The sequence below is a fragment of the Bradyrhizobium sp. RDM12 genome, assembly GCF_051917485.1.
Taxonomy (GTDB): Bacteria; Pseudomonadota; Alphaproteobacteria; order Rhizobiales; family Xanthobacteraceae; genus Bradyrhizobium.
Window position 1 is genome coordinate 1999800 of sequence record NZ_CM133064.1, and the last position, 112118, is coordinate 2111917.

Annotated in this window: 100 protein-coding genes and 8 pseudogenes (2 of these 108 cut by a window edge); 49 read left to right on the top strand and 59 right to left on the bottom strand. The window is 63.6% G+C overall.

What is annotated here, in order from left to right; translation table 11 throughout:
- The 6 genes and pseudogenes from ACTGJ9_RS09520 to ACTGJ9_RS09545 form a co-directional block, all read right to left on the bottom strand.
- Nucleotides 1-475, bottom strand: partial view of a beta-xylosidase gene (locus ACTGJ9_RS09520; RefSeq protein ID WP_456676841.1) — the start only. The gene continues 479 nt to the left of window position 1, outside the view; 475 of the gene's 954 nt are visible here — the first part of the coding sequence; the start codon lies at nt 473-475; its stop codon lies beyond the left edge, outside the window.
- Complete coding sequence (locus ACTGJ9_RS09525) at nt 475-1239, bottom strand: TIGR04290 family methyltransferase (RefSeq protein WP_456676842.1); 765 nt, start codon at nt 1237-1239, stop codon at nt 475-477. Before ACTGJ9_RS09525 ends, ACTGJ9_RS09520 begins: the two co-directional genes overlap by 1 nt.
- Nucleotides 1236-2045, bottom strand: a complete 810-nt coding sequence (locus tag ACTGJ9_RS09530; protein WP_456676843.1) for a nucleotidyltransferase family protein — start codon at nt 2043-2045, stop codon at nt 1236-1238. Before ACTGJ9_RS09530 ends, ACTGJ9_RS09525 begins: the two co-directional genes overlap by 4 nt.
- A pseudogene (locus ACTGJ9_RS09535) lies at nt 2046-3148 on the bottom strand (CgeB family protein).
- Nucleotides 3145-3741 carry a histidine phosphatase family protein gene (locus ACTGJ9_RS09540; protein ID WP_456676844.1) on the bottom strand — a complete coding sequence of 199 codons (597 nt, stop codon included), beginning with the start codon at nt 3739-3741 and terminating at the stop codon, nt 3145-3147. Before ACTGJ9_RS09540 ends, ACTGJ9_RS09535 begins: the two are co-directional and overlap by 4 nt.
- Nucleotides 3741-4841, bottom strand: coding sequence for an inositol-3-phosphate synthase (locus ACTGJ9_RS09545; RefSeq protein WP_456676845.1), 1101 nt, complete (start codon nt 4839-4841; stop codon nt 3741-3743). The genes ACTGJ9_RS09540 and ACTGJ9_RS09545 overlap by 1 nt, the downstream gene beginning before the upstream one ends.
- A gap of 315 nt (nt 4842-5156) precedes the next feature.
- On the opposite strand from ACTGJ9_RS09545, the gene ACTGJ9_RS09550 reads away from it, so the two are divergent.
- Entirely contained in the window at nt 5157-5453 is a 297-nt protein-coding gene (locus ACTGJ9_RS09550; RefSeq protein ID WP_456676846.1) for a hypothetical protein, read from the top strand.
- 43 nt (nt 5454-5496) lie between these two features.
- The gene (locus tag ACTGJ9_RS09555; RefSeq protein WP_456676847.1) at nt 5497-6393 is read left to right on the top strand and encodes a hypothetical protein; all 897 of its coding nucleotides are present in this window, start codon (nt 5497-5499) and stop codon (nt 6391-6393) included.
- Between the two features lie 4 nt (nt 6394-6397).
- Here the strand turns inward: ACTGJ9_RS09555 and ACTGJ9_RS09560 are convergent, their stop codons facing one another.
- From ACTGJ9_RS09560 to ACTGJ9_RS09570, 3 genes are all read right to left on the bottom strand, one after another.
- Complete coding sequence (locus ACTGJ9_RS09560) at nt 6398-7180, bottom strand: Crp/Fnr family transcriptional regulator (RefSeq protein ID WP_456676848.1); 783 nt, start codon at nt 7178-7180, stop codon at nt 6398-6400.
- 152 nt (nt 7181-7332) lie between these two features.
- On the bottom strand, nt 7333-7881 hold the full coding sequence (locus ACTGJ9_RS09565) for a hypothetical protein (protein ID WP_456676849.1): 549 nt from the start codon (nt 7879-7881) through the stop codon (nt 7333-7335).
- A 15-nt stretch (nt 7882-7896) separates the two neighbouring features.
- The gene (locus ACTGJ9_RS09570) at nt 7897-9072 is read right to left on the bottom strand and encodes a zinc-dependent alcohol dehydrogenase (RefSeq protein WP_456676850.1); all 1176 of its coding nucleotides are present in this window, start codon (nt 9070-9072) and stop codon (nt 7897-7899) included.
- Between the two features lie 181 nt (nt 9073-9253).
- Here ACTGJ9_RS09570 and ACTGJ9_RS09575 point away from each other — a divergent pair, with 181 nt between their 5' ends.
- The 5 genes from ACTGJ9_RS09575 to ACTGJ9_RS09595 all read left to right on the top strand — a co-directional run bounded on the left by ACTGJ9_RS09575 (nt 9254) and on the right by ACTGJ9_RS09595 (nt 12901).
- Entirely contained in the window at nt 9254-10036 is a 783-nt protein-coding gene (locus ACTGJ9_RS09575; RefSeq protein WP_456676851.1) for an SDR family NAD(P)-dependent oxidoreductase, read from the top strand.
- A 430-nt stretch (nt 10037-10466) separates the two neighbouring features.
- Nucleotides 10467-10673 (top strand): hypothetical protein, encoded by a 207-nt coding sequence (locus ACTGJ9_RS09580; RefSeq protein WP_456676852.1) that lies wholly within the window; start codon nt 10467-10469, stop codon nt 10671-10673.
- Nucleotides 10674-10675: 2 nt separating this feature from the next.
- Nucleotides 10676-10891 (top strand): hypothetical protein, encoded by a 216-nt coding sequence (locus ACTGJ9_RS09585; RefSeq protein WP_456678486.1) that lies wholly within the window; start codon nt 10676-10678, stop codon nt 10889-10891.
- Nucleotides 10892-10996: 105 nt separating this feature from the next.
- Complete coding sequence (locus tag ACTGJ9_RS09590) at nt 10997-11914, top strand: NAD(P)/FAD-dependent oxidoreductase (RefSeq protein ID WP_456676853.1); 918 nt, start codon at nt 10997-10999, stop codon at nt 11912-11914.
- Between the two features lie 33 nt (nt 11915-11947).
- Nucleotides 11948-12901, top strand: coding sequence for a cation diffusion facilitator family transporter (locus tag ACTGJ9_RS09595; protein ID WP_456676854.1), 954 nt, complete (start codon nt 11948-11950; stop codon nt 12899-12901).
- 9 nt (nt 12902-12910) lie between these two features.
- On the opposite strand, the gene ACTGJ9_RS09600 is transcribed toward ACTGJ9_RS09595, so the two are convergent.
- From ACTGJ9_RS09600 to ACTGJ9_RS09615, 4 genes are all read right to left on the bottom strand, one after another.
- Nucleotides 12911-13120, bottom strand: a complete 210-nt coding sequence (locus ACTGJ9_RS09600; RefSeq protein ID WP_456676855.1) for a hypothetical protein — start codon at nt 13118-13120, stop codon at nt 12911-12913.
- Between the two features lie 130 nt (nt 13121-13250).
- Complete coding sequence (locus ACTGJ9_RS09605) at nt 13251-13640, bottom strand: response regulator (RefSeq protein WP_456676856.1); 390 nt, start codon at nt 13638-13640, stop codon at nt 13251-13253.
- The gene (locus tag ACTGJ9_RS09610) at nt 13641-16778 is read right to left on the bottom strand and encodes a CheR family methyltransferase (protein ID WP_456676857.1); all 3138 of its coding nucleotides are present in this window, start codon (nt 16776-16778) and stop codon (nt 13641-13643) included.
- Between the two features lie 64 nt (nt 16779-16842).
- Entirely contained in the window at nt 16843-17013 is a 171-nt protein-coding gene (locus ACTGJ9_RS09615) for a type II toxin-antitoxin system ParD family antitoxin (protein ID WP_456676858.1), read from the bottom strand.
- A 256-nt stretch (nt 17014-17269) separates the two neighbouring features.
- On the opposite strand from ACTGJ9_RS09615, the gene ACTGJ9_RS09620 reads away from it, so the two are divergent.
- Entirely contained in the window at nt 17270-17668 is a 399-nt protein-coding gene (locus ACTGJ9_RS09620) for a DUF6894 family protein (RefSeq protein ID WP_456676859.1), read from the top strand.
- Between the two features lie 13 nt (nt 17669-17681).
- Here ACTGJ9_RS09620 and ACTGJ9_RS09625 read toward each other — a convergent pair whose 3' ends face one another.
- Nucleotides 17682-18653 carry a Crp/Fnr family transcriptional regulator gene (locus ACTGJ9_RS09625; RefSeq protein ID WP_456676860.1) on the bottom strand — a complete coding sequence of 324 codons (972 nt, stop codon included), beginning with the start codon at nt 18651-18653 and terminating at the stop codon, nt 17682-17684.
- 862 nt (nt 18654-19515) lie between these two features.
- Between ACTGJ9_RS09625 and ACTGJ9_RS09630 the strand changes: the two genes are divergently transcribed.
- The 4 genes from ACTGJ9_RS09630 to ACTGJ9_RS09645 all read left to right on the top strand — a co-directional run bounded on the left by ACTGJ9_RS09630 (nt 19516) and on the right by ACTGJ9_RS09645 (nt 24122).
- Nucleotides 19516-21210 (top strand): SDR family oxidoreductase, encoded by a 1695-nt coding sequence (locus tag ACTGJ9_RS09630; protein ID WP_456676861.1) that lies wholly within the window; start codon nt 19516-19518, stop codon nt 21208-21210.
- A 319-nt stretch (nt 21211-21529) separates the two neighbouring features.
- Nucleotides 21530-22051 carry a hypothetical protein gene (locus ACTGJ9_RS09635; RefSeq protein WP_456676862.1) on the top strand — a complete coding sequence of 174 codons (522 nt, stop codon included), beginning with the start codon at nt 21530-21532 and terminating at the stop codon, nt 22049-22051.
- A complete protein-coding gene (locus tag ACTGJ9_RS09640) occupies nt 22027-23424 on the top strand; it encodes a VTT domain-containing protein (RefSeq protein ID WP_456676863.1) in 1398 nt (465 codons plus the stop codon). The genes ACTGJ9_RS09635 and ACTGJ9_RS09640 overlap by 25 nt, the downstream gene beginning before the upstream one ends.
- Nucleotides 23361-24122 (top strand): endonuclease/exonuclease/phosphatase family protein, encoded by a 762-nt coding sequence (locus ACTGJ9_RS09645; RefSeq protein ID WP_456676864.1) that lies wholly within the window; start codon nt 23361-23363, stop codon nt 24120-24122. The genes ACTGJ9_RS09640 and ACTGJ9_RS09645 overlap by 64 nt, the downstream gene beginning before the upstream one ends.
- On the opposite strand, the gene ACTGJ9_RS09650 is transcribed toward ACTGJ9_RS09645, so the two are convergent.
- Both ACTGJ9_RS09650 and ACTGJ9_RS09655 read right to left on the bottom strand, forming a co-directional pair.
- Nucleotides 24111-25166 (bottom strand): DUF305 domain-containing protein, encoded by a 1056-nt coding sequence (locus tag ACTGJ9_RS09650; RefSeq protein WP_456676865.1) that lies wholly within the window; start codon nt 25164-25166, stop codon nt 24111-24113. The genes ACTGJ9_RS09645 and ACTGJ9_RS09650 overlap by 12 nt on opposite strands.
- 215 nt (nt 25167-25381) lie before the next feature.
- The gene (locus ACTGJ9_RS09655) at nt 25382-26668 is read right to left on the bottom strand and encodes a heme-binding protein (protein WP_456676866.1); all 1287 of its coding nucleotides are present in this window, start codon (nt 26666-26668) and stop codon (nt 25382-25384) included.
- A 406-nt stretch (nt 26669-27074) separates the two neighbouring features.
- Here ACTGJ9_RS09655 and ACTGJ9_RS09660 point away from each other — a divergent pair, with 406 nt between their 5' ends.
- Entirely contained in the window at nt 27075-27320 is a 246-nt protein-coding gene (locus ACTGJ9_RS09660; RefSeq protein ID WP_456676867.1) for a hypothetical protein, read from the top strand.
- A 93-nt stretch (nt 27321-27413) separates the two neighbouring features.
- Here the strand turns inward: ACTGJ9_RS09660 and ACTGJ9_RS09665 are convergent, their stop codons facing one another.
- The 3 genes from ACTGJ9_RS09665 to ACTGJ9_RS09675 are packed head-to-tail and all read right to left on the bottom strand — an operon-like array spanning nt 27414 to nt 31269.
- The gene (locus tag ACTGJ9_RS09665; RefSeq protein WP_456676868.1) at nt 27414-28241 is read right to left on the bottom strand and encodes a carbohydrate ABC transporter permease; all 828 of its coding nucleotides are present in this window, start codon (nt 28239-28241) and stop codon (nt 27414-27416) included.
- Entirely contained in the window at nt 28238-29134 is an 897-nt protein-coding gene (locus ACTGJ9_RS09670) for a carbohydrate ABC transporter permease (RefSeq protein WP_456676869.1), read from the bottom strand. Before ACTGJ9_RS09670 ends, ACTGJ9_RS09665 begins: the two co-directional genes overlap by 4 nt.
- Nucleotides 29131-31269 carry an extracellular solute-binding protein gene (locus tag ACTGJ9_RS09675; RefSeq protein ID WP_456676870.1) on the bottom strand — a complete coding sequence of 713 codons (2139 nt, stop codon included), beginning with the start codon at nt 31267-31269 and terminating at the stop codon, nt 29131-29133. The genes ACTGJ9_RS09670 and ACTGJ9_RS09675 overlap by 4 nt, the downstream gene beginning before the upstream one ends.
- Nucleotides 31270-31438: 169 nt before the next feature.
- Here ACTGJ9_RS09675 and ACTGJ9_RS09680 point away from each other — a divergent pair, with 169 nt between their 5' ends.
- Together ACTGJ9_RS09680 and ACTGJ9_RS09685 are read left to right on the top strand one after the other, a co-directional pair.
- A complete protein-coding gene (locus tag ACTGJ9_RS09680) occupies nt 31439-32866 on the top strand; it encodes a sulfatase family protein (RefSeq protein ID WP_456676871.1) in 1428 nt (475 codons plus the stop codon).
- A 257-nt stretch (nt 32867-33123) separates the two neighbouring features.
- Nucleotides 33124-34283, top strand: a pseudogene (locus tag ACTGJ9_RS09685) (IS4 family transposase).
- A 96-nt stretch (nt 34284-34379) separates the two neighbouring features.
- Here ACTGJ9_RS09685 and ACTGJ9_RS09690 read toward each other — a convergent pair.
- The 5 genes and pseudogenes from ACTGJ9_RS09690 to ACTGJ9_RS09710 all read right to left on the bottom strand — a co-directional run bounded on the left by ACTGJ9_RS09690 (nt 34380) and on the right by ACTGJ9_RS09710 (nt 38997).
- Nucleotides 34380-35471 carry an enolase C-terminal domain-like protein gene (locus tag ACTGJ9_RS09690; RefSeq protein ID WP_456676872.1) on the bottom strand — a complete coding sequence of 364 codons (1092 nt, stop codon included), beginning with the start codon at nt 35469-35471 and terminating at the stop codon, nt 34380-34382.
- Nucleotides 35472-35552: 81 nt separating this feature from the next.
- Entirely contained in the window at nt 35553-36776 is a 1224-nt protein-coding gene (locus tag ACTGJ9_RS09695; RefSeq protein ID WP_456676873.1) for an ABC transporter substrate-binding protein, read from the bottom strand.
- A 149-nt stretch (nt 36777-36925) separates the two neighbouring features.
- Entirely contained in the window at nt 36926-37858 is a 933-nt protein-coding gene (locus ACTGJ9_RS09700; protein ID WP_456676874.1) for an alpha/beta hydrolase, read from the bottom strand.
- A 141-nt stretch (nt 37859-37999) separates the two neighbouring features.
- Nucleotides 38000-38272: pseudogene (locus ACTGJ9_RS09705) on the bottom strand (hypothetical protein); the annotation flags it as partial.
- A gap of 155 nt (nt 38273-38427) precedes the next feature.
- A complete protein-coding gene (locus ACTGJ9_RS09710) occupies nt 38428-38997 on the bottom strand; it encodes an alpha-ketoglutarate-dependent dioxygenase AlkB (protein ID WP_456676875.1) in 570 nt (189 codons plus the stop codon).
- A gap of 78 nt (nt 38998-39075) precedes the next feature.
- Between ACTGJ9_RS09710 and ACTGJ9_RS09715 the strand changes: the two genes are divergently transcribed.
- A complete protein-coding gene (locus tag ACTGJ9_RS09715; protein WP_007597071.1) occupies nt 39076-39216 on the top strand; it encodes a hypothetical protein in 141 nt (46 codons plus the stop codon).
- A gap of 18 nt (nt 39217-39234) precedes the next feature.
- Here the strand turns inward: ACTGJ9_RS09715 and hydA are convergent, their stop codons facing one another.
- Entirely contained in the window at nt 39235-40689 is a 1455-nt protein-coding gene (gene hydA, locus ACTGJ9_RS09720; protein WP_456676876.1) for a dihydropyrimidinase, read from the bottom strand.
- Between the two features lie 288 nt (nt 40690-40977).
- On the opposite strand from hydA, the gene ACTGJ9_RS09725 reads away from it, so the two are divergent.
- The 4 genes from ACTGJ9_RS09725 to ACTGJ9_RS09740 all read left to right on the top strand — a co-directional run bounded on the left by ACTGJ9_RS09725 (nt 40978) and on the right by ACTGJ9_RS09740 (nt 43864).
- Nucleotides 40978-42039 (top strand): amidohydrolase family protein, encoded by a 1062-nt coding sequence (locus tag ACTGJ9_RS09725; protein ID WP_456676877.1) that lies wholly within the window; start codon nt 40978-40980, stop codon nt 42037-42039.
- Nucleotides 42040-42054: 15 nt separating this feature from the next.
- The gene (locus ACTGJ9_RS09730; RefSeq protein WP_456676878.1) at nt 42055-43167 is read left to right on the top strand and encodes an amidohydrolase family protein; all 1113 of its coding nucleotides are present in this window, start codon (nt 42055-42057) and stop codon (nt 43165-43167) included.
- A gap of 4 nt (nt 43168-43171) precedes the next feature.
- Nucleotides 43172-43585 carry a Rieske (2Fe-2S) protein gene (locus tag ACTGJ9_RS09735; protein WP_456676879.1) on the top strand — a complete coding sequence of 138 codons (414 nt, stop codon included), beginning with the start codon at nt 43172-43174 and terminating at the stop codon, nt 43583-43585.
- A 72-nt stretch (nt 43586-43657) separates the two neighbouring features.
- Nucleotides 43658-43864 (top strand): hypothetical protein, encoded by a 207-nt coding sequence (locus ACTGJ9_RS09740; protein WP_456676880.1) that lies wholly within the window; start codon nt 43658-43660, stop codon nt 43862-43864.
- Between the two features lie 52 nt (nt 43865-43916).
- Here ACTGJ9_RS09740 and ACTGJ9_RS09745 read toward each other — a convergent pair whose 3' ends face one another.
- Nucleotides 43917-44762, bottom strand: a complete 846-nt coding sequence (locus ACTGJ9_RS09745; RefSeq protein WP_456676881.1) for an SDR family NAD(P)-dependent oxidoreductase — start codon at nt 44760-44762, stop codon at nt 43917-43919.
- A gap of 192 nt (nt 44763-44954) precedes the next feature.
- On the opposite strand from ACTGJ9_RS09745, the gene ACTGJ9_RS09750 reads away from it, so the two are divergent.
- The 3 genes from ACTGJ9_RS09750 (at nt 44955) to ACTGJ9_RS09760 (ending at nt 48365) form a co-directional block, all read left to right on the top strand.
- The gene (locus tag ACTGJ9_RS09750; protein ID WP_456676882.1) at nt 44955-46451 is read left to right on the top strand and encodes an aldehyde dehydrogenase family protein; all 1497 of its coding nucleotides are present in this window, start codon (nt 44955-44957) and stop codon (nt 46449-46451) included.
- Between the two features lie 120 nt (nt 46452-46571).
- Nucleotides 46572-47699 (top strand): alkene reductase, encoded by a 1128-nt coding sequence (locus ACTGJ9_RS09755; protein ID WP_456676883.1) that lies wholly within the window; start codon nt 46572-46574, stop codon nt 47697-47699.
- A gap of 159 nt (nt 47700-47858) precedes the next feature.
- Complete coding sequence (locus ACTGJ9_RS09760) at nt 47859-48365, top strand: GFA family protein (RefSeq protein WP_456676884.1); 507 nt, start codon at nt 47859-47861, stop codon at nt 48363-48365.
- On the opposite strand, the gene ACTGJ9_RS09765 is transcribed toward ACTGJ9_RS09760, so the two are convergent.
- A complete protein-coding gene (locus tag ACTGJ9_RS09765) occupies nt 48319-48768 on the bottom strand; it encodes a TfoX/Sxy family protein (RefSeq protein WP_456676885.1) in 450 nt (149 codons plus the stop codon). The genes ACTGJ9_RS09760 and ACTGJ9_RS09765 overlap by 47 nt on opposite strands.
- Nucleotides 48769-48892: 124 nt before the next feature.
- Here ACTGJ9_RS09765 and ACTGJ9_RS09770 point away from each other — a divergent pair, with 124 nt between their 5' ends.
- A complete protein-coding gene (locus ACTGJ9_RS09770; RefSeq protein WP_456676886.1) occupies nt 48893-50554 on the top strand; it encodes a thiamine pyrophosphate-binding protein in 1662 nt (553 codons plus the stop codon).
- Nucleotides 50555-51097: 543 nt separating this feature from the next.
- On the opposite strand, the gene ACTGJ9_RS09775 is transcribed toward ACTGJ9_RS09770, so the two are convergent.
- The gene (locus tag ACTGJ9_RS09775; protein WP_456675946.1) at nt 51098-52261 is read right to left on the bottom strand and encodes an IS110 family RNA-guided transposase; all 1164 of its coding nucleotides are present in this window, start codon (nt 52259-52261) and stop codon (nt 51098-51100) included.
- A gap of 107 nt (nt 52262-52368) precedes the next feature.
- A complete protein-coding gene (locus ACTGJ9_RS09780) occupies nt 52369-53748 on the bottom strand; it encodes an LLM class flavin-dependent oxidoreductase (RefSeq protein WP_456676887.1) in 1380 nt (459 codons plus the stop codon).
- A gap of 240 nt (nt 53749-53988) precedes the next feature.
- Here ACTGJ9_RS09780 and ACTGJ9_RS09785 point away from each other — a divergent pair, with 240 nt between their 5' ends.
- The 6 genes and pseudogenes from ACTGJ9_RS09785 (at nt 53989) to ACTGJ9_RS09810 (ending at nt 59715) form a co-directional block, all read left to right on the top strand.
- Nucleotides 53989-55383 (top strand): M20 family metallopeptidase, encoded by a 1395-nt coding sequence (locus ACTGJ9_RS09785; protein WP_456676888.1) that lies wholly within the window; start codon nt 53989-53991, stop codon nt 55381-55383.
- Nucleotides 55384-55472: 89 nt separating this feature from the next.
- A complete protein-coding gene (locus ACTGJ9_RS09790; RefSeq protein WP_456676889.1) occupies nt 55473-56384 on the top strand; it encodes an amino acid ABC transporter substrate-binding protein in 912 nt (303 codons plus the stop codon).
- 116 nt (nt 56385-56500) lie between these two features.
- Entirely contained in the window at nt 56501-57232 is a 732-nt protein-coding gene (locus ACTGJ9_RS09795; RefSeq protein WP_456678487.1) for an amino acid ABC transporter permease, read from the top strand.
- Between the two features lie 4 nt (nt 57233-57236).
- Nucleotides 57237-57930 (top strand): annotated as a pseudogene (locus ACTGJ9_RS09800) (amino acid ABC transporter permease).
- Nucleotides 57931-57942: 12 nt separating this feature from the next.
- On the top strand, nt 57943-58674 hold the full coding sequence (locus ACTGJ9_RS09805; RefSeq protein WP_456676890.1) for an amino acid ABC transporter ATP-binding protein: 732 nt from the start codon (nt 57943-57945) through the stop codon (nt 58672-58674).
- Nucleotides 58675-58854: 180 nt separating this feature from the next.
- The gene (locus tag ACTGJ9_RS09810; RefSeq protein ID WP_456676891.1) at nt 58855-59715 is read left to right on the top strand and encodes a D-amino-acid transaminase; all 861 of its coding nucleotides are present in this window, start codon (nt 58855-58857) and stop codon (nt 59713-59715) included.
- Between the two features lie 217 nt (nt 59716-59932).
- On the opposite strand, the gene ACTGJ9_RS09815 is transcribed toward ACTGJ9_RS09810, so the two are convergent.
- The 4 genes from ACTGJ9_RS09815 to ACTGJ9_RS09830 form a co-directional block, all read right to left on the bottom strand.
- Entirely contained in the window at nt 59933-61186 is a 1254-nt protein-coding gene (locus ACTGJ9_RS09815; RefSeq protein ID WP_456676042.1) for an IS110 family RNA-guided transposase, read from the bottom strand.
- 340 nt (nt 61187-61526) lie between these two features.
- Nucleotides 61527-61988: a carboxymuconolactone decarboxylase family protein gene (locus ACTGJ9_RS09820; RefSeq protein ID WP_456676892.1), complete on the bottom strand. Its 462-nt coding sequence runs from the start codon at nt 61986-61988 to the stop codon at nt 61527-61529.
- A 25-nt stretch (nt 61989-62013) separates the two neighbouring features.
- Nucleotides 62014-63633 (bottom strand): MDR family MFS transporter, encoded by a 1620-nt coding sequence (locus ACTGJ9_RS09825; protein ID WP_456676893.1) that lies wholly within the window; start codon nt 63631-63633, stop codon nt 62014-62016.
- A 116-nt stretch (nt 63634-63749) separates the two neighbouring features.
- The gene (locus tag ACTGJ9_RS09830; protein WP_456676894.1) at nt 63750-64901 is read right to left on the bottom strand and encodes an HlyD family secretion protein; all 1152 of its coding nucleotides are present in this window, start codon (nt 64899-64901) and stop codon (nt 63750-63752) included.
- 140 nt (nt 64902-65041) lie between these two features.
- Between ACTGJ9_RS09830 and ACTGJ9_RS09835 the strand changes: the two genes are divergently transcribed.
- Nucleotides 65042-65953, top strand: a complete 912-nt coding sequence (locus ACTGJ9_RS09835) for a LysR family transcriptional regulator (RefSeq protein ID WP_456676895.1) — start codon at nt 65042-65044, stop codon at nt 65951-65953.
- A gap of 176 nt (nt 65954-66129) precedes the next feature.
- Here the strand turns inward: ACTGJ9_RS09835 and iaaH are convergent, their stop codons facing one another.
- Both iaaH and ACTGJ9_RS09845 read right to left on the bottom strand, forming a co-directional pair.
- On the bottom strand, nt 66130-67554 hold the full coding sequence (gene iaaH / locus ACTGJ9_RS09840) for an indoleacetamide hydrolase (RefSeq protein WP_456676896.1): 1425 nt from the start codon (nt 67552-67554) through the stop codon (nt 66130-66132).
- A gap of 76 nt (nt 67555-67630) precedes the next feature.
- The gene (locus tag ACTGJ9_RS09845) at nt 67631-71080 is read right to left on the bottom strand and encodes an indolepyruvate ferredoxin oxidoreductase family protein (protein ID WP_456676897.1); all 3450 of its coding nucleotides are present in this window, start codon (nt 71078-71080) and stop codon (nt 67631-67633) included.
- A 153-nt stretch (nt 71081-71233) separates the two neighbouring features.
- Here ACTGJ9_RS09845 and ACTGJ9_RS09850 point away from each other — a divergent pair, with 153 nt between their 5' ends.
- A complete protein-coding gene (locus tag ACTGJ9_RS09850) occupies nt 71234-71689 on the top strand; it encodes an Lrp/AsnC family transcriptional regulator (protein ID WP_456676898.1) in 456 nt (151 codons plus the stop codon).
- A gap of 14 nt (nt 71690-71703) precedes the next feature.
- Here ACTGJ9_RS09850 and ACTGJ9_RS09855 read toward each other — a convergent pair whose 3' ends face one another.
- The 3 genes from ACTGJ9_RS09855 to ACTGJ9_RS09865 all read right to left on the bottom strand — a co-directional run bounded on the left by ACTGJ9_RS09855 (nt 71704) and on the right by ACTGJ9_RS09865 (nt 73679).
- Nucleotides 71704-72543 (bottom strand): MFS transporter, encoded by an 840-nt coding sequence (locus ACTGJ9_RS09855; RefSeq protein ID WP_456676899.1) that lies wholly within the window; start codon nt 72541-72543, stop codon nt 71704-71706.
- An 84-nt stretch (nt 72544-72627) separates the two neighbouring features.
- Complete coding sequence (locus tag ACTGJ9_RS09860; protein WP_456676900.1) at nt 72628-73131, bottom strand: hypothetical protein; 504 nt, start codon at nt 73129-73131, stop codon at nt 72628-72630.
- A gap of 77 nt (nt 73132-73208) precedes the next feature.
- Nucleotides 73209-73679, bottom strand: a complete 471-nt coding sequence (locus ACTGJ9_RS09865) for a hypothetical protein (RefSeq protein WP_456676901.1) — start codon at nt 73677-73679, stop codon at nt 73209-73211.
- Nucleotides 73680-73740: 61 nt separating this feature from the next.
- On the opposite strand from ACTGJ9_RS09865, the gene ACTGJ9_RS09870 reads away from it, so the two are divergent.
- Nucleotides 73741-74661, top strand: a complete 921-nt coding sequence (locus tag ACTGJ9_RS09870) for a LysR family transcriptional regulator (protein WP_456676902.1) — start codon at nt 73741-73743, stop codon at nt 74659-74661.
- Between the two features lies 1 nt (nt 74662).
- Here ACTGJ9_RS09870 and ACTGJ9_RS09875 read toward each other — a convergent pair whose 3' ends face one another.
- The 3 genes from ACTGJ9_RS09875 to ACTGJ9_RS09885 all read right to left on the bottom strand — a co-directional run bounded on the left by ACTGJ9_RS09875 (nt 74663) and on the right by ACTGJ9_RS09885 (nt 77905).
- Nucleotides 74663-75448 (bottom strand): fumarylacetoacetate hydrolase family protein, encoded by a 786-nt coding sequence (locus tag ACTGJ9_RS09875; protein WP_456676903.1) that lies wholly within the window; start codon nt 75446-75448, stop codon nt 74663-74665.
- Between the two features lie 15 nt (nt 75449-75463).
- The gene (locus ACTGJ9_RS09880; protein WP_456676904.1) at nt 75464-76831 is read right to left on the bottom strand and encodes an LLM class flavin-dependent oxidoreductase; all 1368 of its coding nucleotides are present in this window, start codon (nt 76829-76831) and stop codon (nt 75464-75466) included.
- A 198-nt stretch (nt 76832-77029) separates the two neighbouring features.
- Nucleotides 77030-77905, bottom strand: coding sequence for an Ldh family oxidoreductase (locus tag ACTGJ9_RS09885; protein WP_456676905.1), 876 nt, complete (start codon nt 77903-77905; stop codon nt 77030-77032).
- Between the two features lie 294 nt (nt 77906-78199).
- Between ACTGJ9_RS09885 and ACTGJ9_RS09890 the strand changes: the two genes are divergently transcribed.
- Nucleotides 78200-82315, top strand: coding sequence for a bifunctional diguanylate cyclase/phosphodiesterase (locus tag ACTGJ9_RS09890; RefSeq protein WP_456676906.1), 4116 nt, complete (start codon nt 78200-78202; stop codon nt 82313-82315).
- On the opposite strand, the gene ACTGJ9_RS09895 is transcribed toward ACTGJ9_RS09890, so the two are convergent.
- From ACTGJ9_RS09895 to ACTGJ9_RS09915, 5 genes and pseudogenes are all read right to left on the bottom strand, one after another.
- Nucleotides 82289-82630, bottom strand: a complete 342-nt coding sequence (locus ACTGJ9_RS09895; protein ID WP_456676907.1) for a hypothetical protein — start codon at nt 82628-82630, stop codon at nt 82289-82291. The two genes, ACTGJ9_RS09890 and ACTGJ9_RS09895, sit on opposite strands and share 27 nt — an antisense overlap.
- 201 nt (nt 82631-82831) lie before the next feature.
- Complete coding sequence (galE, locus tag ACTGJ9_RS09900) at nt 82832-83824, bottom strand: UDP-glucose 4-epimerase GalE (protein ID WP_456676908.1); 993 nt, start codon at nt 83822-83824, stop codon at nt 82832-82834.
- 15 nt (nt 83825-83839) lie between these two features.
- Nucleotides 83840-84646 (bottom strand): WecB/TagA/CpsF family glycosyltransferase, encoded by an 807-nt coding sequence (locus ACTGJ9_RS09905; RefSeq protein ID WP_456676909.1) that lies wholly within the window; start codon nt 84644-84646, stop codon nt 83840-83842.
- Nucleotides 84639-86926: pseudogene (locus ACTGJ9_RS09910) on the bottom strand (GumC family protein). The gene ACTGJ9_RS09905 and the pseudogene ACTGJ9_RS09910 overlap by 8 nt, the downstream one beginning before the upstream one ends.
- Before the next feature lie 294 nt (nt 86927-87220).
- A pseudogene (locus ACTGJ9_RS09915) lies at nt 87221-88019 on the bottom strand (class I SAM-dependent methyltransferase).
- Nucleotides 88020-88408: 389 nt separating this feature from the next.
- Between ACTGJ9_RS09915 and ACTGJ9_RS09920 the strand changes: the two are divergent.
- Nucleotides 88409-89437, top strand: coding sequence for a glycosyltransferase family 2 protein (locus ACTGJ9_RS09920; RefSeq protein ID WP_456676910.1), 1029 nt, complete (start codon nt 88409-88411; stop codon nt 89435-89437).
- An 18-nt stretch (nt 89438-89455) separates the two neighbouring features.
- Here the strand turns inward: ACTGJ9_RS09920 and ACTGJ9_RS09925 are convergent, their stop codons facing one another.
- A complete protein-coding gene (locus ACTGJ9_RS09925) occupies nt 89456-90427 on the bottom strand; it encodes a glycosyltransferase (RefSeq protein WP_456676911.1) in 972 nt (323 codons plus the stop codon).
- Between the two features lie 230 nt (nt 90428-90657).
- Between ACTGJ9_RS09925 and ACTGJ9_RS09930 the strand changes: the two genes are divergently transcribed.
- From ACTGJ9_RS09930 to ACTGJ9_RS09945, 4 genes and pseudogenes are all read left to right on the top strand, one after another.
- Nucleotides 90658-91725 (top strand): glycosyltransferase, encoded by a 1068-nt coding sequence (locus tag ACTGJ9_RS09930; protein WP_456676912.1) that lies wholly within the window; start codon nt 90658-90660, stop codon nt 91723-91725.
- Between the two features lie 39 nt (nt 91726-91764).
- Nucleotides 91765-93117 (top strand): O-antigen ligase family protein, encoded by a 1353-nt coding sequence (locus ACTGJ9_RS09935; protein WP_456676913.1) that lies wholly within the window; start codon nt 91765-91767, stop codon nt 93115-93117.
- Nucleotides 93118-93265: 148 nt separating this feature from the next.
- Nucleotides 93266-94410 (top strand): annotated as a pseudogene (locus tag ACTGJ9_RS09940) (GNAT family N-acetyltransferase).
- 79 nt (nt 94411-94489) lie between these two features.
- The gene (locus ACTGJ9_RS09945) at nt 94490-95362 is read left to right on the top strand and encodes a protein-L-isoaspartate O-methyltransferase family protein (protein ID WP_456676914.1); all 873 of its coding nucleotides are present in this window, start codon (nt 94490-94492) and stop codon (nt 95360-95362) included.
- Nucleotides 95363-95635: 273 nt separating this feature from the next.
- Here the strand turns inward: ACTGJ9_RS09945 and wrbA are convergent, their stop codons facing one another.
- The 3 genes from wrbA to ACTGJ9_RS09960 are packed head-to-tail and all read right to left on the bottom strand — an operon-like array spanning nt 95636 to nt 97768.
- Nucleotides 95636-96235, bottom strand: coding sequence for an NAD(P)H:quinone oxidoreductase (gene wrbA, locus ACTGJ9_RS09950; RefSeq protein ID WP_456676915.1), 600 nt, complete (start codon nt 96233-96235; stop codon nt 95636-95638).
- 45 nt (nt 96236-96280) lie between these two features.
- The gene (locus tag ACTGJ9_RS09955) at nt 96281-96979 is read right to left on the bottom strand and encodes a pirin family protein (RefSeq protein WP_456676916.1); all 699 of its coding nucleotides are present in this window, start codon (nt 96977-96979) and stop codon (nt 96281-96283) included.
- Between the two features lie 36 nt (nt 96980-97015).
- Nucleotides 97016-97768: an SDR family NAD(P)-dependent oxidoreductase gene (locus ACTGJ9_RS09960; protein WP_456676917.1), complete on the bottom strand. Its 753-nt coding sequence runs from the start codon at nt 97766-97768 to the stop codon at nt 97016-97018.
- A gap of 117 nt (nt 97769-97885) precedes the next feature.
- Here ACTGJ9_RS09960 and ACTGJ9_RS09965 point away from each other — a divergent pair, with 117 nt between their 5' ends.
- The 3 genes from ACTGJ9_RS09965 (at nt 97886) to ACTGJ9_RS09975 (ending at nt 100998) form a co-directional block, all read left to right on the top strand.
- Nucleotides 97886-98830, top strand: a complete 945-nt coding sequence (locus tag ACTGJ9_RS09965) for a LysR family transcriptional regulator (RefSeq protein ID WP_456676918.1) — start codon at nt 97886-97888, stop codon at nt 98828-98830.
- Between the two features lie 132 nt (nt 98831-98962).
- Nucleotides 98963-99484, top strand: coding sequence for an REP-associated tyrosine transposase (locus ACTGJ9_RS09970; protein WP_456678488.1), 522 nt, complete (start codon nt 98963-98965; stop codon nt 99482-99484).
- Nucleotides 99485-99744: 260 nt separating this feature from the next.
- The gene (locus ACTGJ9_RS09975) at nt 99745-100998 is read left to right on the top strand and encodes an IS110 family RNA-guided transposase (protein WP_456676919.1); all 1254 of its coding nucleotides are present in this window, start codon (nt 99745-99747) and stop codon (nt 100996-100998) included.
- 266 nt (nt 100999-101264) lie between these two features.
- Here the strand turns inward: ACTGJ9_RS09975 and ACTGJ9_RS09980 are convergent, their stop codons facing one another.
- Nucleotides 101265-101525, bottom strand: coding sequence for a hypothetical protein (locus ACTGJ9_RS09980; protein ID WP_456676920.1), 261 nt, complete (start codon nt 101523-101525; stop codon nt 101265-101267).
- Between the two features lie 158 nt (nt 101526-101683).
- On the opposite strand from ACTGJ9_RS09980, the gene ACTGJ9_RS09985 reads away from it, so the two are divergent.
- The gene (locus tag ACTGJ9_RS09985; protein WP_456676921.1) at nt 101684-102670 is read left to right on the top strand and encodes a tripartite tricarboxylate transporter substrate binding protein; all 987 of its coding nucleotides are present in this window, start codon (nt 101684-101686) and stop codon (nt 102668-102670) included.
- A 98-nt stretch (nt 102671-102768) separates the two neighbouring features.
- On the top strand, nt 102769-103119 hold the full coding sequence (locus ACTGJ9_RS09990) for a hypothetical protein (RefSeq protein ID WP_456676922.1): 351 nt from the start codon (nt 102769-102771) through the stop codon (nt 103117-103119).
- Between the two features lie 61 nt (nt 103120-103180).
- On the opposite strand, the gene ACTGJ9_RS09995 is transcribed toward ACTGJ9_RS09990, so the two are convergent.
- The 6 genes from ACTGJ9_RS09995 to ACTGJ9_RS10020 are packed head-to-tail and all read right to left on the bottom strand — an operon-like array spanning nt 103181 to nt 107102.
- Nucleotides 103181-104020, bottom strand: a complete 840-nt coding sequence (locus ACTGJ9_RS09995; protein ID WP_456676923.1) for an adenylate/guanylate cyclase domain-containing protein — start codon at nt 104018-104020, stop codon at nt 103181-103183.
- A gap of 35 nt (nt 104021-104055) precedes the next feature.
- The gene (locus ACTGJ9_RS10000) at nt 104056-104550 is read right to left on the bottom strand and encodes a YbaK/EbsC family protein (RefSeq protein ID WP_456676924.1); all 495 of its coding nucleotides are present in this window, start codon (nt 104548-104550) and stop codon (nt 104056-104058) included.
- 56 nt (nt 104551-104606) lie between these two features.
- Nucleotides 104607-104759 (bottom strand): hypothetical protein, encoded by a 153-nt coding sequence (locus ACTGJ9_RS10005; RefSeq protein ID WP_456676925.1) that lies wholly within the window; start codon nt 104757-104759, stop codon nt 104607-104609.
- On the bottom strand, nt 104756-105367 hold the full coding sequence (locus ACTGJ9_RS10010) for an HAD-IA family hydrolase (protein ID WP_456678489.1): 612 nt from the start codon (nt 105365-105367) through the stop codon (nt 104756-104758). The genes ACTGJ9_RS10005 and ACTGJ9_RS10010 overlap by 4 nt, the downstream gene beginning before the upstream one ends.
- Nucleotides 105333-106175 (bottom strand): dienelactone hydrolase family protein, encoded by an 843-nt coding sequence (locus tag ACTGJ9_RS10015; protein WP_456676926.1) that lies wholly within the window; start codon nt 106173-106175, stop codon nt 105333-105335. The genes ACTGJ9_RS10010 and ACTGJ9_RS10015 overlap by 35 nt, the downstream gene beginning before the upstream one ends.
- A gap of 42 nt (nt 106176-106217) precedes the next feature.
- Nucleotides 106218-107102 (bottom strand): amidohydrolase family protein, encoded by an 885-nt coding sequence (locus tag ACTGJ9_RS10020; protein WP_456676927.1) that lies wholly within the window; start codon nt 107100-107102, stop codon nt 106218-106220.
- Nucleotides 107103-107417: 315 nt separating this feature from the next.
- On the opposite strand from ACTGJ9_RS10020, the gene ykgO reads away from it, so the two are divergent.
- From ykgO to ACTGJ9_RS10035, 3 genes are all read left to right on the top strand, one after another.
- Nucleotides 107418-107543, top strand: a complete 126-nt coding sequence (gene ykgO / locus ACTGJ9_RS10025) for a type B 50S ribosomal protein L36 (RefSeq protein ID WP_006611362.1) — start codon at nt 107418-107420, stop codon at nt 107541-107543.
- Between the two features lie 122 nt (nt 107544-107665).
- Complete coding sequence (locus ACTGJ9_RS10030) at nt 107666-108304, top strand: tetratricopeptide repeat protein (RefSeq protein WP_456676928.1); 639 nt, start codon at nt 107666-107668, stop codon at nt 108302-108304.
- A gap of 125 nt (nt 108305-108429) precedes the next feature.
- Nucleotides 108430-108696 (top strand): hypothetical protein, encoded by a 267-nt coding sequence (locus ACTGJ9_RS10035; protein ID WP_456676929.1) that lies wholly within the window; start codon nt 108430-108432, stop codon nt 108694-108696.
- Here the strand turns inward: ACTGJ9_RS10035 and ACTGJ9_RS10040 are convergent.
- Nucleotides 108693-108875, bottom strand: a complete 183-nt coding sequence (locus tag ACTGJ9_RS10040; protein WP_148755059.1) for a hypothetical protein — start codon at nt 108873-108875, stop codon at nt 108693-108695. The genes ACTGJ9_RS10035 and ACTGJ9_RS10040 overlap by 4 nt on opposite strands.
- Before the next feature lie 329 nt (nt 108876-109204).
- On the opposite strand from ACTGJ9_RS10040, the pseudogene ACTGJ9_RS10045 reads away from it, so the two are divergent.
- A pseudogene (locus ACTGJ9_RS10045) lies at nt 109205-110160 on the top strand (alpha/beta fold hydrolase).
- Nucleotides 110161-110178: 18 nt separating this feature from the next.
- Here the strand turns inward: ACTGJ9_RS10045 and cycA are convergent.
- On the bottom strand, nt 110179-110574 hold the full coding sequence (gene cycA, locus ACTGJ9_RS10050) for a cytochrome c-550 CycA (RefSeq protein ID WP_456676930.1): 396 nt from the start codon (nt 110572-110574) through the stop codon (nt 110179-110181).
- A 254-nt stretch (nt 110575-110828) separates the two neighbouring features.
- On the opposite strand from cycA, the gene ACTGJ9_RS10055 reads away from it, so the two are divergent.
- On the top strand, nt 110829-112118 hold the 5' portion of the coding sequence (locus tag ACTGJ9_RS10055; RefSeq protein WP_456676931.1) for an FAD-linked oxidase C-terminal domain-containing protein. 204 nt of this gene lie beyond the right edge of the window; only the first 1290 of its 1494 coding nucleotides appear in the window; the start codon lies at nt 110829-110831; its stop codon lies beyond the right edge, outside the window.

Consider the following 112118-nt stretch of genomic DNA (forward strand, 5'->3'; position numbering starts at 1 on the left):
GCGTCGTGGCTTCCCAGGTGGAGGGTAGATCGTAGAGGCTGTACCAGTGAATACGCGGCGCGCGGCCGATCAGCAGTTCTGCCGTGCGCGTCAGACCCCACGCCTGCACCTCTTCGGCACCGAAGGACGAAACGCCGACTTCGGTCACCCAGACCGGGAGCGAAGTGGCCGCCTTGATCTCGTCCAGCTTGTTCGGCCATTCCCCGATTTTCCACAGGTTCCAGTCCAGCGGAAAGCCATGCACAGCCACCGCATTGACATGGTCGAGCACGCCCCGCGACTGCATGTTTCGAATGAAGGACGGGTCGATCGGCGATATGCCGCCTAGCACGCGTGGCAATCTCGGATGTGCGCTACGGATCGCCTTGGCCGCGGCAGTGGCCATGGCTGCGAACATTTCCCACTCGGGATCGATCAGGATATCCCAATGCGATTTGTTATTTGGCTCGTTCCAGATCTTGGCAGCCTCGATCATCAGCCTGGTCTCCGGAAGGGGTAGACAGGGCCGTCCGCTTGGGGCCGCTCAGTCCGCTTGCAGAGATAGACTTCCTCTTCCGGGTGTGCCGCAACGGCAAAACCAGAGCTGCGCAGCATGGCTTCCACGCAGGCGCGGTTGGGCACCCACCAATTGGTTGGATCATCAGCGTATTTGTGCTCGATGAAGTGGAGTTTCGGATAGCCGGGTGAGTCGAATTGCTCCGTGGTCCAGAAGTCGTAGTTCTCGTCGACGAGATCGACCTGACAGTCGCCGCGCAGCATGGATTGGAACAGCAGGAGATCGCCAGCCACGTGCTCATGGATGAGGTCGAGGGCGAGCAGGGGATGCCGAAGGTGATAGAGCACGCCCATGAAGATCACCAGGTCGAACTTTTCGCGGAGCTGGCCAACGTCATAGGCCGACATCTTGCGAAACTCGATTTTGAGCCCATTGACTTCCGCGGCGAAGCGGGCCTGTGCCAGATACTCCTCATCGGTATCAAGGCCGAGCACGCGCTCGGCGCCGCGCCGCTTCATTTCCATCGCGTAGAAACCGGCGTTGCAGCCGATATCCAGCACGGTCTTGCCTTCGAGCCGGTCTGGAACGATCCCGGAGAACCGTCGCCATTTGACGTTCGGGTAGTCGCCGAGAAAGTGCGTGGGCGCGGTCGGGACGCCGTCAAGATCGAGATTATGAAACCACGGGCCCAGCGCATCAACGCGCCGGCGAATTTCGTCACGGGAAAGGGCGCCTCGGGTCATGCAACCGCTCCGTCGTTCGTGATAGCCGGCGCGCGCGCCTTGTCCACAGATCCGCCGGCCAGCAACCGCGAGCGGCCATTTCCCGTGCCGCTTCCTGCGAGAAGTGCCATTGCCGTGCGATAACCGTCGATGGTGCCGACATCGACATAGGTCTCGCCGGCTTTGATTCCCCTGCCGCGACCGCCGGAGGCAAGGTAAGCATTCACGAGCGTGCCGAAATACTCGTCCTGGCAATCGCGCTGGCTCCAGAGCGCCTGAAGCTCGCGGAATCCGTGCGCTGACATCCGAAACGCTCCCCATATCCATTTCGATGCAGCATCCGGCTGCTTCACCTGGATCTCCGTCACATGGTCGCCATCAAGCACCACAGCATCGAAGAACTCCGGATGTTCGACTGGAAACAGCAAGAAGGACAGGTCGGCGTTCGGCAGCGCCTGCAGCGCGGCCTTGGGAAACCAGACGGTGTCGGGAAGGCCGACGACGACGTCCTCGTCCCTGCCGACGACAGTGCCAGCCCGGAACACGGCGTCGCATAGACCGGATGGCTCCGGCTGCACGACATAGGCGAGCTGGGCGCTGCCATAGTGGTCGCCGAAGTATTCGAGGATGTCGGATTTGCCGGGTGAGATCACGAAGCAGATCTTGTCTGCGCCGCCCAAAATCAAGCGCTCCAAAAGATACTCAGAGACGGCGCAGGGCCGGTCGGTGCCGTCATCTTCGCGGCTGCCGACGGGAAGCAACTCCTTCGAGAAGGCGAGTGGCTGGATACGGCTGCCGCGACCCGCAGCCGGAACAATGCCCCACATTCAGGCCTCCTCGGGTTGTTGATGGCGCGTGCCGCGGCATGCGGTTCGTTCGAGCAGTGAGATGAGCTCGCGGGCGCGCTTGTCCGATGTGTGCTGGTCCATGGTTCGCTCGCGCGCCCTCTGCGCGATGCGCTGGAGTTCGGCATCGGGCATCGCCAGAGCGGCGAGCGTGTCGCTCCCGTCGCGCGCAATCAGGATTTCGTCGCCGGAAGCGAAGAACGCGTCGATGCCTTGCCAAGTATCGCTCAAGAGGGAGCGCCGCAAGCCGCGGCCTCGAACAATCGACCCGAGGGGCACCAGCCCATCTCTGTCATCGCGGGGCGCGTGACGTTGAGTGTCAGGCGAGACGACGCAAAGAAGGCCGCATGTTCCGATGGCGGCAGGTGCTGGACAAAGTAAATATTTGGTGACCACGGGAAGAAGTCGGGATACTGGGCGCCTCCGATAAGGAAGCGAAAGTCGTGCCGCTCCCGCGCAGGGACCACGAACAGTGTTTCGAGCGTTCTCTGGCGATCTTCAGAGTACGTACCGAGGTAGGACAAATCCGCGCGATAATGTGGTTGTGGCAACACCGGTCGATGAACGTCAGTGTCGACATGGCCGTAAAGCGGTTCGACATGGCGTGCGCCGAGTCTCGTGCAAAATTCGTTCGCGATCCGCGGCCCTCCGGTGAAACTCAGGACTAGATCGAAATCCTTCAGACCGCGCGGTCCGATATATGACACTGTCTCTCCCGCCATGAGCTTCGCCAGCGTGACCGGCGTGTCGAGGTCGTAGAACACGGGAGTCGCGCGGCCTTCCGACAGGATCAGTTCGGTCGCGGCGATCGCATCGGGACAGTATGAAGTGACAATCGCAACGTCCGCGTCGCGGATTTCGCTCCTCGCAGCGGAGCGCACGTCGTCCCAATCTGAAAACAGGATCAGACGGCCACCCGGCAATTCGTGGAGATCCCGGGCTCCGGCGTAGTAGGGCACGTCCCGCTCGAAGAACACGACGGTATGCCCGAGCCGCACCAGATGCTTGCAGAGACCTCGCCACAAGGTCGCATGGCCGTTGCCCCAGGATGAGGAGATTGTCAGACCAAAAATGACGATCTTCACGCAGATACCCGCTGGTTGATTCCTGTGATTTTAAGACTGCCGTTGTCCACGCTGAGCGTGCTGATGCTCGCCGGATCAATCTCGATGCTGAGGAAGTCATCGAGCTCTGTTCGCGAGTAATGCAGAAGCGCCGCCCGAATCGGCTCGGCATGGCTGACAGCCGCAACGGTCTCGCCGCCATTGTCGCTGCGCAGTTGCTCCAGATGGCTGACGACCCGGCGCTGGAGCGATCGCATGCACTCGCCGCCCGGCGGACAACTCGAGCCCCGTTGCGTGTTCCAGTTCGACCATTGCGGATCGCGGTCGAGATCTTCGAAGGCTCGTCCGGTCCACTCGCCGTAATCCAGCTCATCGAGAGCAGGCACGATCTCGAGCGGGAGACCCAAGCGAGCGGCCAGGATGCAGGCCGACTGCATGCAGCGCCGCTGCGGGCTCGATTGAATCAGGGTTGGCGGCGGCCAGAGGCTTTCGGCACAACGCGACATTTCCTGCCAGCCGCGCTCGTCGAGCGCAATCCCTTTCATCCGGCCGCACAGCGTGCGTCCGAGCAGGGCGTGATGACCGTGGCGGACGAGGTGAATGATCTGCGCCATCACGCATAGGCCTTGTCGGCGATGAAGGCCCGTGTCCGGCGTCCGGCCTCCTCATCGGTGAACTGCCGCGGCGGCGATTTCATGAAGTAGCTCGATGGGCCCGTCAGCGCGCCGGCCTGTCCGCGATCCATCGCGAGTTTGGCGCAGCGGACCGCGTCGATGACGACGCCTGCGGAATTCGGGGAATCCCAGACCTCCAGCTTGACTTCCGCACTCAGCGGAACGCCGCCGAATGTCGTTCCTTCCAGCCGGATGAACGCAAGTTTACGGTCCGTGAGCCAGGGCACATGATCGCTCGGACCAACATGGATGTTGTCGGAGTCCATGGGAACGTCGAATTGACTGGTGACGGCTTGCGTCTTCGATATCTTCTTGGACGTCAGCCGCTCCCGCTCGAGCATGTTCTTGAAGTCGGTGTTGCCGCCGACGTTGAGCTGGTAGGTACGGTCGAGCCGGACGCCGCGGTCGCGAAACAAATTGGCGAGCACACGGTGAACGATGGTGGCGCCGACCTGGCTCTTGATGTCGTCGCCGATGATCGGCAGGCCTGCTTCCTCAAATCGCCGCTGCCAATCCGGATTCGAGGCAATGAAGACCGGGATGCAATTGACGTAGCCGCAGCCGGCCTCGATGGCGCGTGCGGCGTACCATTCGCTCGCCTGCTGGGACCCGACGGGAAGATACGATACCAGAACGTCCGTGCGCGACGTCGAAAGGACTTCCGCAACGTCCGCTTCCGGTGCGTCTGCAATCGGGATGTCGTCCTGGAGATAGCGGCCGACCCCGTCCATGACCGGTCCGCGCTGCACGATCACGCCGGTCTCCGGAACGTCGGAAAAACGGTGCGTATTGTTTGGCTTGGCCCAGATTGCTTCGGCGACGTCGCATCCGACCTTGCTCGCGTTGACGTCGAATGCCGATGCGATCTGAATATCCCTGATGTGGTAGCCGCCGAGATCGACATTCATCAATCCGGGCACCGGTTCGTTCGACTCGGCGTCCCGATAGTAGGTGAGCCCCTGGACCAGAGAGCTTGCACAGTTGCCGACACCGACGATCCCGACGCGCACGCGCCGACTGTCTTGAGGACGTGAATGCATGGGTTGGGGCCCTCCAGGACGCAAACGGCGCAGACGTAAGTAGATCGGCGAACGTGCGGCAGGTATGTTCGTTCCTGCTCAGATCATGCTGTGGAGCGGCCAGAGCGCTTTCCGCCGCGCAAAAATGCACCAAGCTTAACCTGGATTAGAATCTGCGGACGTCGGGAGGGAACGAACAGCTTCTTGGTTGAAGATGAAGAAGATGATGCCGGCCCATCAGCGTCCAAAGAACCAATCCTTCCGGCCGGCGTTGGACGGAAAAGCGGGGTCCCATCAGCGTGTCCAGGTCCCGCGCGCCAGCAAGGAAGGTGCCCAATGAACGCGAGCCATTCAAAGACGCAAGACAGCGAAGCCCAGCAGACCACCGATCATGATGTCATTCGAAAATGGGTGGAGCAGCGCGGCGGCAAGCCCGCTACCGTGAGGGCCACCGAGGACAATGGGCATGCCGGCATCCTGCGGATCGATTTCGATCCTCCCGATGACGGCCTGGAGCGGATCGGCTGGGACGAATTCTTCGAGAAGTTCGATGACGCCGGAATCGCCTTCCTTCACCAGGATCGGACCAAGGACGGAGAATTGAGCCGCTTCCACAAGTTCGTAAGAGCCTAGGCTGTTAGCTCTCGTGGGCGGGAACGGCGGCTGGACAGAAGCAATGCGCGCGGGCGCGTTCCTGCGCGCTTGGGCGATCACTGACGGAGATCTGGCGACGCTGGCGCTTCCTCCCAAACATACGGGTCCTCGTCATCTCCAGCGGATCTGGCGCGGCGAGGAGCTCGCGGACAAGCAGGTGCTGGTCCGCTGCTATCATGGTCTTGGCGACACGATCCAGTTTCTCCGCTTCATGCCCGCACTTGCAGCTGTTGCCCGCAGCGTGACGGTCTGGTGCCAGGCCGAGCTGTTGCCATTGGTCATGCGAATGGAGGGCGTTGGTCTCGCTGTTCCGCTTCACGATGGTACACCCTGCGTTAAATTCGAGACTGATATCGAGATCATGGAAGTCCCCCATGCGCTCCGTGCCGGGCGCGAGGCGGCCGAGATGCGAGGGCCGTACCTGACGTTGCCGGATGATGGAGCGGGGGCGGAGCCGCTGGAAAACTCCAGCGGCCTGGCCGTCGGCCTGGTCTGGGAGGTCGGCGCCTGGGACAAGCGGCGCGCTGTTCCTGCGCAGCTTCTGCGACGTCTTGCGGGTGACGGCATAACGCTTTACTCGCTCCAGCGCGGTACCGGAATGGATCGGCTGGCGGAGACGGGGGCGCGGGATATCAGTACGCCTGACATCGTCGCGCTCGGGCATCTGCTCCGGCAGCTGGACCTCGTCGTTTGCGTCGACACCATGGTTGCGCACCTGGCGGGAGCGCTAGGGTGCGAAGCCTGGGTGCTGCTTCATGCCGACTGCGACTGGCGCTGGCCAGCCTCGGAAGCACATACGTTCTGGTATCCGAGCTTGCGGCTTTTCCATCAGCAAAAACTGGGACACTGGGACAGTGTCATCGATGAAGTGCGGCAGGCGCTGCTCTCGCGCGCCGAACTGAAGCGGGTGTTTGCATGAACGTTCACGCGAGCTCCACGCCCCTCGATGCCGGTGCGGGCTGCGGCGATCGCGTTCCGGGGCCTTGAGGGTGAGTTCGCAGATAGGCCGGATCAAAACCGGCCAGACGGACGAGGCCTGACCAGTCCGTGATTGTCATGTTTTTTCCGTGCCATTGCAGGAGGGCACGCCGGCGCAACTCCTGAATCGTCCGATTGGCATGGACCGGAGAGATGCCGCACGCGGCGGCGAGGTCCGACTGCGTGAAGGGTGATGGGAAGCTGAAGTCTCGCGCGAGACCCACGGTCCGGAGGCGCTCCGTGATTTCACAAAGAAGGTGTGCCACGCGGCAGAGGGCATCACGGCTCCCCAGATTCACGGTCCAGTTTCGCTGGATGGCGAGATCGGTCAGCATCATCAGAAGCAACGCGCGGGACATTGCGGGCGAGTTCGCGGACAGCTCATGAAAGAAGTCGTGAGGCACCAGAGCGATGATCGCTGATCCGAGCGCGACGAGATTGGTCCCGGCCGAAGGATGGTAAAGCGTGTGCAGATCGGGAACGTCGCCGGGAACGTATATCGATGTGATCTGCGCGTCCTGTCCGGTCGTGACGCGCCAGCAAAGATAGCCTTGCAGCAGAAGGCAGCAATGGTCAGTCTCGCTGTGGTGCCGCACCATGGTCTGATGAGTTCCAAGGTGCACGATGGTGCTCGGCATGTCCCCGAGCAGGTCGAGGTCCTGGGCGCTCAGATCAGCAAGGCTCGACAGCCTGTCTGCCAGCTTGGAGAAGGCGAATCCTGCTTGCATCACGCATCCAGCTACACGTTTTCAGGCGTCCTATTTGACCTTGCTTGCAGGAATCCGCATTAACGTTTGCTAAGTTGGCGGGTAACTCTCGGTCACATCGGCTGGAAGTTCACGCAGCGGGGCTTTGTTGCGTCTTCACGGTTGCAACATGCTCAGCTGGGGACGCCCGTCCTTGCCTGGCCGTTGGTCAGCTGCCTGGCCCGATCCTTCACGGCCGCGAGCCCCCTAGGAAAGCCGCTCCGGTCAGGGTAGAGCCGGCGCCTTGCCTTGGGCGAGGGGCGCTTCGGCTTGGTGTCCTGCGCCGCGCGATAATCGAGCATCGCGATGCCGCCAATCATCAGAAGGGCGAGCGCGACATTGCCCTTCTTGGGATTATCCGGCGTCAGTGCCGAGACGAGAGCGGCGGCATCCAGTCCGTCGCCGCCGACACGCGCCCACAGCCCGGCGTTCTTGTCGACAGAAAGGGACATGATCCCGCTGATGATTTCCCGAGCGCCGAATGCACGCACCAGCGTCTCGTGGCCCTCCATTCCCAGCGTCTCCGTGACCCGGCGCGGCGCGAAAAGCTCGGCCAGTCCGAGGCCGATGCTGAACCATCCGAGCGCGCGTGCGAGCCGATCCTCGGGGCGCGCAAGACTGGTTCCGCTCTCCACGATTTTCGGATCGCCCTTGGACCTCACGATATTGCCGAAATGAAACATGGTTTGCTCGCTCCCTTAGGGCTTCATTACGACCTTGACGCAGGAATCCCGCTTGTCGCGAAACACCTGGTACATCTCTGGACCTCGCTCCAAAGGGACCGTATGCGTGATCACGAAAGACGGATCGATCTCGCCTTGTTCGATCCGGCGGAGCAGGTCATCCGTCCAGCGGTTGACGTGGGTCTGTCCCGTCCGCATCGTCAGTCCCTTGTTCATGAAGGCCCCCATCGGAATCTTGTCGGAGAAGCCGCTGTAGACTCCGGCAACAGAGATGATGCCGCCGGGACGGCAGACATAGATCATCTCACGCAGCACATGCGGTCGGTCGCTTTCGAGCATCACCATTTGCTTGGCGCGGTCGAGCAGCGTATCCGGTTGCGAGGCCATGACGTGCGATTCCATGCCGGCTGCATCGATGCATTTTTCCGGCCCCCTGCCGTCGGTCAGCTCTTTGATCCGCTCGAGAACGCTTTCGGTCTCGAAGTTGATGGTCGTGGCGCCGCCGGCCTCCGCCATGCTGAGCCGTTCCGGGATGCAGTCGATGGCGATGACCTGATTGGCACCAAGCAGGATGGCGCTCCGGATCGCCATCTGCCCGACCGGCCCGCAGCCCCAGATCGCAACGGTGTCGGTGGGCTCGATGTCGCAATGAACCGCGGCCTGCCAGCCGGTCGGGAAGATGTCGCTTAGAAACAGCACCTGCTCGTCCGGAATGCCGTCGGGAACCTTGATGTGCGTGGCATCCGCAAACGGCACGCGCAAATATTCGGCCTGGCCGCCCGGATAGCCGCCGGTCAGATGCGTGTAACCGAACAGTCCGGCGGTGGTGTGTCCGAACACCTTGTCGCCCAGCTGCCGCTTGCGGTTGGTGGTCTCGCAGACCGAGAAATTGCCGCGCTTGCACTGGTCGCATTCGCCGCAAATGATGGTGAAGGGCACGACGATGCGATCGCCCTTCTTGAGCTTGCCATCCATGCCCGAGCCGACCTCGACGACTTCTCCCATGGTCTCGTGCCCCATGATGTCGCCGGGCAGCATCCCCGGGATGAAGTTGTGGAACAGGTGCAGGTCCGAGCCGCAGATGGCGCAACTCGTGACCTTGATGATGGCATCACGCGGATCCTGAATCTCCGGATCGGTGACGGTGTCGCAACGGATGTCCTCCTTGCCGTGCCAGACCAGCGCTTTCATGCATGTCTCCAACCTGAGCTCGAGGCATCCAAGTCGCGCAACAAACGATGGTTGCTATGGTGCACGAAAATCATGACGGACGGCGACATATCGAGATTAGGAACGAGCCAAATATCGAGATTAGGAACGAGCCAATGGCGAAGCGATTGAGCGGGATCAACGAACTTCGAAGGACCTGCTCATGCCAGCCAACCAGTTTGCCGTCGTCACCGGAGCTTCCACCGGCATCGGTCTGGAACTCGCCAAATGCTGCGCCAAGGCCGGCTTCGATCTTGTGATTGCGGCCGACGAACCGGCGATCCAAAAAGCGGCCGACGAGCTCCGCGGTCTCGGCGCGAACGTCGAACCCGTCGAAGCTGATCTTTCAACGACCGAGGGTGTCGACAAGCTGTGTGGCGTTGTCGGCAACCGGCCGATCGATGCGCTGCTGGCCAACGCCGGGGTAGGTCTCGGCAAGGCGTTCCTCGATCAGGATTTCGGGCGCATCCGGCACGTGATCGACACGAACGTCACGGGCACGCTTTACCTGATCCACCGGGTAGGCAACGAGATGCTTCGGCGCAACAGCGGACGCATCCTGATTACCGGCTCGATCGCGGGATTCACGCCCGGCAGTTTCCAGGCGGTCTACAACGGGACGAAAGCGTTCCTGGACTCGTTTTCGTTCGCGCTCCGGGAGGAACTCCGCGATTCCGGTGTCACCGTCACGTGCCTGATGCCGGGCGCGACCGAGACCGAGTTTTTCCGCCGGGCCGACATGATGGATACCAAGGTGGGAACCGATGAAAAGGACGACGCGGCCGATGTCGCGAAGGCCGGTTTCGAGGCGATGATGAGCGGGGAATCCGACATCGTGACCGGCTTCAAGAACAAGGTACAAACGAGCGTGGCCAACCTCACCCCCAACGAACTGCTTGCCAGGCAGCATCGCAAGATGGCCGAGCCCGGCACCGCGAAGTCCTAGGGCGAGCAAGGTGCTTCGCGGCTTGCAAAAAAGCCGCGGCACAAGCGGCCGATTCACGTTTCATAATGCCGATGCCGTCCCGGTGGTCTAAATTGCGGGCTTGAAACGGGAGCAACAATGGCGATGGACCACGTGGAACGCTTTTTTGTCGGCACCGCGATTGCCGGCTTTGTGATCATGGTCGCCGCGCTGGCCTGGATGGCGGTGGCCTGACACGCAATCACCACGGCGCGCGTTTTGGCGAGCGCGATGACCTGCCAAGGCAGGCGGTGATGCAAAGGAAAAAATCGCGAAATCTGGTGCGAGATTAACCTATCCAAATGCGGGAACACGGCTTGCCCTCGAAGCTGATGGTGCGCCGGTTGGGCCGCACTCCGCCGGCACGCCGGGACCGGTTTCCTTTCTCGCAAATTGATCCGTGGAAGCGCACATGACCGCCACACGCAAGCGAACCAAACAGACCCAATCGCTCCAGGAACGGCTGCTGACATCGGCGGAGAAGGCGCGCGAGCGCGCGCAGCGCATGGCGCCGGGCAAGGCACGAGACATGTTGCTGCGACGTGCGATGCAGGACGAGGTGACCTGCAGCCTGACGGATTGGTTGAGTGCGCCCGGATACAGGAGATCGGCCGAGTGACCATGCACAGCATAAGGCATTACCGCGCCTTCCAGATCGACCTGGACGGTCGCGTGTTTGGCTGCATCAATCTCGTCTGTGGTGACGACGAGGAGGCCAAGCGCGAGGCTGCTTCGCTCGTGCTCACCCATCGCATCGAGCTATGGCGCCTCGACAGGCGGATTGCACAATTCGAGCTGCCTGCCAAAGGTGCTGACGCCGCCGCCTCTATCCGTTAGTTCGAAACTGGATCGCGCTCTTCTCCGTGTGCGCGGAACTGCGTCTTGCGACCTGGGTTGGTCGAAGGCTCGCGCATTGCGAGTTCGAAACCGAAGGCAGGCGCCATGGCTCGCCACAATGAACCAAGCGGGGCAACGCCGCTTGATTGTCTGATCATCGGGGGTGGTCCGGCCGGGTTGATGGCTGCGATCTATCTCGCACGGTTTCGGCGCCGCGTATGCGTGGTGGATGCCGGTGCAAGCCGCGCTGGCTTGATTCCGCGAAGCCATAATGTTCCCGGCTTCGCGCACGGCTTGTCCGGTACCGAGCTGCTTGCGCGGATGTCGGCGCAAATCGCTGACCTTCAGGTGCGGCGCGTCACCTCAGAGGTCACTCACCTGGCGCCAAGCCGGAACGGCTTTCGCGCCGCTTGGACCGAAGGCGAGACCGACGCCAAGGCCGTCGTGCTGGCCTGCGGGATCGTGGACAATCATCCGCCTTTCGAACAGTGGCGGGCGGCGATCGCCGACGGTCTTTTGCGCTACTGTCCCGTTTGCGATGCCTATGAGGCGATCGATCGCCGGATCGGCGTCATCGGCCCGCCGGCTCACGCCGCAGGCAAGGCTCTGTTCTTGCGCGGTTACTCTCGGGACGTGACCATGCTCGCGACCGAGCCTCCTGATGCCGAGGCAAGTTCGCGGCTGACCGCAGCCGGCGTTGAGGTCGTGGATGCCGTCGGTGTGCAATTGAAGCGACGGGCTTGCGGGCTCCAAGCCTGCTTCAAGGAAGGCGAGAGCGCGGAATTCGACGTCGTCTACCCCGCGATGGGAGCCGAGGTGCGCTCGCGACTCGCGGTGTCTCTGGGCGCGAAACATACAACAGACGGATATCTCCAGGTCGATGATCATCAGCGTACCTGCGTGGAGGGCCTCTATGGCATCGGGGATGTCGTGACCGATCTTCATCAGATATCCGTTGCGTTCGGTCACGCGGCGGTGGCTGCCTGCGCGATCCACAGCAGCCTGCCGCGACGTCTGGTCTAGCCATCTACCCACCATCCGGACGAAGAGAGTGCGATGAGCGGGGAAGAACAATCATCAAGAACCGCCGTTTATGCCGCTCTGGTTGGAAACATCCTGGTCGCCGTGACGAAGATCGCCGCCGCGCTTTGGACGGGGAGTTCGGCGATGACCAGCGAGGCCGTCCACTCGGTCGTCGACAGCACCAACGAGGCGCTGCTGCTTTACGGATATCGCCGCGCCAACCGGCCGCCGGACGAGTCCCACCCGCTCGGACATGGCCGCGAACTCTATTTCTGGAGTTTCATCGTCGCATTGTTGATCTTCGCGCTCGGCTCCGGCGTGTCGTTCTATCAGGGCGTTCTGCACGTTCTCAGCCCGGAACCCATTGAGGATCCCATCGTCAGCTACGTGGTGCTCGGACTGTCTTTTCTTTTTGAAGGCACGTCCTGGCTGATTGCTCTTCGCCGCTTTCGCGCAGACGGTGAGCGCTTCGGATATTACAAGGCATTCATCCGGAGCAAGGACCCTCCGGCGTTCATGGTTCTTCTCGAGGACAGTGCAGCGCTGATCGGAATCCTCATCGCTGCCGTTGCGACGGCGGCTGCAGTATCGCTGAAGCAGCCGCTGTGGGACGGCGTCGGGTCTATTCTGATCGGCATCCTTCTCGGAGTTACGTCTGTCTTGTTGGCGCGGGAAAGTAAAAGCCTGCTTATTGGAGAACCGGCGGATCCGGAACTCGCGCGGTCAATTCTCGAGCTGGCTCGGCGATCGCCGGGTGTGCTGCGGGCGAACGGCTTGCTGACGGTGCAGATGTCGCCGACGGAAATCTTCGCGGCCCTCAGCGTCGAGTTCTCCGATGATAGACGCGCCGATGACATCGAGCAGGCGATCGTCGGTATTGAAACACAGATCCGTGAGCATCATCCATCGGTCGTGACGCTCTTCATCAAGCCGCAGACCAAAGCGCGATATCTCAGCAATCGCGCGCAAAGATTGGGAGAGGCCTGAGGTGGAGTTCTAGCCCGAGGCGCGCTTCTGGGGATCATCGCGGCGTTGGGCCGCCTCGGTGTTCCGATCAAGTTGCGCACGCTCGCTTCTGCGCAACCGGCCGGTCTTCACGACGCCGTAGAGGATCGCCCCGCCCAGAATGAAGGCGCCGATAAACATCAGCCAAATCGTCGTAACCGAGGTTTCTCCAAGAAGCATTCCGACGCCGCTATTGCCCATGTCCGGTACTCGCTCTGCTTTCGCAGAACAAAACGTCGAGCGGCGCGCCGAGGTTCCTAAGCCGCATGCACGCGAGGACAGTAGGACGGTTGAGGAGCCCGCGCAGCCTTAAGGAAGGCAGGCAGTGCTCTCAGGCCGAACGATTGTTGAACAATCGACCAAAGGCCGAAAGGAGAGTGGTCTGATCGAACGGCTTTTCACATCGCGGATGATCGCGAAAGCGACCGTCGAGCGCATCCCGGCCATATCCGGTCGCAAACAGGAAGGGAATCGAACGCTTAGCGAGAGCGTCGGCGACAGGGTACGATTTACTGCCATGAAGATTGACGTCAAGAATGGCGGCATCGAAACCGTCCGGGTCGTTCTCGACCACGGCAAGTGCCTCCTCGAGGGAGCCGACCGGTCCGATAACGTCGACCTCCGCTTCCTCGAGATAATCGCTTAGAACCTGAGCGAGCAGGTAATCGTCCTCCACGAGGAGTATCCGGCGGCCTCGAAGGGTTGCAGCTTCACCCGTCACTCAACGCTCCTCTCTCACGGCGTTATCCGTCGCTGGAAGCGGCAGCTCGATATGACAGAGGACCCCATCCTCGCCGAACGACAGCTTGGTTTTGGCACGCAAGGTATATGCGAGCGCCCGCTCGATGAGGTCCCGTCCGAAACCCTTGCGTGATGGCCTGGACAGCTTGGGAACTCCGCTTTCTTTCCAGTTCAGCAGCAGATTCGGAGAGCTCTGGCCGTTGGCTTGAACGTCCCAGGAGACCTCGAGTTTTCCCTTGCTCTCCTTGAGCGCCCCGTACTTGACCGCATTGGTCGCAAGCTCGTGCAGGGCAAGTCCGAAGGTCTGGACGAGCTCGAATCCCAGGGCGACCGGCGGGCCGGACACCGACACTTTGTCGTCGGCAGCGCCGACTGCCTGCAATTCCAGTCGAATGATGTCGCCAAGGTCGATGTGATCGTCCATCGCTCCGCTGACAAGGCTCTGAACACGGCCGAGTGCTGCAAGGCGGGTCGAGAACGCCTCCAGGGAGCCGCCTTTCCCGAGAGTCTGTTGCGCCAGCGATTGTACGACGGACAACAAATTGCGAGTTCGATGTTGAAGCTCGGCGATGAGAACGCGTTGCCGGGCTTCCGAACGCGTCAGGCTGGTTACATCGATGAACGTGACGACCACGCCTTCGATTTTCTGGTCGCCGTCCCGGTAGGGCGCCAGCCGCACAAGGTAGTGAGGGTTATGTCCTTCGCCATTGACCCTTCTCTCGATCGGATCGGCGCCTGCGAACACCTCCGCGATGTCATCTGCGAAGCCTGTGAGGTTCAGCCTGCTCGAAAGGTCGGTGATCGGCCGTCCCTTGTCCGTCGGAAGTATGTTGAACACTTTCGTCACCGCCGGGGTAAAACTGCGGATAACGAGCTTTCTGTCGAGAAAGATCGTGGCGACATCGGTGCTTTCGAACAGGTTTTGCAGGTCATTGTTGGCCCGATCCAGCGCATCCACCTTGCCGTTGAGCTCGGCATTGACCGTATGAAGCTCTTCATTGACCGACTGCAGCTCTTCCTTCGACGCCTCGAGTTCCTCGTTGGTCGACTGCATCTCCTCATTGACCGAGACGAGTTCTTCATTGGAGGACTTCAATTCCTCCAGCGCAGTTTCGTACTCCTCGATCATGGATTGCAGGCGGTCCCTGGTCTCGCGCAGCTCGCGCTCGGTGTGCGCAGCCGCGCCGTCATGACTGATCTGCGCCCGGTTCAGCGCCTCCTCCCGGGTGAGCACCGGTCCCTGATCGGAGAACAGCACCAGGAAGAGCGGCTCGCCGGTGGTGCGATCGCCCAGCGGCTCGATTGTCAGATTGACGATCTGGACCCCGCCTTCCTCACTGTCCAGTGAGACGCCATTGCGCGTGGCCATTTGCCCGGTCTCGACAGCCTCCCGGAACAGGGTTCGCAGATCGAGCCGAAGGCTCTTGCGAGCCATCGTCAGCAATTGCCGGGTCGGCGCTCCCGCCGGCGCCTCGAGATATTTGCCGGTCCGTGTCGAGTAGTAGACGACGTCGCCGTCGTGATTCACAACGACATGCGGAGGAGCGAAATGCTCGACGACCTGCTCCTCCACGGCCTGGCGCAAGGCGAGGCCGGCGAGCGGCTGCCGTCGCGCAACGAGGTCCGTACCCAGTCCCGGCCGCAGACCGTGCAGGGCGATCGGAAGTCGCGTCGGCGAGGCGGAATCGGCGCGCCGGCGAAAAATCCGATGTCGCTTCTCGATAGGCGCAAACAAATCCGCAAATTGACTGACATTCTCGGCTGAACCGAGAAAGAGATAGCCTTCCGGGCGCAGTGCATAGTGGAATGTCGGGATGACCTGGTTCTGCATGTCCGCGCCGAAATAGATCAGCAGGTTGCGGCAGGACACCAGATCGATACGCGAAAATGGCGGATCGCGAATGACGCTGTGCGGCGAAAAGATGCAGAGCTCGCGCACGTCCTTGGACACGACATAGCTGCCGCCATCCGACACGAAGAAGCGCTTGCGCCGTTCGGCTGACACGGTGTCCAGCAGAGGACCCGGATAGCGCGCTGCCCGCGCCACCGAGAGCGCCCGGTCATCGATGTCGGTTGCAAAGATCTGCACCCGCGGCACGGCGGTCAACCGATCCATATGCTCGCGCGCCAGGATTGCGATCGAGAACACTTCCTCTCCGGTGGCGCACCCCGGGATCCAGATCCGAACCGTATCGTCGGCTCCGCGCCCTTCAAAAAGCTTGGGAATGACCGACGCTGCGAGCGCCTCGAAGGCATCCTCGTCGCGGAAGAAATTCGTGACGTTGATGAGCAAATCGCGGAACAGGGCACCCACTTCGGGCGGCTCCTGCCGCAACAGCTCCACATACGCTTCGATCGTCGTGAGTTGGGTCACCTGCATGCGGCGCTGAACGCGGCGGATGAAGGTTTTCGTCTTGTAGCCGCTGAAGTCGTGGCCGATCTGATTCCGCAGGATGCCGTAGATCTCCGGCAGAGCCTGGCTGATCGTCGAATCCTCGGTGCTATCGGCGCCGTCGCTGACCATCTGCTCAAACAGGTGGTTGCCGCGAACAAACTCGACCAGCTTCGCCCCCATATCCTCTGCCGGAACAGCGAAATCGATCAGGCCGGTTGAGATTGCGGCATCCGGCATATCCGGGTGTTGGGGGCCGAAGCCGTCGCCGATCTGCGCGAACGTGATCCCGCCGCGCTCCTTGATGGCCTTGACGCCAAGCGTGCCGTCGGAATCGCCTCCGGACAGAATGACGCCGCCGGAGAGTTCGCCGATATCGACGGCCAGCGCGCTCATGAAGATGTCGATCGGCTTGCGCTCGCGGCGACTGCTGTTTTTCCGCAGCGTCAGTCGTCGGTTCTCGATGCCAAGGATGGAGTCGGCCGGCATTACATAGATGTGGTCGACCTCGACATCCATGGCGTCGGCGGCGACGTGCACCGGCAGATCGGTATATCGGCCCACGATCTCGTGCAGGAGGCTTTCTCGGTCCGGACTGAGATGGGTCACGATGACCAGCGCGAGCCCCGGTTGTGGCGGCAGGCCGCGAAAGAATCCTTCAAGCGCCTCAATGCCGCCGGCCGATGCGCCAAGGCAGATGATGGGAAAGTCTGCTGTGTCGGTCACGATCGTGGACTCCGCGACCGCACGGCAACGCCGTCGGCCTTGGCTCCGGAAAGTGGTCGCTCGGTCAGGCCGGGCCACGATGAAGGCTGCGACCGCGAAGCGTTCTCTCCAGCAGGCGCAAGGCCGCCCTGACGACCTCGCTCGACGTCCGGAAACGGCCTGAGGCGACTTGTGCAGAGATGAAGTCACAGAGTTCGCCCGTCAGGGACACGTTGAGGGTGTGCTTGCTAGGCATTGGGAGCTCCGCCGGGTGGCAACCTATGCTACCCTCGCAGCAAACCGGCCCATGTCAAGAACGGGGTCGAGCCGGACGGGTTCCAGGGTTTTCGCAGGTTGCAGCGGGTGTCGTCTGGATATGTGCAAACGGATATGAGAGTTGCAGGCCGGCCCGGAGCACGCTTGTGATCCAAGGCAAAGAGTAGAAATGCCGAGGCACGAGCGGCCGATGACGGCGTTATCGCCAATTGATGCCCTCAGGAAAGGACGTCGCGATGCCGCGTTTCTTTTTCGACTTCAGCTCGGACGGGACGGTCGTGGCTGACGACGTCGGGACGGAATTCCCCTCGCTGGAGGAAGCCTATCTGGATGCGTGTCAGTCCGCCCTCGAGATGTCCTTTGAAAAGCTTCGCATTCGCAGCGATCCCAACCTCGACTCGGTCGAAATCCTGGATGCCCGGCGCCAACTCTTGATGCAAGTGCCCTTCTCGGATGTGCTTCGTCCGAAGCCGTCGCGGCCGCCTGCGAGGCAGGATCAGTACACCGGGACCGTCAGCTCCTACCAGCAGCAATTGACGCGCGGCAAACGCCTCAAGGCCGAAATCGGCGAAGAGCTGAGCAAGATGCGGACGACATTTGGCGCCATCCGCGCGAGTCTCGACCGCCTGAAATAGGGCGAGCCGTATCCTAGCTGCGGCCAATATCGCTCGACCCCAGCGCCTCGACCGGGTCGAGATAGGCCGAATCGAATTCGGCGGCCTCATAGAGCCCTTCTCTGTCGAAAATGGTGAGCCGGCCTCGGTTCAGGTCGACCAGCTTCCTGCTGCGGAGCTGCTGCAAGACCCTGTTCACGTGAACGGTCGATAGCCCCAGGATGTCGCCCAGTTCGCGTTGCGTCAGGGGGAATTCGAATTCGTCAGGGCCGCTCCTGCCGGCGAGCGAACGACACGCGATTTCACACAGCAGGTGTGCCAAGCGCGCCTCAGCCGGCTTGCGGCCGAGCCAGATCAGCCACTCCCGCTGGATAGCCGCCTTCCACGCCGTTTCGCGCCATAGCGCCCGCATGATCGTCGGCCGCTGTTCCAGGAGCGGATACAATTCGGCACCCGGAATCGACAGAACCAGCCCGGGCGAGAATGTGCTGATCGAATTCCGACAGCGACCCAGCACGAAGTCCCCGGGATTGAGAGGATCGCCGGGGAGAAAGATCGCGACAATCTGCTGGCTACCGTCTTCCAGCGTTCGCACAGCGCGAGCCGCGCCGCTGCACAGCAGGAGCAAGGGAGCGGATTCGGCGCCTTCTTCGACGATCGTTTCACCCTTGGCGCAATTTCGCGCCTGCGCAATCGCAAGCAAGGCCTGCTGATCGGCGACGGACAAGGTCATCCGACGTGCCAAAGCCGTCAGCAAGGGAGATAGATTGACCGCGGTCGGTTGTGAAGGAAGCTGGGGCGCCATCTGAGCACCTCGTTCGGCGGAGGGCGCCGGGGCGCGCTCCATCCAGGTCCGCAAATCGGCATAAAACTCCAGGAGTGTCGCCTCGTTCAGCAGCAGTATTCTGAGATGCCCCTCCTTGGATCCGGCCATCCTGCGCCGTTCGGCTGCGAGCTGTCGAAGCTCTCCGATAGTTCGGCCCTGTATGGTGAGGCGATGCAACATGCCCGGGAGCCCTTTTGGCTAAGAACGAAGCATCGCCTTGCCGGTTCCAGGTGAGTTCCAACTTCCTTTCCCAGGCTCCAAACATGGGTGTTGGGAGAGTTCAGGAACGTTCAATTCCGCCGCCGATTGTCGCCTCAAATCCGAGGAGATGACCTATGCGGCAGACAATTTCACGCACGATCCTGATCGCGTTTCTCGCAAGCGCCTCGATCACAGCCGCTTCGGCCCAGGGTGGCGGCGGTTCAGGCGGCTCGGCAGGAGGGAGTGCCGGCGCGACCGGAGGGACTCGTGCGGGCACCGGTGCGGGTCAGTCGTCTGGGACGGGCAATGCATCAAGTCCCGCAGCTTCGACCTCAGCAAATCAGGCAAACCCGGCTGACCCTTCCAACTCGTCATCGGCTACGACGAGCCCGGGCACGAACGCGGCTGGAACGGCTCAGTCGACCGGCACCGGTCCGCGCGGGTCGACCACGGTCGGCATGCCCGGAAATCCTGCGGGAGGCGCCAACAGCGGCCGCATTGACGGCACAGTGACTCCTGGTCCCTCGATGCAGGGTGACGCGGCAATTCGGTCCGAGAGTTCGCAGGACTCCGACGTCGGCCGAAAGGTCAAGAGCATCTGCAAGGGATGCTAGATCGCCGAGCCGGCTGCGAATGAAAGTCATCCAGCGTGTTGGGGGTGACCGACGTCGCGGTTCGAAGAACCATGGACGCGACTGCCGGTTGAGCCCGATAGCCCGATCGATGCGGAGCAGCATATGCGCGAGAACATCCAGCATGACAGCCTGACCCAGGTTTCGAACGATGTCTGGATTTTTGATGCCGCACCGATCAAGCCGCGGGTCTTCCGATGCCGCTGCGCATGACGGTCATAAGACTCTCGACCGGCGATCTGTTGCTGCATTCTCCCGTGAAATATTCACCGGCCCTGCGCGCGCATCTGGAGCGCTTGGGACCCATCAAATACCTGCTCGCGCCCAATGTCGCGCACTGGATGTTCTTGCGCGGCTGGCAGATCGCTGTGCCGGACGTGGTCACGTTCGCCGTGCCGGGCCTGGCGAGCCGCAGTCAGGTTCGCCGTTCCGGCGTTCGCATCGACCGCGAGCTCGGCGACGGAACTCCCGTCGAATGGGCTAACGACATCGAGACTGTCCTGGTGAGCGCTCCGTTCTTCTGCGAGGTCGAGCTGTTCGACAAGCGCAGTCGAACGCTGATCCTGACTGATATCGTGCAGAACATTGATCCCCGGAGTTTTCCAGGTGCGGCGAGGCCTGTAGCCGGTCTGCTTGGCGTCACCAAGCCGGACGGGATGGCACCGATCTATCTGCGCCTTCTGCTCCGCCTCGGCGGCCGCTCTGTGCAAGCGGCGGCGCGGAGGCTGGTCGGCTTTGCACCAGACAAGGTCATTTTCGCCCATGGCGATTGGTTCGGCAGCCGGGGGACGGAGCGTCTGCGCCACTCCTTGCGTTGCCTGCGTCCCCGGAGCAATTCGGGACGCGCGGCCGGGCCAAGGGAAATGGCGGGAATACGCGTCGTCATCACCGGCGCCTCCAGCGGGATCGGGCGGGCAGCGGCGCTGGCCTTTGCCGAGAAGGGCGCAAGTGTGGCGCTCGCCGCCCGTCGTGGAGATGTGCTCGAGCGCCTCGCATCGGAATGCGAATCCGTTGGCGGTCGTGCGCTCGCGGTGCCGACTGACGTGACCGATGCGGAAGCCGTGAAGCGCCTCGCCGAGAGGGCGGAGGAGACCTTCGGCGGGATCGACGTCTGGATCAACAACGCCGGCACTGGCGTCTTCGGCGCCTATCAAGACGCCGACATCGCGTTGCATCGCAAAACCGTGGAGGTCAATCTGTTCGGCACCATGAACGGATCCTACGCCGTATTGCCGATTTTCCTCCGTCAGAAGCGCGGAATCTTGATCAACAACATCTCTCTCGGCGGTTGGGCGCCAACGCCGTTTGCCGCGGCCTACACGGCCAGCAAGTTCGGCCTGCGCGGCTTCACCTCGAGCTTGCGGCAGGAACTCGCGGCTCAACGGGACATCCACGTTTGTGGCGTCTTTCCTGCGATGGTGGATACGCCTGGCTTCGTCCACGGCGCGAACATGTCCGGGCGCAGACTCGATCCGGGGCCACTGCTGTACCAATCCGAGGATGTCGCGGAAGCCTTCCTGAGCCTGGTTCGTCGCCCCCGAAGCGAGATCGCGGTGGGCTGGCCGGCTCGGGCGGGCCAAATCGCGTTTGCGCTCGCTCCGCGCCCGACCGAGCATCTTCTGGGCTCCGCGTTTCGCTGGCTGTTGTCGCGGGCGCATCCGGCTGGAAGGACTGAGGGGACGATGGTGGAGGCGGCGCCTCAAGGGACGTCCGCCAATGGCGGCTGGCTCGCGCGCAAAGGACTTCCGCCAGCGGCCCAGATCAGCAAGCTGCTCGTGTTGCTCGGTGTCGCAACTCTGGTGCTGGCATCCGCTTCACATATGGCGGCCTCGCCGAACAGACATCAAGTCCGGAGATCACCGGCCAAGCTCAAGCGTCGAAAGAGCGATTTATCAGCTTGTTGAGCGGATAACGGAGCAGAACTCGCTCACACGACCGATATCGCGCAGCAAGGAACGAACTCCGGAGCGGGGGCGTTTGACGGTTCCTGAATGCAAGACCCCGAGGTATCGACTGCTCCGAAGTTCTTCCCTCCTGATTCCCGACCAGACCGTATGGAAGCGGTGCAAGGCCTCCAGGGTCGCCATCCTGAGCGACGGCTCCGAATATTTCGGCGCTCTCAGGGCAGCTCTGCGACTTGCCGAACGGCAGGTTCACATCATCGGTTGGGACATCCACAGCGAAGTCCGGCTCGTGGGGCCGTCCGGTCACGCCGACGATGGCTTGCCGGTCACGCTCGGTCCTTTTCTCGGGGCGTTGTTGGAGATGAAGCCTGCACTCCAGATCAACATCCTGATTTGGGATTTTTCGGCGCTGTACGCCGCGGAGCGCGAACGGGATTCCGCTGGAAAGTTCATGGCAGCCGGTCACGGTCGGATCAATTTTCGACTGGATTCAAGCCTGCAACTGGGTTCAGCGCAGCATCAAAAGATCGTCGTCATCGACGACGCTGTCGCCTTTTCTGGCGGTCTCGATCTGACGATTCGACGCTGGGACAGCGGTGAGCATCTCGCCGATCATCCGCTGCGCCGCGATCCTGACGGAAAGCCCTATCCGCCGTTCCATGACGTCCAGTGCATGGTGGACGGCGCCTCCGCCGTTGCGCTGGGCGAGATCGCAAACGCGCGCTGGAGAGCGGCCGGTCACCCCGCGGAAAAGTGTGGACCGGCCGAAGCCGACCCCTGGCCCGCATCGGTCCCGGCGGGGCTAGAAACATATCCGTGGGCATCGCCAGGACCGAATTGAGAACCGCGGCCGGCAGAGCCGTCGACGAGGTGGCCAACCTGTTCCTGTGCTCCATCAATGCGGCGGCGCGTTTGATTTACATCGAGAACCAGTTCATCAGTGCGGCCGGCATCGCCGAGGCGCTGGCGCAGCGAATGGCCGACGTACCATCGCTGCAAGTCTTGATCGTCACGCCCAAAGCACATTCGTCGTGGCTGGAATCGCAGGCCATGCAAGGTGGACGAGGCGGCTTTATCCGGCCATTTGCTTCCGCTGGCGTGACCGACAGGCTCCGTATCCTGTATCCCCGAGTAGAGAGCGGCGGAAACCCTGCCGCCGTGATGGTGCATAGCAAGGTCATGATCGTCGATGACGGTTTTCTCCGGATTGGCTCGGCTAATCTCAACAACCGGTCGATGGGAGCCGACAGCGAATGCGATCTGGCGTTTGAAGCCGGCTGCGAGAGTCACCGCAACTTCATCCGCGGCATCAGGCGTCGCCTGATCGGCCACTTCTGCGGGCTCGACGAAGACGTGATTGCCGAAAACGAAGGCGATTTACTTCGCTTCCTCGATCATCATGCAACGACCGGCGCGAGCAGGATGTTGGTGCCGATTGATCTGGACAGCACACAGATGCGGACGATGACCGACTTCATCCAACCGATTACCGATCCGAAGCGGCCGCTCAACCTTCACCGCGCAGCACGGCGCATGTGGACTCCGCGGACAATGCTGGCTGTGATCGGCACATTGGCTTCGCTCATTGGGATTGCGCTTGCGTGGCAATTCACCCGGTTGAGTGATTATACCGACGTCGGGTATGTCGCGTCCCGGCTGTCGGAATACGCGCAATCACCGATGTCGCCATTGTTCGCAATGGCTGCCTTCGTGGTGGGCGGGCTCGTGGCCTTTCCGGTCATCGCGCTGATTGCCGCGACGGCCGCGGTGCTGGGCCCCTGGACCGGCGGGTTAAGTGCTGCGGGAGGCGTGCTCCTGAGTTCGACGTTGCTGTTCGTCATTGGTCGCTTTCTTGGCCACAAGCGGCTTCAATCACTCCTGGGCGCCCGCGCCTTGCGCGTTCAACGCCACATCATTGGTCAGGGCGTGGTCGCGGTGGCGATGATCCGGATGGTGCCCATCGCGCCATTCTCGCTGGTCAACCTGCTTGCCGGCGCGAGCGCGTTGCGGTTGAGGGATTTCCTGATCGGCACCATTCTCGGCATGGCGCCGGGCATTATAACGATGGCCGCTCTGGGATCGCAGATAGCGGAGCTCGCGAGGAATGCTTCGTGGTCGAACGCGTTGTGGTTCGGCCTCACGATCCTGTCGTGGATCGCCGTCTGTCTCGCGGTCCAGTTCGTGGTGACGTGGTGGAGCGGACGGCAATCGTGAGCGAAACCATCCGCATGATGACCTGGAATGTGCATGGGACATTCAATCTCAACCCGCGTTTCGACATTGATGGCGTCTGCGCGATCATCGAAAAATGGGCGCCGGACGTCGTTGCCTTGCAAGAGGTGGATTCTCGCGGACGCAGCGACGACGTTTTCGGCAGACTCGCCGACGCCATCGGCGAATATCGTGTGGAAGCGCGATCGATCATCGCCGAAGATGGTCACTATGGACAGGTCTTGCTGAGCCGCTGGCCGTTCACGACTGAGCCGAAGATCACGGACGTCTCCTATCAGGAGCGCGAACCCCGTCGAGCGATCGCTGCCCGCATCCAATGTCCGATCGGCGAGGTAACCGTGATCGCGACCCATCTCGGCCTCAGCATGCACGAGCGTTATGCGCAGGCGCGAGCCCTTGTCGATCTGGTCGACAAGCACAGGAGCATCGTGCTTGGCGACTTCAACGACTGGTTCTGGGTGAAGTCCGTTCGGCACGTGTTGGCCAGGCATTGTCCTGTGCGAACGCAGTTGCGGACCTTTCCATCGCGGTTACCCGTGCTCTGGCTCGACCGAATCTACATGACCTCGGACGGAAAGATTCTCAAGTCGTGGACCGACCCGGAAGCACGCGTCCTTTCCGATCATTTGCCTGTGATGGCCGATGTCGGCTTCGGAAATGGTCCAAGATCACCGTTGTGAGCCAGCAGGGTGCGCGGCGTCTCGGAGATTATCCGCAAGCATGTTGCGCGTGGCCGCTCGGACGGCCTTGACGCCCTCGACATCGTTCATCAGGGCGATCTCGCCCTGTTGCTCATGACGGATGGCATGCGCCATGAGGCGCAGTCGCGGATCGCCGGCCGAATGCCATTCGGCGTCCGCCATATGAACCGCGCCGGCATGATGCAGGCTCATCAGGCGAACGAACATGATGTCGAACTCGGCATCGGTCGCATCGCGCACTCGGGCCATTTGCGTCGCCGTCAGATAGCCCGGCATTGTCGCGCGTTCTTCACGCGAGCAAATCGGCATTGGCTCGGTGAACCAGCCGGCCCACCAACGCGCGAAAATCCGGTTCTCTCCCGACTGCGACGCGACCATCAGGGCAGCCAGGGCGCGCAGATGCGGCGCCTGTGCCCTCGCGACAGCGAGCTGCGCGAGTTCGATGCCCTGTTGGTGATGCGTCGTCATGTGGCGAATGTAACGCTGGTCCTCGTCGACGTTGCGGCTCATGAGAGGCAAGGGAAGCGCGAGCGCGTCGGCAAGGCCTGCGCTCGCCGATATGGCCAACACGCAGCCGGCGCCCACAGTCCAGCGCCGCGCGAAACGTATGGCGCTCGTCGACGGCGCTTGACCGGCCGGCCAGCGCAGCCAGGCGAACAAGGGATACATCAGGGCGGACGAGAGATGCACCAGAAAGCCGATCCAGTAGGGCTGCTGCAAGGTGAAGATCGGCTGCCAGAACGGAAACAGCGGGACGAGCACGAACCATTCCATCGCCGAGGTCAAGACCGCCCAGGGCACCGCGAGGCCGGCGATGGCTGCGGGGTGCAGCTTCTCGGTCCAACGGCCCAGCAGGCCAAAAAACACCAGCGCCCAGGAAAAGTCCGCCCATTGGTGAAACGCGATGCCGATGACGATCGCGCTTGCGGTGGGGTCGGGGGACAGCATCACCGCGCGGGCCGGTATGGTTGCGACCGTCATCCAATCGACAAGCGGGTCGCGGCCAAGCTGGGCCGCGGTCACTTGACTGAGCAGGGTGGAGAAGGTGCTGCTGACGAGGCCGAGCTGAGCTGCCGCCAGCCAGCGCGATTTGCCGGACCTCATGCGCCAAACGGCGCCATCACCGCCTCCTCCGTCAAACAGATTGGCTAAGCCCCGCCGCCTCGCGAGGTTCCTAGCGTGACGGAACGCGCTGAGGCCTGTCCGCATCTGCGCGGCCCTCATCTCATCGCGGCAACTCACGTCAGTGGCAACAGATGCTCCGGGATCGGCACCGGCGCGGCCGGCACCAGCGAAGCGACGGAGACGTGCGGCCAGGTCAGGCCGTTGAAATCCAGCATCACCTTTTGCGAATACTGGATCTGCGTCGTTGCCACCCGGACCCGGCCGCCCGCAAAAGCCTTGTTGGGCACGAACGGAAGCGTGGCGACGAAGCTTGGCACCAGCGGCACCGTGCCCTTCTGCAGCGGCTGGAGAATGATCGGCGGCGCGCCCGACGCGATGCGCGGCACGTCGATGTCGTAGATGACCGTCTCGATCCAGAACACGGCATCCATCTGGAAAGCGTTGGCATTGGCACCATTGCCGCCCGGCGGCGGCACCGGCACGCCCTGCAGGAATGCGATGTTCGCGGTGCCGCCGGCGAAGTTCGGCGCCTGCGGATGCGGTCCGGCCGAAGCGACGGCCGGCAACGGACCGCCTGATAGCGGTGTGCCGGGCCTGGTCGAGGTCTCGATGATAATGGTCTGGCTGATGGTCTGATGCGCGATCTGATTGCGCAGCACCGTGTTCGGATCGGCGATCATGGCCTGGGTGAGCTTGCCGGAGGCGATCAGCACGGTGAGGTCCTGCGGCAGCCTGCGTGTGGTCTTGTTGGCCGCGGTCTGGTTCTGGAACGTGAACTTGTTGGCCGGATTGCCGCCGACGAACGGCGTGATATCGATTGCCGCAATGGCCGGCTTGCCGGCGATGGCCGGCAGCGCGCTGCCTTGCGCGGTGATCGTCGTGCCGTGCGGGATCGAGGCCATGCGCGCGACGGTGAACGGTTCGTGCGGATTGGTGCTGGACGGCACCGCGAGCCAGATGCCCGGCTCGAAATGAATGCCGACGGGGGTCCCGGTGGTCACGTCGTTGATAGCCTGCAGATAGGGCACGCCGTTCAGGAAGGCATCCGCCTGCGGTCCCGAGCCGCGATTGGGAATCGAGCCGAGACCGTTCGAGAACGACATCGTCTCGTCGGTGAGATTCAGCTCCAGCACATTATCGGGCGGGTCGGTGGTGTTGATCGGCCCCGGCATCCGGGTCGGCGTCGTCGCGCTGTCGGGCCGGAAGATCGTGTTGAAGCCCTGTCCCGTGAACGTGCCGGTGAAGGCCGACAGCGGCCCGAGCGTCGGCGGCAGGGTGACCGGCGCGGCAGCGGGGATCGCAACAGCGTGTGCGGCAGCCCTGAACACGCTGTCGACCTGGTGGATAGAGAAGTTTGCGGTTGTGAGGAAGGCGCTGGTAAGCGGCTTGCGTTCGTCCATAGGGCGTTCCTTTCGATGCGCAACCGTCGATGCAGGAGGCGGCCGTCGCATCGCCTGATACGGCGAGACGTCGGAATTTTCGAACCGATCGCGATCTCTAAGGTGGCGCGTCGTCCGTCGCAGGGATCGTCCGTCTATCCTGCGCGAAAAGACGACGGCAATAGGCGAGCAGCGAGGGCTGAGTGAAGCATTGCCTACTCCAACTCTGTGTTCGAGAATGAACAACCGAAAATAGGATGAGGGGTCGCACGCCCATTCGTCGTGGTTACATCTCGATCATGATACAACCTGAGAGGCCTTTCGAGTGTGTTCCATTTCACAAGCGAAAGAGTTGCAGTTACGATCGGCGTGACCGGCAGGATCTGTGCCGGCGCGTTGCGGATAGATCAAACGGAAGGGAAAGTGAATGATGCGGACGATAAGTCTTGCCGTGGCGGTATCGGCGCTGATGGCATCGGGCGCAGACGCTGCGATGATCGACTGGCAGGCCGAGCTGCAACGCTGCCGCGCCCTGCGCGAGAGCGTGGCGCCGCTGCTTCAGGCCGGCGAGGGGATCTCCGCGGTGGGGCGCTCCAATCGATCCGTCCGTCGCTGCATCTGGATTCAGCGCATCGCCGTGCGCAAGAAAATCCCCGGGGCGGAGGTGTGGTAAGGCCGGCGTGAGGGCCGCGTCGCAGCTCCACACTCCGTCATTGCGAGCGCAGCAAGGCAATCCAGAATCGAGGCGCCGGTTGGACTCGTGATGTCAGCCCTTGACGGCGCCGGCCGTGAGCCCGGAGACGAGATAGCGGCGCACCGCGAGCGAGAAGATCAGCACCGGCGCCATCACCAGCGAGCCGCCGGCCGCGATCTTGCCCCATTCCCAGCCCTCGTAATTCATGAAGTTGACGACGGCGACCGGCGCGGTGCGCGCATTGGTGCGGGTCAGGATCAACGCGAAGAAGAAGTCGTTCCAGGCATAGAGGAAGCACAGGATCGCGGTCGCGGCGATCCCGGGCGTCACCATCGGCAGCACGATCTTGGTGAACACGGTGCGCGTTCGCGCGCCGTCGACGAGGGCCGCCTCTTCCAGCGAAACCGGAATGGTGTCGAAGAACGGCTGCATCATCCAGATCACCAAGGGCAGGTTGAAGCTGGTGTAGACCAGCACCAGGCCGGTGATGGTGTCGAGCAGCCCGATCCAGCGATAGAACAGGAAGAAGGGAATGGTGAACGCGATCGGCGGCGCCATGCGCGTCACCAGGATCGCAAAGGAGAGCGCATGCTTGCCACGCCCAGCCCAGCGCGACAGCGCGTAAGCGGCGGGCACGCCGAACAGCAGCGCCAGTGCCGTCGAGAGCGAGGCGCTCAACAGGCTGTTGACGAAGGAGGCCGAGAACGCGCTGTGCCAGAGCGAGACGTAATTCTCCAGCGTCGGCGTGAAGATCAAGGGTGGCGGGAATTGCAGGATCTGCTCGTTCGACTTGAAGCTCATCTGCAACAGCCAGAGGAACGGCGAGAGCAGGATCAGCAGCATCACCGTGATCGCGATCAGCCGGCCCGGCGTGGCCTTGCGGAGGGAAGACCCGCTCATGCCAGTGCTTCCTTGCGCCGGCCCATCCAGACCAATCCCAGGCTGATGCCGCAGACCAGCAGCAGCATCACCACGGTGACCGCGCTCGAATAGCCGATCTCGTTGGTGTCGAAGGCGAGGAGATAGGCATAGTAGTTCGTGACCTCGGTGAGCGTGCCGGGGCCGCCGCCAGTCAAGAGGAAGATCAGCGGGAACGCCTTCACGCTGTCGATCAGGCGGAACATGCCTGAAATGACGAGGATCGGCGTGATGAAGGGGAGGGTGACGTACCGGAAGATCTGCAGCTTGCTGGCGCCGTCGACGAGGGCCGCTTCTGAATATTCGTCCGGAATCGTCTGCAGCGCCGCCAGCACCATCAGGAAGGTGAAGGGCAGCCACTCCCAGGTGTCGGCAATGACGATCGATGTCAGCGCGAAATCGACACTGGAGGTCAGCGCCGGCAGGGTGAAGTGCAGCGCCTGCGCGGCGTAGTAGAGCGGGCTGATGTCGGGCGCGTAGATCAACTTCCAGATCACCGCGACCACGATCGGCGGCAGCACCATCGGAATCAGGAAGAAGGTGCGCGCGAATTCGACGAAGCGCGACGGCACGTTGAGCAGCAGCGCGAGCAGCATGCCGAGCAGCACCTGGAATAGCACGCTCGCGACCGACAGCTTGGCCTGCACCGCCAGCGAGTTGAGGAAGCGGGGATCGCCGGGCAACAGGCCATAGTTGCGGAACGGCTCGCTAAAATCGGTGGCCGAGCCCGGCGTCGTCAACTGGAACGGCGTCAGGCTGGTCACGACGAGATAGATCGCCGGCAGCACGGCGACCGCGAACAGCACGATCAGGCTCGGCGTGAGCGCGAAGGCGATGAACCTGCGGCGCTCTCCGTCAATTCCGCTCTCGCTCAAAGTTTTGTCCCGGCGCGGCGGAGTGCGGCGATGGCCTGGTCCTGGGCCGCATTCATGGCGTCCTTAGCCGGCAACTGCCCGGTGGCGACCTGCTCGAACGCCTTGTTGAGGACGTCGCCGACGATCGGGAACTCCTTCGAGGTGCGATAGGCCATGTAGTTCTCGCCCTTGCCCGGCAGCTCCAGCACCTCGAGATAGAGCGCGCCGAGGTCCTGGCCGTTCACCGTGTTGAGCTTGCGATAGTCCTCACTGGTGATGATCGAGCGGCGGCAGACCGAGGAGTGACCGTGCTCCCTGACGAGCTTCATCGAGATCTCAGGGCTGAGCGACCATTTGATGAATTCCCATGCGGCCTTCTGGTTCTTGGCGTTCTTGGGAATGCCGAGCCCCTGGCTGTTCGACGCCGGATAGTCGTGGACGGGGCCGGCCGGCGAGCGCACCACGCGCGAGGTGTCCTTCACCTTGCTCTCCTCGGAGAGCAGGATCGGCGTCACCCAGGCGCTGGAGTGGATGAAGATGTTGGAGCGGCCGGTTAGCATCGACTGCCGCGCCTGGTCCTCGGTGTAGGTCAGAACGCCCTTCGGTGCGCTCTTCAGCAAATTCGCATAGAATTCGACGCCCTGGATCGCCTCGGACGTATTCAGCGCCGGCATGATATCGCCGGGCGGATTCTTGAAGATATTGCCGCCGAAGCCCTGGATGTAGGGCGGCAGATTCCAGTTGTGGAGGAACCACGACACCATGCCGTTGACGCCGTCGGTGCCGTTGATTTCGGCGCAGACCTGCTGAAGCTCGGCAAAGGTCTTTGGGATTTTCAGCCCCTTCTTCTCCATCAGGTCCATGCGCGACAGACCCATCAGCATCGCGCCGCCTTCCCAGGAATAGCCGTAGGTCGCGCCCTTGGCGTCGCGATAGGGCACCTGCGCGCCGTCGACGAAGTCCTTCGGATTCCACTCGGCCGGCGTCAGATTGGTATCGCCGGTGAACTCGTCGAGGTTGGCGAGCAGTCCTGCCGCGATCCAGCGGGTCGCGAGCGTGAAGGTGACGTTGACGAAGTCATAGGCCGAGCCGCCCGAGGACAGTTCGAGATTGGCCTGCTGGTTGTAGACCGGCAGGGCCGAGAGCTGGAGGTCGACCTTCATGCCGGTCTTTTCCTCGAACTCGGGGATATATTTCTGCAGCAGCGTGAAGAAGCGGTGCTGGAACGAGGCGCCGTGCAGCGTCACGCCGGCAAACGGCTTGCTCTGCGCGATCAGCGGCGCGGGGAATGCCGCGAGCGCCGCGCCTGCGGCGCTTGCTTTCAGCAGTTTGCGGCGGGTGATCGAGCTCGCGCGCGATGTAGTTTTCATCGTTACCTCCCTCACATTGTTTGCAGGCTTCAACGCGTCCGTCTGGTGCGGACGTTCTCGTCGCCGGCGTCTTTCTTCTTTTGACGCGACATGGCCGAGACGATGTTCTGTTCGGTGAGATCCATCAGCTTGTGCATCGCCTGGCGTGCGCCATCGGCACTGCGCGCCCAGATCTCGTCGAGCACGGCGCGGTGATAGGGCAGACTTTTCCGCGGCGCGCCCGGATTGGTGCTCGACAGATTGAACGACATCCGCAGCGCGGCGGCGACCGTCGCGCCGAAGGCGATCAGGGAAATCGTTGCCGGTGGCGATGAGAATGCCGCGGTGGAATTGCAGATCGGGCTCGGCATAGGCGACTCGGTCCATGCCGGCTGCATCCATGCCGCGATAGGCGCGTTCGATCCTGGCAAAATCCTCGTCCGTGCCGCGCACCGCGCAGATCGCGCAGGCCTCCGGCTCGACGATGCGGCGAACCTCCATGATCTGCTTGGCGAACTCCTGCGTCGGCAGCGCCAGCAGCGTCCAGTTCAGCAGTTCCTCGTCGAGCATGTTCCAGTCGAACCGTGCGCGCACATGGGTGCCGGCCTTCTGCTTCGAGGCGATCAGCCCCTTGGCCTTGAGCAGCGACAGCGCCTCGCGGATCGAGGCGCGGCTGACATCGAAGCGGGACGCCAGCTCGATCTCGCGCGGCAGCGTCGTGCCCTCGCGCCAGACGCCGGTCAGGATCAGCCGCGCCACGTCGCGCGCGATCGACTGAGGGCTGTCCTTGCTGGTCAGTTTTGCCACGTTGATCCGGTCTCGTGGAATAAAATGTCTGATTTATTGCGAGTTTCGACGAAGATTTCTGCAGAATTGGGCCTGAGATCGCAGCTAATCAAATCCGATCCGGTTTGACAAGAATTATTATGTCAGACATATTTTCTCTTGAACCAATTCGGCGCAGGACAAATCAACCGTGACAAAGCCCCACATCATCCTGGTCATGACCGACCAGCAACGCTTCGACACGATCGCGGCGACGGGCCATCCCTATATGAAGACGCCGAATCTCGACCGCCTGGTGCGCGAGGGTGCCTATTTCGACAATTGCTTCATCAATGCGCCGAGCTGCGTGCCCTCGCGCGCGGCGCTGTTCTCCGGCCTCTATCCGCACGCCTCGGGCGTGCTGAAGAACGGGCAGCACTGGCAGAAGACCTGGGTCAGCAAGCTCGGTGACGCCGGCTATCACTGCGTCAATGTCGGCAAGATGCACACCATCCCCTATGACGCGAAGGCCGGCTTTCACGAACGCTTCGTGGTCGAGAACAAGGACCGCTTCTTCGAGGGGCGCTGGTTCGCCGACGAGCTCGACAAGGCCTTTGCCGCGCATAAGCTGACCAAGCCGTCACGCGCCGGCTATCGCAGCCTGCCTGATTATGGCGACCGCATGGGCGCCTTCACCTGGGAGATGCCGAGATCGCTGCACCCGGACATCTTCGTCGCCGAGACCGCGATGTGGTGGCTGGAGACGAGGCCCAGGCCCGACGCGCTGTTCATGCAGATCGGCCTGCCGGGTCCGCATCCGCCCTATGACCCGCTGCCCGAATATCTGGAGCACTATCTCGCCCGCAACGACCTTCCGGTGCCGCAGCCGACCGAGGCCGAGATCGAGGGCCTGCCGGCCTATTTGAAAGAGAAGCGCCGCCACGACACCGAGGTCGATCACGACGCGGTGTCATGGAAGCTCAAGCCGACGCATGAAGAAATGCGCCGCCTGCGCGCGCATTACTATGCCAACGTCACCATGATCGACGAGCAGATCGGCCGCCTGCTGAAGACGCTCGAGGACAAGGGCTATCTCGACAATTGCGTGGTCATCTTCATGTCGGACCATGGCGACAATCTCGGCGAGCACGGCCTCAGCCAGAAATGGTCGATGTACGAGCCGGTGACGCGCATCCCGCTGCTGTTCTGGTCGCCCACCCTGTTCTCCGGCGGCCGTCGCATCGGCGGAAAGTGCCAGCTGTTCGATCTTGCGCCCACCATTCTCGATCTCGCCGGCGCAGAGCATCCAAAGCCGTTCCAGGCCCGCAGCCTGCTGCCGGCGTTGAAAGGCGAGCAATGGACCGGCCGCGACTTCGTGTTCTCCGAGCAGGCCGGCGACGTCGCCATGACCGGCGCGCGGCTGATCACCATGGTGCGCGACGACCGCTGGAAAGTCGTGTTCATCCACGGCGCCGCGGACGGGCAATTGTTCGATCTCGCAAGCGACCCGCTCGAACAGAATAATCTCTGGGGCGCGCCCGAGTACGCCGGCGAGATCAACCGCCTCAAGGACGCCTTCATCGACTGGCGCCAGAACAGCCTGCTCGAGACCATGGATTTGAACGCGGCGGCGCGGTGACGCGGAATCGCCTTGCCTTGCACCGGTCGCGCCTCTGACTCGGTGCAACCTCTCCCGCAGGCGGGGGAGGTCGGCGCGAAAGCGCCGGGTGGGGCTCTCTCCTCATCGGGAGTGTCCCCGTCTGAAGAGACCCCCACCCCAACCCTCCCCCGCAAGCGCAGGGCTGTCCGGGGAATGATTCACTGTGTCGCGGTGCATGCTCGGCAAAACCGAGGCAAATCGGTTTTTTCTGGTTGTCGAGACACAGAAGGCCGAGCATGCGATTTCGTGATAGCATTTTTAGTAGGCTGCTTGAACCGATCAATCGGCGGCAGTTCCAGACGGCTGTGGATCGTCTGGACGGGGATGCCTATGACAAGTCGTTCAAGAGCTGGGATCACCTGGTGACGCTGATCTATGCGCAGTTGAGCGGGAACAACAGCCTGCGCGCCGTGGTGACCGGCTTCAACGCCAATCCCCAGCACCACTATCATCTGGGCACCGGCACGTTGTCGCGCTCGACGCTGTCGGATGCCAATGCCCGCCGCCCGGGGTTTTTAAGCAAACTTTTGCCAGACTGTCGGCGATGGCGAGCCGGCAGTTGCGGAGCGAAGGCCAGGAGATGGTGCGCCTGATCGACGCCAGTCCGATCCCGCTTGGCAAGGTTTGCACTTGGGCGACGTGGAACGGGCGCATCCGTGGCATGAAGCTGCACGTGGTCTACGATCCCAAAGGCGATGTCCCGAAGTGCGTCGAGGTGACAGATGCGAACGTCAATGACATCGAGATCGGTCGCCATGTCCCTATCCAGGCCGGCACAACGTACGTGTTCGACAAGGGATATTGCCGCTTCGAGTGGTGGAAGAAGATCAATGACAACAAGGCCTTTTTCGTCACCCGGGCGAAGACGAGCATGCGTCTTCGCAAGATCAAGGGACGCACTAATCGCAAGTGCAAGGGCGACGGCTTCAAGGTCATCGCCGATGACGAGGTGAAGCTCACCAGCAAGGGCGACTCGCGGCTGCCAATACCGCTGCGGCGCATCAAGGTCAGGCGGGAGAACGGCGGCGTGATTACGCTTCTCACCAACGATATGACCCGAACGGCCGTCGAGATCGCCGGCCTCTACAAGTGCCGGTGGCAGATCGAACTCCTATTCCGCTGGATCAAGCAGCATCTCGACATCCGCAAGTTCCTCGGCACCAACGATAATGCGATCCGCCTGCAAGTGCTTGCTGCGATGATTGCCTACCTGCTGCTACGCATCGCTGCGCGGGCCAACTGCATCAAAATGCTTCCCCTCAGGCTGGCCCAACTTGTCGGCCAGTTCCTGTTTACCCGCCGATCCATCGCAACCATCGATAAGCCGCCTCCCATCAACCCCAGCCGTCGACAATCCAGAACATCACCCGACCAGATGGAGCTCTGCTATGCCTGAGTTTCCCCGGACAGCCCTGCCGCAAGCGGGAGAGGGGGCGCACCTCCGTTGTGCGCTAGCTGTGTTTCGTCACCCGCAAGCGGCGAGTGAGTGCAGCTACCCCGCCAGATACTTCCTCACCGCCGCCTCATCCCACGCGATCCCGTTGCCGGGCTCCTCGCCCGGCAGCGCGAAGCCGTCCTTGATCTTCAGTCGCGTTGAAAGCACCGCGTCGGCCCAGTCGACATATTCCAGCCAATGCGCCGTCGGCGTCACACAGAGCAGGTGCGCGCTGACCTCCGAGAACAGATGCGTCGACATCTCGATGCCGGCGGCGTGCGCGAGCGCGGCTGCGCGGAGCCAGCCGGTGACGCCGCCGATCCGCTGCACGTCGGGCATCACGCAATCGCAGGCCTCGGCCGATAGCGCCGATTGCATCGCAAAGGCGCTGTCAAAATTCTCGCCGATCTGGACCGGTGTGCGCAGTGCGTCCGCAATGCGGGCGCAACCCACATAGTCGTCATGGCGGATCGGCTCCTCGATCCAGGTCAGGCCTTCGTCGTCGAGCATCTCGCCGCGGCGGATCGCCTCGCTCACCGTCAGCGCCTGGTTGTAGTCGCACATCAGCGTCACCTCATCGCCGACGGCTTTTCGCACCGCGCGCACCACGGCGAGGTCCTCGCGCGCATCGGGCCGGCCGACGCGGATTTTTGCGGCGTGAAAACCCTCGGCCAGCAGCCTGTGGGCTTCCTCCACCGCGGTGCCCGCCGGCATGATGCCGAGCCCTTTCGAATTGTAGGCCTTCACCGGCTTCGGCGCGCCGCCGAGCAGGCGGGCGAGCGGCAGGCCTCGCGTGCGGGCCAGTGCGTCCCATGCCGCCATGTCGATGCCGGATTGCGCCAGCCGTTGCAGCCCGGCGAGCCCGAGCAGCGTGAAACGCTGGGTCAGCTTGCGCTCGATCTCGAACGGCAGCAATTCGTCGCCCGCGAGCAGCTCCGACATTTCCGTGACCATCGCGGTCAGCGGCTTCAGGGCCGACGGCGTGATCGAGAACAGATAGGCATGCCCCACAGCACCCTGGTCCGTCTCGCAGTCGATCAGCACCAGCGGCGCCTTGGCGACCGTGCCCGTCGAGGTCTGGAGCGGCAAATTCATCGGCACGATCACGGGGCGCGCGCTGATGCGCCTGATGCGGATAGTCTCGGTCATGGGGTCTCCCGGCGGAGTGAATGCAGGTCCATGCCCGATCTTAAACATTCGACGTGAAACGAAAAGATGGCCCGTGTCCTCTCACGGCGCCGCACCTTCCGAAAACGCCGTTTCGATCACCGCGCCGAAGGGCTGCCAGGAGCGGCCGTCGAACTGGACCAGCCGCATCTGCTTGATAGGCAGATAGCTGTCGGCCGACGTATTCATCCTGATGTTGGGCAGCGCAACGGAGGGGTGATAATCCCTGAGCGAAGCCGCCTGACGCATGATGTTCTCGCGCGACAGGTCGTCACCGCATTGCTTCAGCACCTGCGTCATCGCCTCGGCCGCGGCGTAGCCATAGAGCGCGGCACTGTTGTTCGTGCTTTCGACGTGATGGTATTTATCCATGAAGGCGAGCCAGTCCTTCATGGCGGCATCGTCTTTCCATGCGGGGTCGCTCGGATCCTTCAGGAAAGCCGTCGAGATCACCCCGGCCGAATTCTGCAGGCCGGCAGGCGCCATTGCATTGGCGATCGAGGCGGAAGCATCGTTCACGATGACGACCGGATGCCAATTGAGAGCCGCGGCCAGCTTGATCACCTGGGCCGCCGTCGACGGCACGCCGAGAAAGACGAAAACATCGGCACCCGCGCGCTTGAGGATCGAGACGTGGCCTTCGAGATGCTGATCTGAGATGTCGAAGGCGATGTCGACGAGAATCAGACGGTTCAGGCTGCCAAGACCCTCCTCGATGCCCTTGAAGAGCGCCCGTCCGAACTGGTCGTTCTGCCACAGCACCACGATCTTGCGATGCGGATAATAGGCCTGGATGTAGTTGGCGTAGATGCGCCCCTCCGACCGGAACGTCGGCTGCCAGCCCATGGTCCAGGGAAACGCCTTGGCCTGGCTCAGCTCCTCGTCGCCGGAGGCCACGAAAAGCTGCGGGACCTTCTTTTCGTTCAGATACCAGCGCGTGGCCAGATTGCCGGGCGTCCCGAATGATCCGAACATCAAGTGCACGTCGTCCTTCTCGACGAGGTTACGGGTCAGCTCCAGCGCGACCGTGGGATCGGAATTGTCGTCGCGGCTGATGAAGCGGATCTTGCGGCCGTTGATCCCGCCGCGATCGTTGACCATGTCGAAATAGGCGGCCTCGGCCTGACCGATCGCGCCGAATTCCGAGAGCGGGCCCGAATACGGCATGAGATTGCCGATGCGGATTTCGTTGTCGGGAGCGGGTTGATCCGAACGCTGCTGCGACATCGCCCCCAGCGAGGCGAGTGCGGCGATCAAAACGAACAGCAGCCTGCCGGTGACGCGCATGCTCGACACCTCGTCGTTGGCCCCTCATGGAGGTCGGTTCGATCGGCCAAGTCGCTTGATCTAGGTCAAGCGTTTGTCATTCCTGTGGCTTGACGGCTCGTTTCGAAGTTGCGCCGGACCAAACGGCAGTCGTGCTGACGTGGGCGCCGCTACGGCAGCCCGCGCGCCTCGAGCTGATGCACCAGCAGCAGCGTCGGCTCGGCGAGGCTGTCGCCGGAGCCGTCGAGCCCAAATGCGGCAGCGATGCCGTCGCGGCTGCGCAGCAGGGTGGTGCGCGGGCAGTGGCCGGCGCCGCAGAGCGTCTTCCTCAGGGTCTCGCCCTGCGCGATGAGGTTGGCAGGATCGTTGGCGGCCCAGGCCAGCACGATCGGTGCATCGACATTGAGAATGCCGGGAAATACCGAGCGCTTCTCATATTGAGCGGCGTCAGTGCCGAAATAGGCCTTCTCGCTGTCGCTGGCGTCCTTGCCGGCGCGGTAGATGCCGGACACCAGCACGACCGCTGCGACATCGGCGCGGTCGGCCTGGAGCTCGGGGTGCGCCAGCAGGCTCGCGACATGGAAGGCGCCGGCGCCATAGCCGACCGCGACGATCTCGCGGGCGTCGCCGTTGAACAGGTCGATATTGCCGTGGATCCAGGATAGCGCCGCCGCCACGTCGGTTGCGCCCATCGGCCAGGTCGCAGTCGGCGCGAGGCGGTAGTTCACGCGCACCCCGATCATGCCGTTGCGCGCGGCAAAGCACATCGCCTCGTCCTGGATCTCGCGGGACAGGTCCGGCGCGGCGCGGTCGCCGGTAAACGTGTCGCCCGCCACGAACAGCAGCACCGGCCGCGGCGTATCCGCCTTGGTGGTCTCGCTGATCGCGACGTCGAGCACATTGGCTTCGCTGTCGCCATAGCGCAAGCCGCGCGAGAAGGTGACCTGCTCGCACAGCCGTGCGACGCCGCCGGCGGTCGTGTCGTTATCGGTGAGGCCGACCGGCACGAGATCCGACGGTCCCACCAGCCGCGCCGGCAATGGGCCGTGTGCCGAGGCCGCTGACACGGTCAGAACAAGCAAAAACGCGAGACAATTCTTCATTATCATGATGGTGCCGGCCTTGAGCGCTTCATGTTAGTGCGCCGGTTTGGCCTATGTTTTCAAGTCGCCTTATGACTTGGTGTTGTCAGTTCGTCTTGCGGCGATTTCACGGCACCTCTGGTTCGCCCTCTCGCGCCCTGTTCAATCGGCCGGCTGGAACGTGCAATCCGTCCCACTGCCGTCCTTCTGCCTGATCGCGTTGGGGTCGATCGTGCAGCTCTGCTTGCTCAGGCTCTCGAAATTCGATCCCGCCGCACCGTCAGGCGGGATGCCGGCCAGCGCCTCGGTCGCGAAGATCTCGTTCGCCGTGGAGCCGTTCACGGTCTTGACCTTCTTGCCGAAGCTGACATCGCAGTTGCGCAAGGTGAGGTCGACATTGCTGGTGCGGCAGACAATCCTGTCCGCGGTCACCACGTTTCATGGGCGTCTCTCCTCGAAGATCACGGCTTCACCGCCACCAGCCGCGCGCTGAGCCTATGACGGATGTGCCGGCCTGGGGAAGGCTGAGCTCGACCCGCCGCGAAGCGGGCGTTCTACCGTGCATGGGGTTGTTTTCGCGTTTTTGCTGGTCAGGCCCGCTTCATCGTCCGGAAGGTGACGGAATAGCGGCGTGCCGCGACCGGCGGGATGCTGTGCTCCCATTGCGACCGCGCCTCGCCATCCATCAGGTACAGCGAGCGCGGCAGGGCCTCGAGGGTGTGCCGCTCCCATTTGCCGCCGCTGCGGCGGCGGAAGCGGAATTTGCAAGCCGAGTCCAGCGACAGGCCAAAGACCTTATCGAAGTGCGGCTTGTCGCGATGCCAGCCGATGCCGACGCCGGCGTCATATTCGGTGCACAGCACCTGCCGCACGCTGCCCGCGGCCAGGCCCGCCCATGCCTCGGCCTGCCGCGCGATGGGCGTGGCCCAGTCCGGGATCGGCTCGGCCTCGGTCAACCGCTGCTGCGCATAGTCGTATTGATACCCGAACCAGGCCACCCGGCGGTTGCCCTCGAAGGCGCCGAACTGGAAGCGCTGGAGCGGCAATGCTGCGATGCGGCCGATCAACGCCTGCTCGGCGGCGGTGTCGATAAAATTGTCGGTATAGCGAAGGCCCGCGGGTCCCGCGTCCGGTTCGGCGAACAAACCAAGCTGCGTCATTCTCGCATTTCCGTGATGGAACCAAATGGCGGCTGAAGCGACTTATCTATGACGCGGGACGTAACATGCGAGGCCGCCATGGCAGAGAAGCATACCGCCGATCCGGCAGAGATCATGCGGGCGACTGGTCATCCTGAGCTGGAATACGCCGCCGGCTGGACCATCGCCGGTCTCGTCACCATCGGCACCATCGTCGCCGCCTGGGTGTTCGCGATCTAAACCGCCCGTGACGCCCTGCTACGGCGTCACCGCTCCGCGTGTGACCGCGCGAGGGGCGGTCAGTTCCTTCCAGGTCGAATTGGCGACATGCACCGGTGAGAAGGCCGGCCGCTCGACATAGTGTCCGTCGCCCGGCTCGGCACGCAGATCGCCATCCTTCCATACGATACGGCCGCGCGAGAGCGTGGCGGCAGGCCCGCCGGTGCAGGCAAAGCCTTCGAACACGTTGTAGTCGATCCGGCTCATCTGCCGCTTCGCGCTGATGGTCCTCGTCGCCTTGGGATCCCACACCACGATGTCGGCATCCGAGCCGACGGCGACTGCGCCTTTGCGCGGATAGATGTTGAGGATGCGGGCGATGTTCGCCGAGGTCACCGCGACGAATTCTTCCTTCGTCAGCCGCCCAGTCGCGACGCCCGCGGTCCATAGCAACGCGAGGCGATCTTCCAGGCCGCCGGTGCCGTTCGGGATCTTCCTGAAGTCGCCGAGGCCAAACCGCTTCTGCTCGGTGGTAAAGGCGCAGTGGTCGGTCGCGACCACTTGCAGTGAGCCGGACTGCAGGCCGGCCCACAGGCTATCCTGGTGCGACTTGTCGCGGAACGGCGGCGACATCACGCGTTGCGCGGAATGATCCCAGTCCTTGTTCTGATATTCACGCTCGTCGAGCAGCAGGTGCTGGATCAGCGGCTCGCCATAGACGCGTTTTCCCGCGGCCCGTGCCCGCGCAATCGCCTCATGCGCCTCGCGGCAACTAGTGTGCACGATATAGACCGGCGTGCCCGTCATGTCGGCGATCATGATGGCGCGGTTGGTGGCTTCGCCCTCGACCTCCGGCGGTCGTGAATAGGCATGGCCTTCGGGACCGGTGACGCCGCGCGCGATCAGCGCCTCCTGCATCAGGGCGACGACGTCGCCATTCTCGGCATGCACCACCGGCATCGCGCCCAGATGGGCGCACCGCGCGAACGAGTTGTAGAGCTCGTCGTCGTTCACCATCAGGGCGCCCTTGTAGGCCATGAAATGCTTGAAGGTGTTGATGCCGTAGGTTTTGACGACGGTCTCCATCTCGTCATAGATCTGCTTTGACCACGACGTCACCGCCATGTGGAAGCCGTAGTCGGTGGCCGCCTTCTCGGATTTGTGCCGCCACTCTTGGTAGGCAGCGAGCATCGACTGACCGGGATCGGGCAGGCAGAAATCCACCACCATGGTGGTGCCGCCGCTCAGCGCCGCCTTGGTGCCGGACTCGAAATCGTCGGCGGTGACCGTGCCCATGAACGGCATTTCGAGATGGGTGTGCGGATCGATCCCGCCCGGAATGACATAGGCGCCGCCGGCATCGATGGTCTCCGCCCCCGTTGGCGCCGCGATCGCTGCGGCGACCGCGACGATGGTGTCGCCCTCGATCAGCACGTCCGCTCTGCGCGAATGATCATGATTGACGACAGTGCCGCCGCGGATGAGGAGGGCCATGGGAACTCCGGAAGAGCAAAGAGAGGACAGTACGAAGCGGAAGCTAAGCGTGCCGGCTGCGATGCGACAGGCGAAATTTTAATCAGCCGCCGCTCCGCATCGAGACCGCGATTGCGCTGGATGCACCGGCCTGACCTGATATCGCGCCTGCGAAATGCAACCGAGCCATGACGGATCGCGCCGGCCCGCGCCCTTGCGCGTCGGCACGGGCCGGCGCACTCTGCGCAGGCGGCGCGAAGAATGCCGCCAATAAAGACGTACGTACAAGATCTTGGCGAGGAAGCATCCATGGCGGTGACGCGGATCGACTGCGACATCCACCCGGCGGTCGGTGGCACGCGCACGACGCTGCTGCCTTATCTCAGCGATCACTGGAAGGAACAGGTGGTGAGCCGTGCTATCGACGGCCTCGACCTCACCTCCTATCCGCCGGGCATGCCGTTCTCTGGCCGCGCCGACTGGCGGCCGGCCAACGGCACGAAGCCGGGCTCTGATCTGGCGATGGTGCAGAGGGGCGCCTTCGACCAATTGGGTGCGAGCCATGCGATCCTCAACGTGCTCTACGGCGCTCAGGCCGTGTTCGATGCCTATATGGCGGCGGACTTCTGCAAGGCGATCAATGACTGGATTGCCGCCGAATGGTTATCGCGAGACCCGCGCCTGCGCGCCTCCATCGTGGTGCCGATGCAGGCGCCGGATCTCGCCGTCGAAGAGATCGAGCGCCGCGCGAGCGATCATCGCTTCGTCTCAATCCTGGTGCTGGCACAGGGCGAGACGCTGCTGGGCCGGCGGCATTTCTGGCCGGTCTACCATCTCGCTGAAAAGTACAAGCTGCCGCTCGCGATTCACGCCGGAACGCAATATCGGCAGGCGCCGAGCTCGGCCGGCTGGCCGTCGTATCGCTACGAATATTACTTCGTCGAGGCACAGGCGTTTCAGGCGCAGATCCTCAGCCTGATTTACGAGGGCGTGTTCGGCAAATATCCCGATCTCAAGGTCGTGCTGATGGAGTCCGGCGTCAGCTGGCTGCCGGCCTTCATGTGGCGCGCCAACAAGACCTGGCGCGGCGTGCGCGTCGAGGTGCCCTGGGTCGAACGCGAGCCCGCCGCGATCATCCGCGACAATTTTCGCGTCACCATGCAGCCCTTCGATGCGCCCGGCGACGCCAAAAGCGTCGAGGAGATCATCGACCAGATCGGCTCCGACAAGATGTTCCTGTTCGCGTCCGACTATCCGCACTGGCAGTTCGACGGTGACGATCCGATCCCGCCGCATCTGCCGAAGAGCATCATTGACAAGATGTGCGTCGACAATCCGATGGAGACATTTCCGCGGCTGTCGCTGAATTGATCATTGGAGGTTCGCATGAGTGAAGTCATCGACCGTCCGCTGCGTGACGACGAGAAGCCCGCCGCCTCGCGGCTGCGCATCGTCGATTGCGACGTGCATCCGAGCCTGCATTCGGTCGACGACCTGAACGAGTTCCTGCCGAAGCGCTGGCAGCAGCACCTGAAGGAATATGGCAGCCATCTGCGCACGCCCTATCTGTTCACGACGCCCTATCCGCGCTCATCGCCGCTGATCGCGCGGCGCGATGCCTGGCCGCCGACCGGTGGGCCGCCCGGCTCCGATCTCGATTTCATGCGCATGCAGCATCTCGATCCGCTCGATGTCGAGTTCGGGATCTTGCAGGTGCTCGATCTCTTCATCTTCTCGCAGCAGAACCTGGAATTCGGCGCCGCGGTCCAGCGCGCCATCAATGACTGGCAACTGGCGTTCTGGTCGCACCGGGATCCGCGCCTGAAGGCCTCGATCCTGGTCGGTCAGGACGGCACGGATCTTGCGATCACCGAGATCGACCGCTGCGCCAACATCGGTGAGTACATCCAGATCAACGTCTCGCCGCGCGCCAACGAGCCGCTCGGCCGCCGCCGTTACTGGCCGATCTACGAGCGCGCGCAAGCGCTGAACCTGCCGCTCGGCATCCATGTCGGCGGCTATGGCGGCCACGCGCCGACCGGCGGCGGCTGGCCGTCCTATTATGTCGAGGAGCACCAGTCCAACGCGCACACCATTGCGGCGCAGCTTGCCAGCCTGGTCATCGAGGGCGTGCCGGAGCGGTTTCCAAAATTAAAGATCGTCTTCATCGAGGGCGGCTTCGGCTGGATCCCGTCGGCGGTGTGGCGGATGGACCAGCATTTCGAGCGGTTCCGCAGCGAAGTGCCGCATCTCAAGCGCAAGCCGTCGGAATACGTCCGCGAGCATTTCTGGTTCACGACCCAGCCGATCGACGAGCCCGACGAGGCGCGGCATCTGCGCTCGCTGATCGAATGGGTCGGTATCGATCGCCTGCTGTTCTCGTCGGACTATCCGCACTGGGATTTCGACGATCCGCGCTTCGCCTTCAAGACTCCGCTCACCGAGCCCGAGCGGACAAAGATCTTCAGCACCAATGCGCGTGCGGTCTACAAGTTTTGATCACATGGCCCGTCACATCGTCGCGTCTACCTCCGAGATCCCGCCCGGCGGCAACAAGGTCGTCGACATCGCGGGCCGCGATATCGTCGTGTTCCATGTCAATGGCGAGTTCTTTGCGCTGTTGAATCGCTGCCCGCATGAAGGCGCGCCGCTGGAGAAGGCGGCTTGCGTGGCGCGACTGACCTCGCCCGAGCCCGGCGTCTATGAGCGCTCTCGAGTCGGCGAGATGCTGCGCTGTCCCTGGCACGGCTGGGAATTCGACATGCGCAACGGCCAGTCCTGGTTCGATCCCAAACGCGTCAAGATCCGGTCGTATCCGGTCGCGGTGGAACGCGGCGAGGAATTGCAGAAAGGCCCGTATGTCGCCGAGACGTTTCCGGTGCATGTCGAGGATAGTTATGTGATTGTCGAGGTCTGAGCCGGCATTGCCGATTGAGATTCGAACGCAGGTGCGATATGGCTCTCGCGCTTTCAGAGGCGGAGACGAGCTTTGTCGAAACAATCCCAGCGTGAGGAGGCCGAGCGCCTGATCCGCGAATCGATGGAAAAGAAGTCCATCGTCGTCAAGCACGGCACGACCCGCATCGAGGCCGTTTGCGGCAAGTGCGGCGCGCCGAACCGGGTGCAGGCGGAAAAAGGCCAAAGCCGCGTCAAGTTCGCCTGCAAGAATTGTGGGCACCAGCAGGAAACCCTGTAGGCGCCTTCACCTCTCCCCATACGAAACGGGGGGAGCGAAAGATCGAGCAAGCCTAATCCCCCTTCACGAATTTCGCGAACGCATCCGCGTAGTCCGGATGCCAGCGCGACAATGGCGGCCGGTTCTCGACGATATCGCCGGCGGCCCAGAGTATACGCTTCTCGTCGAGCGCACGCGGTACGTCGTTATCCGGGCAGAGGATGTAGAAATCGCCGGCATCGAGCCGCGCAAGCATGAAATCGACAGTCTGCTCCGGCGTCCACGCGCCGGCCGGCTTTTCGGTGCGGCCCTTTGCGGTGAGCCCGGTGAAGACAAAACCGGGGATCAGCAGATGCGCGGTGACATGGCAATCCCGGGTGTTGCGCAGCTCGTGCTGGAGCGCTTCCGTAAACGCCTTCACGCCGGCCTTGGAGACGTTGTAGGCGGGATCGCCGGGCGGGGTGGTGATGCCCTGTTTGGAGCCGGTATTGATGATCAGGCCGGCCTTGCCGTGCGCGATCATGTTGGGCGCGAAGACACGCGTGCCGTTGATGATGCCCCACATGTTGACGTCAATGATGCGCTGCCAATTGTCTGATGCGCCGAGCAATGTGCTGCCCGGCTGGATGCCGGCATTGTTCATCAGCAGGTCCGTGGCGCCGAAATGCGCGCCCACGGCGCGTTCCAGTTCCGTCACGCTTTCGATCCGGCTGACGTCGGCCGCGGACGTCATCACATTCGCGTTCCCCGCGATCGATGACAGTTTTGTTGCAGCCTCTGCCAGCCGTCCCTCGTCGATGTCGGAGATGCACACCTTCATTCCGGCGCGCGCAAACGCTGTTGCTGCCGCAAGGCCGATGCCAGATGCGCCCCCGGTGATCACGGCGACATTGCCCTTGGCGATGACAGGATGCGGCATGGCAATTCTCTGGGAAGGGGCGGCGCGCTCGGTCGAGCTATATCATGGCGCTCGCGCGACCCTCCACAAGCCGGCATGGCAGGGCTTCGTTCCACGCCGACTTTACGCCCTTCAGGCGCCGCTGTATTCTGTTTGACCTAACGATCGCGCCCAGATCGAATCCAATCAATCACCTATCCAGGGAGTGCAGCCATGGCTGTGTCGCAGGCTATTCCGATCACGCGCCATCCGTTCGCCAACGGGTCCTACAAACAGATGCTGATCGACGGGAAATGGGTGGATGCCGCGTCCGGCAAGCGCTTCGAGACTCACAATCCCGCCACTGGGGAACTGCTCGCAACCGTTGCCGAAGGCGACAAGGAAGACATCGACCGTGCGGTCGCCGCCGCTCGCCGTGCGTTCGAAGGTTCCTGGAGCAAGGTCAAGCCGTTCGAGCGGCAGAACCTGCTGCTCAAGCTCGCCGATCTGGTCGAGAAGAATTTCGACGAATTATCGCAGCTCGATACCCTCGACATGGGCGCACCGCTCAGCCGCACCCGCGCCTATCGCCTGCGCGCGGTCGGCATGCTGCGCTACTACGCCGGCCAGACCACTGCGATCCACGGCGAGACCATCGAGAACTCGCTGCCCGGCGAGATCTTCTCCTACACGCTGAAGGAGCCGGTCGGTGTCGTCGGGGCCATCATTCCCTGGAATGGCCCGCTCACCGCGACGCTCTGGAAGATCGGCCCGGCGATCGCGACCGGCTGCACCGTCGTGCTCAAGCCCGCCGAAGAGGCTCCGTTGACCTCGCTACGCATCGCCGAGCTCGCGATGGAAGCCGGCATTCCGCCCGGTGTCGTCAATGTCGTCCCCGGCTATGGCGAGACCGCGGGTGCCGCACTGGCCTCGCATCATGACGTCGACAAGGTTGCCTTCACCGGCTCGCATGTCACGGGCCAGTCGATCATCCGTGCCTCGGCCGGCAACCTCAAGCGCGTGTCGCTCGAGCTCGGCGGCAAGTCGCCGGACATCGTGTTCGCCGACGCCGACCTCGATGCCGCCGTGCCGGGCGCCGCGATGGCGGTGTTCGCCAACTCCGGCCAGATCTGCAGCGCCGGCACGCGCTTGTTCGTCGAACAGTCGATCTACGAGGAATTCGTCGGTCGCGTCGCCGAGTTCGGCAAGAAGCTGCAGGTCGGTAACGGCCTCGATCCGAACACCCAGATCGGCCCGCTGGTCTCCGAGCAGCAGCTCGAGCGCGTTACCGGCTATCTCGACATCGGGCAGAAGGAAGGCGCGCGAGCGCTTGCCGGCGGCGGTCGCGTCACCGAAGGTGCGCTCGCCAAGGGCTTCTTCGTCTCGCCGACGGTGTTCGCGGGCGTCCAGGACAACATGCGCATCGCTCAGGAAGAGATATTTGGTCCCGTCATCTCGGCGATCGCGTTCAAGGACATGGACGAATTGGTCAAGCGCGCCAACAACACCACGTTCGGCCTCGGCTCGGGGCTGTGGACGCGGGACGTCACCAAGGCGCATGCGGTCGCGAAACGCTTGCGCGCCGGCTCGGTGTGGGTGAATTGCTATCAGGCGATGGACCCTGCCGTGCCGTTCGGCGGCTACAAGATGAGCGGCTATGGCCGCGAATCCGGCAAGCAGCATGTCGAGGAATATCTCAACGTGAAGGCTGTCTGGATCAAGACGGCGTAAGGCCCATCCTCTCCCGCGTTCCGCGCGAGGGAATATCTGCTTTTGGTGGGGGCGGCGCCTTTTCCGGTGGCCGCCCCTCGCTATATGATCCGCATCCTTTCAAAGGCATCCGGGGCCCACATGAAATTCGAGGCGTTGTTTAGACCGTTGCAGCTCGGTCCGTACAAGCTCGCGCACCGCGTCGCGATGGCGCCGCTGACGCGCATGCGCGCCGAGCGCGAGAGCTTTTCGCCGCGGCCGCTCAATGCCGAATATTACGGCCAGCGCGCCACGCCAGGCGGTCTGTTGATCGCTGAAGCTTCGCCCGTGGTCTCGCACGGCCGCGGCAATCCGGCGACGCCCGGCATCTATTCGGAGGCGCAGATTGCGGGCTGGCGCAAGGTGGTCGATGCCGTGCACGCTAAGGGCGGCATCATCTTCCTCCAGCTCTGGCATGTCGGCCGCGTCTCGCATTCGTCCTATCATGGTGGTGCGCCGCCGGTCTCGGCCTCGGCGATCGCGATCAAGACCGAAGGCATGAAGGCGATGACCGCCGACGGCAAACTCGCCGACTACGAGACGCCGCGCGCGCTGGAGACCGACGAGGTCAAAGGCATTGTCGAGGCGTTCCGACAGGGCGCGAAGAACGCGCTCGCAGCGGGCTTTGACGGCGTCGAGATCCACGGCGCCAACGGCTATCTGCTCGAGCAGTTCCTGCAGTCGCGCAGCAATCAGCGGACCGATCAATACGGCGGCTCGATCGAGAACCGCGCGCGCCTGCTCCTCGACGTGACGCAGGCCGCGATCGAGGTCTGGGGCGCCAACCGCGTCGCCGTGCGGTTGTCGCCGCACGGTATCGCCAACGATTCCGGCGAGCCCGATCCGATGCCGCTCTACACGCACGTGGTGAGGGCGCTCGACAGCCTCGGCCTTGCCTATCTGCACTTCATCGAGCCGCGCTCCAGTGGTGCCGGCCGCGCCGACGTCCACTGGGAGAACGTGCCGTCGGCGATGCTGCTGTTCCGCCCGCACTACAGCGGCGTGCTGATGACCGCCGGCGGCTTCACCGGCGAGACGGCGAATGCCGCGATTGCCGAGGGTCATGCCGATATCATCGCGTTCGGCCGCATCTTCATCTCCAACCCCGATCTGCCGCGGCGGCTCGAGCACGACTACCCCATCACGCCGTACAACCGCGCGACGTTCTATGGCGGTGAGGAGAAGGGGTATACGGATTATCCCGTTTATGGCGAGCTGACACCGGCGTAGGTCTCTCAGTCATTCCGGGGCGACGCGAAGCGTCGAGCCCGGAATCCATTTCCCGTCTTGGTCTGCCGCCCGATGGATTCCGGGCTCGCGACTTCGTCGCGCCCCGGAATGACGATCGTGTGTATTGTCGTGCTGACAACGACATTCAGGGGAAGCACCATGGCCAAAGCCGCAGTCGCCGCAGGAATTGCCACCGGCCAGTGCCTGTGCGGCAAGGTCACTTTCGAGATCGACGTCCCAGCACGTTGGGCCTGGCACGACCACTCCGCCGCCAGCCGCCGCGCGCATGGCGCGGCCTACGCCACCTATGTCGGAAGCTGGAAGAAGCGCTTTCGCATCACCTCGGGCAAGTCCGCGCTGACCCGCTATGAGGACAAGGCGACCAAGACCGTGCGCAGCTTCTGCTCGCATTGCGGTACGCCGATCGCCTACGAACGCCCGCGCGGCCCGCACATGGTCAACATCCCGCGCGCGCTGTTCAACGAGCGCACCGGGCGCCAGCCGCTCTATCACATCGCGATCGAGGAGCTACAGGAATGGGCCTATACCGGCGAGCCGCTGGTGCCACTGAAAGGCTTTCCCGGCGTGGTCTGGCAGCGCTCAAAAAAGAGGAAGCGCGCTAGCGGCGAGGATCCGTTCGAGCTCGGCCGCGAGGAGGCGCTTTAGTCTTCGCGTTGGCCGACGCCGCCGTGCGCGGCGCAGCCTTCTTCACTGGCGGCTTGGCGGGCATCGTCGCCACGAAATCGAGCGCGCGCTTCACCCAGATCTTGAGCCCGGCATCGGATCGCGTGCCCTCATCAGAGACCCGCACGAAACCGGTCATGATGCGCCCGCGCATTTCCATCGGGCTCGTGTGTGGCTCCTTCAGCATCCGCGCATGCGCTGCGGGGCCGACGCGAAACAGCATGCCGCCGCGGCCGCTGATGGTGCAGCACATGACGTTGTCCACCATGAAACAGAGCCCGCCCATCATCTTCTTTTCCGCGACGTGGCGTTGGCTCGCAAGCAACTTGCGAACCCGTGCGGCGGTGCCTTCGTCGTAGGTCATGACGGTCCCTTCGGCTTGCACCTATCTTTCCAGCTTCTCTTCGCGCGCGCAAGGCAGCCATGAGTGCGCTTGCTTGCGCGCATCCCGCGACTTCGGCCATCATGCGCGTCGCCTCGCGGCAATGCCCGAGGGGCCTGGAGGAAACATGAAGAACCAGATCACCGGCCGCTCCGCCTTCCTCGCGCTGCTCAAGGACGAGGGCATTACGCATCTGTTCGGCAATCCCGGCACAACCGAATTGCCGATCATGCATGCGCTGAAGGACCATCCTGACCTCACCTATGTGATGGCGATGCAGGAGAGCCTGGTGGTCGCGATCGCCGACGGTTACAGCCGCGCCTCCGGCAAGCTCGTCGCCTGCAACGTCCATGTCGCGCCCGGCCTCGGCAACGCCATGGGCTCGCTCTATAACGCCCAGTTCACGGGCACGCCAATGATTTTGACCGCGGGTCAGCAGGAGCAGGGCCACGGGCTGATGGAGCCGGTGCTTTATGGCCCGCTGGTGCGCATGGCCGAGCCACTGGTGAAATGGGCGGTCGAGGTGACGCGGCTGGAGGATCTGCCGCGCATCGTGCGCCGCGCCGCCAAGGTCGCGATGACGCCCCCGACCGGGCCGGTGTTCATCTCGCTGCCCGGCGACATCCTCAACAGCGAAGCCGGCATCGATCTCGGCCGCTCCACCCGCGTCGACGCGCGCACAAAGCCATCGGACGAAGCGCTCAAGGCCTTTGCCGCGCGCCTGCTGAAAGCCGAACGCCCCGTGATCGTCACCATAGACGAGGTGGTCAAGAGCGACGCGTTGAAGGAGGCAGCCGAACTGGCCGAATTGCTCGGCGCCGCCGCGTACCAATCCTCGACGCCCTATGGTTCGCACTTCCTCTCCGAGAGCCCAAGCTTCGTCGGCACGCTTGCGCGCATGCAGAAAGTCGCGCGCGATACGCTCGCGCCCTACGATCTTCTTGTCGCGCTCGGCGGCGATCCCTTGCGGATGTCGGTCTATAGCGAGGTCGACGCGCTGCCGGATGGGCTTGGCATCGTGCAGGTCGGTCTCGCCGATTGGGAGATCGCCAAGAACTACGGTGCGGAGATCGCACTGAAGGCGGACGTGAAGGAGACGTTGCGCGCGCTGATCCCGGTGCTGAAGGAAATGGGCGGCGCCGCACTGGCGCAACGGGCAAAACAGCGTCTCGCCGAGCTTGCGCCGAAGAATTGGACGGCGCGGCGCGCTGCGCTGGTCGAACAGATCGGCAGGAGCGCGGGCCGCACGCCGATCGATCCCGACTATCTCGTGCTGCAAATGGTCGAGGCGATGCCCGACCATGCCATCCTTGTGGACGAAGGTCTCACCTCTAGCCGGCAGATCACGGCGCTCCGTCCGCACCGCGACCGTTATGGCTATCACGGTCTCGCCTCGGGCGGCATCGGCTGGGGCTTGCCGGCCTCGGTCGGCGCCAGCATCGCCAATCCGGATCGGCCCGTCGTGTGCTTCTCCGGCGACGGCAGCGCGATGTATTCGATCCAGGCGCTATGGACGGCGGCTCATCACAAGCTGCCGCTCAATGTCGTCATCGCCAACAATGGCGGCTACCGCATCATCAAGCAGCGCCTGCTCGCGTTCCATGGCGACGACAATTATGTCGGTATGGACTTTGTCGATCCGCCCGTGGATTTCGCAGGCGTCGCCAAGGCACTCGGCTGCGAGGCAATCAAGCTCAGCGACCCGCGCGAGTTGAAAGCGACGCTGGCGTCAGCGTTCAACCGGCCGGGGACGAAGCTGATCGAGGTGACGGTGGACGGGAAGGTGTAGGTGGTAGCCACAGCCGTCATTGCGAGGAGCACTTGCGACGAAGCAATCCAGGCTGTCACTCGCGGAAAGATTCTGGATTGCTCACATGGGGATTAGGTGTGTCAAGGCGGTTGTTCAGCTCTTTGTTCGATTGCAGGCCAGCTCTTCGTCCCGACCGCGGGATGTTTCGGATGGCGCGCGGAGATCGCGTCAAGGTCGGCTCGTTAGAGCCGCCGCGCAGCGGCTTGACCTTGACGTGATCGAGCACGCCATCAGGCTTGTGTGGTCGGGAGGCCGCGGGCGAACTACTCCTTATGGTTCAGCGATCTCAGGGTCGAGCCGGTTTTGACAATCTGGTTTTGCGTGCCAGATCAAACTCACATCCGGTCGTCGCGCGGTAGCGACTGCACCAACATTCCGCTTGCGGCGGGCAGGCTCGAGAGGACGGGACCATTCTTCGTTGCGGCGTTTGAAGCCATGCAATCCATCGGTTCGTCCACCCCGGATCGGCCGAGGCTGATCGTTCCTCGGCTGATTGGTTTTAAGGCTGCGGGAAGCGTTGCATCAGGCGACGGTCTTCATCACGGCTCCCTCGATCACGACGCCGGCGGTCACGTACTTCCACAAGGCCACGAGCAGCTTGCGGGCCAGCGCCACGATCGTGCGCTTGCGGCCGCGCTGGCTGTTGGCCTTGAACCACTGGGTCAGCGCCGATTGAGGCTGGTGGCGTATCCACAACCAGGCGAGCTGGATCATCGTGGTCCTCAGCCGCGGATTGCCGGCCTTCGACACCCCTTGTTCGCGCTCGATGCCGCCGCTCCGCCATGGCGTGGCCGCAAGACCGGCATAGGACGCAACCTGACGGCGGTTGGCGAATTGCCGCCAGAACGCCTCCGTCCAGAGAACGGCCGCGAAGTTCGGGCCCATGCTCTTCAGGGCGAGCAGCATCGTGACGGGATCCGCCTTCTCCCCGGCTGGCTTGCTCACGACCAGCAACGCCTCCTGCTCGCGCTCCACCGCCGCGATCTGGTCGAGCAGCAGTTCGAGACGATCGAGCTCGCGGCTGATCTGGGCCTTCAGATGCGCCGGCAGCATGCGCCCATCTCCGGTCCGCAAGGCTTCGAGCCGTGCCCGTCGATCGCGCCGCAGCGGCACGTCGCCGAATATCCCTTGCGCGAACAGAACGCCCTTGATCCGGTTCACATGCTCGATCCGCTCGGCGATCAATGTCCGCCGCTCGCGGCAAAGCCTGCGGCGGTCCTCCGCTTCCGGAGAGGGCGCCACCACCATCGCGCAGACCCGCGGCTCGCCGCGCTTATAGGCCAGAAGCGCCCGCAACAGCGTCTCGCCATCGAGCCGATCCGTCTTGGCCCGCCTGCGCCGGCGCGGCGTCGCAATCGAGGCCGGATCGACCACGTGGCTCTCGATGCCTTCCTGCTGCAAGGCGCGGTGCAGCCAGAACCCGTCCAGCCCCGCCTCCTGGATCGTGATGATCGGATAGCTCTCACCCGTTCGCGCCTGTGCCTTGCGCTTCAGCTCCGCAAACAGCTTCAAGAGTTCCGCAAGATCGCCGGCCTCCACGCTGCGCTTCGACATCTTCTCGCCCTTGCCGGGCGACAGCGAGGTCACCAGCCATGTCGAGCGGCTCAGTTCCAATGACACGAAAATTGCGCCAAACTGCGTGCGGATAGCGGCCAGTCCGTCGGAAGGATGATCGAGCAACATCATTGTCTCCAGGTTGAGTGTTTCAGCAACCTCAGTCTGGCCTCAGACTTGGCTGCTATCCACTCCCCATGGAATCTTCGCTGCGCTCGCAATGACGAGGAGGAGGCAGCCTACCCCTTCGTCCCCAACCGATACCCCGCCGCCGGATGCGGTGCGTCGAGCCGCGCACGGCCGCCGCCGAACAGCTTCTCTCGCAGTGTGCCCTTGGCGTATTCCGGCTTGTACCGGCCACGCCTGGTCAGTTCCGGCACCAGCATATCGGCGATGTCCTCGAAATCGCCGGGCGAGATCGCAAACGCGACATTGAGGCCGTCGACGTCGGTCTTCTCGAACCAGTCCTCGATCCTGTCGGCGACGCTTTCCGGCGTGCCCACCACGACCGGGCCGGCGCCGCCGATGCCGACATGCTCGATGACGTCGCGCACGGTCCAGACGCGGTCGGGGTCGCCGCGGGTGACGTTATCGAGTGCGCTGCGGCCGGCATCATTCTGGACGTGTCGGACCTGCTGGTCGAGCTCGTAGCCGGAGAAATCGATGCCGGTCCATCCCGACATCAGGGCCAGCGCGCCTTCCGGACTGATATGCGACCGGTAGTCGGCATATTTGGCGGCCGCTTCGGCCTCCGTGTTACCGAGGATGATCGTCATCATGTTGAACATGAGGATCTCGGCCGGGTTGCGGCCGATCGCGGCGGCTTCCTGGCGGATCGCAGAGACCCGCGGCGCAATGATCTTGGGCGACGGTCCCGACATGAACACGCATTCGGCATGTTTTGCGGCGAACTGCCGGCCGCGCGGCGAAGTCCCGGCCTGGTACAACACGGGCGTCCGCTGCGGCGACGGTTCGCTGAGGTGAATGGTGTTGTTGATGCGGTAATTCGCACTCTCATGATTGATGCGATGAACTTTGCTGGGATCGGTGAAGATGCCGCGCTTGCGATCCCGCAGCACCGCGTCGTCCTCCCAGCTTCCTTCCCAGAGCTTGTAGACCACCTCCATGTATTCGTCGGCGATGTCGTAGCGGTCGTCGTGCCCAGTCTGCTTGTCCTTGCCGGCGCCGCGCGCGGCGCTGTCGAGATAGCCGGTGACGACGTTCCAGCCGATCCGACCCTCGGTCAGGTGGTCGAGCGTCGACATCCGCCGCGCGAACGGGTAGGGCGGCTCGAAGGATAGATTGCTGGTGACGCCGAATCCCAGGTTCTTGGTGACCGCGGCCATCGCCGAGAGCAGAAGCAGGGGCTCGTTCGACGGCGTCTGTGCTGCATTGCGCAAGGCTGCGTCGGGGCTGTTGCCGTAGACATCATAGACACCGAGCACGTCGGCCAGGAATAGCCCGTCGAAACGGCCGCGTTCCAGGGTCCTGGCGAGATCGATCCAGTAGGGCAGGCGGTTATATTCGGCCGTGCGGTCGCGCGGGTGGGTCCACAGGCCGGGCGATTGATGCGCGACGCAATTCATCGCAAATGCGTTGAGCCTGATCTGCTTGGCCATGCTGTCCCCCGGCGCCCTGTACTGAGCGCCCTTCGAATGATAGATGTGCGCCCCAATTTGGCGAAGTTCTTGCATATATCGCGACCTTGGCAAGGCCAAAATCAGCTGCGCTGCCGCCCTTGGCAAGCCAATCTCAAGAGAGCAAGAAGCAAATCCCAAGAACGATCCAAGCCCCGCCACTTCCGAGAGCCAGTGTAGCCCTCTAAGCTCGCCCGCCTCGAGACCTTGAAAAAGCAAGTCATGACCAGAGCCGACGCCATCGCCCGCGCCCGCGACGATTTCAAATCCGGCGGGTTCCTCGCCGAACTCGACCGTCGCGTCGGCTTCAAGACCGAAAGCCAGAATCCGTCGCGCGGCCCCGAGCTGCGCGCCTATCTGGAGCAGGAGATGCAACCGGCTTTTGCCGCGCTCGACTTCACCAGCCGCATCGTCGAATCCCCCAGCGGCAAGGCACCGTTCCTGTTCGCCGAGCGTATCGAGAGCACGTCCGCGCCGACCGTGCTGATCTATGGCCATGGCGACGTCGTCGACGGCATGGAGGGAGAGTGGCGCGACGGCCGCGATCCCTGGCGCACGACGGCAGCAGGCATTCGCCTCTACGGCCGCGGCACCGCGGACAACAAGGGCCAACACAGCATCAACATGGCGGCACTCCGCGCGGTACGCGAGGCCCGCGGCGGCAAGCTCGGCTTCAATGCCAAATTCATCGTCGAGATGGGCGAGGAGATCGGCTCGCCCGATCTCGGCAAGGTCTGCGATCTCAACCGCGGCACGCTGAAGGCCGACCTGTTCATGGCCTCCGATGGGCCGCGGCTGTCGGCGGATAGGCCGACGCTGTTCCTGGGCTGCCGTGGCGGCATCCGCATCTATCTCGACGTGAACCTGCGCGACGGCGGCCATCATTCCGGCAATTGGGGCGGCGTGCTCGCGAACCCCGCGACCCTCCTCGTCAACGCGATTTCGACGCTGGTCGACGGCCACGGCCGCCTTCAACTCGACGCGCTGAAGCCCCCGCGGCTGACCAACCAGATCCGCAGCTATCTTGCCGATGTGCAGGTGGTGCCGACCGAGGACGAGCCCGCGCTTGCGGAGAACTGGGGCGAGGACGGTCTGTCCGCGGCCGAACGGCTCTATGCCTGGAACACGCTGGAAGTGCTGGCGCTGTCGTCAGGCAATATCGAGAAGCCGGCGAACGCCGTTCCCGGCCACGCCAATGCCGTGCTGCAACTGCGTTTCGTGGTCGGCACAAAGGTTGACGGCCTGATCGATGCCGTCCGCGCCCATCTGGTCGCAAAGGGCTTTCCGATGGTCGAGGTGCGGGCGGCCCAGAGCTTTGCCGCCTCGCGCACCGATTTCGACAGCCCCTGGATCCAATGGGCGGCGGAGTCAGTCCAGAACACCACCGGCAAGATGCCGGCCGTGCTGCCGAACTTCGGCGGCTCGCTGCCGAACGACGTATTTTCCGAGATTCTGGGCCTGCCGACGATTTGGATCCCGCATTCCTATCCCGGATGCTCCCAGCATGCGCCCAATGAGCACATCCTGCTGCCATTGACCGAAGAGGCCTTGACGGTGATGGCCGGGCTGTTCTGGGATCTGGGCGAATTGCCAAAGCCGCTGACCCGGGGCCATTAACCTGAGCCGGCATCCAGCCGAAAGTCACATTCTAATCCGGGCCGAGATGTGCTTGCATCCGGCCGCATCATCCTGAAAGGGGAGAAAAAGTGAAACATTTCCGTCACATCGGCCTTGCGCTCGCCGCGACCTTTGTCGTCAGCCAGGCCGGCGCCGAAGAGCTGACCGGCACGCTGAAGAACATCAAGGACACCGGCACCATCACGCTGGGCTTCCGCGATTCCTCGATCCCGTTCTCCTATCTCGACGACAACCAGAAGCCCGTCGGGTTCGCGATGGACATCTGCTACAAGATCGTCGATGCCGTGAAGAAGGAGCTCAAGCTCGACAAGCTCGAGGTGAAGCTCAATCCGGTCACCTCTGCGACCCGCATCCCGCTGATGGCGAACGGTACCATCGACCTCGAATGCGGCTCGACCACGAACAATGCAGAGCGCCAGAAGCAGGTCGCTTTCACCAACACCCATTATCTGACCGCCAGCCGCTACGTCTTCAAGAAGTCGAGCGGCCTGAAGTCGATCGACGATCTCAAGGGCAAGACGGTGGTCTCCACCGCCGGCACCACCAACATCAAGCAGCTCACCGAGGCCAATGTCGCGAAGGGCCTGGGTGCCAACATCATCCCGGCCAAGGACCATGCCGAGGCCTTCCTGATGGTCGAAACCGACCGCGCCGTCGCCTTCGTGATGGACGACGTTCTGCTCGCGAGCCTCGTTGCCGGCTCGAAGACGCCAGACGACTACGTCATCTCCAAGGATGCGTTCTCCAAGCCCGAGCCTTACGGCATCATGCTGCGCAAGGACGACGCGCCGTTCAAGAAGGTGGTCGATGCGGCGACTGCTGCGCTCTACACCTCGGGCGAAGGCGAGAAGATCTATGACAAGTGGTTCACCCAGAAGATTCCGCCAAAGGGCCTGAACCTCAACACGCCGATTTCCGACGCGCTGAAGCACGAGTTTGCAAAACCTTCGGACTCGCCGAACCCGGATGACTATAAGTAAGATATAATTTCGATCGCTTGATCGAGATCATGTCCGGCCACTCTTGACACCAGAGTGGCCGGACATTTGCATAGATGCCCAAGAGCTCTCTGAAGGGCGCGTTCGCGCGGGGACACGTGAACTACCATTGGAACTGGGGAATTTTCTTCGAGCCCAACCCGATGGGGACCGGCACCTATCTCGACATGCTGCTGTCGGGCCTGGTGCTGACCCTGAAGACCGCGGTGCTCGCCTGGATCATCGCGCTCGTCTTCGGCTCGATCGTCGGCGTCATGCGGACGCTGCCGTCCAAGGCTGCCGGCTGGTTCGGCTTCTGCTGGGTCGAGTTCTTTCGCAACATGCCGCTGCTGGTGCAGCTGTTCCTGTGGTTCTTCGTGCTGCCGGAATTGCTACCCAAGTCGACCGGCACCTGGCTGAAGCAACTGCCGAACGCGCCGTTCTGGACCTCGGCGATCGGCATCGGATTTTTCATGTCGGCCCGCGTCGCGATACAATTGCAGGCCGGTATCGGCTCGCTGCCGCGCGGTCAAAAGATGGCGGCAACGGCGCTCGGTCTCACGACCTTTCAGGGCTATCGATACATCCTGCTGCCGATGGCATTCCGCATCATCCTGCCGCCGCTGACCTCCGAGTTCCTCAACACCATCAAGAATACGGCGGTCGCCATCACCATCGGTCTGCTCGAACTGACCGGGCAGGCGCGCTCGATGCAGGAGTTCTCCTTTCAGGTGTTCGAGGCCTTTACCGCCGCAACGCTCCTCTATCTCCTCGTCAACGCCGTCGTCGTGACCGCGATGCGCTTCCTCGAGCGCTGGGTCGCGATCCCCGGCTACATCACGGGGAAATAACGCCATGTTCAGCAATTTCGATTTCGGCGTCATCATTCGCGCGCTGCCCTATCTGTTCTATGAGGGCATGACGTTTACACTGATGCTGACGGGCCTCGCAGCGCTCGGCGGGCTCGTCTTCGGCACGGCGATCGCGCTGATGCGGCTGTCCGGCTACAAGACGCTCGGCCGCATCGCCGGCGTCTATGTCGACTTCATGCGCTCGCTGCCGCTGGTGCTGGTGATCTTCTGGTTCTACTTCCTGGTGCCCTATATCGGGCAGGGGGCTGACCGGTGCGTCGCGGCCGATCAGCGTCGGTGCGTTCGCCTCCTCGCTCATCACCTTCATCATGTTCGAGGCGGCGTATTTCTCCGAGATCATGCGTGCCGGCATACAGTCGATCTCGCGGGGACAGCCGGCCGCTGCTAACGCGCTCGGCCTGACCTATGCGCAGACCATGCGCTACGTCGTGCTGCCGCAGGCATTCCGCAACATGCTGCCGGTGCTGATCACGCAGACCATCGTGCTGTTCCAGGACACCTCGCTGGTCTACGTGCTGTCGATTACGGACTTCCTCGGTGCGGCCAGCAAGGTCGCACAGCGCGACGGCCGTCTGGTCGAGATGTATCTGTTTGCTGCCGTCGTCTACTTCACCATTTCCTGTATCGCGTCCTTCGGCGTCCGCCGCCTCCAGGCGCGCATCGCCATCATCCGCTAGAGCAAGTCGGTCATGATCGAAATCAGCCACGTCGACAAATGGTACAGCCCGACCTTCCAGGTGCTGACCGACTGTACCACCAGCGTCACCAAGGGCGAGGTCGTCGTCGTCTGCGGTCCCTCGGGATCGGGGAAATCGACGCTGATCAAATGCGTCAATGCACTGGAGCCGTTCCAGAAAGGCGACATCAGCGTCGACGGCACCAAGGTCAACGATCCCAAGACCAACCTGCCGAAGCTGCGCTCGCGCGTCGGCATGGTGTTCCAGCATTTCGAGCTGTTCCCGCATCTGAAGATCATCGACAATCTCTGCCTCGCCCAGCAGAAGGTGCTGGGGCGGTCGTCCGACAAGGCGGTGGCGAAGGGCATGCAGCTCCTGGACCGCGTCGGCCTGAAGGAGCAGGCGCAAAAATTTCCGGCGCAGCTTTCCGGCGGCCAGCAGCAGCGTGTTGCGATCGCGCGCGCGCTCGCGATGGATCCGATCGTGATGCTGTTCGACGAGCCGACCTCGGCGCTCGATCCTGAAATGGTCAGCGAGGTGCTCGACGTCATGGTCGACCTCGCCCATGACGGCATGACCATGATGGTCGTGACCCACGAAATGGGCTTTGCCCGCAAGGTCGCCAACCGCGTCATCTTCATGGACCGCGGCGAGATCGTCGAGGACGCGCCGAAGGACGATTTCTTCGGCAAGCCCCGCAGCGACCGTGCGCAGAAGTTCTTGTCGAAGATTTTGTCGCATTAGTCCCCGCCGTCATTCCGGGATGCGCCGGAGGCGCAGGCCCGAATCCATAACCCCGGCTGGTGGTTATGGATTCCGGGCTCGTCGCTACGCGCCGCCCCGGAATGACTAATAGAGGGGTGATCGCTACCCTCATTTCGCGTATAAGCCCGCAATCCCCTTTTTCCCGCCAGGAGACCAGCCTTGGATTCGACCGCCTACGTCAACGGCTCATTCGTCCCGCTCTCGGAAGCCAAAATCTCGGTGCTCGATCGCGGCTTCCTGTTCGCCGACGGCATCTACGAGGTCTCGGCCGTGCTCGACGGCAAGCTGGTCGACAACGCCTCGCATCTGGCGCGACTGGAGCGCTCGGTCGGCGAGATCAGCTTGAGGCTGCCGGAGACGGTCGAGCGCATCACCGAGATCCAGAAGGAGTTGATCGCCCGCAACAAGGTGGTCAACGGCCTGGTCTATCTCCAGGTCACGCGCGGCGCCGACAAGGGCCGCGACTTCGCTTTCCCCAAGGGCGACGTCAAGTCGAGCCTGGTGATGTTCACGTCCGAAAAGGACATCATCAACGCAGCTTCCGCCAAGACTGGCATCAACGTGATCACGGTGCCCGACATCCGCTGGGAACGGCGTGACATCAAGAGCGTGGCGCTGCTGGCGCAGGTGCTGGCGAAGCAGGCGGCTGCCGAAGCCGGCGCCGGCGAGGCCTGGATGCTGCAAGACGGCTACGTCACCGAAGGTGGCTCGTCGTCGGCGTTCATTCTCACCAAGGACGACGTCATCGTCACCCGCAAGAACTCCAACGCGATCCTGCCCGGCTGCACCCGCAAGGCCGTTGTCGCGCTCGCCGAAGAGCGTCAGCTCCGCGTCGAGGAGCGTTCGTTCACGGTGGAAGAGGCGCTGGCCGCGAAGGAAGCCTTTGCGACGTCGGCCTCGCTGTTTGTCCAGCCGGTGGTGGCGATCGACGGCAAAAAGGTCGGCGACGGCAAGCCCGGCCCGCTCGCCGCGCGGCTTCGCGAGATCTATGTGGAGTTCGCCAAGGCGACGGCGGTTTAGGCCATACTCCGCTATCGTAGGACCTCCTACCGTCCGTCAAGGGGGAAGTGTCCTTGCTGAACCCAGCATAGCGCCGTGCTCGACGCAGTCCAGGACGCTGCGCGCCGGCTTTGCCGGTGCCTTCGGCATCCTGGACATCGTCTGCGCGCGCGACGCTTGGCGATCGTCAGGTCGGGACGAAGGAATGGTCCGCGCCCGGCCGAACAAAGGAATGAGATTACGCTGTCGCGGTGATGTTTTCGCTGTTGTAGTCCGCATCGTAAGGGGTCTGCCGCCTGAGTGTCGTGCAGAGGGCAAAGAGCAAACGATCCCCGACGCTGCGCAGGGCGCGCGCGTGGCCATGTCCCCGCGCCCGCAAGGCATCATACCGTTTCCGGGTGGCCGCATCGTGTTGCATGGCGACACGAGACCAGTGATGGACCGCGCTCTGCAGCCGCCTGTTGCAGGCGAGGCGACGGACCACGAAGCGCTGCTTGCCGCTTTGCCGCGTCACCGGGGCAGCTCCTGCCAAAGCGCGCAGAGCATGGTAATCTCGTCTGCGCAGGGGCTCTGCGGCCTCGGCGAGCAGTGTGGCGAGATTGATCCTGCCGATACCTGGCCAGGAGCGTAGGATCGTCACGTCGCACTGCGCCGGGCTCTGCCCCGAGGCGCTCTCCTCTGCTTCGAGCTCGGCACAGAGACGGTCCAGGCTCTGATGAGCCTCCTTGATCTGCCGATTGACCAGATGCAGGCGCGCCGCCAGGCTGCGGATGTGGGCGCAGGCGGCCTCGGTCGTGCCCGACGCCACGAACAGCGGGGTCTCACGCAAGATCTTGAGCGCCGCCGCCGCATCGAAACGGCGGATACGATATGCACTCAGGATGCGCGCGATGGCCTTCTCGCTGGCCTTGGCCGCCCTGTCCGGGGTCGGCACCTTCTGCCAAAGGGCCAGGAACCATTCGTCGGCGACATCGTCGGTCAACTTGGTGGCTTGGGGATAATAGCGCCACAACTGCTGGCGAAGACGGTTGGCGAGACGCGTGCGCTCCTGCTGCAGTTCGTCGGCCAAGCGCGACCACTCACGCAACTCGATCATCGTGGGATCATCAACCACAAGCCGGCGGAAGGCCGCGCGATCCGTGCGCAGCGAGCCTGCGAGCACATGGGCATCGCGGCGGTCGTCCTTGGCACCAGCTGCCGTGAAACGATCACGGAAGCGGTCGAGCTGCTTGGGATTGATGGCAAACACCGCAAACCCGTGTTCGAGCAACATCTCCACCACCGGGCCGTGCGGCATCTCGATCGCCACGGCGATCTGTCCCGGTGCGGCCTTGGTCTTCTCAAGCAGCCAGTCACGCAGCTCCGTCAGCCCAGCGCCGTCATGGGCGAACTCGCGCCGAGCAACCTGTCTTCCTTCGGCATCCAGCAGGCAAACGCTATGGCTCTGCGTTGCCCAATCGATCCCGGCGAACCAGTGTGCATCTTCGATCATTTTGGGACCTCCTTGCTCTCAAAAGCGGGCCACCGCGATCTCGATCAATCCCTGTACTGGCGCTCTCGGCGCAAACCTCCTACTGGATATCGACCGCGGCCGCTCTGCCGGGGCGCGGCTCCTACGTCGGTGTTCAAGACACAGGTGGGCAAGGCTGCTCCCGGCGGATCGGCCCGCACTCCCAGTCTACACCGTTAGACTGGCTGCGAACCCCAAAGGGTACAGGGTGGGCAAAGCGAAGCGTGCCCACCGCTTCTGATGAATTCATCGAAGTACGGTGGGCACGGCGCACGTGCGCCTTTCCCCACCCTACGAGACTTGCACCCGGGGAACGCCCCCGTCACGCCACCGACGCCTTCACCTTCACCGGATGAACCGCGCGGAACGCGATCGCGATCCTGTTCCAGGCGTTGATGGCGCCGATCAGCATGGTCAGGTTCACCGTCTCCGCATCGGAGAACTGCGCGCGGACCTCGGAGTAGACGTCGTCGGACGCGCGCGTTTCCGCGATCAGCGTCACCGAGTCGGTCCAGGCCAGCGCCGCGCGCTCGCGGTCGGTATAGAGCGGGGATTCGCGCCAGGCGTTGAGCAGATAGATGCGCTGCTCGGTCTCGCCGCGCTTGCGGGCGTCCTCGGTATGCATGTTGATGCAGAAAGCGCAGCCGTTGATTTGCGATGCGCGGATCTTGACGAGTTCGATCAGCGATTTCTCCAACCCGGTGGACTGGATCTGCTCTTCCAGCGCCATCAGCGCCTTCATCGTGTCGGGGGCGGCCTGGTAGAAATTCATGCGGGGTTTCATGGTCGTTCTCCTTTGCTGGGTTGATTCAGTGAGCTCCGCCGGCCGAGCTCTGACCGGGCTTCTTCAGGAAGAAGACGGCGATCAGGGCCACGATCAGCGCTATGCCGAGCAGGTAGAAGGTGTCGCTGAAGGCAAAGATGTAAGCCTGCTTCTGCACGGTATGGCCGATCGCGACATAGGCGCGATGCGCGGCGTCGGCACGGTCGAGCACGCCGTGATTGACGAAATATTGCGTGAGCTGCTCCAGCCGCGTACGGGTGGCCTGCTCGAACACCGAGACCGATTGCATCAGCACGTTGGAGTGATATTGCTCGCGCTTGGTCAGCACGGTCTGGAGCAGCGCGATGCCGACGGCGCCGCCGAGATTGCGCATCATGTTGAACAGGCCGGACGCCGAGCCGGCGTTCTCCGCCTCGATGCCGGCGGTTGCGACCGCCGATAGCGGCGCCAGCACCAGCGCCTGGCCGATGGCGCGAACGACATTGGGCCACAGCAGCTGGTCGGCGGCGTAGTCGTTGGTCATATAGATGTTCATGAAGTTTGAGCCTGCGAACAGCACGAAACCGACGCCGATGATGATCCGCGCGTCGAATTTCTGCATCAGGCGTGGCACCAGCGGGATCAGCACGAGCTGCGGCAATCCGGTCCAGGCCAGCACTGTGCCGATCTGCTCGGCATTGTAGCCCTGGATGCGCGACAGATATTGCGGCAGGATGAACACCGAACCGTAGAGTGCGACGCCAAGCAGGAAATTGGCGAGCATGCCGAAGCCGAAATTGCGGCGGACCAGCAGGCGCAGGTTCAACAGCGGCCTCTTCACGGTGAGCTCGATGATCAGGAAGGCGATCAGCGCCACCGCCGCGATCACGCTGAGCTTGACGATGAAGGGCGAGCCGAACCAGTCGTCCTTGTTGCCTTCCTCCAGCACGGTCTGGAGCGCGGACAGGCCGATTGCCATGGTGATGATGCCGGCCCAGTCGCCCTCGCGCAGCAGCGCAAGCTTCATGGGCTTGGCGTCGAGCGCGTACCAGAGCATGCCGACCATGATCGCGCCCGGCACGAGGTTGACGTAGAAGATGTACTGCCAGCCGAAATTCTCGGTGAGATAGCCGCCGATAGTCGGGCCGATCGCCGGCGCGAACGTCGCTGACAGCGCGAACAGCGCAAGGCCCACCGGCTGCTTGGCACGCGGCAGCAGCGTGATGATCAGCGTGAAGGCCATCGGGATCAGCACGCCGCCGGTAAAGCCCTGCACCGCGCGCAGCACGATCATCTGCGGCAGGTCCTGCGCCAGCGCACAGGCCGCGGAGAGAACCAGGAACAGGATCGCATTGGTGAGCAGATAGATCCGGATCGAGAACACCTGCGCGAGCCAGCCGGACAGCGGGATCACCACGATCTCGGCGATCAGGTAGGAAGTCGAGATCCAGCCGCCGTCGTCGATGCCGGCGCCGATCGCGCCCTGGATGTCGGCGAGCGAGGCGTTGACGATCTGGATGTTCAGCACCGCCATGAAAGCGCCGAGCGTGGCGCCGATCACCGCGATCCAGGTTTTGGCGGAAACCGCCGGTGTGGCGGGAGCGGCAGCCGGGGCGCGGAGATTGGCGGCGGAAGCGGAGTCGAGGGTCGGTTGAAGCGTGCTCATGGAAGCCTCGTCTCAGTTGCGAGACAGGATGCGTTGGGCGGATGAATTCGATAATCGGGAAAGTGCGGGAAGGATCATCCGGCAGGACTTGATAATCCTGCCGGGATCCCGCGGCCTCAGCCGCCGTTCGGACGCGGCGCGTTGTCGGCGACGCGCTTCGCCGTCTCGCGCTCGGCCACCACGGTTGCCTTGGTGTCGACGGTCGGCACCGCCGACATGCCGGGCCGCAGCAGGCCCGCGAGGCTGTGATCGTCGAGCACGATCTTCACCGGCACGCGCTGCACGATCTTGGTGAAGTTACCCGTGGCATTGTCGGGAGGCAGCAGCGCGAATTCAAGTCCGCTGGCCGGCGAAAGGCTGTCGACATGACCATGCAGCGTGCGATTGCGGAAACTGTCGACGTGCAGCTCGACCGGCTGGCCGGCGCGCACATGCGTGAGCTGGGTCTCCTTGAAGTTAGCGACCACATAGACTGCGTCGAGCGGCACCACTGCCATCAATTGCGTGCCGGCCTGCACGTATTGGCCGACGCGCAAGCTGCGGGCGCCGACCGTGCCGTCAACCGGCGCCGTGATCTCGGTGTAGGACAGGTTCAGCTCAGCCTGGTCCGCGACCGCGCGAGCGTGATCGAGCTGCGCGGTGGCCTGGGCGCGCTGGGTGGTCAACACATCGACCTTGCGCCGCGCGGCGACCAGGCCCGACTTGGCGTGCTGCAATTGCGCGTTGCTGGCGCGGAGCGCAGCGTCGGTCTGCTGCGCGCGCTGGATCGTGCCGGAGCCCGACTTCATGAGATCGTCGTACCGGGCGCGCTCTTCCTGCGCGAATTTCAGATTGGCGTCGGCAGCCGTGACGTCGGCGGTGCTCTGCTCGATGATCGGCTGTTGCAGTTCAAGCTGGGCATCGAGATTGCGAACCGAGGCTTCGGCTGCGGCAACGTCGGCGCGGGCCTGGCCGAGCGCGGCCTTGAAGTCGCGGTCGTCGATCCTGGCCAGCACCTGGCCCGCTCTCACCTTTTCGTTGTCGCCGACCAGCACCTGGGCGATGTAGCCCGACACCTTCGGGGCGATGATGGTGGAATCGGCTTTCACATAGGCGTCATCGGTCGATTCCAGGTAGCGGCCGGTCGTCAGGTAATCGTAGCCAAAGTCGCCGGCCACAGCGACGCCGAGGGCCAGCGCCAGCCCGAGCGCCGCGCGCTGGATCGCCAGGCGGGACGGCTTCAGGCTGATTTTGTCAGGTGTTTCAGTAGTATAAGTCGCGTTCGACATGACATTCTCCGGAATCCCCAGACGTCCCGTTCCGAAGGGGCGCTGTTGTCGGGGGAGAAGATGCGCTGTCCCGGCGCTTGTGATAATCCGCCAAAAAGCAAAATGATTGTCCACTCGCACTGCATAATCCGAGGCGCCCTATGGACCGGCTGACCAGCCTGACCGCTTTCGTCCGGGTCGTTGATACCGGCGGGTTCTCCGCCGCCGCCCGCAAGCTCAACATGTCCACGACCATGGTGAGCAACCACATCCAGGCGCTCGAGGAACGGCTCGGCGCGCGGCTGCTCAATCGCACCACCCGCAAGGTCAGCGTCACGGAAATCGGCAAGGCCTATTACGACCGCTGCGTCCAGATCCTGTCCGACATCGAGCAGGCTGACGACATCGCCGGCGCCTTGCAGTCGGTGCCGCGCGGCACGCTGCGGATCCATTCCGCCACGCACATGGTGCCTTTCGTGGCGGGGGTCGTGGCAAAGATGCTGTCGACCTATCCGGACGTGAAGGTCGATCTGCGCATGGGCGAAGCCAATGTCGATCTCATCGAGGAGGGGTATGACATTGCGCTGCGCATGACGCCGCCGCCGGATTCAAGCCTGATCGTCCGCAGCCTCGCCACCTGGCGTCACGTGCTGTGCTGCTCGCACGATTATCTCGAAAAGCACGGCCGGCTGCACCAGCTCGCAGAGCTCACCGAGCACAATTGCGGCCGCCACCTCAACTATCCCTTCGGCGACGAGTGGCGCTTCCTCGATCGCAGGGGTGCACCGGCATCGGTGCGTATCTCGGGCAGCCTCGTCACCAACAGCGGCGAAGCGCTGCGGCGGATGGTGATCGAGGGCGCCGGCATCGGCCTGCTCGCAGGATTCCTGGTGAGCGACGATCTCGACGCCGGCCGTCTGGTACGCCTGCTGCCGGAATACCGGCCGGTCGAGATGTCGATGAACGCGGTCTATCCGCATCGCCATCATCTGTCGGCGAAGGTGCGCACCTTCATCGACATGCTCGTGCATCACAGCGCCGAGCAGCAGAAGCTGATCAATCCGTATTCTTAGCGGGCACGGTGCGTAGGGTGGACAAAGGCGCAAAGCGCCGTGCCCACCTTCTTTCGTCATTGCGAGCGAAGCGAAGCAATCCAGAATCTCTCCGCAGGAAGACTCTGGATTGCTTCGTCGCAAGCGCTCCTCGCAATGACGAGGGTCCTTGGCCTGGGCCAGAAGCTACGATCGCGTCAACGCGGCGCGGGAGGCCGCCCAAACACGGCATCGAGCGCGATACCGATAGCAAGCAATCGCTCATCGCTGCCCGCGGGGCCGTCGAGCTCCAGTCCGATCGGCAATTTGCTGGTCTCGCCAAGCGCGATCGGAATCTGGATGCCTGGGATGCCGGCATTGCTGCCGGGGTCTGTGTTCTGGATGAACAGGCCGAAGTTATCGAGGCTGCTGGACTCCGGGTTGGAGGCAATGGCGACGCGCGGCGTGGTCGGGAAGGCGATGGCGTCGAGCCGGTTGCTTGCAAAGGTCTGCTGATACAGCGCCTGAAGCGCCGGCCGCGCGACATCGATGGCGTGGTCGTAAAGCGGCTTTGCATCAACGAAGCTGCCGTCGGGCGCCGGCAATTTGCGCGGCAGCACCAGCCCTTCATAAGTGGCCTTGACGTCGGGGCTCGCAATCTGCGCGACCATGGCCTCGATGGTGACGCCTGTGCCGGTGCGGTCGAGATACGCGACCATGTCGTCATAGGCTTCGTAGAGCGCGACCGGAAATCCGACTTGGCCGTTGAGCTGGGCCAGCTCAGGCATCTCGATGTCGACCACCGTCACGCCCAGCGCTTTCAATCGGGCGAGTGCGGCCTGAAAGGCGGTTTCAGTATCGCCGTCGAGGTTCGCCAGCATGCTCTTCACGAGGCCGATACGGACCTGCCCCAGATCGGCCGGCCGAACGGCATCACCGCCCGCAATAACGCTGTCCAGCAGCGCGACATCCGCCATGGTCGCCGCCATCGGCCCTGCCGTGTCGCGGGTATGCGAGATTGGCGCGATGCCGGCTTGCGGATAGCGACCCACGCTCGGCCGCAGCGAGGCGCAACCGTTCAGCGCAGCCGGCACCCGGACCGATCCGCCGGTGTCGGTGCCGAGCCCGCCTGCCACGATCCGTGCGCCGATCGCGGCGCCCGTGCCAGAAGAGGAGCCGCCGGCTATCAGCGCGCGGTCATAGGCATTGCGCACGCCGTATTCGGCGCCGGTCTTGAATGCGGTGTTGTAACCGGAGATGCCGAAAGCCAACTCGTGCATATTGGTCTTGCCGATGATGACTGCGCCCGCGGCGCGTAACTTCGCCACGACCGGCGCGTCAATGCCTGGAATGAAGGTCTTCAGCCCCGGTGTCCCGGCAGTGCAGGGCAGCCCGGCCACCTCGATGTTGTCCTTGATCACGATGGGAACGCCGCCGAGCCGTCTGCTTCCGGCGCCTGCGCCCTGCGTCTCGAATGCGACGGCGGCTTTGAGGGCACCTTCCTCATCCAGAGTGACGAAGGCGTTCAGGTCGGCGTTAGCCTTGGCCCGGGCGAGCGCATGGGAAGTGAACGCATGGCTCGTGATTGTTCCAGCGGCGAGTTCGGCCGCGGCCTGGGTCAGGGTCAACTGGTCGAAATCCATGATGCGCCACCCGATTGCAGGACTCGAAGAGGGGAGCCTCTTCAGCTCGGGAAGCTGAAGCCTCGGTGGCGTCGCGTCAACCGTATGCGCCGATCTTTGCCGATGAAGATTTGGCCAGAGCGGCGAGCAGCCGCTCGACTTCGGGCTTCACCTTCGCAATCGCGATGTCCTTCACCGGACCGTAGCCGCGGATGTCCATCGGGGCTTTGGCGATGGCGACGAGATCGGGTAGATCCGCCGTTTCGATCCGGTCCAGCATTTGCGCGATGACGCCTTCATACCAGACGATCAGCTCTTGCTCAGTGCGCCGCTCGGCCGTGTAGCCGAACGGATCGAACCGTGTTCCGCGCAGCACCTTAAGCCGCGCCAGCATGGCGAGCGGTGCCTGGATCCACGGACCGAAGGCGCGCTTGCGCGGGCGGCCGCGGGCGTCGTGCCCGGATGGCAGAAACGGTGGGGCGAGATGATACTGGACGCTGAAGCCATCCTCGAACTCGCGCTTCAATTCGTCGAGAAAGCCGGTCTGCATGTGCAGGCGCGCGACCTCGTATTCGTCCTTGTAGGCCATCAGCTTGAACAGGGCGCGGGCGACGGCCTCCGTAAGCGCCTCGCTGTTGAGGGTGGCTTCGGCAGCACGAACTTCTGCGACAATAGCGCGATAGCGCGCCGCATAAGCCCCATCCTGATAGGCCGTGAGGAACTCGGCCCGGCGAGCAATGAGCTGGTCGAGCGTCTCGGCCCTTGGCGTCTCGCTGGCCTCCGGCAAGAAGTCCGGATCGGCGGCGGCGATCCGGCCCCAGGCGAAAGCCTGCTTGTTGCGTTCGACCGCGACGCCGTTGAGCTCGATCGCGCGCAGCAGCGCCGAGAGCGAGACCGGCACCAGTCCGCGCTGCCAGGCAAAGCCCAGCATGATGATATTGGCGTAGACCGCATCGCCGAGCAGCCGCTCGGCTAGCGCGTTGGCGTTGATCGTGTCGAGATTGTCGTTGCCGATCGCCTGCCGGATCGCGCGCAGGCGATCGGGGGACGCGAGATCGGCGTCGCGGAAGCGGACGACATCGCCGGTCGGCATCTCCGCGGTGTTGATGGCCGCGCGCGTGCCGCGGCGATAGGTGCCGGACGCCTTCGGCGAGGAACTGACGACGAGGTCGCAACCGATAAGGGCATCGGCCGCGCCCTGGTCGATGCGGACCTGGTGCAGCGCTTCGGGACTTGAGGCGAGGCGGATGTAGCTCAGCACTGGGCCAAACTTCTGTGCAAAGCCGGTAAAATCCAGCACCGAGACGCCGCGTCGTTCCAGATGCGCGGCCATCCCGATCAGCGCGCCGACCGTGATCACGCCGGTGCCGCCGACGCCGGTCACCAGCAGATCGTAGGGACGGTCGAGCGTGGCGGGCGCGGGCAGGGGAAGCGTGGCCGCGCAACCGATTGCATCGATCCGGCTCGCGCTCTTGTTCCGGCGCGTCGCGCCTTCGACGGTGACAAAGCTCGGGCAAAAGCCGTTGAGGCAGGAAAAATCCTTGTTGCACGCCGACAGATTGATCTGCCGCTTGCGGCCGAACGGCGTCTCCTTTGGCTCGACGCTGAGGCAGTTGGACTCGACCGAGCAGTCGCCGCAGCCCTCGCAGACGAGATCGTTGATATAAGCAAAGCGCTGGGGATCCGCCATCTGCCCGCGCTTGCGCCGGCGCCGCTTCTCGGTGGCGCAGGTCTGCTGATAGATCAGCACCGAGACGCCGGAGATGTCGCGCAGCTCGCGCTGCACGGCGTCCATCTCCTCGCGGGGATGAATCGTGACGCCGCCAGGCAGATCCCCGGGCAGGACCTGCGCGGGATCGTCAGACACCAGCGCGATGCGGGCGACGCCTTCGGCGCGGACGCTGTGCGCGATGGCCTGCACGCTCACGGGTCCGTCGACCGGCTGGCCGCCGGTCATGGCGACGGCGTCGTTGAACAGGATCTTGTAGGTGATGTTGGTCTTGGCAGCGATCGCCTGCCGGATCGCCATCGAGCCGGAATGGTAGTAGGTGCCTTCACCGAGATTCTGGAAGATGTGCTTGCGGCCGGTGAATCTCGACGAGGCCGCCCAGTTCACGCCTTCGCCGCCCATCTGGATCAGCGACGACGTTTCGCGATCCATCCAGCTCGCCATGAAGTGGCAGCCGATGCCGGCCAGCGCCTTCGATCCTTCGGGCACCTTTGTCGAAATGTTGTGCGGGCACCCAGAGCAGAAATAGGGCGTGCGCGTCGCGCCTGCGACGTTGATCGTGCGTTCGGCTTCCGGCAGCAGTGCGGCGGCGCGTGTCGCGAGATTGAGCCCCGGAAACATCGGATCGAGCCGGCGGGCGAGCACGGACGCCAGCGCGCGCGGCGACAATTCGCCGATCCAGGAGATCAGCCGCGCGCCGGTTTCGTCGTGCTTGCCGACCATGCGCTCAGGCTTGCTGCCGGGGTAGTCGTAAAAATATTCCTTGAACTGGCTCTCGATGATGCCGCGCTTCTCCTCGACCACGAGGATCTCGCGCTTGCCCTCCACGAAATCCATGGCGTCATGCAGTGCCAACGGCCAGACCATGCCGACCTTGTAGATGTCGATGCCGATGCTGCGGCATGCGGCTTCATCGAGGCCCATCAGGCGCAGGGCCTCCATCAGATCGAGATGCGCCTTGCCTGTGGTGACGATGCCGTAGGTGGCGTTTGGAATGTCGTAGATATGGCGATCGATCGGATTGGCTTTGGCGAAGGCGTAGACCGCGTGCTTCTTCGCTTCCAGCCGCTCCTCGATCTGTGGGCCCGGCAGGTCGGGCCAGCGATAGTGCAGTCCGCCCGGCGGCGGGGTGAAGTCGGGGGTGCGGAACAGGCGCGGTGGACGCAGCGCGACGGATGCACCCGACTCGACAACCTCCGAGATCGCCTTGAAGCCAACCCACATGCCGGAGAAGCGGCTCAGCGCGTAGCCATATTCGCCGAATTCCAGATATTCGCTGACGCTTGCGGGATGCAGCGTCGGCATGAACCAACTCATGAAGGCGACGTCAGACTGGTGCGGCATCGAGGACGACACGCAGCCATGGTCGTCGCCGGCAACCACCAGCACGCCGCCATGTGGCGACGAGCCGTAGGCATTGCCGTGCTTGAGCGCATCGCCGGAGCGATCGACGCCGGGGCCCTTGCCGTACCAGAGGCCGAATACGCCATCGACTTCGCGGTCGGCTTGGGTTTCGACCTGCTGCGAGCCGAGCACCGCGGTCGCCGCGAGGTCCTCGTTCACCGCAGGGAGGAATTCGATGCGGTCGCGCTTGAGGCGCTCCTGGATGCGCCACAGTTCGAGATCGATGCCGCCGAGCGGCGAGCCGCGATAGCCGGAGATGAAGCCGGCGCTATTAAGCCCCGCGGCGCGGTCGCGCCTGATCTGGTCGAGCGCGATGCGGACGATGGCTTGCGTGCCCGTGAGGAAGACGCGGCCGTCCTCGCGCTCGTAGCGGTCGGAGAGTTCATAGGCGTCGAGTGACGGAATGGCGTCCATAGCGGACCTCGCGCGGCATCCTGCCGAATAGGCCAAGGTTAGGCTTGGGGCGCTGGTAGGTCTTACCTATTCATCCCGATCAGAGTACAAAAACGGTAGAATTTTGCGTACGGGCCGCAAATTTGGTATATTTACTCGATCTGAGGGCTCGCGATGATTGAAGACCAAGACGAGCGGATTCTCGCCCACCTCCAGAAGGACGGCCGCGCTACCAACCAGCAACTCGCTGACGCGGTCGGCATGTCCACCTCGGCCTGCTGGCGCCGGGTGCGTGCGCTCGAGGACAGCGGCGTCATTCATGGCTATGCGGCGCTGGTCGCACGCGAGCAGGCGGGGTTCGCGATGTCCGCCATCCTCCATGTCTCGCTGGAGCGGCATGACGCCAAATTCGTCGACGAGTTCGTGTCTCGCGTTACCACGCGTCGCGAGGTGCTGGAGTGCTTTGCGACGACGGGCGACGCCGATTATCACCTGCGCGTCGTCGTGCAGGACATGGCGGCCTACAACCGCTTCCTCGATGAGTTCATGTTCCGCATTCCCGGCATCCGTTACGTCCGCAGCAATGTGGTGCTGAAGGAGATCAAGACCAGTGTGGCGCTGCCGTTTTGAGACGCAGCCGTGGCTTACACCATCTCCGCCCGGCTGCGCCGGAACAGTTGGCGTAGCGACAGCGCGTGCAACAGGATCGAGCTTGGCACGACGAAGGCGGGGGTCAGCACATTCGGAAAGCTGTCCAGGGCCATGCTCGCGCCGTTCGGAACGATCAGCTGGAATGGGCCGGGCGACATGATCATCCCCAAGGTGATTGCGACGGCGAGATCTGCGAGGCCGAAGATGTTCCAAAGAATCGCCCCCTTCCGCCCCTCGGCCGTTCCAACTGCGAGCGCAAGCGCCGCCGGCACGGCGAAGAGACCGGTCAGCACATCGCCAGTTCCTGCAGGGAGCGCCCATAGGCCTGGCTGCATCCCGCTCAGCCAGTAGACGAGCCATTGGGTGCCAAAAACGCGGTAAACCTGAAGGGCAATGAGCCAGGTCGGCGGCATCGCATCGAGCAGCTGCCCCACTCGTTTCGACCACAGCAGCACCGGAGCACCGATGATCACCGGCAGCAGGATCGCCGCTGGCAGCAGCGGCAAGGGAGAGGCGCCCGTGCGAAATGCGCCGTTGATGGCTGCCGTCCAGGCGACGGCAGTCCAAAGCGTGAAAGGCACCATGAAGGCTAGCCAGGTCGCCTTGCGTTGCCTTGGCGTCAAGTCGGTGCCTTCGAGGCCGAACCACAAGCCAAGCGCGATGAGCCCATGAACCATCAGCCGAACGCCCAGGGCAGGAAAGCCGCTCTCCGCAAATGCGGGTAGCGAGTAGATCAACCAGGTCCACAGCATCGCGAATGAAACGGTCCATATCAAGCTGAGCCGGACGGGACGCGGGCCAATCACGGCAACGGAGACAGCATCGGTGTTCATTGGCATTCCTTCGGGAGAGGAGGCCGCGGTCGGACGCAAGTCATCTCGGCCGGCATGTCCGCGGATTGCGATCCGCTGGCTGTGTCACGGTGTCTGTTCTTTCGATCCGGGCCTCAACAGGATGATGAAGATCAGAGCGTGGCTGACCAGCAGCAGAGGCACATAAAGCGCCGGGATATAAATGCCGGCGCCGAAGAGGCCGGGATTCTGGATCTTCGTCGCGCCCATGTAGTACGCATTCAGAAGATCCAGCGTACCCCAGACATTGAATATCCAGACCATCGGCACGGCGATTGACCATCGCCAGGAGAGTGCCGCCATGGAAACGAGCGCGAGAGTGGCGGCGATGAGATCTCCCCATCCGACGTCGCCGGCGAAATCCGGGCTCAACTCCGAAGACACGAACCCGGCAACCATGAAATTCATGCCCAAGAACCTGAACGCATGGAAAGCCGCGAGAAGTCTCAAGGCGTCATGACGCGGCATCGTGCGAACCACCGGCCAAACATAAATGATGGCCACCACCGCGCTTGCCAGGAAGGCGCCGGCGACGCTGAGGACGAACGGAAGGTTGAAGCTCGGTGGCACGTTCGGGTGTCCTTGATTTTCCGACGGGGTCGGGTTGGACTCGAAACCGGTCGATCCGGTTCGCAGCCGGGGGCTGCTCAGGGTTTGGTCATGAGCAGGCGGAGCGGCATGAGCGGACCGACCGCGATGTATTCGTGGTCGATGAGGTCCTGCTTGGCGAGCGGGAGGCCATCCATGATCTCGTGTCCCTCGGCGACATCCTTGGCGTCCAGCAGGAAGACGGCTCCGCGCCCATCGGACCGCGAATACCATTCGCGAACTTTTCCGTTGAGATAGAGCTGCACGGTCTGCCGGATTTCATCGGGCATGACGGCCATGACCTGTTCCCGCGTGACGCCGGCCTTGACGGTCAGGATGACCATCACTCCGGTGGTCGTGAGGGCCGGCACTTGTGCTTGGGCAAGGGATGGATCGGCCATGGAGGTAACACCTGTCAGTGTGAGGGTGAGCGCCAGGACGGCGTGACGGATTGTCTTCATCGGTTTCATTTCTCCGATCGCGGCGGTCGTCGCGATGTCGCAAGTATCGCCCGCGGCGGTGCGGCTCATTTGCAATTCGGATGTAAGGCCGCTTTCCGCGCGCGACTATTCGCGATAATGTTGACGGGCTATGAAGCAGAACTTCACAGTCAGGCAGGGTGCGCTCGACGGCGTCGAGGCGTTTCTGAGTGTCGCCCAGCACCGCAGTTTCCGCCGGGCGGCCGCTGAACTCGGGGTAACGCCATCGGCCATCAGTCAGGCGGTACGAGCGCTCGAGGCGCGCGTCGGCGCGGCGTTGTTCATCCGCACCACCCGGAGCGTCGGTCTGAGCGAAGCCGGCGAGAGGTTCCTTGCACGCGCAAGGCCAGCCTTCGAGGAACTGATCGCGGCAAGCGGGGCGGCCCGAGAGCTCGGACAGCGGCCGGCCGGGCTCCTGCGTCTCACCGTACCGCGCTCGGTCGTGCCGATCCTGCTCGAGCCGGTGGTCGCGTCGTTCTGCCGGGCGTTTCCCGAGATTGAGGTGGAGCTCGCCGCAAGCGAAGAGCTGGTCGACCTCGCAGCCGGAGGTTTTGATGCCGGCATCAGGATGGGCCAGTTCATCACGCCTGACATGATTGCGGTGCGGCTGACGAAGCCGCTACCTCTCATCATCGTCGGCAGCCCGGTTTACCTTGCTCAACGCGGCCGGCCCGAGCGCCCGGACGATTTGCGTGAGCATGCGTGCTTGCGACTGCGACGATCGAATGGTGCGCTCGCATCATGGTCGCTCAACGACAACGGCCGTTCGATCGAGATTGCCGTTTCGGGACCTTTCATCGCCTACGACTTTCCCACGATGCTCGGAGCCGCCATCGAAGGTGTGGGTCTTGCGCAAGTGCCCGGACCACTGGCCAACGGCGCCATCGCGACCGGAAAGCTGGTGCATGTGCTGCAGCAATACGCGCCGATGACACCGGGCGTGTTCCTGTACTATCCCGGCCACCGACAAATCATGCCGAAGCTGCGCGCCTTTATCGACCATGTGAAGGGCCGCTCAGGCGCCATCAGCTGATCTAGCGCTCCTCCCGCACAAACCGATTGCGCAGTGTGCCGACGCCGGTGATCTCGATTTCCACGATATCGCCGTGCTTGATGTCCGGCGAGGCGCCGTCCGTGCCCATCCAGATCACGTCGCCGGGCCAGAGCGTGAAGTATTTGGTCAGCTCGACCAGGAACGGCACCACACCAAAGATCATGTCGTTGGTGTGGAAGCGGTTGGTCTCCTTGCCGTTGACGCGGACGATCGTTTCCATCTTTGCAAGATCGGCCTCGGTCTCGATCCACGGACCCATCGGCTTGAACGTGTCGGCGTTCTTCGAGCGCCACAGGCTGCGGTCGGCCTTCTGCCAGGAACGTTCGCTGACGTCGTTGCCGATGGTGTAGCCGAACACGCAATCCATCGCGTTCTCGGCCGTCAGGTGCTTCACCTTTCTGCCGATGACGACGGCGAGCTCACCCTCATAGTGGATCTTTTCCGTCGCGAAAGACGGGATCACGACATCCTCGTCATGCGCGACCAGCGCGTTCTGCGCGCGATAGCCGATCTCGGGCCGTTCCGGCACGGCGGGTACCTCGCCGCGCTTGTCGGCGGCTTCCTTCAGATGTTTCAGGTAGTTCAGGCCGACGGAATAGAAGGTGCGCGGGATCAGCGGCAGCTCGATCTTCACGTCGCTGAGCGGATGCGTCCGCGACGTCCGCTGCCATTCGCCGAGCGGATCGCCGTCGACAGCGATCACCTGATCCCCTTCGACAAGGCCCCAGGAGGTTTTGCCGGAGGCGGTGAATTTCAGCCAGCGCATGTCTTGTCCTCGTTGTTATTCCGCGGCGTCGCGCGGCTGTACTTTCCAGGCGCCGGCGGCCGGCCGCTTCAGCCCGAGATTTTCCCGTAATGTCTTGCCGCGATATTCCTTCTGGAACAGCCCGCGCCGCTGCAATTCCGGCACGACATGTTTGACGAAGTCCGCGTAGGAGCCGGGCACATAGGTCGCGGCGATGACAAAACCGTCGCAGCCGCGCTCGACAAACATTTCTTCGAGCCTATCCGCGATCTCCTTGGGACCACCGACCATGGCATCGTGGACCTGGCCGCGGCCGGAGAAGGTGACGAAGTCGCGCGCGCTCGGATTGCTCTTGCCGGAATTCTTCAGCACGCCGTCGCGGATGCCCAGAATGCCCTGCATGCTCTTGAGCTCGTCCGTCGTCAGCGGCTCGTCGAGACCCTTGGAGGCGAAGTCGTAATTGAGCGCCTCGGCGAGCAGTGACAGCGCGTCGATTTCGAGCGGCAACTTGTTGATCAGCGCCATCTTATCCTCGGCCTCCGCCTTGGTCGCGGCGCAGACCGGCGTCGTCAGATTGCAAAGGAACATCTGCTCGGGATCGCGGCCGGCCTTCGCGGCCTCGTTGCGCACGGACGCATAGCCGTCCTTGGCGCCGGCGAGATTGCGCGCGGCGGTGAAGATCACCTCGCCCCATCGTCCGGCAAAGCGCTGGCCACGGCCGGATGCGCCGGCCTGGATGATCACGGGATGGCCCTGGTCAGACCGCGGCACGGTGAACGGCCCGCGCGACTTGAAAGCTGCCCCCTTGTGATCGAGCCGCTTCACCTTGGACGGATCCGCGAAGCGGCCGCTCGTCTTGTCCATGATGAGGGCGCCGTCTTCCCAGGTGTCCCAGTGGCCGAGCACGACCTCCATGAACTCGTCGGCCTTGTCATAGCGGGAATCATGTTCGGGATGGGACTCGCGCCCCATGTTGAGGGCCTCGCCATCGTTCAGCGACGTCACGACGTTCCAGCCCGCGCGCCCGCCGGACATCAAATCGAGCGTCGCGAAGCGGCGCGCGACGTCGAACGGCTCGTAATAGGTGGTCGAGCAGGTCGCTCCCAGCCCGAGCCTGTCGGTGACCAGGCCCATCGCGGTCAGCACGATCAGTGGATCCATTTTCACGCAACGGATGCCGTATTCGACCGTGTGGGCGTGGTCGTTGCCGTAGCGGTCCGGCATCGCCAGCCGATCGTCGAAGAACGCCATGTGGAACTTGCCGGCTTCGAGGATTCTGGCGATCTCCTGGTAATAATCGGCCGACATCGAATCGGAGCGCGAGTCCGGATGCCGCCACGAGCTCGGCAAGTTCGTGCAGTTCTGCGCCTGAAGGAAGCCGACCAGGACCATCTGCCGATTCATGCTGCTGTTCTCCGAATTGGGTCAGGCCAGATCGAGGACGGTGTCGAGCCGGTATTCGCGCGCGAGCGCGCGCAGCTTCTCCCAGGTCGCATCCTCGATCTCGATGCCGTCGCGCAGACGCTGCTGCTCGCGCGCGCCCTCGATCTCGCCAGGATAGTAGACGCCCTTGCTGCCCTCGGACGGCGGGGTCGATTTCAGCTAATGGGCAAATTCCGCGACCTCGCGCCTGAACTCCTTCAGCGGGCGGAACGCGGCGACGTTGAACACGGCCATGAAGCACCCGTCATTGTGCCGGCCGGTCGGCTCGACGCCGAATCCCAATCCGGTGAGCAGGCCGCAGAGCACCTCGACCATGGCCGCGAGACCGCTGCCCTTGTAGCCTTCGGTGCCGCCGAGCGGCAGCAGCGCGCCGCCCTTGCGATATTGCGTGGGATCGGTGGTGTGCCGGCCGTCGGCATCGATGATCCAGCCGGTCGGAATCTCCTCGCCGCGGGCGACCGCGAGCTGGATCTTGCCCGCGGCAACTGCGGATGTCGCCATGTCCAGATAGAATGGCGAATCGAGATCGGACGGCACCGCGATCGAGATCGGGTTTGTGCCGAGCCGCGCCTCCTTGCCGCCGAACGGCGCGACGTGTTTTGGCGAGCGGCCGGAATCGGCGGTGGCAATCCCGATCATGCCTTCGCGCATTGCCATCAGCGGATAGGCGGCGAGGCGGCCGACATGACTCTGCCGGAACACGGTGCAGGCGGCGACGTTCGCCGTTTTCGCCTTATCGATGGTCAGCGCCATCGCCTTGGCGTTGACGTGGAAACCAAAACCCCAATGACCGTCGATCACGGTCGTCGTCGGCGATTCCCGGACGATGGTCCATTTGGCGCCGGGGACGATGTGCCCGGCCTTGATGCGATCGATATAGGTCGGAACCGCGATCACGCCGTGGGAGTCATGCCCGGCGAGGTTGGCGTTGACGCAGCCGACGGCAACAGCGTCGGCCTCTTCCTCGGAGGCTCCGGCGGCGCGGAGCAGCGCAGCGCCGACGCGCGTGAGGCGGTCGGCCTTGACGATGGGCATGGCGTTCCCTCAGGTCTTCGCCCTTGGTGGGCGGTTGTTGCGAGCCATCGTCTCAAAGCGGAGCTGCGATATCAATCTCCGGTAAACCAATACAGGGCTGCAAATTCGTGAAGGGAGCGCGCCTTTCGTCGTAGATTCCTCCCGTGCAGCGGTATTCCCGACAGTTTCGTGGCGGTCGTTCGTCACTCGTTCACTTTGATCGGTGGTTTCCCGTGCGCAATAACGACCACTTAGGCCATGGCCGTTCATAACGTACCCGGGAAAATCAGGCAGAAATGCCCGGGAGTTAAGATCGTGCAGACGACCCTCGCGCGCACCTTTGCAGCGTTGAGCGCCATCAACGAAGCGATCCTCTACGCGAAATCGCCGGACGAGCTGTACCAGAAGGTCTGCGATGCCGGGTTCGCGAGTGGAGACTTCATGGCTGTTGCCGTGTTCCTGGTCGAGCCGAACGACTCGCGCCTTCGCTTTGCTGCGGGGTGCGGCGACGATGTTGCACGGCTGCGCGCGATCGAGATCACCACGGAAGCCGGCACCCCCGAAGGCATGGGCGTCGGCGGCGAAGCGTTTCGCAGCCAGAAGCTCTGCATCAGCAATGACTATTTGAACGATTCGCGCTCGCTGGCGTGGCGCGAGGGCGCGGCCAGGGCGAATATCGGTGCCGCGGCGGCGCTGCCATTGCTGCGCAACGGCAACAGCGTTGGCGTGCTGTTCGTGACCCGCAGCGAGGCCGGCTCGCTGAGCGAGCAGATGGTGTCGCTGTTCGAGCGCATGTCGGCCAACATTTCCTATGCGCTGGAGAATTTTTCGCGCGAGACCGCGCGGCAGACCAGCGAGCGATCGTCGCGGCGGCTCAACCGCATGTTCGGCGCGCTTAGCGCGACCAACGAAGCCATCCTGCGTGCGAAAAGCGAGCAAGAGCTGTACCAGCTCGTGTGCGATGCCTCCGTGCATGGCGGCAAGTCGCTGGCGACATTCGTCTTGCTGAAGGAGCCGGATTCGCATTGGCTCAAGCCTGTCGCGGGTACCGGTGAGAACGTGGAGATCGTCGCCCAGACGAGCTATTCGGTCGATCCCGAGAACCCCTATGGCCGTGGCATTTCCGGCGAGGTGTTTCGGACGCAGAAGCCCATCGTCGAGCGCGATCTCGCGCATCGCACCAGGGGTACGCCGTGGGAGCAGGCCAACGTCAACACCGGCGTCGCCGCCTGTGTCGCGGCCCCCCTGATCAAGCACGGCCAAAGCATTGGCGTGATCCTGGCCTTCCTCAGCCGGTCCTGGGCCAAGGACGAGGAAATCGTCGGGCTGATGCTGCGCATCGCCGAGAACGTCTGCTTTGCCATCGACAATTTCGACCGCGAGGCTGAGAAGGCGCGAATCGCGGAGGAAGAGGAGCGCCTGGCGCGCATGTATGCGGCGTTGAGCGCGACCAACGAGGCGATCCTGCGCGCACACTCGCGGGCCGAGCTGTTCGACCTCGTCTGCGAAGCGACGGCGAAGGGCGCGAAGTTTACGTCCGCCGCCATTGCGCTGGTCGATCATCATGCCGAGCTGCTCCGCGTTACCGCCTGCTACGGGCCGAACGCGGATACGGTCCGCAACTTCAAATTCTCCAGCTCCGACCAGGTGCCCGAAGGACGCGGGTTGACGGGAACGGCTTTCCGCACGCGTCAGCCCTGCATCAGCAACGATGTGCTGGCCGACGACCGGATCGCGCCTTGGGCGGCCAGCGTACGCCGCAACGGCATCGGATCCTCCGCGGCGCTGCCGCTGTTCAACGGCGGCCGCCTCGAAGGCGTATTTCTCTTCAACTCGCCGGATCGCGGCACGTTCACGCCGGAATTCGTCGAGCTGCTGCAGCGGCTCCAGGCCAATGTGGCTTTCGCGCTGGAGAATTTCGACCGCGCAGACGAGAAGGCGAAAGCCGAGATGCAGCGCAACCGCCTGCAGGACATGTTGGAAGCGTTGAGCGCGACCAACGAGGCGATCATGCGGGTGAAGACCCGTGCGGAATTGTTCGAAGCGGTCTGCGACGCAGCCGTGCTCGGCGGCACCTTTTCCACTGCCACGATTGCCATGGTGGACCCGAGCGGCCGCAATCTCGATATTGTCGTCACCAAGGGCGAGTGTCGCCATCACGTCGATAAATGGCGCTTCGCGACGTCCGCCGATGAGCCGGAAGGGCGGGGGCTCGTCGGCACCGCATTCCGCACCAGAGCGCCCTGCGTCACCAACGACCTGCTCACCGACGTTCGTGTGGCGCACTGGCGCCATATCGCGCGGGATCAGGGCACGAAGTCGGGCGGCTGCTTCCCTCTGATGAAAAACGGCACCAGTGCCGTCGGTATCCTCCTGTTCCTCTCGCCGGACGAAGGCACGTTCACGCCCGATCTCATCCAGCTGCTGGGACGGCTGGCGGAGAACGTCTCCTTTGCGCTGGACAATTTCGACGGGGCCGAGGAGCGGGCGCGGACCGAGGCGCAGAAGGAACGCCTGACGCGCATGTTCGCGGCACTGAGCGCCACCAACGAAGCGATCGTGCGCGCCAAGTCACGCACCGAGCTGTTTGAGCTCGTGTGCCAGGCCGCGTCCACCGGCGGCAAGTTCACCTCGACGACCATTGCGCTCGCCCGGGCCGACAGCGACCAGCTCGAGATCGTCGCGGCCGCGGGACCGTCGGCCGAGACCACGCGGAACGTTCGCCTCTCCATCGATCCCGACCGGCCCGAAGGCCGCGGCATGAGCGGCACCGCGTTTCGCACCCGGCAGCCCTGTGTCAGCAACGACTATGTCAACGACAACCGTGTAAGCGCCTTCCATGCCGTGCTGCAGAGCGACGGCGCGCGCTCCGGCGCGGCGTTCCCGCTGATCACGCACGACAAGCCGGTCGGCGTGATGATCTACATGTCGACCGAGCAGGAGACCTTCACCACCGAGTTCGTCGAGCTGTTGCAGCGTCTCGCCGACAACGTCTCCTTTGCCATCGAGAACTTCGATCGTGCCGACGAGAAGAACGAGGCCGATGAGCGCATCGAATATCTGGCTTCGCATGACAGTCTGACCGATCTGCCGAACCGCGAGACCTTCAACGGGTTGCTGCGCGAGGCGATCGACGCGGCGCAACGCCATGATCACCGTTTCGCCGTGCTGTTCATCGATCTCGACCGCTTCAAGGTCATCAACGATTCGCTGGGCCACGAGGCAGGTGATTTGCTCCTGCTCGAGGTGGCGAACCGTCTGCGCGGCGCGCTGCGGGCAAGCGACGTGGTGGCGCGCCTCGGGGGCGACGAGTTCGTGGTGATCCTCGACCAGTGCGGCGAGATCGAGGACGTCCAGCACATCGCCACCGGGCTGTTGACGGCGCTCGCCGAGCCCATGGAGCTTGCCGGTCATGAGTGCCACACCACTGCGTCGATCGGCATTGCAATGTATCCGGCCAACGGCGCCGACGCGCAGACGCTGACCAAGAACGCCGACATGGCGATGTATCTCGCCAAGGAGGACGGCAAGAACGGCTATCGCTTCTTCTCCAAGGAGGTGACGACGCAGTCGATCGAGCGGCTGTCGCTCGAAAGCGCGCTGCGCCGGGCGCTGGAGCGCGAGCAGTTCTCGCTGAACTACCAGCCCAAGGTCGACATGGAGACCGGCCAGATCACCGGCGTGGAAGCGCTGTTGCGCTGGAGCCACCCCGATCTCGGCAATATTTCGCCGGCGCAGTTCATTCCGCTTGCGGAAGAAACCGGCCTGATCGTGCCGATCGGCCGCTGGGTGGTGAAGGAAGCCTGCGCGCAGGCGATGGCCTGGCAGCGCCGCGGCCTGCTACCGGTGTCGATGGCGGTGAACTTGTCGCCGCGGCAGTTCGTCGACGAGCATCTGTTGCAGGACGTCGACGAGGCGCTTGCGGCATCCGGCATGTCGCCGGTGCTGCTGCAGCTCGAGGTCACCGAGAGCATGATGATGCGCAATGTCGGTCGAGCATTGAAGGTGCTCGACGCGATTCAGAGCCGCGGCATCCGGCTTGCCATCGACGATTTCGGCACCGGCTATTCGTCGATGTCGCTGATGAAGCATTTCCCGATCGACACCATCAAGATCGACCGCTCCTTCGTGCGCGACCTGCCGCAGGATTCGGAAGACCAGGCGATCGCGCAGGCGATCATCAGCATGGGCAAGGCGCTCGGCATGACGGTGGTCGCCGAGGGCGTGGAGAACGCCGAGCAGGAGGCATTCCTGCGGACCCACGGCTGCGACGAGATGCAGGGCTTTCTGATCTCCAAGCCGGTGCCGGCGCGGCAGATGGCCGAGCTGCTGCGGCCGATGGTTTTGCCTGTCGCGCCGCCGCTCCAGCCGGTGGCGGATCCGACTGCGGACGAAGCCGCGGCGCTAAGGCTGAAACGCGCTATCGTCTGACGGCTGCGGCTGCAACTCGCGGACGTCCTCTGGCTTCACGTCCAGTTTGCGCGGAAAATGATCCGGCCAGGACGGCGAGGTTTGCTCGACGAACATTTCGAAAATGGCATGCGCGCCTTCGGCGAAGCTCGAGCCCTCGCCGAGGCCCAGCTCACGGCACCACGCGTGTTGCATCGGCTCATGCGCGTCAAGCACTGCCATCGCGGGTCCCCACCACCAGGCCGGTGCCGGCGAACGTTCGTCCTCCGGCACGGCGTGCCAGAGCATGAGCTCGCCGATCACGCGCTCGAATTGCAGGCTTGCAGCCTGATGCATTCGTGCTCCTTGGACCGCGCCTGATAGCGGGCCGACGCGCGGTTTCGATTATCGCCTTCGCTGTGAAAAATCGGCTCGCGCTGTCGAGCCAATTGTGCGGCTTCCATTTGGCGGCCATGCGGTGGCCGGGATGATCGCCGCCACCGACTGTAACAATCTCTTTAGCCGCTCGGGGTTCCGGGCTGCAAGACAATACGGCGCTTAGCGCGATTTGAGCGGATGCGCCTTCTGGTGCCAGGCCCAGGCGGTGCGGATCACGGTCGGCAGGTCGGAATGGCGCGGCACGAAGTCCAGCACTTTCCGGGCGGCCGAGGGGTCGGCGACGAGATAGGTGGGATCGCCCGCGCGGCGCGGCTTGACGGTGTGCGGCACCTCGCGTCCGGTCTCCTGCCTGATGGCAGTGAGGATCTCGCGCACCGAGAAACCCGAGCCGGTGCCGAGATTGAAGCTGCCGCCGGCATGTCCCGTTTCCAGCAGCTTCAACGCCGCGACATGCGCAGCAGCGAGATCGGTGACGTGGATGTAGTCACGGATCGCGGTGCCGTCGGGCGTGTCGTAATCGTCGCCGAACACCGCGAAGTCGACATGGCCCTGCAGCGCCATCATGGCGCGTGGGATCAGATGCGTCTCGTTGTCACGCAATTCGCCGATGCCCCCGGCCGGATCGGCGCCGCTGGCATTGAAATAGCGCAGGCAGAACGCGCCGAAGCCGTAAGCCGCGCGATAATCGGCGAGCATGCGCTCGATCATCCACTTCGAAGCACCGTAGGGGTTGATCGGCGCGCAGGGAAAATCCTCCGGCAGCGCCTTGGAATCGGCGTTGCCGTAGACCGCGCCGGTCGAGGAGAACACGATGCGGTGGCAGCCGGCGTTGCGCATCGCCTGGAGCAGCGACAACGTGCCCTGAACGTTGTTGACGTAATATTTCTGCGGGTCGGTCATGGACTCCCCGACCAGGCTCGCCGCCGCGAAATGCATCACCGCCGTCACCTTGTGGTCGGCAAAGGCGCGCGCCAGCGTCGCGCCATCGAGCAGATCGCCGGCCACCAGTTCCCCGGCGACGAAGCCGCGATGGCCTGTTGTGAGATTGTCATACACGACGGGCCGATAGCCGGCTGCGGCAAGGGCGCGGCAGGCATGCGAACCAATGTACCCTGCGCCTCCTGTGACGAGGACGGTCGGCCGGTCATTCATGTCGTTCTACTCTTCTCAGCGATTGAAGGGCCGGTTGCGGCTGAGGAGAAGATAGATCGCGCGGGGGTTGGTGGTCAAATAGCGCCAGAACAGGCGGCGCGGCTCGAGCCAGGTGCGCCAGGCCCATTCGAGTCCGATCCGCTGCATCCAATGCGGAGCGCGCGAGCGGCTGCCCGACAGAAAGTTGAACAGGCCGCCTGATGTCTTGACGACGGCGACATTGGTCAGCAGCGGCGTGTATTGCTCGACAAAGGCCTGTTCAGATGGCACGCCGAGCGCGACCCACAGGCAATCCGGCGCGAGGGCGTTGATCGCCTCGACCTTGGCGCGCAGTGCGTCGCCATGGAGATAGCCGTGGCTGTGCCCGACGATCCTGAGCTTCGGATACATGTTCTGGACCCGTCTGACCGCGGCGGCATTCTCTTCCTCACTGGCGCCGAGCATGTAGAAGCTGCGGCCGGCAACCTCCGCCTTGCGCGCGACGGCGTGGAACAGGTCCGTGGTGGCCACACGCTCCGGCAGCGGAAACCATGACTGCAGTTTCGACGCCGCCACCAGCGGCTGTCCGTCGGCATTGATCAGATCGGCGGCGCGGAACAGGCGTTCGGTCTGCGGCTCGGTTGAGCAGCGTGCCAGCACCTCGCCATTGGCCGATGTCATATATAACGGGCGGCCAATGCGATGACGCGGATCCATCGCTTCGATCATGAAATCGGCGGTGGCTTCCAGGTCGAGTGCGGCCATGCGAAGGCCGCCCACGGTGATCCGTGGCACTTCGGCAGTCGCGGCCCGACCATCCAGGTTGACGCGGCGCTCAAGCATATTGTTTGCCTCGCTGGCGCGTTTGGGTTGCGGGGGTGAGTTCGTCCAGCACCACGCCGACGAGCTTGCGCTGGGCGCCGCCGAGTGCGGTGAGGACGTCTTCCATGCTGTCGTTGATGTCGAGGCTGGTCGGCAGCACCGCAACCAGTGCGTCGGAGGCGTCGAGCAGCTTGCAGCCGGCCGCGGAGAGCGGCATCGCGGGCCCGTCGAGAATGACGAGGTCATAGCGGCCTGCCGAGCGCGCCTCTGCGATCGCCTTGCGGATGGCGTCAGCGGCCTTGCCGGCATCGCTCTCGGTCGCCGGCAGCACCGCAATGCCGTTGACGGTCTTGATCTCGTGCACCGTTTTGTTGCCGATCGAGAGCCAGCCAAGCCTGCTCGGTTCGCGCTTGTCCGGCCGATCGATCCTGCTCGAGAGCGTGTGCGCCTGATGGTCGGCATCGATCATCAGCACGCGGTTGCCGTCGCGCGCCGCTGCAATCGCGAAATTCAGCGCGGTCACGCTGCGACCGGTGGTGTCGCCGGCTCCGACCAGCGCCATCACCATGGTCTTGTCGCCGACGCGGCGGGCCATCGCGGCACGCATGTCGCGCCAGGCGTTGAGGAGCGTCGTCAGTGGAAATCCGGGGCGCAGCGTCGGCCAGCCGAGGCGGGTCAGATCGACGCCGTCGCCAGTGGCGAGAATGGCGCCGAGCGTGCGGATCACGTCGGCCTCCTGGAGGCGGGCGATCAGCGGTTTCTCGACCAGCGCGAGCGCAGCTGGAGGCGCGGCGGCTTCGGGCTGAGCTCGCGTAAGATCCTGCGCGGGCGTGCGCCGGCGGCGGCTCGGCTCGGGCGCGGTCGCGCCGTTGAACAGATGCTCGGCCGCGACGAACCACGAAGCGGCGGCAAGTGCGCCGAAGATGAAGCCGATCATGGCGAACAGGCTCATTGCCGGCGGGAACGAGCGCCGCTGTGGCACCGTGGCCTCGCCGATGACGCGGGCAGCCGACGTATTCAGGGTCTCCTGCTCCTCGGTCTCACGCGAGCGCTTGAGGAAGGATTGGTAGACGTCGCGGCTGGCTTCTGCCTCGCGTTCGAGCTCGCGCAGGCGCACGGCGGCCTGGCTGAGTTGCACGCTCTGCCGCTTCTGCACTTCCAGCGCCCGGTTGAGCGACGCCTCGTAGTCGCGTGCGCGCGTCAGATCGTTCTTGGCGGATTGGGCGAAGCGTTCGATTTCCTCGCTGATGGTGCGCTTGAGATCCTCGACCTGCTTTTCGGTCTGACGCAGCGCCGGATGGCGCGGACCCAGCTCGGCGGTCTGCTCCGCATATTTCTTCCGGGCGTCGGCATATTGCGCGCGCAGATTGGCGATGGTCGGCGATTGCAGCGCTTCGGGAATCGCGCCTGCATCCGCGGCGGTCCGCTTGTTCGCCTCGATCTGGTCCAGCCGCGCCTGGGCGTCCATCGTCGCCGCGCGGGCCGCGGACAGCCGCTGGTTGCTGGAGGAGAGCTGCTGATCGGAGATCAGCGCGTCCTGAGTGCCGACGAAATTGTTCTGGGCCTTGTAGGTGGCAAGCGCCGTTTCGGCGTTGCGCAGCCGCTCGCGCAGCTCTTTCAGCCGGCCTGACAATTCGCTGGTCGCCCGCCGGGCTGCCACCGCCTGCGAATTGCGCGACTCCGCTAGGTAGGTGTTGGTCAGGGTGTTGGCGAGCATCGCCGCCTTCGCCGGATCGATCGACCAGACCTCGATGTCGACGATGAAGCTCTTGTCGGTTTTGCGGATGGTGATGTGCTTGTTCAGCGCGTCGAGTGCGGCGAGCTGCACTTCCTGGTCTCGGCAGTGGAGGACGCGCGGGGCTGAAAGCCGATCATGCCGAGCAGGGACGAGGTCAGCGTCTTGCCGTCGCCGCCGCCGAATTCCGGATCCTTGTCGAGACCCGCTTGCTGGATTAACTGCAACAGCACGCTGTTGGAGGTGATCAGGCGCGCCTGGCTTTCCACCACCATGGACATGCCGGAGACGTCCTGCGCGCGCGGCGTGAGCTCGCGATCGACGAGCTGAAGCTCGCGCGGGTCGACATAAAGCTGGGCGGTCGCGGTGTAGCGGGGCGTCAGGCTCTTGCCGACGGTGACGGCGACGCACGCGCCGATCAGGGCGGCGGAGGCAATCGCGATCTTCCTTCGCCACAGCAGGCTGACGAGCTCCAGCACGTTGAAGCCGGCCTCTGATGTCCGCTGCGGGGCTTCCGACGCACCCGGATTTTTGCCCCGATCGATCGGCTGGTTATAGTCAAGCATCGTCCCCAGCTTTCATTCCAACGGCCGCGGGCTGAGGGGTTGCTCTTCGCTCTACGCCTCGCACCGGGGATATAGGTGCGCAATCAACGCAACAGGGAAAATTAACCATACTCATTGAGGGACTATTCACCGAAATGGCAAACAAAGCGTTTAAGCGCAGGCCGCCATTTGCCGCGTCGTTGTGCCGCCTTGGTGTCACCACGGCCCCCTGTGCTTAACGGTTCGTTACCATGCACGCCCAACGGCGCGCGCGCGGACTTGCAGCGTCTTGGCCGGCCTGCGTGCGCATGGCCGTCAGCGCTTCCGCAGGATGACGTGATAGTCGCCGCGGCGGACGTCGGTGCCGCGCGGAAGCACGGCGTTCATCACAGCGGCGCCGGCGTCGACGAGGGCGGCGAACAGCGGCTTGCGCTTGCGCATCTCGGGATAGCGCGGGCTCTCGACCTCGCGGCGGTAGATCATCTCCAGCCCGTGGGCGGACGCGAACGTTTCGAGCTTCGACAGCGTCACCAGCGGGTGGAAGAAGGTCGGGAACGGCGCCTCGCCGGGCAGGCCGGCGGTCTTGATGCCGCGGATATTCCGGTAGAACCAGACATGAAACCAGTGCGGCGAGTATTTGGTGACGACGCCGGACAGCGAGCGCGGATTGGGCGCACCGATCAGGATCATGCCGCCGTGCTTGAGCGCATCGCGGAAGTTCAGGAGCGCCGCCTCGACGTCCGGCAGATGCTCGATCACGTTGTAGCAGATCACGACGTCGAAGGTTTCCGGGCCGAAACGATAGGTCTGGACGTCGCCGAGGATCGCCTCGTCGGCGTAAGTGTTGTTGCGGACCTGGTCTTCGTCGATGTCCACGACGGTGACGTGGCTGCGACCGAGCACGTCCATGGGCAGGAAGCTCGACGAGCCGCCACCGGCCTCGTAGATCGCAAGCCGGCCTTGCGGCAGCTCGCGGCGCAGCACTTCGTGAACGCCGAGCAGGCTGTCGCGGGCTTCGCCGGCGACGAGGTCGAGCAATGCCTGGGTGTGTGGGACCTGTGAGGTCTCGGGCGCTTGTAGCTGTCGCGAAATCGATCGTGGCTGATTTGTTCATGTTCTCTGACCGCGCTTGTTCGACTCAAATTTACAGGAAAAATCTCTCGTTCTCGAAGAGCAAATCCGATGCCGCGGCCCATCACCATCACGGTGCTTACGGCCGGGTTAATCCGACCATGCGTTAACTACGGCATTGTCCATGTTGCGCTGCTGGCGGGCGATGGACCGCAAATTGCAGTATCACGCGCACAGGAATTCGCAGGGAAAACACGCGAAAGCGGTTAAGCGCATGATAGGACGCGTTACGGCTGGAACATTAGCGTCGCGGTGAAACTCGAGCGCTGGAGCAGGCCGTTCGTTTTGGGGCGCATCCGTCCCGTGCGGCCGTGTCGCCTTGGGACAATGAACGCAGGGCTTTTTCAATATATCTCAGCCATCTAGAAGGCCATGACGCTGATCCCGACAGATTTGTCCCCCAGCCGGATCTCGGATGCCGTGCGCGAGCCCAACCGGGAGATCGCGGCGAGCTCGCGCGTCATTGATCTCTCGGTCGGCATCGTCGTCTGCATTCCCTGCTTCCGCCGCCCCGATCATCTGCGGTTGACACTGGACTCGCTGGTCAGCCAGCGCACCCCGCGCTCTTTCGCCGTGGTCATGGTCGAGAACGATGCGGCAGGGCGCGCAAGTGCGTCGGTCGCTGCGGAATATCTCGCCGCCGGCAAACTTACGGGCATCTGTCTGGTCGAGAAGCGGCAGGGCAATTGCCAGGCGATCAACGCCGCGTTCGAGACGGCGCAGGCGGTGTTTCCCGCCGCGACCCGCTTCCTGATGATCGACGACGACGAGATAGCTTCGCCCGATTGGCTCGAGCTGATGGTCCGTACTGCGGAGGCGACCGGTGCCGATGTAGTCGGCGGACCGGTGCTCCCGGTGTTTCACGACCACAGCCAGCCCTGGCTCGCTCGCCATCCCGCCTTCTGTCCCGCTTACGACTACACCGGCGCGGTACCGCAGATCTATGGCTGCGGCAATTGCCTGATCACGCGCGCGGCGTTCGAGCGGCTCGGCAGTCCTGCCTTCGATCTGCAATTCAATTTTCTTGGCGGCGGAGACTGCGACTTCTTCTATCGCGGCCGCAATGCCGGCATGAATTTCCACTGGACCGCGGAGGCCGTCATCACCGAGACCGTGCCGCAAAGCCGCACCAGCATCGGTTGGATTGCCAAGCGCGGCCTGCGCATCGGCGCGATCAACTATCGCGTGCAGATCAAGGCTGCGCCAGGCACGGCGGCGAAGGCGCGGGTGTTTGCGCAGATGCTCGGGCGGTTGCCACTGTCGCTGGTTCGCTCGGCTAGCCTCCTGACCTCATCGAAAACCGTCGTCGCGATGCATCCCGTATTGGTGGCCGTCGGTTCCGCGCTCGCGGCTTTTGGCTTTGATCCGAAGCCCTATAAGGCCTCGAAGATCGTTTCCTGACGCGTTCGCGCCGGGGCGTCAGATTCCAAAATAAGACAGGGCGATCTTGATCGCGGACCGCGGCATCGCCTTGAGCGAGCGCCGGCGGACCATGTCGAGATAACCAAGCGCGTCGCGATATCTCCCGAAGCGGACGGCTTGGGTGGCCGCATAGGTCACGAGATGGATTTCCGCTGCCTGCCGCAAATGGGGCACAGCGCCGGCCGGCAGCCTGCGGAGGATCAATTCATCCTCGAACACGCGCACGATTGCCGGAAAGAAGTCCTGCGGCGTCCGCACCGCCGCGTTCATCGTATTGGCCGTGTGCAGGCGATAATCGAGCAGAAGTTTCGGCACGTAAGCGAACTCGCCGAGTGCGGCGAGGCGGCACCAGCAATGCCAGTCCTCGCAATAGCGGAGCGAGACGTCGAAGCCGCCGGTGGCGCGGAAGGCGTCGGCGCGGACCAGCATGATGCCGCCGTTGACGATGAAATTGCCGGCGGCGAGCCGCTCCAGCACGTTGCCTGAGGGCTTGCGGCGTCCCTTCAGGAGGCCGCGGCGGCCGATCGCCTGTCCCGCGCTGTCGATCGTGTTGTAGTCGCCATAGACCAGCAACGCGTGCGGCTCAGCCTTCGCCGTCCTCAGCAGTGTCGCCACCGCATTGGTTCGCAGCCGGTCATCGGCATCGAGGAATATCAACCAGTCCCCGCGCGCGCCTCGGGCGCCGCGATTTCGCGCAGCCGACACGCCGCCGGCGTCGTTCATGATCAGGCACAGCCGTGGATCGCGGATGGCCTGGACGATCGCCACGGTATCATCGGTCGAACCGTCATCGACGACGATCACCTCGGAGACTTCGGTTTGCGCCAGCGCGCTTGCGATGGTTTCGCCGATATAAGCCGCGGCATTCTTGGCAGGAATGACCACAGAAACCACGGGCGGCATCACGCGCGCATCCGCCGCCGCGGGCGCGGCGGCCGGTGCATCGAGCATGGCGTCGGTGAGGATCAAGCGATGACTCGTGGTTGCTTAAGGATCTGTTAACCAGGCTCTCGGCAATCGCAGTCTGAGCTGGGGGATGATACTCGCATATTGATCAAATCGTTGTTGTGAACGCCGTCGCATCATCGGTTTCGTAGATTAGCGTTAAACCTGTGGCGTTATGTCTGTCGCAGCATTTTCAGAGGTGCGGCAGCTGGTCTCGTGCAAGAATGCAGATCTTGATGCCGCGGATGGACCCAGTGCCCGCAAAGACATTCGACTACGATCCCGACGACATGATCCTCAACCTGTTCTACGAGGACAAGGACGATCGCTGGTTTCCCGGCGACCGGCATCTGCGTCGCATGGCGCGCAAGATGCTGTTCGGCGAGCCGCGGATGAGCGGGCAGCTGCGCGTGTTCCTCAATCTCTGTGCAGGGCTTGACCGGCTCGGCATCCGCTACCGCGTCAACGACTACGGCTACATCGCGCGGCACCCGGAAGAAGTCGCCTGCATCATCGGCCGCGCCTTCCTGCTCGACAAGTTTGCATGGAAGAACCCGATCCTGCTGGGCGTTTGTGCCTATAACCATCCGTTGGACGATCCCGACCTGTTCAAGCGGCTTCCTGTCCGGAAATTCCTCGTGCCCGGTCCGTGGTATGCTGAGATGTACCGGGCCCATTGGCCTGAGACGGAAGCCTGGCCCGTCGGCATCGAAACTGATTTATGGGCGCCGTCGCGCCCGGGCGAGAAGACCGTCGACGTCCTCCTCTACGACAAGGTCAGCTGGGACCGTGAGCGCTACGTGCCTGAGCTGGTCGAGCCGGTCCGCGCGCAGCTCACCAGGGAAGGTCGGTCGTTCACGGAGCTGCGTTACGGCAGCTACAGGGAGGAAGACTACCAGGCCGCGCTGCGACACTCCCGCGCGATGATCTTCCTGTGCCAGAACGAGAGCCAGGGCATCGCCTATCAGCAGGCGCTGTCCTGCGGCGTGCCGGTGTTCGCCTGGGATCCCGGCGGTCCGTGGCCCGATCCCGACTATTATCCGCACCGGGTGCGGTTCGAGCCGGTGTCGTCGGTGCCCTATTGGGACGATCGCTGCGGACTCAAATTCACGGACCGCGCCGGCTTCGAGGATCGCTGGACCGATTTCTGGGCGGGCTGCACCGCGGGCAAATTCGATCCGCGGGGCTACATCCTGGACAATCTCACGCTGGAGCAGCGCGCGCTGCAATATTACGAGATCGCGCGCGGGGTCGCACGACAGAGCCGGAGTCCTGCCGCTTCAGGCATGCTGGTTGACGGATGGTTAACGGGGATGGGCTAGACCTCCGACGTCCCGCATCGTCCCACCCGGCCTTGAGACATGGATCGCAGCGCCGCCGACATGACTGACGTGGAGGCCCGCTCGCTCGGCCATGCGCTGCGCGACGAGCTCGCGAGGCTCAACGTCGTGAGCGCGGCGCGCTGTCTTGTTGCCGTCACTGCCCTGCTTTTGGTCCTGATAACGCTCGATCCGTTTCCAGACTTGCGCAACCCCGACGTCGCCACCGTCGTCGGCGGGCGATTGGCGACGACCTACATCTCGTTCGGATTGCTGGCCGTGGTCGCGGTGCTGTTCACCCTCACCACCGACGCGGCTTCGCTCAGAAGCCTGGCCACGCCGCTGCATCTCTGCCTGATCGGCTGGATGCTGATCGATCTCGCATTTTCCGAGAACCGCGAGCTCTCGATCCAGCGCCTGGTGCTCGCCGCCAGCGCAACCACGCTTGCCGTCCTGCTGCCGCTGCTGCCGCCGACACAGCGGAGCTTTAATCTGTGCCTCGGCGGCGCCGCGCTGGTGCTGCTGGTGGTGTGCTATCTAGGCGTCCTCTTTGCCCCGCAACTTTCGATCCACAGCGCGCTCGACATCACCGAGCCGCAGCTCGCCGGCGACTGGCGCGGCAGTTTTGGCCACAAGAACATCGCCTCGCCAGTCATGACCATCCTGGTCTATGTCGGCATTTACCTGTCAACCGTGGGCTCCTTCGTCATGGGGCCCGCCATCGCGCTGCTTGCCGGCATCTTCCTGGTCTTCACCGGCGGCAAGACCTCGTCGGTGCTGTGCCTTGCCATCTTTGCCCTGGCATCGCTGGTCTGTGTCACGCGGAGCCTGTGGCTGAAGCGGATCATCTGCTTTGCGCCGCTGATCGTGACGAACCTGCTGACGGTTGGCAGTGTCATGAGCCCGATGCTCGGCAGCATCACGCGGGCGCTTCCGATCGATCCCACTTTCACCGGCCGTTCCGAGGTCTGGGAGTTTGCGCTCGCGGCGGTAGCGGAAAAGCCGATCACTGGTCACGGTTATACGGCGTTCTGGGACGGCGTGACGGAGCGGCAGACCACCCAGGGATCGGAATGGGCGGTGTCGGCGGCCCACAGCCACAACAGCTACCTCGACCTCGCCGTCACCATCGGCCTGCCGGGCCTGCTGCTGGTCGTCCTCATCTTCGTGGTCGCGCCGCTGCGCAACTTCCAGCAGGTCCAGACCCACAACCGTAGCAACGCGCTCGGCAAGCTATTCCTGAGCATCTGGCTGTTCGGCCTGTATTTCGGGACGACCGAGACCTTCCTGCTCGAGCGGCAGAACCCGGTCTGGTTCATGTTCGCGCTGGCAGTCGCCGGGCTGCATTTCCTCGCCAGGTTCCAATGCGTCGTCCAATCGGAACCCAATCGCTGACAGCTTGCGCAGCCCTGCGTTTCATATCGGGACACGGGCGTTGCGCGCGCTGCGACGGTATCAGCTTAACGATAAGCACCGACGTAACTTGTGGTCTGCGACAAAACATAATCTATCTGGACACGTTCAGTAATTGTATGCCCCGCAAATGGCGCTTCTCAGCCTCGAGCAACTAGATGATCGGGTGTCCAGCACGTCGGGAATCTCAGTCGATTTCTTGCGTGACTGGCGACAGGCCGCATTGCGCCTGAATGCGGGCCATCGCACCGCATTCCAGCATGGTTACTGGCTCGATGCCTGGTACGAGGCCTTCCATGGCGTAGCACCACTGATCGCGATCATCACCGATCCGGCGACCGGCCAGGACATCGCGATGGTGCCGATGTTCAGTCACGTCAGGCGCGGCATCCGCGTCGTCGAGTTTGCCGATCTCGGTGTCTCCGACAACAACGCCCCGATCCTGGCTTGCGACGCGACCTTCGATGCGGCCGGCGCACAGGCGATCGGCGCGGCGCTGGTGGATGCGTTGCGCGCCTTGCCTGACGGCTTCGACCTGCTGCGGCTCAAGAAGATGCCGGCCCATGTCGGCGCGAAGCCGAACCCGCTGCTGTCGCTCGGCCGTTCCGGCTCCTGTTCTCTCAATGGCAATCTCGTGCTGACCGGCGACGACTATGCGGACTATCGGGCGTCGATCCGGCGCATGCAGATGCCGCGATGCTGGCGCGTGTTCAGCCGCCATTCCGGCGCGCGGTTCGAGATTGCCACCGATGTTGCCCGCGCGCACGAGTTTCTCGACGTGACGGACGTCCAGCAGCAGGAGCGCATGCAGAAACTCGGCTCGCGCTTCGTCCTCAACGACGAGGTCCATGCTGCTTTCTATCGCAAGGTGGCGCGGCAGGGCGTTGCGGAAGGTTATGCGGTGATCTCGGCGCTGGTCTGCGACGAGGGCATCGTCGCCACCACGTTCGGGATCAGATATGGCGCGACCTATTATCTGCTGCGGATCGGCCATGCCGGCAAGACGTGGGCGAATTGCTCGCCGGGGCTGCTCGTGACCGAGCGCACCATGGCAGCGCTGCATGCGCAGGGCGTGCGGCGCTTCGATCTCAGCATCGGTAATCACGATTACAAGCGCCGCTTCGGCGCGGAGCAGGTCCCCTGACCGATGTCAGCGTCGCCCTGTCATGGCGCGGGCTGCCCTATGTGCTGCGCGACCATGCCGCCCAGGGACTGCGCCGCTATCCGAGGCTCGCCGCCTTCGCGGCGCGGGCGATGGGCAGGGGCACGCGCTAGAGCGGTCCACGCTCGCGGGTTGCAGGGTCATTCGAATATCGCAATGATTGTGCTATCGTCGCCGCCGCCAGGAGGCGACATGGACGATCGTTCGGACAAGCTTCGCGCATTCTATGCGCAGTTGATCTGCGCTGCAGCCAAGACCACGGACCCACGTATCGAGCAGGCGTTTCGCAACGTGCGGCGCGAACCTTTCGCGGGGCCCGGACCGTGGTCGATCTCGTTGGGCGGCCACCCTTATGTCGTCACGCCCGATGACGATCCCGCCTTTCTCTACCAGAACGCGCTGCTGGCGCTGGATCCGGCGCGGGGCCTCAACATCGGCATGCCCGGCGCGCACGCCTATTGGCTCGGCGGCTGCGGCGTCAGGGAAGGCGAGACCGTGCTGCAGATCGGCGCGGGCACCGGTTATTACACCGCCATTCTCGCCGAGCTCGCCGGTCCCAAGGCCCGCGTCTATGCCTATGAGATCGACGAACGCCTCGCGGCGCTTGCGCGCGAGAACTTGAAAGACATCGCCACGGTCGAGCTGCGCGAGCGCTCCGGCATCGCGTCCGATCTGCCCGATGTCGACGTGATTTATGTCTGCGCGGGCGCCGCGCAGCCGGCCGCGGAATGGCTCGCGGCGTTGCGGCCCGGCGGGCGGCTGGTGTTTCCGCTGGCGCCGGAAGGCGTGCTCGGCGGCATGCTGATGATCACGCGCCCGGAGCAGGGTGCGGCTTGGCCGGCCAAATTCTTAGGCCGCGCCCAGTTCATCGGTTGCGCGGGACTTCAGGATGCGGATGCCGGCAGGCGATTGGCCGAGGCGTTTGCGAAGGGATGGGAGAGCGTGCAGTCGCTGCGGCGAGGAGACGCGCCCGACGAGACCTGCTGGTTTGGCGGCGACGGCTGGTGGCTTTCATCGGCGCCGGCGGTCGGCATGCCGCCGCACGCAGACATCACGCAGGCTTGACCCACTACGATCCTGCGCATCCGGCGCAGCGAAACCGGCCCCGCGAGGCGCGGAACAGACTGCGGCAGTACCACCTTCGCGCCAGCGCCTGGGCGGGCCTGCGGATCATCTGCGCAATCAAGAGAAGTTCGAAAGCCATCGGTGTCGCAAGTCCTGCGTGTCGTAAGCCCTGTCGTTCCTGCAGGCATAGATGGGGCGGCATTCCCTTGAGAGAATGCCGCCCCAATCGCATCAGCCATGCAGCTGTTGTGAAGCCAGGCTCAACTGTGAAGCTTAACCGTGAAGCTTCTTGGCCGTTTCCGCGACCTGGCGCCCCTGATAGCGCGCGCCGGCGAGCTCATTGGCGCTGGGCTGGCGGCTGCCGTCGCCGCCGGTGATCGTGGTGGCGCCGTAGGGCGCACCACCGGTGACCTCGTCGAGCTTCATCTGGCCGGCAAAGCCATAGTTCATCCCGACGATCACCATGCCGAAATGCAGCAGGTTGGTGATGATCGAGAACAGCGTCGTCTCCTGGCCGCCATGCTGGGTCGCGGTCGACGTGAAGGCGCCGCCGACCTTGCCGTGCAGCGCGCCCTTGGCCCAGAGGCCGCCAGCCTGGTCCAGAAAGTTCGCCATCTGCGAGGCCATGCGGCCGAAGCGGGTGCCGGTGCCGACGATGATCGCGTCGTAATTGGCGATGTCCTCGATCTTGGCGACCGGGGCTGCCTGATCGACCTTGTAATGGGAGGCCTTTGCGACTTCGGCCGGCACTAGCTCGGGCACGCGCTTGATGTCGACGGTGGCGCCGGCTTCGCGCGCGCCTTCGGCAACGGCATTCGCCATCGCTTCGATGTGGCCATAGGCAGAATAATACAGCACGAGAACTTTGGTCATGATGGTCTCCGTTGGGATCGAGTGAGATGATGGGTGCTTGGCTTGCTACGCCGCGTCGACGAGCACGAGCTCGGAGTCTTCCAGCGCCGTGATCTTCAGCCTGGCTTCGTCGCGGATGGCGGCGCCGTCGCGGGCATTGACGCGCACGCCGTTGATCTCGACCGCGCCTGCCGCAGGCACCAGGTAGAGGTGCCGCGACGCCTCGAGCTCGTACTCCGCGCTCTCGCCGGCCTTGAGCGTGGTGGCGAGCACCCGCGCATCGGCGCGGATCGGTAGCGCGTCAGTGTCACCTTCGATGCCGCTCGCAATGGTGACGAGCTTGCCGGAGCGATCCGACTTCGGAAACGGCTTGGAGCCCCAGGTCGGCTGACCGCCATGCAGCGTCGGCTCGATCCATATCTGGAAGATCCGCGCTTTGGTCGGCTCGAGATTGTACTCGGAGTGACGGATGCCGCTGCCGGCGCTCATCACCTGCACGTCGCCCGCTTCAGTGCGTCCCTGGTTGCCGAGGCTGTCCTGATGGGTGATGGCACCCTCGCGCACATAGGTGATGATTTCCATGTTGGCGTGGGGATGGGCGGGAAAGCCGGTGTTCGGCGCGATCTCGTCATCGTTCCACACCCGCAAGGCGCCGTGGCCCATGTTGCTTGGGTCGTAGTGGCTTGCGAACGAGAAATGATGCCTGGCCTTGAGCCAGCCGTGATCGGCGCCGCCGAGTTTTGCGAAAGGTCTGAGTTCGATCATGGAAGTGTTTCCTTGTTTGGAGCAGGAGGTCTGGCGTTATGCGCCAAACCCGCCGTCGACGTTGAGCACGGTGCCGGTGACGAAGGAGGCTTCCGGGCTTGCGAGGAAGACCACGCCGGCGGCAACTTCCTCGGGCCGGCCGAAGCGCTGCAGCGCGTGCTGCTTGCGCTGGGTCTCGGCAAACTCGCCGCCGTCCTTCGGGTTCATGTCGGTGTCGATCGAGCCGGGCTGCACCACGTTCACGGTGATGCCGCGCAGGCCGAGGTCGCGCGCCGCGCCCTTGGTGTAACCGACCACCGCAGACTTGGTGGCGACGTAATCGGCAAGGCCGGGGAACGAGGCGCGGTCCGCGAGCATCGAGCCGACCGTGACGATGCGGCCGCCCTCACCCATCAACCGAGAGGCGGCCCGGATCGCCGCGATCACCCCGTCCACGTTGACCTGGTTCTGCCGCTCCAGCGCGGCCGTGTCGGCGTTGACGTCGTTGATCGCGCCGCCATTGGCGACACCGGCGTTGTTGACAAGGATGTCGAGACGGCCGAATTCCCTGGCGACATCATTGACGAGCTTCGTCACGTCATTGGCGGAGGCCTGGTCCGCCCTGAAGGCGCGGGCCTTGACGCCCTTGGCCTTCAATTCGCTGACGACGGCTTCGGCCTTTTCGGGCGAGGCGACGTAGCTGATGGCGACGTCTGCGCCTTCATCGGCGAGCGCGCGGGCCGATGCCGCGCCGATACCGCGCGAACCGCCGGTGACGAGAGCAACCTTGCCTGAGAGCTTCTTGGTCATTGGATTTCTCCGGTCCTGAAATTCTGATGGTCCTTGGATAAGCCTCCGCTTCTGGTATAGAAATAGAAACTGTCGAAACACATTGTTTCCCTAAATAGTCTGATTGGGACCGTTGCCATGGCCAAACTCCCGGATTTCGAGGCGCTCGCGATTTTCGCAAAAGTCGTGGAATTGCGTTCGTTTGCGGGGGCAGCGACTGAACTCACGATGTCCAAGGCCACGGTGTCGAAGGCGGTGAGCCGGCTGGAGGAGCGGCTCGGTGCCCGGCTGTTCAACCGCACCTCGCGCCGGCTCGCGCTGACCGATGCCGGCCACAAGCTCGCCGACCGCGCGACGCGCCTGCTCGCCGACGGCGAGGCGGCCGAGAACGAGGCGCTGGCGCAATCGGTGGCGCCGCGCGGGCTGGTGCGGCTCGCGGTACCCATGACGTTCGGGATCAAGGCGGTTGCGCCGTTGCTGCCGGAGTTTTTCGAAACCTATCCGGAGGTCTCGGTCGATCTGCATTTGAGCGACGCGACCATCGATCTGATCGGCGAGGGCTTTGACATGGCGGTGCGGATCGCGCGCTTGCCGGACTCTTCACTGATCGCGCGGCGGCTCTTCACCATGCCGCGCTTCACCGTGGCCGCGCCGTCCTACCTCAAGAAGCACGGTCGGCCGACGCATCCGATGCATCTCGCCGAGCACAAATGCTTCAGCTACGCCTATCTCTCGACGCCGAACGTCTGGCACTACACCAATTCCGCCGGCGAGCAGGCGAGCGTCCGCCCCGGCGGACTGCTTCGCGTCAACAACGGCGAAGCCGTGATGCCGTCGCTGATTGCCGGCCTCGGCATCGCCGAGCTTCCCGAGTTCATCGTCGGCGATGCCATTTCGTCCGGCGAGGTCGAAGTGATCCTGAAGGATTGGAAGCAGGCCGAAGGCGCCGTGCACCTCGTGACCCCGCCCGGCGGCCCGCGTCCCGCGCGCATCGAGGCGCTCGGCGATTTTCTCGCAGCGAAGCTGCCGGGCACCTGCAAGCGGCAGCCGAAGAAGGGTGGGAAGGCGGGGTCGCCGTCGTAAGACGGGCACGGCTTCATCCGATCGTCGCTGCGCTCGCAATGACGGAGAAATCTCGCTAGTCTATCCTCCGAACGGCTATCGTAGGGTGGGCAAAGCGAAGCGTGCCCACCACTCTTGGACGAGAAGGTTACGGTGCCTCGATATCGCCGAGCGCAAGGCAGCACGTTCTTCTTCACGGTTGCGCTCGCCGACCGTTCAAGCACTCTGCTCCTGGATCATGTTGATCGCCTCAGGCGAATTTACCGGATCGTCCAGCAGCGCCGCCCGTTCGAGACAGTCGCTATTTGTATCCTGCCCGAGCACCTCCATGCCGTTTGGTCCCTTCCGGACCACGACGTCGATTTTTCGTCACGTTGGAATCTGATCAAAGGCGGCTTTTCGCGAGGCTTAGAACCGCAAGAGCGATCAGCAAGCAAGCTGCTCAAGCGCGAGAAAGGCATTTGGCAGCGTCGCTATTGGGAGCACGCAATTCGTGACGACGCGGATTTGGAGCGCCACGTCGATTACATACACTTCAATCCTGTGAAGCACGGCCGCGTCACCCGGGTGCGCGATTGGTCTTTCAGCAGCTTCCATCGCTACATTGATCAAGGCATCCTTCCCGCGGATTGGGGAGGGGACATGCGAGATATTGCTGGGAATTTCGGTGAGTGATGGTGGGCACGGCGCTTCCGCGCCTTTGCCCACCCTGTACCCTTTTGGGGTTCGCAGCCAGTCTAACGGTGTAGACTGGGAGTGCGGGCCGATCCGCCGGGAGCAGCCTTGCCCACCTGTGTCTTGAACACCGACGTAGGAGCCGCGCCCCGGCAGAGCGGCCGCGGTCGATATCCAGTAGGAGGTTTGCGCCGAGAGCGCCAGTACAGGGATTGATCGAGATCGCGGTGGCCCGCTTTTGAGAGCAAGGAGGTCCCAAAATGATCGAAGATGTACGCTGGTTCGCCGGGATCGATTGGGCAACGCAGAGCCATAGCGTTTGCCTGCTGGATGCCGAAGGAAGACAGGTTGCTCGGCGCGAGTTCGCCCATGACGGCGCTGGGCTGACGGAGCTGCGTGACTGGCTGCTTGAGAAGACCAAGGCCGCACCGGGACAGATCGCCGTGGCGATCGAGATGCCGCACGGCCCGGTGGTGGAGATGTTGCTCGAACACGGGTTTGCGGTGTTTGCCATCAATCCCAAGCAGCTCGACCGCTTCCGTGATCGTTTCACGGCAGCTGGTGCCAAGGACGACCGCCGCGATGCCCATGTGCTCGCAGGCTCGCTGCGCACGGATCGCGCGGCCTTCCGCCGGCTTGTGGTTGATGATCCCACGATGATCGAGTTGCGTGAGTGGTCGCGCTTGGCCGACGAACTGCAGCAGGAGCGCACGCGTCTCGCCAACCGTCTTCGCCAGCAGTTGTGGCGCTATTATCCCCAAGCCACCAAGTTGACCGACGATGTCGCCGACGAATGGTTCCTGGCCCTTTGGCAGAAGGTGCCGACCCCGGACAGGGCGGCCAAGGCCAGCGAGAAGGCCATCGCGCGCATCCTGAGTGCATATCGTATCCGCCGTTTCGATGCGGCGGCGGCGCTCAAGATCTTGCGTGAGACCCCGCTGTTCGTGGCGTCGGGCACGACCGAGGCCGCCTGCGCCCACATCCGCAGCCTGGCGGCGCGCCTGCATCTGGTCAATCGGCAGATCAAGGAGGCTCATCAGAGCCTGGACCGTCTCTGTGCCGAGCTCGAAGCAGAGGAGAGCGCCTCGGGGCAGAGCCCGGCGCAGTGCGACGTGACGATCCTACGCTCCTGGCCAGGTATCGGCAGGATCAATCTCGCCACACTGCTCGCCGAGGCCGCAGAGCCCCTGCGCAGACGAGATTACCATGCTCTGCGCGCTTTGGCAGGAGCTGCCCCGGTGACGCGGCAAAGCGGCAAGCAGCGCTTCGTGGTCCGTCGCCTCGCCTGCAACAGGCGGCTGCAGAGCGCGGTCCATCACTGGTCTCGTGTCGCCATGCAACACGATGCGGCCACCCGGAAACGGTATGATGCCTTGCGGGCGCGGGGACATGGCCACGCGCGCGCCCTGCGCAGCGTCGGGGATCGTTTGCTCTTTGCCCTCTGCACGACACTCAGGCGGCAGACCCCTTACGATGCGGACTACAACAGCGAAAACATCACCGCGACAGCGTAATCTCATTCCTTTGTTCGGCCGGGCGCGGACCATTCCTTCGTCCCGACCTGACGATCGCCAAGCGTCGCGCGCAGACGATGTCCAGGATGCCGAAGGCACCGGCAAAGCCGGCCCGCAGCGTCCTGGACTGCGTCGAGCACGGCGCTATGCTGGGTTCAGCAAGGACACTTCCCCTTGACGGACGGTAGGAGGTCCTACGAGATCTCGCTAGTCTATCCTCCGAACGGCTATCGTAGGGTGGGCATAGCGAAGCGTGCCCACCACCACTAGCCACGCACCTTCACGCCGTCGATTGCGACGATGCGCAAGCTCGGCCTCACGGTCTCCTCCAGCTGCGACTTCAATTCATGTACACGCGGGTCGGTCGAGCGTGCGGCGCACACGGCGTATTGATGCACCGATTGCGCCAGGGCACGCCGCGCTTCCGGCGTTCGCGTGACCTCGGGCTTTGAAAGCCGCAGGACGATCGCTGCGAGGTTCACCAGCATCTCGTCCAGCGCCACGTCGATGGTCGCGAATTTTCCCATGCTCTCTCCCTGAGATGGCACTCTGACAAGGCAACGGAGCGTGCCGCGATGCGTTCCGGAGCGGGGCGAACATGGATAACACTTCGTAAACAGCTTGTTCTTGTCGACCGTCGCGCTAGGCTGGCACCGAAACAAGAAAATAAGGGGAGGGGCTGCCAATGGATCGACGTGACGTCTTGCGCGCCGTTGCCGCGTTGCCGTTGTTGCGGGCCGCGTTACCGGAACAGGCCTCCGCGCAAACCTATCCCGCGCGCAACATCACCATGATCGTGCCGTTCCCGGCCGGCGGCCAGGCCGATCTTGCGGCGCGTCCCGTCGCGCAGGCGCTGGAGCGGATCCTCGGCAAGTCCGTCATCGTCGACAACCGCGCCGGCGGCGCCGGTGGATCGGTCGGCAACGCTGCGGCCGCGCGCGCCGAGCCCGACGGATACACGCTGCTGATGACATTGTCCTCGCTCGCGGTGCTGCCCGAGGCCGACCGGCTGTTCGACCGTCCGGTCGCCTATGAAGTGTCGCAGTTCATGCCGATCGCGCGCGTGCTGGCCGATCCCACGCTGCTCGCGGTGCCGGCTTCGGCGCCATGGAAGACGGCGCAGGAATTTGTCGAGGACGCGAAGAAGCGCCCGGGCCAGATCACCTATGGTTCGTCCGGGCCTTACGGCACGCTGCATGTGGCCATGGAGATGTTCGCCAACAGCGCCGGCATCAAATTGCTGCACGTGCCGTTTCGCGGCGCGGGGCCGGCGTTGACCGCGCTGCTCAGCGGCACCGTGCAGGCGATCGCGGCGGCACCGGGCACGCTGAAGCCGCAGGTCGACGACGGCAAGCTGCGCGTGCTCGGCAATTGCGGCGCGCAGCGCGTTGCGAGCTTTCCTGACGTGCCGACCTTCCAGGAGCTCGGCTACAGGAATGTCGAGATGTACATCTGGGCCGGGCTGTTTGCGCAAAGCGCTCTTCCCGCGCCGATCGCGATCCGCTTGCGCGAGGCGATGGCCCAGGTGATGACGAGCCCTGACGTGCTCAAGACCTTCGATGCTTCGGGCAGTCTGGTCGCCTATCAGGATGCGCCGGCGTTCTCCGCTTTCGTGGCGACCGACAGCGCGCGGCTGATCGCGGCGGTCAAGAAGATCGGCAGGGTCGAGTAGGTTCCTGCTCGAATTTTCACATTTTTTTGTTGGGCCAGAACCTGACCGCGTCTCATTGATTCAGGACAAATCGAGGGATTCGAGAAGGAATTGGGACCATGCGAACAGAGCGAATTGCGCTGGGTGTGGCGCTAGCAATCAGCGGCATCGTCGCGCAGAGCGCCGCGTCCGCCGAAGAATATCGCGGAACCATGGAGCAGCAGATGGCCTGCACGCCCGATGTCTGGCGCCTGTGCAGCGATCAGATCCCGGATGTGAGCCGCATCACCGCCTGCCTGCGGCAGAACACGCCGCAGCTCTCCAGCGGCTGCCGTGCAGTGTTCCAGTCCAACAACCAGATGCCGCCACAGCAGCCGGTTCCGCGCAATCGGGCTGCAGCGCCGCCGCGCTATGACAATGCATCGCCTCCGCAAGCGCAGCCGCGGCCGTATGACGATGACAACGACTAACGGCGTATGATCCGGAAGCGTGCGCGGCCGCAGGTGCGAAGATACGGTCGTGCCGCCGCGTTCAGCGCTTGCCCTTGCCGTCCGACTCGGGTCGATGCCCGAGCGCCGTCCGCATCAGGACACCGAAGAGTATCGCTGCGACCGGCCAATGGAACCAGATTTTATGCGCGCCGGTGAAAAGATTAATCAGAATCAGAAAGGCCGACACCGTGAGGCCCACTGCAACCGGGCGCGGCAGCTTCGCCAGCCCATCTGAAACGAAGCGCATCCGGTTGGATTGCTCGTAGTTGTCGCGGCGTGCGGCGTCAGTTTCCGAACCCGCAACAGCGCCCTGGGACGTCGGGCGTTCGCCAGGTGGAAAGCTCCGTGCTTGAGCGGTTTGGCCGCTCATGGTCACACGATAGCTGGTCATGGGAGCAATGTTCTTCATTGGACGCTGGCCGAGACAGTCGAAGCCAACGGATAATTTGTTGTGCACCTGGTCATAGGCGGAGCTGGAGATCACGATGCCGCCGGGTTCGGCAAGTTCTTGCAGACGCGCCGCGATATTGACCCCGTCTCCATACAGATCGGAACCATCCACCATCACATCGCCGAGATTGACGCCAATGCGAAACCGCATCGGGGGAGCTGGACCCGAATCCTGGTTGGAAATTTCCTGCTGAATCTCAACGGCACACTGCACGGCCTCGACGACGCTAGCGAACTCGGCGATGATGGCATCGCCCCAAGTATTCACGATGCGCCCGTCATGACGCTCCACCAATCCCGCAATGGCCGTGCGGTAGCGCCGGAGCGTCTCGAGCGTTCCCGCCTCGTCTGCTTCCATGAGGCGAGAATAGCCGTGCACATCGGCGCACAGCACGGTGGTTAGTCGTCGTTTCACCTTGTCGTCGGGCATGGTCCAGACACTAGCCTCCCTGACCGGCAAATGCATCAGGCATCAGGACTCGCAATAGCCGCTAACGGCCTGACCTCGCAGACATCGACCCATTCGGCCGCGGTCAGCTCGGCCATTCGTTCCGGCGTGATGCGCACGGCGCTGTGGGTCGAGCCCGCGGCCGGCACCACCACGTCGAACGCTTTCAGCGAGACGTCGCAATAGACCGGCAGTGGCGACTTCAGCCCGAACGGGCAGACGCCGCCGACCTCGTGGCCGGTGATCTCGGCGACCTCTTCCAGCTCGAGCATCTTCGGCTTGCCGCCGAACGCCGCCTTGACCTTCTTGTTGTCCATGCGCGAAGTGCCGGCCGCGACGATCAGGATCACACGCTCGCCGACACGCAAGGACAGCGTCTTGGCGATCATGCCGGGCTCGACGCCATAGGCTTCCGCAGCCAGCGCCACGGTCGCCGAACTGATCGGGGATTCCATGACTGTGATGTCGGGGGCTTTCTCGGCGAAGAAGGCGCGAACGGATTCCAGGCTCATTCCAGTCAGCTCATCGAGGACTTGCGGGGGACGGCGATACTCAGGCGATCCTTGATTCAGGCGATCCCTGCCAGCTCCGAGAGCGAGCGGACGCGGTGATCCGGCGCAAAGCCGAGCTCGTCCATCTGGGTGCGGATCGCCTTGAACATCGTCAGCGGTGCCACGAGTTCGTTCTCGACGCAAGCCAACGCCATGGCCTCCGGCGTCACCCGTTCGATCCAGGCGACGTTGAGGCCGAACGCTTTCGCGCCCGCGACGTCCCAGGGATTGGAGGAGACGAACAGCACCTCCCCGGCGCAGTGCCGAGCACCTCGCCGACCAGCTCATAGGCCTGCGGGCTCGGCTTGAAGATCTGCTTCGCGTCGACACTGATGGTGGCATCGAGCAGGCGGTCGAGGCCGGAGTTGCGCACCAGCGCGTTCAGCATGTCCGGGCTGCCGTTGGACAGGATAGCGAGCTTTCGCGGCTTCAGCGCGGTGAGCGCCGCCGTCGCATCCGGATAGAGATCGAGATGCAGATACTTGTCGATGACGCGCTCGAAGGCCTCGTTCTCGCAGGCAAGCCCGAGCACGCGCAGCGTATAAGCCAGCGAGTCGCGCGTGACGGCGGAGAAATTCCGGTACGCCGCATCAGCGAGCGCAACCAGGTGTATTCGAGCTGCTTGATCCGCCAGACCTGCGTGATGATCTCGCCATAGCCCGGAAACGCATCCTCTGTGATCTCTGCGACCGACTGGATGTCGTAGAGGGTGCCGTAGGCATCGAAGACGACGGCTTTGATCGTCATTTGATTTGGGCCTCTCCGCCGATTGTTGCATCAAGGAACGTATGTAGATCCTCGGCCGCTTGATCCGTCGCTGCCCGGTTGAACTCAAAATGATGTTGCGATCCGGATGTGGGCTTTTCGAGGTTGGGCGCATCGAAGGCGTGGTAGGCGTCCGGATAGACAACGAGTCGGACCGGAATTCCCTGGCTTGCCTGTCGTGAAATCCCCCAGCTGTCTCGGCCCGATACTAGCTTGCGGCATTCGTCTGCTGAATTCACATCGTCGCGTGCACCGATCAGGATCAGCGTCGGAACATTCATATCTCCTTTCAGACTTGCGCAGGGCGGGTAAAACGCGGCTGCGGCATGGAATTTGTTCGGTACGCCCTGCTGGATCGAGACGCGTTCGACGGAGGCGAGGGATGAGAAGCCGCCCCACGCGAACCCAACGGCGGCGATGCGTGCAGGGTCAACCGAAGACCGACCTGCTAGAAAATTCAAGGCACGAGTCGCGTCCGATGTAAAATCGGCTGATGGCCTCTCGCGACAGCCGGTCTTGATGCCGCGCGGCCCGAAACTGTCGACCGAGAGCGTGACGTAGCCCCAAGCGGCGATCCGCTTGCCCCAACGTTCGTCAATGTGCTGCCAATTGCCATTGCAACTGTGTAACAGGAAGACGGCCGGCCACGTTCCGGCGCCATTCGGTCGCCTCAGGTAGCCTTGCAGTGGATGCGCACTTGCCAGCGGCGTCTCGATCTCGACGATCGTGCTGCTCGACTGGGCTCGAGCCTGCGGGCACGCGAGGGCCAGTCCCATCAGGGAGAACGCCCGCAGCGACAGCGATCTTGGGGAGGTCAACATGGATCAACATCCCGCGTGGCTGCCGCTGATCAAGGAGCCCTGTTAGATCCCCAGAATCTTGCGCGCGTTGGCCTTCAGCACCTTCGGCCGGATCTCGTCGCGGATCTCGATCTTGGCAAAGTCCGACAGCCAGCGGTCCGGCGTGATCACCGGCCAGTCCGAGCCGAACAGCATCTTGTCCTGCAGGATCGAGTTGATATAGCGCACCAGGATCGGCGGGAAGTATTTCGGCGACCAGCCGGAGAGGTCGATATAGACGTTCGGCTTGTGGGTCGCGACCGACAGCGCCTCTTCCTGCCAGGGGAAGGAGGGGTGGGCGAGGATGATCTTGAGGTCGGGGAAGTCGGCCGCGACGTCGTCCATGTACATCGGGCTGGAATATTTCAGCCGCATGCCCATGCCGCCCGGCATGCCCGAGCCGACGCCGGTCTGGCCGGTGTGAAACAGCGCGATCGCGCCGCCATTGTTGATCTCTTCGTAGAGCGGGTAGGCCATGCGGTCGTTGGCATAGAAGCCCTGCATGGTCGGATGGAATTTGAAGCCGCGCACGCCGTATTCCTCGATCAGCTTGCGCGCTTCGCGGGCGCCGAGCTTGCCCTTGTGCGGGTCGATCGAGACGAAGGGGATGAGGACGTCGAGATGGTCGGAGGCGGCCTCGATCATCTCGTAATTGTTGTAGCGGCGGAAGCCGGTCTCGCGCTCGGCATCCACAGGGAAGATCACCGCGGCGATGTTCTTGGAGCGGTAATAGGCCGCGGTCTCCGGCACGGTCGGCGGATGCTTGTGCGGCGACTTGAAATAGTCGGCCATCTGCGCCTGGAAATCGTCATAGCCGTCGTCGGGGTGGGTGCCGCAGGGCTCTTCGGCATGGGTGTGGATGTCGATGGCGACGACATTGTCGATATCAGGCAGCTTCAGCTTGGGCATGGGTGTCCTCCCGACGGGTTGCCAAATTGATTATATGATATAACGAATTTGGCAAGCGAACCTTCAAGCGAACCTTGGCAGGTCGAGCGGACAGATCGGGCCGATTCGGCTGTTTCTACTGTGCATGGGGTTGTTTTCGCGAATTTGCCGGTCCGGAACCGGGCAGTTAACATTGACATCACCTCCCGCCATGCCTTAAGAACCGCCCCGTCCCGGGCGGTCGGTCCGCCAGCGGGAAAGATCTCATTTTGCCACATTCGCGCGTGCCGAAACGGTAGTGCCGAACACGGCCTTTCGAACGTTCAGGATTCTGCCATGAAGGTCCGTAACTCCTTGAAGTCGCTGCGCGGTCGCCATCGCGCCAACCGCCTGGTCCGCCGCAAGGGCCGGGTCTATGTGATCAACAAGGTGCAGCGCCGCTTCAAGGCGCGCCAAGGCTGATCCGGGCGGCTGATCTCGCCCTCGCGGTCGCCTTCACGCGCGCCCCCGCAAGACCACGGTCTCACACGAGTTTGACGCCGCCCTGCTTTGCAAGGGCGGCTTTCCGCGTTTAGACTTCGACGATGGCAGTGAGATTCCCTTTCGCGCATACGCTGTGCATGGCCCTGGTTCTCGCAATGGCCGGCCTTGCGCCGGCCCTGGCCCAGGATGATCCGGCCCCGCCGGCGAAGCAGCAGAAGAAGCTGCCGGAAGCACCGGCCAAGCTGCCCAAGGCCGAGCGCACCAAGAATCTCGATTTCCTGTTCGGCGCGCTGAAAGCTGCCCCCGACGAAGACAGCGCCAAGCATGTCGAGGCGCGGATCTGGGCGATCTGGCTCCAGACCCCGAGCGACACCGCAGCGTTGTTGATGGCGCGGGCCAAGGCGGCCGTCGATGCGAAGAAGATCGACGTCGCGATCAAGCTGCTGGATGCGGTCATCAAGCTCCGCCCCGACTACATCGAAGCCTGGAATCGGCGCGCCACGCTCTATTACATGCAGAACGATTATGCCCGCTCGCTCGCCGACATTCGCGAGGTGCTGACCCGGGAGCCCCGTCATTTCGGCGCGCTCGCAGGGCTCGGCATGATCATGCAGGACGTCGGCGACGACAAGCGCGCGCTCGAGGCCTATCGCAAGGCGCTCGCCGTCAATCCGCACCTCGAGAAGATCCCCGATCAGGTGAAGGCTTTGACCGAGAAGGTCGAAGGCCGCGACATCTAGCCGATAACTCGTTCATTTCTTGAGCGGTTGTGGCGCCCGCCGATTAACCACGATCGGAGGCGCAGTGTCGCAAGGACTATTGCCGGCGCCGCCGCAGGTCTACCTGCATGGCAGGAGCAAAAGCCATGAAGCGTTTGATCTTTGCTAGTAGCTTGCTGCTGGCGTCGGGAACGATCAGTCTTGCCGACGGACTGTTCTGGGTGGTCGGCAATCGCGCCACCGGCAAATGCAACATCGTGACCAGCAATCCGGTCATCAACGGCGACATCTGGTTCGGCGACGGTCCCTACAAGTCCAAGGGCGACGCCAAGCTTGCACGCTCGACCATTCGCGCCTGTCCCGCGCTCACGCCAGATGAGCAAAAGGCCGAGGACGGCGGAGGCCAGGCCTAGTGCAGAACGCTGCCGCCGCGCTCGGCGAGGCCGCGATCGACGGCCGCTGCGTAAGCCTTTGCAAGCTCGGTCTCGAGATGCTCATTGATCAGCAGCAGCGCCCGCACGGCACCGCGCAGGTCGCCGTTGCAACTCGCGACGATCTCGTCGATTGCAGTGTCGTTCGATCTCAAGCTCATCGAAAATCCTCCGGTTCAAACCAGGACAATTTGCCGGTCGTTCCTGCGTTCCTGTGGATTGCGAGGATGATCGGCGCCCAGCCGCGCCTAGATGGCGGAACCGACCGTGGCGATTATAAGGAAGCCGCCATGACGTCTGCATGAAGCCGATCGGAGGCTTGTGGGTCGCCCGTGACGGCTGTTGATTCTATTGCGTTTTTGCAGATTGAGATTATGCACATATCCACAGCCCCCGCATTTCCCGTGGAAACGCCGACGCCCAAGGGGCGAAATTGCCGTGTGCCAATACCCGTAGCTGCCATGTGCCCTGGATTGCCCGGACTGTCTCCATGATCGTGATGTCAGTCGTGACCGCGCTGGTTCTGCTGGCGCTGGTCACGCAGGTCGGAATCTTGCCGCGCAGCGTAGTTTTCCGCCGCAGGGCCGGATGATCGAGGTCGATGGGGCTGTGCTCCATGTCGTCGACATCGGTCCGCGCGATGCCGGCCTGCCGATCGTGATGCTGCATGGCGCAAGCTCCAACCTCGAAGTCATGCGGAATCCGCTTGGTGACCTCCTGGCCAAGCAGCACCGCGTCATCCTGATCGACCGTCCCGGCCATGGCTGGAGCACGCGCGCGCGACGGCAGGATTCGACGCCAGACATCCAGGCGCGCATGATCGACGCGGCGCTCGGCAAGCTCGGGGTCGATCGCGCAATCTTCGTCGTGCATTCCTGGAGCGGCGCGCTCGGCGCACGGCTGGCGCTTGATCACGCAGGCCGCGTTGCCGGCCTCGTGATGCTGGCGCCGGTGACCCATCCGTGGCGCGGCGGCGTCGGCCGCTACAACGAGATCATCGCGACGCCGGTAATCGGCCCGCTGCTCGCCTACACCATCACGCTGCCGCTGGGCTATTTCGTCGCCGAATCCGGCGCGCGCAACGTCTTCCTGCCGCAGACCATGCCGGACGGTTTCGTGAAGGAGTCCGCGACGCCGCTGTTGCTGCGTCCGCGTGAATTCATCGCCAATGCCTATGATCTGGTGACGCTGAAGGCGTCGGTGGCCGCGCAGGCTCCACGCTACGGCGAGATCAGGGTGCCCGTCACGATCATCGCCGGCGAGCCGGACAAGACGGTGAAGACCGAGATCCACGCGCGTCCGTTCGCGGAGGCGGTGCCGAACGCAAAGCTGATCGTGCTGCCATATCTCGGCCACATGGTGCAGAACGCGGTGCCGGATCTCGTGAAGACGGAGATCGAGACGATGATCAGTCAACTTGCGCCGGCACAGGCGGCCGCGGACTAGCGGCCGCCGCTCACCCGCTTACTGCTTGATCTTCCCGTCCTTGTCGAACTGCGACACATAGGCCCAGAGATTGCTGATCTCGGTCTCGTTCTTGATGCCGGCGAATGCCATCTTGGTGCCGGGGATCTTGGCCTTCGGATCCTTGATGTATTCCTTGAACTGCGCCTCGTTCCAGGTGATGCCGGAATTCTTGTTCGCATCCGAGTAATTGTAGTCCGGCGCGGTGCCGGAATGACGGCCGTCGAGACCGTTGAGCTCGGGGCCGACCTTGTTCTTGGCGCCTTCGCCGATGGCATGGCAGGCCAGGCATTTGTTGAATGACGATTTGCCGGCCGCGACATCCTGCGCCATCGCGCTGGTGGCCGTGGCAGTGACGGTGAGGATCATCAGCGCGCCAAAAGTCAGTTTTTTCATGGGGTGCTCTTCGTCTCTTTCCCGGTAGGGTCTTATTCGGTCGGCGATCGTCGAACCCTGCCGGTTTTGGCACGGCCCGCTCGGCTTGGACAAGCCACGAAACCATGACAGGTTTCATGATTTCCTACTTGTCCCAGAGCGAACTCGCCGGAAGATCATTGCGCCGACCTTCCGATGGCCTACCCAAACGGCCGCGGACGTGGTTGATTTGTCGCGACAAATCGACACTGCGGCGCAAGCCGGAAGGACAAGTCATGGCCATCATGATGCCCGCGAGCGATCAGGCGGTGCTCGCGCGCCGCGCGGAGATCGTTACTGCATTGCGCGCGATCGTGCCCGGCGAGGGCGTGATCGATACGCCTGCCGAGATGCGGGCCTATGAATCCGACGGGCTGACCGCCTATCGGCAGCCGCCGATGGTCGTGGTGCTGCCCGACACCACAGAGCAGGTCTCGCTCGTCCTGAAATATTGTGCCGCCCACGGCATCAAGGTGGTGCCGCGCGGCTCCGGCACCTCACTATCCGGCGGCGCGTTGCCGCTGGAGGACGGCGTGCTGCTGGGCCTCGGCAAGTTCAAGCGCATCCGCGAGATCGATTTCGACAATCGCGTCGTCGTCACCGAGCCCGGCGTCACCAATCTCGCGATCAGCCAGGCGGTCGCGCATGCCGGCTTCTATTACGCGCCCGATCCGTCGTCGCAGATCGCCTGCTCGATCGGCGGCAATGTCGCGGAAAATTCCGGCGGCGTGCATTGCCTGAAATACGGCATGACCACCAACAACGTGCTCGGCTGCGAGATCGTCCTGATGAGCGGCGAGATTTTGCGCATCGGCAGCAAATCGGCGGAAAATTCCGGCTACGACCTGATGGGCGTCATCACCGGCTCCGAAGGTCTGCTCGGCGTCATCACAGAGATCACGGTGCGCATCCTGCAGAAGCCCGAGACGGCGCGCGCGCTGATGGTCGGGTTTGCGCAGGTCGAGGCGGCCGGCGAATGCGTGGCGCGCATCATCGGTGCCGGCATCATTCCCGGCGGCATGGAGATGATGGACAAGCCCGCGATCCACGCCGCCGAAGCCTTCGTTCATGCCGGCTATCCGCTCGATGTCGAGGCGCTGCTCATCATCGAGCTCGACGGTCCCAAGATCGAGGTCGACGAGCTGATCACGCGCGTCGAGACCATCGCGAATGGCTGCGGCTCGACCACCTGTCAGATCTCGACCTCGGAGGCCGAGCGCAATCTGTTCTGGGCCGGCCGCAAGGCGGCGTTCCCCGCGGTGGGTCGCATCTCGCCCGACTATCTCTGCATGGATGGCACCATCCCGCGCGGCGCGCTGCCGAAGGCGCTCGCCCGCATCCGCGAGCTCTCGGAAAAATACCAGCTCGGCTGCGCCAACGTGTTCCACGCCGGCGACGGCAATCTGCATCCGCTGATCCTCTACGATGCCAACAAGCCCGGCGAGATCGAGCGCGCCGAAGCCTTCGGTGCCGACATCCTCCGCGCCTGCGTCGAGTTTGGCGGCGTGCTCACGGGCGAGCATGGG

What these genes read in the sequence shown, in the direction of transcription:
- ACTGJ9_RS09525 (WP_456676842.1), bottom strand. Translation starts at nt 1,239, where the DNA reads ATGACCCGAGGCGCCCTTTCCCGTGACGAAATTCGCCGGCGCGTTGAT.
- ACTGJ9_RS09530 (WP_456676843.1), bottom strand. Translation starts at nt 2,045, where the DNA reads ATGTGGGGCATTGTTCCGGCTGCGGGTCGCGGCAGCCGTATCCAGCCA.
- ACTGJ9_RS09540 (WP_456676844.1), bottom strand. Translation starts at nt 3,741, where the DNA reads ATGGCGCAGATCATTCACCTCGTCCGCCACGGTCATCACGCCCTGCTC.
- ACTGJ9_RS09545 (WP_456676845.1), bottom strand. Translation starts at nt 4,841, where the DNA reads ATGCATTCACGTCCTCAAGACAGTCGGCGCGTGCGCGTCGGGATCGTC.
- ACTGJ9_RS09550 (WP_456676846.1), top strand. Translation starts at nt 5,157, where the DNA reads ATGAACGCGAGCCATTCAAAGACGCAAGACAGCGAAGCCCAGCAGACC.
- ACTGJ9_RS09555 (WP_456676847.1), top strand. Translation starts at nt 5,497, where the DNA reads ATGCGCGCGGGCGCGTTCCTGCGCGCTTGGGCGATCACTGACGGAGAT.
- ACTGJ9_RS09560 (WP_456676848.1), bottom strand. Translation starts at nt 7,180, where the DNA reads ATGCAAGCAGGATTCGCCTTCTCCAAGCTGGCAGACAGGCTGTCGAGC.
- ACTGJ9_RS09565 (WP_456676849.1), bottom strand. Translation starts at nt 7,881, where the DNA reads ATGTTTCATTTCGGCAATATCGTGAGGTCCAAGGGCGATCCGAAAATC.
- ACTGJ9_RS09570 (WP_456676850.1), bottom strand. Translation starts at nt 9,072, where the DNA reads ATGAAAGCGCTGGTCTGGCACGGCAAGGAGGACATCCGTTGCGACACC.
- ACTGJ9_RS09575 (WP_456676851.1), top strand. Translation starts at nt 9,254, where the DNA reads ATGCCAGCCAACCAGTTTGCCGTCGTCACCGGAGCTTCCACCGGCATC.
- ACTGJ9_RS09580 (WP_456676852.1), top strand. Translation starts at nt 10,467, where the DNA reads ATGACCGCCACACGCAAGCGAACCAAACAGACCCAATCGCTCCAGGAA.
- ACTGJ9_RS09585 (WP_456678486.1), top strand. Translation starts at nt 10,676, where the DNA reads ATGCACAGCATAAGGCATTACCGCGCCTTCCAGATCGACCTGGACGGT.
- ACTGJ9_RS09590 (WP_456676853.1), top strand. Translation starts at nt 10,997, where the DNA reads ATGGCTCGCCACAATGAACCAAGCGGGGCAACGCCGCTTGATTGTCTG.
- ACTGJ9_RS09595 (WP_456676854.1), top strand. Translation starts at nt 11,948, where the DNA reads ATGAGCGGGGAAGAACAATCATCAAGAACCGCCGTTTATGCCGCTCTG.
- ACTGJ9_RS09600 (WP_456676855.1), bottom strand. Translation starts at nt 13,120, where the DNA reads ATGGGCAATAGCGGCGTCGGAATGCTTCTTGGAGAAACCTCGGTTACG.
- ACTGJ9_RS09615 (WP_456676858.1), bottom strand. Translation starts at nt 17,013, where the DNA reads ATGCCTAGCAAGCACACCCTCAACGTGTCCCTGACGGGCGAACTCTGT.
- ACTGJ9_RS09620 (WP_456676859.1), top strand. Translation starts at nt 17,270, where the DNA reads ATGCCGCGTTTCTTTTTCGACTTCAGCTCGGACGGGACGGTCGTGGCT.
- ACTGJ9_RS09625 (WP_456676860.1), bottom strand. Translation starts at nt 18,653, where the DNA reads ATGTTGCATCGCCTCACCATACAGGGCCGAACTATCGGAGAGCTTCGA.
- ACTGJ9_RS09630 (WP_456676861.1), top strand. Translation starts at nt 19,516, where the DNA reads ATGACGGTCATAAGACTCTCGACCGGCGATCTGTTGCTGCATTCTCCC.
- ACTGJ9_RS09655 (WP_456676866.1), bottom strand. Translation starts at nt 26,668, where the DNA reads ATGGACGAACGCAAGCCGCTTACCAGCGCCTTCCTCACAACCGCAAAC.
- ACTGJ9_RS09660 (WP_456676867.1), top strand. Translation starts at nt 27,075, where the DNA reads ATGATGCGGACGATAAGTCTTGCCGTGGCGGTATCGGCGCTGATGGCA.
- ACTGJ9_RS09665 (WP_456676868.1), bottom strand. Translation starts at nt 28,241, where the DNA reads ATGAGCGGGTCTTCCCTCCGCAAGGCCACGCCGGGCCGGCTGATCGCG.
- ACTGJ9_RS09690 (WP_456676872.1), bottom strand. Translation starts at nt 35,471, where the DNA reads ATGACCGAGACTATCCGCATCAGGCGCATCAGCGCGCGCCCCGTGATC.
- ACTGJ9_RS09695 (WP_456676873.1), bottom strand. Translation starts at nt 36,776, where the DNA reads ATGCGCGTCACCGGCAGGCTGCTGTTCGTTTTGATCGCCGCACTCGCC.
- ACTGJ9_RS09700 (WP_456676874.1), bottom strand. Translation starts at nt 37,858, where the DNA reads ATGAAGAATTGTCTCGCGTTTTTGCTTGTTCTGACCGTGTCAGCGGCC.
- ACTGJ9_RS09710 (WP_456676875.1), bottom strand. Translation starts at nt 38,997, where the DNA reads ATGACGCAGCTTGGTTTGTTCGCCGAACCGGACGCGGGACCCGCGGGC.
- ACTGJ9_RS09715 (WP_007597071.1), top strand. Translation starts at nt 39,076, where the DNA reads ATGGCAGAGAAGCATACCGCCGATCCGGCAGAGATCATGCGGGCGACT.
- hydA (WP_456676876.1), bottom strand. Translation starts at nt 40,689, where the DNA reads ATGGCCCTCCTCATCCGCGGCGGCACTGTCGTCAATCATGATCATTCG.
- ACTGJ9_RS09725 (WP_456676877.1), top strand. Translation starts at nt 40,978, where the DNA reads ATGGCGGTGACGCGGATCGACTGCGACATCCACCCGGCGGTCGGTGGC.
- ACTGJ9_RS09730 (WP_456676878.1), top strand. Translation starts at nt 42,055, where the DNA reads ATGAGTGAAGTCATCGACCGTCCGCTGCGTGACGACGAGAAGCCCGCC.
- ACTGJ9_RS09735 (WP_456676879.1), top strand. Translation starts at nt 43,172, where the DNA reads ATGGCCCGTCACATCGTCGCGTCTACCTCCGAGATCCCGCCCGGCGGC.
- ACTGJ9_RS09745 (WP_456676881.1), bottom strand. Translation starts at nt 44,762, where the DNA reads ATGCCGCATCCTGTCATCGCCAAGGGCAATGTCGCCGTGATCACCGGG.
- ACTGJ9_RS09750 (WP_456676882.1), top strand. Translation starts at nt 44,955, where the DNA reads ATGGCTGTGTCGCAGGCTATTCCGATCACGCGCCATCCGTTCGCCAAC.
- ACTGJ9_RS09755 (WP_456676883.1), top strand. Translation starts at nt 46,572, where the DNA reads ATGAAATTCGAGGCGTTGTTTAGACCGTTGCAGCTCGGTCCGTACAAG.
- ACTGJ9_RS09760 (WP_456676884.1), top strand. Translation starts at nt 47,859, where the DNA reads ATGGCCAAAGCCGCAGTCGCCGCAGGAATTGCCACCGGCCAGTGCCTG.
- ACTGJ9_RS09770 (WP_456676886.1), top strand. Translation starts at nt 48,893, where the DNA reads ATGAAGAACCAGATCACCGGCCGCTCCGCCTTCCTCGCGCTGCTCAAG.
- ACTGJ9_RS09775 (WP_456675946.1), bottom strand. Translation starts at nt 52,261, where the DNA reads ATGATGTTGCTCGATCATCCTTCCGACGGACTGGCCGCTATCCGCACG.
- ACTGJ9_RS09780 (WP_456676887.1), bottom strand. Translation starts at nt 53,748, where the DNA reads ATGGCCAAGCAGATCAGGCTCAACGCATTTGCGATGAATTGCGTCGCG.
- ACTGJ9_RS09785 (WP_456676888.1), top strand. Translation starts at nt 53,989, where the DNA reads ATGACCAGAGCCGACGCCATCGCCCGCGCCCGCGACGATTTCAAATCC.
- ACTGJ9_RS09805 (WP_456676890.1), top strand. Translation starts at nt 57,943, where the DNA reads ATGATCGAAATCAGCCACGTCGACAAATGGTACAGCCCGACCTTCCAG.
- ACTGJ9_RS09815 (WP_456676042.1), bottom strand. Translation starts at nt 61,186, where the DNA reads ATGATCGAAGATGCACACTGGTTCGCCGGGATCGATTGGGCAACGCAG.
- ACTGJ9_RS09820 (WP_456676892.1), bottom strand. Translation starts at nt 61,988, where the DNA reads ATGAAACCCCGCATGAATTTCTACCAGGCCGCCCCCGACACGATGAAG.
- ACTGJ9_RS09825 (WP_456676893.1), bottom strand. Translation starts at nt 63,633, where the DNA reads ATGAGCACGCTTCAACCGACCCTCGACTCCGCTTCCGCCGCCAATCTC.
- ACTGJ9_RS09830 (WP_456676894.1), bottom strand. Translation starts at nt 64,901, where the DNA reads ATGTCGAACGCGACTTATACTACTGAAACACCTGACAAAATCAGCCTG.
- ACTGJ9_RS09835 (WP_456676895.1), top strand. Translation starts at nt 65,042, where the DNA reads ATGGACCGGCTGACCAGCCTGACCGCTTTCGTCCGGGTCGTTGATACC.
- iaaH (WP_456676896.1), bottom strand. Translation starts at nt 67,554, where the DNA reads ATGGATTTCGACCAGTTGACCCTGACCCAGGCCGCGGCCGAACTCGCC.
- ACTGJ9_RS09845 (WP_456676897.1), bottom strand. Translation starts at nt 71,080, where the DNA reads ATGGACGCCATTCCGTCACTCGACGCCTATGAACTCTCCGACCGCTAC.
- ACTGJ9_RS09850 (WP_456676898.1), top strand. Translation starts at nt 71,234, where the DNA reads ATGATTGAAGACCAAGACGAGCGGATTCTCGCCCACCTCCAGAAGGAC.
- ACTGJ9_RS09855 (WP_456676899.1), bottom strand. Translation starts at nt 72,543, where the DNA reads ATGAACACCGATGCTGTCTCCGTTGCCGTGATTGGCCCGCGTCCCGTC.
- ACTGJ9_RS09865 (WP_456676901.1), bottom strand. Translation starts at nt 73,679, where the DNA reads ATGAGCCGCACCGCCGCGGGCGATACTTGCGACATCGCGACGACCGCC.
- ACTGJ9_RS09870 (WP_456676902.1), top strand. Translation starts at nt 73,741, where the DNA reads ATGAAGCAGAACTTCACAGTCAGGCAGGGTGCGCTCGACGGCGTCGAG.
- ACTGJ9_RS09875 (WP_456676903.1), bottom strand. Translation starts at nt 75,448, where the DNA reads ATGCGCTGGCTGAAATTCACCGCCTCCGGCAAAACCTCCTGGGGCCTT.
- ACTGJ9_RS09880 (WP_456676904.1), bottom strand. Translation starts at nt 76,831, where the DNA reads ATGAATCGGCAGATGGTCCTGGTCGGCTTCCTTCAGGCGCAGAACTGC.
- ACTGJ9_RS09885 (WP_456676905.1), bottom strand. Translation starts at nt 77,905, where the DNA reads ATGCCCATCGTCAAGGCCGACCGCCTCACGCGCGTCGGCGCTGCGCTG.
- ACTGJ9_RS09895 (WP_456676907.1), bottom strand. Translation starts at nt 82,630, where the DNA reads ATGCATCAGGCTGCAAGCCTGCAATTCGAGCGCGTGATCGGCGAGCTC.
- galE (WP_456676908.1), bottom strand. Translation starts at nt 83,824, where the DNA reads ATGAATGACCGGCCGACCGTCCTCGTCACAGGAGGCGCAGGGTACATT.
- ACTGJ9_RS09905 (WP_456676909.1), bottom strand. Translation starts at nt 84,646, where the DNA reads ATGCTTGAGCGCCGCGTCAACCTGGATGGTCGGGCCGCGACTGCCGAA.
- ACTGJ9_RS09920 (WP_456676910.1), top strand. Translation starts at nt 88,409, where the DNA reads ATGACGCTGATCCCGACAGATTTGTCCCCCAGCCGGATCTCGGATGCC.
- ACTGJ9_RS09935 (WP_456676913.1), top strand. Translation starts at nt 91,765, where the DNA reads ATGGATCGCAGCGCCGCCGACATGACTGACGTGGAGGCCCGCTCGCTC.
- ACTGJ9_RS09945 (WP_456676914.1), top strand. Translation starts at nt 94,490, where the DNA reads ATGGACGATCGTTCGGACAAGCTTCGCGCATTCTATGCGCAGTTGATC.
- wrbA (WP_456676915.1), bottom strand. Translation starts at nt 96,235, where the DNA reads ATGACCAAAGTTCTCGTGCTGTATTATTCTGCCTATGGCCACATCGAA.
- ACTGJ9_RS09955 (WP_456676916.1), bottom strand. Translation starts at nt 96,979, where the DNA reads ATGATCGAACTCAGACCTTTCGCAAAACTCGGCGGCGCCGATCACGGC.
- ACTGJ9_RS09960 (WP_456676917.1), bottom strand. Translation starts at nt 97,768, where the DNA reads ATGACCAAGAAGCTCTCAGGCAAGGTTGCTCTCGTCACCGGCGGTTCG.
- ACTGJ9_RS09965 (WP_456676918.1), top strand. Translation starts at nt 97,886, where the DNA reads ATGGCCAAACTCCCGGATTTCGAGGCGCTCGCGATTTTCGCAAAAGTC.
- ACTGJ9_RS09975 (WP_456676919.1), top strand. Translation starts at nt 99,745, where the DNA reads ATGATCGAAGATGTACGCTGGTTCGCCGGGATCGATTGGGCAACGCAG.
- ACTGJ9_RS09980 (WP_456676920.1), bottom strand. Translation starts at nt 101,525, where the DNA reads ATGGGAAAATTCGCGACCATCGACGTGGCGCTGGACGAGATGCTGGTG.
- ACTGJ9_RS09985 (WP_456676921.1), top strand. Translation starts at nt 101,684, where the DNA reads ATGGATCGACGTGACGTCTTGCGCGCCGTTGCCGCGTTGCCGTTGTTG.
- ACTGJ9_RS09990 (WP_456676922.1), top strand. Translation starts at nt 102,769, where the DNA reads ATGCGAACAGAGCGAATTGCGCTGGGTGTGGCGCTAGCAATCAGCGGC.
- ACTGJ9_RS09995 (WP_456676923.1), bottom strand. Translation starts at nt 104,020, where the DNA reads ATGCCCGACGACAAGGTGAAACGACGACTAACCACCGTGCTGTGCGCC.
- ACTGJ9_RS10000 (WP_456676924.1), bottom strand. Translation starts at nt 104,550, where the DNA reads ATGAGCCTGGAATCCGTTCGCGCCTTCTTCGCCGAGAAAGCCCCCGAC.
- ACTGJ9_RS10010 (WP_456678489.1), bottom strand. Translation starts at nt 105,367, where the DNA reads ATGCAACAATCGGCGGAGAGGCCCAAATCAAATGACGATCAAAGCCGT.
- ACTGJ9_RS10015 (WP_456676926.1), bottom strand. Translation starts at nt 106,175, where the DNA reads ATGTTGACCTCCCCAAGATCGCTGTCGCTGCGGGCGTTCTCCCTGATG.
- ACTGJ9_RS10020 (WP_456676927.1), bottom strand. Translation starts at nt 107,102, where the DNA reads ATGCCCAAGCTGAAGCTGCCTGATATCGACAATGTCGTCGCCATCGAC.
- ykgO (WP_006611362.1), top strand. Translation starts at nt 107,418, where the DNA reads ATGAAGGTCCGTAACTCCTTGAAGTCGCTGCGCGGTCGCCATCGCGCC.
- ACTGJ9_RS10030 (WP_456676928.1), top strand. Translation starts at nt 107,666, where the DNA reads ATGGCAGTGAGATTCCCTTTCGCGCATACGCTGTGCATGGCCCTGGTT.
- ACTGJ9_RS10035 (WP_456676929.1), top strand. Translation starts at nt 108,430, where the DNA reads ATGAAGCGTTTGATCTTTGCTAGTAGCTTGCTGCTGGCGTCGGGAACG.
- ACTGJ9_RS10040 (WP_148755059.1), bottom strand. Translation starts at nt 108,875, where the DNA reads ATGAGCTTGAGATCGAACGACACTGCAATCGACGAGATCGTCGCGAGT.
- cycA (WP_456676930.1), bottom strand. Translation starts at nt 110,574, where the DNA reads ATGAAAAAACTGACTTTTGGCGCGCTGATGATCCTCACCGTCACTGCC.